Below are 115343 nucleotides of genomic sequence, written 5' to 3'. Positions count from 1 at the left end.
CTTGAGCCCGGCCGGGGTGTCGCAGGCGATCACCCGGCCCTGGTCGAGCACGGCGACCCGGTCCAGGACGGTCTCGGCCTCGATGACGTTGTGGGTGACCAGCAGCACGGTCGCGCCGTGCTCGGCGCGGCGCCGGTCGACGGCCGCCCAGACCGCGCGCCGGGCCACCGGGTCCATGCCGGTGGTCGGCTCGTCCAGCACCAGCAGCGGGCGCTCGCCGACGAGCGCGGCGGCGAGGCAGGCGAGCCGCCGCTGGCCGCCGGACAGCTTCTTCAGGGGGCGTCCGGCGAGCGGGGCGAGCCCCAGCTCGTCCAGCACGGCGTCGCGTTCGGCGCGCGCGGCGCGCGCCTCCAGGCCGCGCAGCCGGCCGGTGGTCTCGGCGGCGAGGGCGACCGTCAGCTCGTCGAGCGCGGAGGACTCCTGGCCGAGGTAGGCGAGGATGCGGGCGGCCCGCTCGGGGTGGCGCACGATGTCGTGGCCGAGGATCTCGACGCTGCCGGAGTCGGGGCGCAGCAGCCCGGTGAGCTGGCGGACCAGGGTGGACTTGCCCGCGCCGTTCGGGCCGAGCAGCCCGAATATCTCGCCCTGGCGCACGTCCAGCGTCACCTGGTCGGTGGCCCGTACCTCGGGCGCGCCGGGCACCCCGCGGCGCCCTTTGACGGGCGGATAGGTCTTGGTGAGAGCGCGCACGCGTACGACGTCGTCGTACCGGAGTGGCTGTCCCGCGCGCATGGTCACAAGGGACGAGACTACGCGGTGCGGACCCTTTACTCGCCTTTGGGTCACCTCATCTCGGCCTGCGCCGGTCAGGGCCCGTTCACTCCCCCGCGGAGGCGCTCTCCGCCGCGGCCGGGACGTCGAACTCCCGCCAGAACCCTGCCCGGATGGCGTAACGGTCGTGTTCGTCGATCTGGTCGTCCTTGTGGGCGAGCAGGCCGAAGCGGGCCGCGTAGCGCAGCAGCTCGCCGTCGATGCGGTGCGGGATGCGGGGGTACATCGCGGACAGCCGCTGCAGGTGGCCCTGGTCGCCGAGCCGGGACATCCAGCGGCGGGCGAACACCTGGCCGACCTCGTAGGGGTCGCCGCCGACCGTGGTGATGTCCTCCTCGCGGTCGGCCCAGCGCTGCTCGGCGGTGGTGAGCTGGGCGAGCGTCGGCATGGAGGCGGCCTCCGGCGGCTCGGCGGCGGTGCCCGGCCGGTCCACCCAGCCCTTGTCGGAGGACCAGCGCAGGGTGGCGTTCGCCGGGGCGGCCGCGGGCGGCGGGGCGCCGGGGGCGCGCAGCGCGGCCAGGTCCTTGGGGGTGGGGACGCCCTTGTGGACGGCCGCCCGGTCCTGGTTGCCGTTCTCGGAGGCGGCGGGCGGCCGGCGGGTGTCCTCCTCGGCGGCGCGCTCGGCGCCGGAGGGCGCGGACTCGGGCAGCGGGGCGGAGAGGATCGCGGCGATCTCGGGACGGGGTGCCGGCGGCGGGGCGCAGACGCCGGTCAGTTCCTTGGCGCGGACCGCCTTGATGATCCAGGCGCGGTCGAGCACGCGCCGTTCGTCGGCCTCGGCGACCAGGTCCTCGGACTGGTTGTAGTCGCCGTCGGCGGCCTGGACGGCCCACAGGTGGACGGCGACACCGTGCTCCTTGGCGGCCATCATGCCGGGCAGCAGGTCACCGTCGCCGGTGACGAGGACGATGTCGGAGCAGGCGCGGTTGCGGGCCAGCTCGGTCAGCTCGGCGTGCATGGCCGCGTCCACGCCCTTCTGCGCCCAGCGTCCGTCGCTTCTGGTCAGGGCGCCCAGGCGGACGGTGACACGGGGCATCACGCGCAGTCTGCGGTGCTCCGGCTGGGGGACCCGGTCGGGGGCGCCGTCGAACCAGTAGATGCGCAGCAGCGGGCGGCCGGTCTCGGACTCGGCGCGTTCACGGAGCGCCTGGATGAGCGCGGTGTGGTCGACGATGATCCGGGACCGCGAGGGCTCACCGGCGAGGAGGCTCGCGGCGGCTCCCAGCAGATACCCGGCGTCCACCAGGACGATGCAACGGTCCACGCGACTCACCCTCTTTCCGGGAGGTATTGCTTCGGCGTTCCTTCGAGTCTGCCCGACCGCGCGGGGGTTAACGGCCGGAACTCGATCTTCGGCGTGGCGTTTCCGGGACCGGCGTCGCCACCTCCCCTGTCACACACGGTAATTATCCGACATGCGCTTGATGTCAGCGTATGTGAATCTAATTTCGGCCCTGGCCCCTAGACCCCCTTCAGGAGGCAGATCCCCATGGCCAAGAACAAGAACCGCAAGCAGACCGGCCCGAAGAACCGCTCGTCCCAGGCCGAGCAGGCCCAGCGCGCGGGCGAGCAGACCGAGGCGCAGGAGACCACCGCGCAGATCGCGGGCGGCCAGCAGGACTACGCGCAGCGGCAGAACAAGCGCTTCGGCCACAACTGAGTGCTGCTAAAGGGCATTTGATCCCCCGAGCACACAGCATGAGCATGCAGGAAGGGGCGCACCGCCGCGGGGTGCGCCCCTTCTGCCTGTACTTTTCCGCCGCCGGGTCCGCTCAGCCGGTCAGGCAGGACGGGCCGAGCAGGACCTTCAGGTCGCCGTAGAGCGCGGGGTCGGGCTTGACCCGGTGCCGGTCCAGGCGCAGCACGGTGGTCTTGTGCGGGCCCTGGAGCTTGATGCGGACCTCGCTGTCGCCCTTGTGGTGGGTGAGGATCTCGCCGAGCCGGCTGATCATGGGCGGGGTGACCCGGACCGCCGGGATGGTGAGCACGACGGGGGCGTTGGTGCCCGCGTTGGACAGGTCGGGCACCTGGAGCTCCATGGCGACGAGCCGGGGCACGTCCTCGCGCTTGTCGAGCCGGCCCTTGACGAACACCACGGCGTCCTCGACCAGTTGGGTCGAGACGAGCTGGTAGGTGGCCGGGAAGAACATGCACTCGATGGAGCCGGCGAGGTCCTCGACGGTGGCGATGGCCCAGGCGTTGCCCTGCTTGGTCATCTTGCGCTGAAGGCCGGAGATGATGCCGCCGATGGTCACCACGGCGCCGTCGGAGTGCTCGCCGCCGGTGAGCTGGGAGATGCCCGCGTCGGCCTTGTCGGAGAGCACGTGCTCCAGGCCGAAGAGCGGGTGGTCGGAGACGTAGAGACCGAGCATCTCCCGTTCCTGGGCGAGGAGGTAGGTCTTGTCCCACTCCTCGTCGGTGAACTGGACGTCGAGTCCGAAGCCGGGTTCGTCGCCGGCGTCCTCGCCCATGCCGCCGAAGAGGTCGAACTGTCCCTCGGCCTCCTTGCGCTTGACCGCGACCACGTTGTCGATCATCGGCTCGTACTGCGCGGTCAGGCCCTTGCGGGTGTGGTTCATCGAGTCGAAGGCGCCGGCCTTGATCAGCGACTCGGTGGTGCGCTTGTTGCAGGCGACCGCCTCGACCTTGTCGAGGTAGTCCGGGAAGGAGAGGTACTTCCCCTTGGTCTTGCGGCCCCGGATGATCGCCTCGACCACGTTGGTGCCGACGTTGCGCACCGCGGAGAGGCCGAAGAGGATCACGTCGTCGCCCTGGGCGGCGAAGTTGGACTCGGACTCGTTGACGTTCGGCGGGAGCACCTTGATGCCCATGCGGCGGCACTCGTTGAGGTAGACCGCCGACTTGTCCTTGTCGTCCTTGACCGAGGTCAGCAGACCGGCCATGTACTCGGCCGGGTAGTTGGCCTTCAGATAGGCGGTCCAGTAGGACACCAGGCCGTACGCGGCGGAGTGCGCCTTGTTGAAGGCGTATCCGGCGAACGGGACCAGCACGTCCCACAGGGCCTGGATCGCCTCGTCGGTGTAGCCCTTGTCGCGGGCGCCCTTCTGGAAGAGGACGAAGTTCTTCGCCAGTTCCTCGGGCTTCTTCTTGCCCATCACGCGGCGGAGGATGTCGGCCTCGCCGAGCGAGTAGCCCGCGATGATCTGGGCGGCCTTCTGGACCTGCTCCTGGTAGACGATCAGGCCGTGGGTGACCGCGAGGACCTCTTCGAGAGGCTCCTCCAGCTCCTTGTGGATCGGCGTGATCTCCTGCAGGCCGTTCTTGCGCAGGGCGTAGTTCGTGTGCGAGTCCATGCCCATCGGGCCCGGACGGTAGAGCGCCGAGACGGCGGAGATGTCTTCGAAGTTGTCCGGCTTCATCAGGCGCAGCAGGGAGCGCATGGGTCCGCCGTCGAACTGGAAGACGCCGAGGGTGTCGCCGCGCTGGAGCAGTTCGAAGGTCTTCGGGTCGTCGAGCGGGAGGCTCAGGAGATCGATGTCGATCCCCTTGTTGGACTTCACCATCTTGACGGCGTCGTCCATGATCGTCAGGTTGCGCAGGCCGAGGAAGTCCATCTTCAGCAGGCCGAGCGACTCACAGCTCGGGTAGTCCCACTGGGTGATGGTCACGCCGTCGGTGTGCCTGACCCAGACGGGCACGTGCTCGGTGATGGTCTCGCTGGACATGATCACGCCGGCAGCGTGCACGCCCATCTGCCGGACCAGGCCCTCGACGCCCTTGGCGGTGTCGATGACCTTCTTCACGTCCGGCTCGTTCTCGTACATCCCGCGGATCTCGCCGGCCTCGCCGTAGCGCGGGTGCGAGGGGTCGGTGATGCCGTTGAGGTCGATGCCCTTGCCGAGGACGTCGGCGGGCATCGCCTTGGTGAGGCGGTCGCCCATCGCGTACGGGTAGCCCAGCACGCGCGCGGAGTCCTTGATCGCGTTCTTGGCCTTGATCTTGCCGTAGGTGCCGATCATGGCGACCTTGTCGGCGCCGTACTTCTCGGTCACGTACCGGATCACCTCGACGCGCCTGCGCTCGTCGAAGTCGATGTCGACATCGGGCATGGAGACGCGCTCGGGGTTGAGGAACCGCTCGAAGATCAGGCCGTGCGTGAGCGGGTCGAGGTCGGTGATGCCCATGGCGTAGGCGACGATCGAGCCGGCCGCGGAGCCTCGGCCGGGGCCGACCGCGATGCCCTGGTTCTTGGCCCACATGATGAAGTCGGCGACGACGAGGAAGTAGCCGGGGAAGCCCATCGAGATGATGACGTCCATCTCGTACTCGGCCTGCTTCTGCCGGTCCTCGGGGACGCCGCCGGGGAAGCGGCGGTCCATGCCCCGGCGGACCTCCTCCTTGAACCAGGTGACCTCGGTGTACCCGTCGGGGATGTCGAACTTGGGCATGAGGTTCTTGGCCTCGAACATGCCCGTGGTGTCGACCATCTCGGCCACGAGGAGGGTGTTGGCGCAGCCCTCCTGCCAGGCGTCCGAGGAGTCGATGGCGTACATCTCGTCCGTGGACTTCAGGTAGTAGCCGGTGCCGTCGAACCGGAAGCGGTCCGGGTCGGAGAGGTTCTTTCCGGTCTGGATGCAGAGCAGGGCGTCGTGCGCGGTCGCCTCGTGCGCGTAGGTGTAGTGCGAGTCGTTGGTGACCAGCGGGGGGATGCCGAGCTTCTTGCCGATCTCCAGCAGACCGTCGCGGACCCGGTGCTCGATGTCGATGCCGTGGTCCATCAGCTCCAGGAAGTACCGGTCCTTGCCGAAGATGTCCTGGTAGTCGGCGGCGGCCTTGAGGGCCTCGTCGAAGTGGCCGAGGCGCAGCCGGGTCTGCACCTCGCCGGAGGGGCAGCCGGTGGAGGCGACGATGCCCTCGGACCACTGGGAGATGGTCTCCTTGTCCATCCGGGGCCACTTCTGCAGCCAGCCCTCGGCGTAGGCGTCGGAGGAGAGGCGGAAGATGTTGTGCAGGCCGGTCTTGTTCACCGCCCACATCGTCTTGTGGGTGTAACCGCCGGAGCCGGAGACGTCGTCCCGCTTCTGGTGCGGCTGGCCCCACTGGATCTTGCGCTTGTTGCGCCGGGACTCGGGGGCTACATACGCCTCGATCCCGATGATCGGGGTGACTCCGGCCTTCTTCGCGGTGTGGAAGAAGTCGTACGCCCCGTGGAGGTTGCCGTGGTCGGACATGGCGATGTGCGTCATGCCCATCTCATTGCAGGCGTTGAACATGTCCTTGAGCCGCGCGGCACCGTCCAGCAGCGAGTACTGGGTGTGGACGTGCAGGTGCGTGAAGGGCGGCTTCGACACGGTTTCGGCCTCCAGGTGAGCAAGGGGGGACAGCGAAGAAGTCTATGCCCCGGCACTGACACCCTCGGGTCCCGTCCGCGTACCTTCATGGGGGAACCGGGCACTCCGGCGCGGCGTCGCCCGTTGTGGACGGCGGGAGCGCCGCCGTACCGCTCCGCCCTGTTCCCCTTCTCACGTCAGCACGATCCCGCACCAGGAGGCACCCCGCGATGTCGGTTCCCCAGCTCAGCGACGAGCAGCGCGGCGAGGAGATCCTCGCCGTCTTCGACACCGCCTTCGGTCAACTGCTGGCCGCCGACCCCGCCGCGTTCCGGGTGAAGTTCCGGAAGATGGCGGCGAGCGCGTTCGCCTTCTACCGGGGCACGGCCTCCCTCTTCTACCACGACGTGGACGCCGAGAAGCGGGGCGGCCCGTACCTGGACGAGCGCACCTCGCGGGTGTGGGTGCACGGCGATCTGCACGCCGAGAACTTCGGCACCTACATGGACGCGGGCGGCCGCCTGGTCTTCAACGTCAACGACTTCGACGAGGCGTACGTCGGCCCCTTCACCTGGGACCTCAAGCGCCTCGCCGCCTCCATCGCGCTGATCGGGTACGCCAAGGCGCTCAGCGACGAGCAGATCACCGAGCTGGTGACGGTCTACGCGATCGCCTACCGCGAGCGCATCCGCGCCCTGGCCACCGGTGCCAAGAGCGACGAGGTGCCGCCCTTCACGCTGGACACCGCGCAGGGCCCGCTGCTGGACGCGCTGCGGGACGCCCGCTCGCTGACCCGGTTCGGGCTGCTGGACTCGATGACGGAGATCCGCGACTTCGAGCGCCGCTTCGCGCCCGGCGGCGGCTCCGTCGAGCTGGACGCGGCGACCCGGTACAAGGTGCTGGCCGCCTTCGACGGCTATCTGGAGACGCTGCCGGAGACCTCGCTGGCCCGCCCGGAGTCGTACCGGGTGAAGGACGTGGTGGGCCGGCGGGGCATCGGCATCGGCTCGGCCGGGCTGCCCTCCTACAACATCCTGCTGGAGGGCGCGACCGACGCCCTGGAGAACGATGTGGTGATCTACATCAAGCAGGCCCAGACCCCGGCCGTCTCCCGGCACATCACGGATCCGGCGATCAGCGGCTACTTCCAGCACGAGGGCCACCGCACGGTGATCTCCCAGCGCGCCCTGCAGGCGCACGCCGACCCGTGGCTGGGCTGGACCGAGCTGGACGGCGCGGGTCAGCTCGTCGCCGAGATCTCGCCGTACGCGGTCGACCTGGACTGGGGCGACATCGACGACCCGGAGGAGATCGCGGCCGTCGTCGCCGACCTCGGCCGGGCCACGGCCACCATGCACGCGGCGGCGGACGACACCTCCGGCGAGTCCCTGGTGCCGTTCTCCACCGAGCGGGCCATCGACGCCGCGCTCGCGGCCGACGAGGAGGGCTTCGCACCCCTCCTGGTGGACTTCGCGCACGCCTACGGCGCCCGTGCGCGCGCCGACCACCAGATCTTCCTCGACCTGTTCCGCAACGGCCGGATCCCGGGGCTGTAACCGCCACGGGAGTCGCTCACGGGCGGCCGGGCCCCTTTACGGGTGCCTCACAGCCGTCCGTGACACACTCTCCTCTCGCTATGGACATATCCGGGACCCAGCTCAGAGCCGTGCGCGCGGCGCTGTTCACGGCCTTCACCGTGACGCTCAGCACCGCGTCGCACGTGCTGCTGTCCCGGTCCCCGCTGCCGGTGACGACCGTGCTGGCGGTCGCCGCCGGGGTGTTCGTCACCGCGTACGCGCTGGCGGGCCGCGAGCGCGGCTTCGGCCCGGTGGCGGCACTGCTGATCCCCCTGGAGCTGGCCGCCGACACGGTGTTCACCACCGGCCAGCACGCCTGTTACGGCCGGGCCGGCGGCCCGGTCACCGGCCCGCTGCACGCGGTGGGCCTGGACCTGCTGTGCCGGGGTGGCGCACTGGGCGGTCCGCTGGCCCGCTCCTTTGGCGGCCCGGACCACGCGGGCGCGCTGCTCGCGCACACCGACCCGGCCGCCGCCTGGCTGCTGCTCGCCGCCCACATCGGGGTGGGCCTGCTGGCCGCCGCGTGGCTGCGCCGGGGCGAACAGGCGCTGGCCGAGCTGGTGCGGGCCGTGGCCGCGACCACGTTCCGGCCGCTGCTGCTGGCGGTGGCCGCCGGTACCGCCCGGCCCGCCCCGGCCCGCCGGATGCCGCGCCCGGCGCCGCGTCCGGCCGCCGTGCGGGCCCTGCTCCTCGCGCACTCCCTGGGACGGCGCGGACCGCCGTGCTCCGTCGCCCTCGCCCGCCTTTGAGCGGGGCCTGAGCGGCACAGCGCACGACCCAGTTCCCCACACGTATCTCGCGCACACACGTACCCCATGTACGGCATGGGCGCGTCCCCTATGGAGATCACCAACATGAGCAAGCGGAACAACCAGGCGGCGAAGACGGCGGCGCGTGAGCGGCTGCGCGAGGAGCGCGAGCGCCAGGCCAAGCGGGACAAGGTGAAGCGGCAGGCGATCGTCGGCCTGTCGGTGGTGGCGGTGCTCGCCGCCGCGGGCGGCATAGGTTACGCGGTCGTCCAGAACAACAAGCCGAGCGGCTGGGAGGCGGCCGCGAAGGCCACCCTGGTCAAGCCCGCGCACACGACGGGCAAGGACGGCACGACCGTCGTCATCGGCAAGGACAGCGCGAAGAAGACCCTCGCCCTGTACGAGGACCCGCGCTGCCCGGTCTGCGCCCAGTTCGAGCAGGCGTCCGGCGCCACGGTGGACAAGGACGTCGCGGACGGCAAGTACAAGATCCAGTACGTCGGCGCGACCTTCATCGACAACAACATCCCGGGCGAGGGCTCCAAGAACGCGCTCAGCGCGCTCGGCGCGGCCCTGAACGTCGACCCGGAGGCGTTCCTCGAGTACAAGTCGGCGCTGTATTCGGCGAAGTACCACCCGGACGAGCAGGACGACAAGTTCAAGAGCGACGACTACCTGATCGAGGTGGCGGACACCGTGCCCGCGCTCAAGGGCAACGCGGCCTTCCAGAAGGCCGTGAAGGACGGCACCTACGACAAGTGGGCGCTGGTGATGAGCGACAAGTTCAACACGGACGGCAAGAAGTACGACTTCCAGGGCACGCCGACGCTGCTCATGGACGGCAAGAAGGTCACCGGCTCCGACGGCCAGAACGCGCCGATGACGCAGGCCGAGTACGTCACCGCGATCGCCAAGGCCCTCAAGGGCTGATCGCCGGCCCAGGGCCGGGGAGCGCAGAGCACGTGAAGGGCGGGCGAACTTTCGGGATTCGCCCGCCCTTGGCGTGTACCGATCAGTAACCTGATCGGCCGTGACCAGTCCACTCAGATCCGTCGAGGCCGCTTCGGCCCGCAACTCACCTGCGCCCAGCCGCCGTACGGTCGTCAAGGCCGCGGCGGCCGGCGCCGTCCTGGCCGGGCCGCTCGCCTCCGCGCTCCCGGCCCGCGCCGCCACCGCCGCCCCCGTCTTCCGGCACGGTGTCGCCTCCGGCGACCCGCTGCCCGACGGTGTCCTGCTCTGGACCCGGGTGACCCCGGTGCCCGAGGCCGTCCCCGGCTCCGGCGTCGGCCCGGACACCGAGGTCGGCTGGGCCGTCGCCCGCGACAAGGCGTTCACCTCGGTCGTCGCCACCGGCTCCACCACCGCGACGGCGGCCACCGACCACACGGTGAAGGCCGACATCCGCGGCCTTCAGCCGGGCACCGACTACTGGTTCCGCTTCACCTGCGGCGGCACCGAGTCCCCCGTGGCCCGCACCCGCACCGCGCCCGCCGCCGATGCCGCCGTCACCGGTCTGCGCTTCGGCGTGGTCTCCTGCGCCAACTGGGAGGCCGGCTACTTCAGCCCTTACCGCCACCTCGCGGCCCGCGGCGACCTGGACGCCTGGCTGCACCTGGGCGACTACGTCTACGAGTACGGCAACGGCGAGTACGGCACCCGGGGCACCGTCGTACGCCCGCACTCCCCCGCGCACGAGATCCTCACCCTGGCCGACTACCGCCTCCGGCACGCCACCTACAAGACCGACCCCGACCTCCAGGCGCTGCACCTGGCCGCTCCGGTCGTCGCCATCTGGGACGACCACGAGTTCGCGGACAACGCCTGGTCGGGGGGCGCGGGGAACCACACCGAGGGCGCCGAGGGCGCGTGGGCTGCCCGTCAGGCGGCCGCGAAGCAGGCGTACTTCGAGTGGATGCCGGTCCGCCCGGCCGTCGCGGGCACCACCTACCGCAGGCTGCGCTTCGGCAAGCTGGCCGATCTGTCCCTGCTGGATCTGCGCTCGTTCCGCTCCCAGCAGGCGGCCACCGCCTCCGGCTCGGTCGACGACCCGGACCGCACGCTCACCGGACGGGCCCAACTGGACTGGCTCAAGGCCGGGTTGAAGGCGTCGGACACCAAGTGGCGGCTGGTCGGCAACTCGGTGATGATCTCGCCGTTCGCGGTGGGCGCGCTCTCCGCCGATCTGCTCCGGCCGCTGGCGAAGCTGCTCGGGCTGCCGCAGGAGGGCATCGCCCTCAACACCGACCAGTGGGACGGCTACACCGACGACCGGCGCGAACTCCTGGCCCACCTGCAGGCCAACGCCATCGGCAACACCGTCTTCCTCACCGGCGACATCCACATGGCGTGGGCCAACGACGTGCCCCACGACGCGGGGACCTACCCGCTGTCGGCGTCGGCGGCGACCGAGTTCGTGGTCACCTCGCTCACCTCGGACAACCTCGACGACATCGTGAAGGTCCCCGAGGGCACCGTCTCGGCCGTGGCCGCGCCCGTCATCCAGGCCGCCAACCGGCACGTCCGCTGGGTCGACACCGACCGCCACGGCTACGGCGTTCTCGACATCACCGCCGAGCGCGCGCAGATGGACTACTACGTGGTCTCCGACCGCACCGACCCGAACGCCACGTCCGCGTGGGCGCGTTCGTACCGCACCCGCAGCGGCACCCAGAAGGTGGAGCGGAGCTACACCCCGGTGTAGGGGCTACCCCAGGCTGTCGAGGAAGCCGAGCGCCACCCGCCAGGTGGCCTCGGCGGCCTCGGCGTCGTAGTCGGGCAGGTCCCGGTCCATGTAGAGGTGGCCGGCGCCGGGGTAGCGGTAGACCTCCACGTCCGCGCCGGTGCGGCCCATCTGGAGGTACCAGGCGCTCAGCCAGTCGTCCGTCTCGAACGGGTCCGGCTCGGCCACGTGCAACTGCACCGGCAACTCGTCGGCATATGCGTTCGGCGCGATGTCCGAGGTGCCCTGCAGGAGCAGCAGCCCGCGCGCCTTGTCGTCGCCGAGGGCCAGGGTCTGGGCGACGGAGGCGCCGAGCGAGAACCCGGAGTAGACCAGCCCGCGTTCGGAGTAGGGCGCGACGGCCAGCACCGCCCGCTTGAGGATCTCCTCCTTGCCGACGGAGTCCTGGTACTCCATGCCTTCCTCGACCGTGTCGAAGGTGCGGCCCTCGAAGAGGTCCGGCGTCCATACCTCGTGACCGGCCGCGCGCAGCCGGTCCGCCGCGTCGCGCACCGCGGGGGTGAGCCCGTGGACCGAGTGAAAGAGCATGATGTTCATGCCCCCATGGTGCCAGTAGCGCCAGGTCAGGGCCTTCCCCGGCGCGGCCCGTCTACCCAGGTGGCGACCGAACACACAGGTTCATGACGCCGCTGGGCGGTTACGTTCCCCCTCATGGAGAACGTCATCCGGCCCCTGGCCGTGCTCGGCGGTGCCGTCGGGCTCACCGTGCTGCTCGGCTGGGCCACCGACCTGCTGCTGCGCAAGGCCGACGAACGGCACGGCGAGACCCCGCTGTGGGGTCTGCTGCGCCGTTGCCGCATCCCCTACCAGCTCGTCCTGCTCTCGGCCCTGCTCAGAGGCTCCTACGCCCAGATGACCGTGCTGCGCGAACACCGGGTGGGCATCGGGCAGACCCTGACCCTGGTGCTGATCGGGTCGACGGCCTGGCTGGTCATCGGCATCGCGGGCGCCGTCGTGGAGACCTCCTACAGCCGCTACGCGCGCGCCCACCGGGACTCCGCGCGGGTACGCCGGGTGCGCACCCAGGTGACGCTGATCATGCGGGTGGTGTCCGCGACGGTCGGGGTGGTCGCCGTCGCGGCGATGCTGCTGACCTTCCCGGAGATGCGCGCGGCCGGTGCCTCGCTGCTGGCCTCCGCCGGCATCCTCGGCATCGTGGCGGGCGTGGCCGCCCAGTCGACGCTGGCCAATCTGTTCGCCGGGCTCCAGATCGCCTTCGGCGACATGGTGCGCATCGGCGACACCGTGGTGGTGGACGGCGAGTGGGGCACCGTCGAGGAGATCACCCTGACCTTCCTGACGGTGCGGACCTGGGACGAGCGCCGGATCACCATGCCGGTCTCGTACTTCACCTCGCGCCCGTTCGAGAACTGGTCGCGGGGCACCCCGCAGATGACCGGCACCGTCTACTGGTACCTCGACCACAGTGCGCCGGTGGAGGCGATGCGGGAGAAGCTCCGCGACATCCTGCGCCACTGCGCGGCCTGGGACGGCCGCGCCTACGGCCTGGTGGTGACCGACACGACCCCGAACACCATCGAGGTGCGCGCCCTGGTGACCGCGAAGGACGCGGACGACATCTGGACGGTCCGGGTCACGGTCCGCGAGCAGATGATCGCCTGGCTGTCCGCCGAGCACCCGTACGCGCTCCCCCGGGTCAACACCTCCGACGCCGCGCCCGCCCCGTACCAGATCCCCTCCCCCGACCGGGCCACCCTGCGCAAGGCGTACGACTTCCCCCGCACGGGCCGGGGTTAGGAGAGCCGGGGGCGGCTCAGCGCAGGCTGCGCACGTCGAGGTGGCGCAGCACCCGGTCCACGATCTCCGGGTCCGCCCCCGGCTCGCTGCGGGCCGCGAGCACCTCGTGGCGGGCGGCGCTCATCATCTCCGCCTGGATCTGCCGCACCCGCTTCAGGCGCCTGGCCCGCTTCTGGTGCGCCTCCCGGCGCTCCTCCTCGCCCATGTCGGGGCTGATGCGGATGCCGATGTCGTAGGCGCGCCGCAGCATCTGCTCGGACAGCTCCTCCGGCAGGTCCTCGACCTGCTCGATCTCCCGAAGCTTGCGCCGCGCTGCCTTGGTCGCGCGGACGGCGAGGTCCTTCTCGAAGTCCTTCTCCCGCTCGGAGTCGGCCCGCACCCCGAGCCTGCGCACCAGCCGGGGCAGCGTGAGCCCCTGGAGCACGAGGGTGGCGATGATCACCCCGAAGGCGATGAAGACGATGATGTCCCGGTCCGGGAAGGGCCCGCCGTCCTCGGTGGTGAGCGGGATGGCGAGGGCCAGCGCCACGGAGGCCACCCCGCGCATCCCGGACCACCACATCACGACGGTCTCCCGCCAGCCGACCGGGATCTCCTCGTCGATGTCCCGCCGGGCGTGCAGCCGCTTGGTCAGCCAGGTCGCGGGCAGCAGCCAGAGCAGCCGGACCAGGATCACCACGGCCGCGACCGCCGCCGCCCAGCCGACCAGCTCGCTCCAGCGGCCGGAGGCGGTGCGGACGGCGTTGTGCAGTTCGAGGCCGATCAGCCCGAACGCGACGCCGGTGACGAGGGTGTCGATGATGTCCCAGAAGGTGTGCCCGGCCAGCCGGGTCATCACGTCGTCGGCGTCGGTGGCGTACTCGGCGAGGAACAGGGCGGTGGTGAGCACCGCGAGCACGCCGGAGCCGTGCAGTTCCTCGGCGAGCACGTAGGAGGCGTACGGCACCAGCAGCGTGAGGCCGATCTGGAGGGTGGCGTCGCCCAGCAGGGACATCAGCTTGTTGGCGCCCCAGCCGAGGGCCAGCCCGATGACGAGGGCGACGACCGCGGAGAGCACCAGGTCGAGCCCGGCCTCCCAGGGGGAGAACTCACCGCTGATCGCGGCGGCGATGGCCACGTGGTAGAGCACGATCGCGGTGACGTCGTTGAACAGCCCCTCGCCCTCCAGGATGGACACCAGGCGGCGCGGCAGCCCGAGTTGACCGGCGACGGCGGTCGCGGCGACCGGGTCGGGCGGGGCGATCAGCGCGCCCAGCGCCACGGCGGCGGCGACCGGGAGGCCCGGCACCATGGCGTGGGCGACCGCGGCCACGCAGATCGTGGTCACGAAGACGAGGGCGACGGCCAGCAGGAAGATCGGCCGGACGTTCGCCGCGAACTGCCGCCAGGAGGTGCGCCGCACGGCCGCGTAGAGCAGCGGCGGCAGCAGGGCGGGCAGGATCAGGTCGGGCGGGATGTCGACGTTCGGCACGAAGGGCAGTACGGCGAGCACCCCGCCGAACAGTGTCATCAGCACCGGCGCGGGCAGTCCGAAGTACTCGCCCACCGGCACGCTCACCAGCGCGGCGAGCAGGATCACGAACAACAGGGCCAACTGATCCACGTAGCGCGCTCCGGAGGTAAACGATCACCGCAAGCCCCCAGCCTGCCACGCCGACCGCTGCGGGCCGGTCAACGGCCCGCCCTCGTACGGCAGTCCTACGCGGGCCCGAGCGGGCGGCGCATCGCCCGGTGCGCGATCCCGGCGTCCTGGAACTCGGGGCCGTACGCCGTGTAGCCGAGGCGCTCGTAGAAACCGAGGGCCTGGGTCTGGGCGTGCAGGTCCACGGCGGTGAGGCCGAGGCTCCGGGCCGCGTCCTCGATGGCCCGCACCAGGGCCGCGCCGACGCCGAGGCCGCGCGCCCGGCGGGTCACCGCGAGCCGGCCCAGCGAACCCACCGAGGCGTCGCCGCCCGTCTTGGCGGCGGCCGCCTCGCCGTGCAGCAGCCGGCCGGTGCCGAGCGGCACTCCGTCCTCGTCCACGGCCAGCACGTGCACGGCCGAGGCGTCGTACGCGTCGTACTCGATGTCCTGCGGGACGCCCTGCTCGCCCACGAAGACGTCCTTGCGGACCGCGAAGCACGCCTCGTGGTCGGCAAGGTCCTCGGCCGCCCGGACGGTGAACGGCACGCTCACGCGTACGTCTCCTCGCGGACCAGGTCGAGGGCGCGGCTGAGGTCCTCGGGGTAGTCGCTCTCGAACTCGACCCACTGGCCGTCCGCCGGGTGCTCGAAGCCGAGCCGGACGGCGTGCAGCCACTGGCGCTCCAGCTTGAGGCGCTTGGAGAGGGTCGGGTCGGCGCCGTAGGTCAGGTCGCCGACGCAGGGGTGGCGGTGGGCGGCCATGTGGACGCGGATCTGGTGGGTGCGGCCCGTCTCCAGCTTCACGTCCAGCAGGGAGGCGGCGCGGAAGGCCTCGATGAGGTCGTAGTGGGTGACCGACGGCTTGCCCTCGGCGGTGACGGCCCACTTGTAGTCGTGCTGCGGGTGGCGGCCGATGGGGGCGTCGATCGTGCCGCTCGTCGGGTCCGGGTGGCCCTGGACGAGGGTGTGGTAGCGCTTGTCGACCGTGCGCTCCTTGAACTGGCGCTTGAGCGAGGTGTACGCCCGCTCGGACTTGGCGACCACCATCAGACCGGAGGTGCCGACGTCCAGCCGGTGCACGATGCCCTGGCGCTCGGCGGCGCCGGAGGTGGAGATCCGGTACCCGGCGGCGGCGAGACCGCCGATGACGGTCGTGCCGGTCCAGCCGGGCGAGGGGTGCGCGGCCACGCCGACGGGCTTGACGATGACGACCACGTCGTCGTCGTCGTACACGATCTCCATGCCCTCGACCGGCTCGGCGATCACCTGCACCGGGGCGGGAGCCTGCGGCATCTCCACCTCGAGCCAGGCGCCTCCGTGGACGCGCTCGGACTTGCCGACCACGGCTCCGTCGACCTGGACCTTGCCGGCCGCGGCCAGCTCGGCCGCCTTCGTGCGGGAGAAGCCGAACATCCGGGAGATGGCGGCGTCGACACGCTCGCCCTCCAGGCCGTCGGGCACGGGCAGGGTTCGGATCTCGGGAATCGTGCTCACCCGTCGAGTATGCAGGACAGGCGGGAGGGCGCCGAACGAGCCTGTGGAAAACCGGTGCGCGGGGCCCGTCAGTCCTTGTGGACGGTGCCGTCCGGGTCCAGGCCGCGGAAGGACAGCAGCACGATCAGGATGCCGCCGCACACGATCGCGGAGTCCGCCAGGTTGAACACGGCGAAGCCGCGGGGGGCGATGAAGTCGACGACCTCGCCCTGGAAGACGCCGGGGGCGCGGAAGATCCGGTCGGTGAGGTTGCCGAGGGCCCCGCCGAGCAGCAGGCCCAGCGCGACGGCCCAGGGGAAGCTGTAGAGCTTGCGGGCCAGCCGGACGATCACCAGGATCACGGCGACCGCGATCACCGTGAAGATGATCGTGAAGGCCGCACCGAAGCCGAAGGCGGCGCCGGGGTTGCGGATGGCGTGCAGCTCCAGGAGGTCCCCGACCAACTGGACCGGGGCGTGGTGCTCCAGCTTCGCCACCACCAGCAGCTTGCTGCCGAGGTCGAGGGCGTAGGCGAACGCGGCCACCGCGAAGAGCACGGCGATCCGGCGGCCGCGGCCGGTCCGCGGCGCGGGGGCCTCCGTCCGCTCTCCACTGCCCTCCGGAGTGTCCGGCGTACCGATGATGCGCTCCGCCTCTGCCACGTGAGTCCCTCAACCTAGGTGCCTGACTGAGGAGAGAGTACGGCACGCCCCCCACGGCGGCGGAGAGCGGACCCGGAGGTCAGGAGCGGCGTTCCTGCTTCTGCTTGCACTCCACGCACAGGGTGGCCCTGGGGAACGCCTGCATGCGGGCCTTGCCGATGGGGTTGCCGCAGTTCTCGCACAGGCCGTAGGTGCCCGCGTCCATGCGTTCGAGGGCGCGTTCGGTCTGGGTGAGCATCTCGCGCGCGTTGGCCGCGAGGGCCAGCTCGTGCTCGCGGGTGATGTTCTTGCTGCCGGTGTCGGCCTCGTCGTCGCCCGCGCCGTCCGCCGAGTCGCGCATCATGCCGACCAGGGACGCCTCGGAGGAGCTGATCTCCGTGCTCAGCCGGTCCGCCTCGCCGGCCAGCTCCGCGCGCGCCTCGGCGACCTCCTGCGGGGTCCAGGGGTCCTCGCCGGGACGTACGGCCAGCTCACCGGGTTCCGCGGCGGCCAGGCGCGCCTTGGACGGGGCGCTCTGTTCCGCCGTGGCCGTGCCGGAAGTCTTCTCAGCGACCACCCTCGTGGCTCCCGTCTTCCCGGCCGTGCTCTTCTTCGCGGCCGTCTTCTTGGCAGGCGCCTTCTTGGCGGCCGCCTTCTTGGTGGCCGTCTTCTTGGCAGCCGTCTTCTTGGCAGCCTTCCCGGCCGTCGTGCCCTGGGGGGTCGCCGCCTCGGCGGCGGTGGCCTTGGCGGCCGTCTTCCTGGGAGTCACCGTCTCGCCGCCCGTCTTCTCACCGGCCGTCCGACCAGCGGACGCCTTCCTGGCAGTGGTCTTCTTCTTGGCGGGCGCACCCTCGTCACCTGCGGCCTTCTTCGCCGCGGCACCCTTCGGGGCGGCCGGCTTCTTCCCGGTGGCAGCCGTTTTCGCCCGCCCGCTCCCCCTTCCCGCCGAACCGCCGGACGTCTTCTTCGCCACCATGGCCGGGGCCCCTTCACATATGTGATTTCGCAGGCGAATCGTGCTGGGACGATAAATCGACTTGAGTCCCGCGGCAACGGGGCACGCCGCCCGATTCGCCCGCCCCGCACCCCCCGCGCAGCAGACCTGCATCCGTTGTGCCCAGCTCCCCGGCACGTAACCCGTCATGCCGCGACCGCCGCCGTTCGGGTCACGCCCCGCCCGGAAAAGCGGTCGGCCGCTGTCCGCGCGGCGCCGTACACTGGGCGGAGCGAGAAGCGTGGATGGGGACGAGTAGCGTCGTATCGCAGCCCAGAGCGAGCCGGGGTCGGTGGAAGCCCGGTGGCGAGCGCGATGTGAAGATCACCCCGGAGCCGCCGGAAGAAAGTCCCCGCCCGTCCGGCGGGGGCGAGTAGACCCGGCCGCGACCCCAATGAGGGGGCTCACCGCCGTGCGGCACACGGAGGGGGCCAAGGAGGGTGGTACCGCGGGAGCGCGCCGCACACGGCGTGGAAGATCGAAGCTCTCGTCCCTCCGACGGAAGGCAGCAAGTTCCGTTGGAGGATGCTCGCAGATGACAGCGCCGACGTACCGCCAGGTGCCCGCCCAGGTCGACCTGCCCGCGCTTGAGCACGCGGTGCTCGACTTCTGGCGCGACCAGAAGATCTTCGCCAAGACCCTGGAGCAGTCCGAGGGCCGCCCCGAGTGGGTGTTCTACGAGGGCCCGCCGACCGCCAACGGCATGCCGGGCGCCCACCACATCGAGGCCCGCGTCTTCAAGGACGTCTTCCCCCGCTTCCGCACCATGCGCGGCTACCACGTCGGCCGCAAGGCCGGCTGGGACTGCCACGGCCTGCCGGTCGAGCTGGCCGTGGAGAAGGAGCTGGGCTTCTCCGGCAAGAAGGACATCGAGGCGTACGGCATCGCCGAGTTCAACGCCAAGTGCCGCGAGTCGGTGACCCGGCACACGGACGCCTTCGCCGAGCTGACGACCCGCATGGGGTACTGGACGGACCTCGAGGACCCGTACCGCACGATGGACCCCGAGTACATCGACTCGGTGTGGTGGTCGCTGAAGCAGATCTTCGACAAGGGCCTGCTGGTCCAGGACCACCGTGTCGCCCCCTGGTGCCCCCGCTGCGGCACGGGCCTGTCCGACCACGAGCTGGCCCAGGGCTACGAGACGGTCGTCGACCCCTCGGTCTACGTCCGCTTCCCCCTCACCTCCGGCCCGCTCGCCGGCGAGGCGTCCCTGCTGGTGTGGACGACGACCCCGTGGACCCTGGTGTCCAACACGGCCGTCGCGGCCCACCCCGACGTCACCTACGTCGTCGCCACCGACGGCCAGGAGAAGGTCGTCGTCGCCGAGCCGCTGGTCGGGAAGTCCCTCGGCGAGGGCTGGGAGCCCACCGGCCAGTCCTTCACCGGCGCCGAGATGGAGCGCTGGACCTACCAGCGCCCCTTCGAGCTGGTCGAGTTCCCCGAGCCCGCGCACTACGTGGTCAACGCCGAGTACGTCACCACCGAGGACGGCACCGGTCTGGTCCACCAGTCCCCCGCCTTCGGCGCTGACGACCTCCTGGTCTGCCGCGCCTACGGCCTGCCCGTGGTCAACCCGGTCCGCCCCGACGGCACCTTCGAGGAGGACCTGCCGCTGGTCGGCGGCGTCTTCTTCAAGAAGGCCGACGAGCAGCTCACCGAGGACCTGCGCGAGCGCGGCCTGCTCTTCCGCCACCTGCCCTACGAGCACAGCTACCCGCACTGCTGGCGCTGCCACACCGCGCTGCTCTACTACGCCCAGCCGTCCTGGTACATCCGCACCACCGCCGTCAAGGACCGGATGCTCGCGGAGAACGAGAGCACCAACTGGTTCCCGGAGACGGTCAAGCACGGCCGCTTCGGCGACTGGCTGAGCAACAACATCGACTGGGCGCTGTCCCGCAACCGCTACTGGGGCACCCCGCTCCCGGTCTGGCGTTGCGACGAGGACCACCTGACCGTGGTCGGCTCCCGTACCGAGCTGGGCGAGCTGACCGGCACCGACCAGTCCGGCCTGGACCCGCACCGCCCGTACATCGACGCGGTGACCTTCCCCTGCCCCCAGTGCGGCGACACGGCCACGCGCGTGCCCGAGGTCATCGACGCCTGGTACGACTCGGGCTCGATGCCGTTCGCGCAGTGGGGCTACCCGCACAAGAACAAGGAGCTGTTCGAGAGCCGGTACCCGGCCCAGTTCATCTCCGAGGCGATCGACCAGACCCGCGGCTGGTTCTACACGCTGATGGCCATCGGCACCCTGGTGTTCGACGAGTCTTCCTACGAGAACGTCGTGTGCCTCGGCCACATCCTCGCCGAGGACGGCCGCAAGATGTCCAAGCACCTGGGCAACACCCTGGAGCCCATCCCGCTCATGGACCAGCACGGCGCGGACGCGGTGCGCTGGTTCATGGCGGCCGGCGGTTCGCCCTGGGCGGCCCGCCGCGTCGGCCACGGCACCATCCAGGAGGTCGTCCGCAAGACGCTCCTGACGTACTGGAACACGGTCGCCTTCCAGGCGCTGTACGCCCGCACCGCCGGCTGGGCGCCCAGCGCGGCGGACCCGGCCCCGGCCGACCGCCCGCTGCTGGACCGCTGGCTGCTGTCCGAACTCCACGCCCTCACCGACCAGGTGACCCAGGCACTGGAGGCGTACGACACCCAGCGCGCCGGCAAGCTGCTCTCCGCGTTCGTGGACGACCTGTCGAACTGGTACGTGCGCCGCTCGCGCCGCCGGTTCTGGCAGGGCGACAAGGCCGCGCTGCGCACCCTGCACGAGGTCGTCGAGACGGTCACCCAGCTCATGGCGCCGATCACCCCGTTCATCGCCGAGCGGGTCTGGCAGGACCTGATCGTGCCGGTGACGCCGGACGCCCCGGAGTCCGTCCACCTCTCCGACTGGCCCGAGGCCGACTTGTCGGCGATCGACCCGGAGCTGTCGAAGCGGATGGTCCTGGTCCGGCGTCTGGTGGAGCTGGGCCGCGCCACGCGTGCCGAGTCGGGCGTCAAGACGCGTCAGCCGCTCTCCCGCGCCCTGGTCGGCGCCGCCGGCTTCGACACCCTCGGCCCCGAGCTGCGCGCGCAGATCACCGAGGAGCTGAACGTGGAGTCCCTGGCCTCGCTGTCCGAGGTCGGCGGCTCCCTGGTGGACACCACCGCCAAGGCCAACTTCCGTGCGCTGGGCAAGCGGTTCGGCAAGCGGGTGCAGGACGTGGCCAAGGCCGTCGCCGCCGCCGACGCCGCCGCGCTGTCGCTGGCGCTGCGCGAGGGCACGGCCTCGGTCGAGGTCGACGGGGAGACGGTGACGCTCGCCCCGGACGAGGTGATCATCACGGAGACCCCGCGCGAGGGCTGGTCGGTGGCGTCCGACTCCGGTGCCACGGTCGCGCTGGACCTGGAGATCACCGAGGAGCTGCGGCAGGCGGGGCTCGCCCGTGACGCGATCCGGCTGATCCAGGAGGCGCGTAAGAACAGCGGCCTGGACGTCGCGGACCGTATCGCCCTGCGCTGGACCGCGACGGACCCGGCGGTCGGGGCGGCGCTCTCCGAGCACTCGGCTCTCATCGCGGACGAGGTTCTGTCCACGGACTTCGCCCAGGGCGAGGCGGACGAGACGTACGGCGAGGCGTTCACGGACGAGGGGCTGTCCCTGACGTTCCGTCTGCGCAAGGTGTAGCGCTCCGCCGGACCGACGGCGGCTGCCCCTGTGTGGGGGTGGCCGCCGTCGTGTTTTCCGGCCGCGGGTGCGTCGTGGCCGGCCGCGCGGTTCCCCGCGCCCCTGAGGTCGGCACACGTCCCGTCGGCCGTGTCGGCAACCCTGCTCAACACGCGTAAAACAGGGCGGGCCCCGGACCGAAGTCCGGGGCCCGCCCTGAACGCTGCCGACGTCTATGGCGTACTAGTGGCCGGTGGCCGTCAGTTGTCGTCCTCGTCGATCAGGAACCCGCGCATCGGCGAGGGAGCCTGACCCATCGGGGACGGGCCCTGCGGCCGGACCGGAGCCATCGGCTGGGTCATGGCCGGCGTCATCTGCTGCTGGCCGCCGTAGGACGGACCGGCGGGCGCCTGCGGGCCACCCATGCCCTGGTTGCCGCCGCCGTAGGACGGGGCGCTCGCGCCGGCCGGAGCCATCGAGGGCGACGGCGACGGCGGCAGGGACGGGGCGGCCGGAGTGCGCGGCGGAGCGAGCGAGTCGTCGGCCTGGGTCTCGAGCTGACGAAGCTGCGACTCCAGGTACGACTTCAGACGCGTCCGGTACTCGCGCTCGAAGCCGCGCAGGTCCTCGACCTTGCGCTCCAGCGTGGCGCGCGCGGACTCCAGGGAGCCCATGGCGACGCGGTGCTTCTCCTGCGCGTCCCGCTCCAGGGCGTCGGCCTTGGCGCGGGCGTCGCGCTCCAGACCCTCGGCGCGGCTGCGGGCCTCACCGACGATCTTGTTGGCCTCGGAACGGGCCTCGGCGATCGCCTGGTCGGCGGTCTGCTGGGCCAGCGAGAGGACACGCGCGGCGCTGTCGCCGCCGGGGCCACCCTGACCGGGCAGGCCGGGGCCGCCCATCGGACCGCCCATGGGGCCGCCCATCTGCTGCGGCATGGGCGGCTGACCGCCCATCGGACCCTGGCCCATCGGACCGGGACCCTGACCCATGGGACCGGGGCCCTGGCCCATCGGACCCTGGCCCATCTGGCCCTGACCCATCTGGCCCTGACCCATCTGGCCCTGACCCTGGCCCATCGGACCGGGACCCATCTGGCCCTGGCCCATCGGGCCGGGACCCTGCGGGCCGCCCTGTCCGCCGGGACCGGCGGGGAGCTGCGGGGCACCGCTCGGCAGCTGGGGCGGGCCACCCATGGGGCCACCCATCTGCTGCTGCGGCGGGCCCGATATCCCGGCGGGAACCGGGGCGCCGGGACCGCGCATGCCCTGCTGCTGCTGGTCCTGCTGCTGCTCCGGGGGCTTGCGCATGTTCTGCTGGTTCTGCGCGGCGGCACGCGTGGCGGCGGCCAGCTTGGCGCGCAGGTCCTCGTTCTCGCGGAGCAGACGGGTCAGTTCGGCTTCGACCTCGTCGAGGAAGGCATCGACCTCGTCCTCGTCATAGCCTTCTCGGAGGCGGACGGTCGTGAACTGCTTGTTCCGCACGTCCTCGGGGGTCAACGGCATCTCTTCACCTCAACGTAGTCATCGGCAGTCGGCAAGACCGTATCGTCCACCCTCATCGCACGAAGCTCCCCGCCACGGTGATGAGGATGTAGACGATGATCATCAGGACGAAGAAGGACAGGTCGAGTGCCACGCCCCCGAGCCGCAGCGGCGGGATGAACCGCCGCAGAAGCTTCAACGGTGGATCGGTGACAGTGTAGGTGGCCTCCAGTACGACCACCATCGCCTTGCCGGGTTGCCACGAGCGGGCGAACTGGAAGACATAGTCCATGACCAGCCGGAAGATCAGGACGACGAGAAACACCATCAGCGCGATGTAGATCACCTGCGCGAACACGCTCATGGCTGTGCTTCCCTCTCCCCTGTTCCGTGCATCTTCCGGTGGTGCGTCTTCAGCTCTGGTTGAAGAACCCGCCCTCTGCGATGCGGGCCTTGTCCTCCGCCGTGACATCGACGTTAGCAGGAGACAACAGGAAGACCTTCTGCGTCACCCGTTCGATACTGCCGTGAAGTCCAAACACCAAACCTGCCGCAAAGTCGACAAGTCGCTTCGCATCCGTGTCGTCCATCTCGGTCAGATTCATGATCACCGGGGTGCCCTCGCGGAAGTGTTCCCCGATGGTACGGGCCTCGTTGTAGGTCCGCGGGTGCAGGGTGGTGATGCGGTACGGCTCTCGTTCCGACACGACCTTGGGCATGATCACCGGCGCGTTCTTCTCCAGGGACTGACGTTCTTGTGTGATGGACGCCACGGGCGCGATACGCGCCGGGCGCCCCGATTCCGCGGTCAGCGCCGGGGAATGGGACACCGGTTCGCGCTGCGCCGGAGGCTGCACCACTCGCACCGATTCATCCCTTTGGGACACATGTGCACTGTGCGACTGGTGAGTCGGCTCGTGCCGTCGGTGGTCCCGCTCGGGCTCCGGGTCCAGTTCGGGCTCGAAGTCGTCGTCGGGGTCGAAACCCCGGCCGTCGTACCCATCGTCCTCCACGAGGCCGAGGTAGACCGCCATCTTGCGCATCGCGCCGGCCATGCTCTGAGTCCTCCGCTCTGTGGTGGATCGGGTGACGACTGCCAAGTTCCCGCGATCCACTCGGTCGTTGCGCCCGCTTTCGGCGGGCATTGACCATATTTTCTGCTGTGGTCCGACTTCTTGGCGACGTTACCCGAGCCTGGGGCGGACTCCGAGTACCGCGCTGCCGACGCGCACATGTGTCGCCCCGGCCGCCACGGCCTCCTCGAGGTCCGCGCTCATCCCTGCGGACACCATGGTCGCAGCAGGATGGGTCCGGCGCAGGTCGGTCGACAAATCCACGAGCCGTTCGAACGCCGCGCGTTCGCGTCCCGCGTACTCCCCGGTGAGAGGTGCCACGGTCATCAGGCCGTCCAGCCGCAGTCCGGGCGCGTCGGCGATCAGGCCGGCCAACTCCGCGATCCCGGCCGGTGCGATCCCGCCGCGCTCACCGCGGCCGCCCGCCCCCGCGTCCAGTGCGACCTGGATGAGGCAGCCGACCTCGCGCCCGGCCCGCACCGCCTCCTTCGACAGCGCGGTGACGAGCCGGTCCCGGTCGACCGACTGCACGACATCGGCATAACCGACCACGGAGCGGACCTTGTTGGTCTGCAACTGACCCACGAAGTGCCATTCCAGCGGCAGATCCGCGCACTGGGCGGCCTTCGGCGCCGCGTCCTGGTCCCGGTTCTCGGCGACCTGACGCACCCCCAGCTCGGAGAGGATCCGTACGTCGTCGGCCGGGTAGGTCTTGGTGACCACGATCAGGGTCACCTCTTCCCGTGCCCGCCCCGCGGCCGCGCACGCGGCGGCGATGCGTTCCTCAACCTTCGCCAGATTTCCGGCGAGTTCGGTCCTACGGTCCGTCATGCCCCATCAGTCCAGCCACACATAGCCGGCGAGCCGCCCCGTGGCGCGGTCGCGGCGGTACGAGAAGTGATCGTCCGACTCCCTTGTGCACACCGGCGATTGCTCCCGGTCGCGCACCCCGAGCCGGTCGAGCTGCGCGTGCACTCCGGCGCTCACGTCGACGGCGGGAGTGCCCCAGCTCGTCTCGGCGTGCGCCGCCGGTTCGGCCGCGGCCACCTCGGCGCGCATCGTTTCCGGCACCTCGTAACACCGGCCGCACACGGCGGGTCCGGTGCGGGCGACGATCCGGCCGGGCTCGGCGCCGAGCCCGGTCATGGCGCGCACGGCGGCCGGGACGATGCCGGCGAGCATGCCGGGCCGTCCCGCGTGCGCCGCCGCGACGACGCCCGCCACGGGGTCGGCCAGCAGGACCGGCACGCAGTCGGCGGTGAGGACGGCGAGGGCGAGTCCGCGCCGGGCGGTGACGATCGCGTCGACCTCCGGCACGGGGCGCTCGCCCCAGGGCTCGTCCACGACCGCCACGTCGGCGCCGTGCACCTGGTTCATCCAGACCGTCCGCGCCGGGTCCACGCCCAGCGCCTTGGCCGCGAGTTCGCGGTTGGTCCGCACGGCGCCGGGGTCGTCACCGACCGCGCCGCCGAGATTGAGCTCCGCATACGGAGCGGCGCTCACCCCGCCCCACCTGTCGGTGAAGGCGAAGTGCGCGCCGCTCACGTGTTCGCGCCGACCTATCACTTCAGGAAGTCCGGCACGTCCAGCTCCTCGGCCGCGCTGTCCGCGTAGGTACGGGACTGCGGTACCGGCGGGGCCACCGGGATCTCGACCACCGGCTCGGGGGTCGGCTCCGGCTCCTCCTTCGGGGTCACGCTGCCCAGCGAGCCGAAGGTCGGGCGGCTCTCCGGCTGCTGCTGACGCGGCGGAGCGGGCTCCTCCCGGCGCGCGGCCTGGGAGTTGGAGGAGGACGAGGTGGAGCCGAGGACGTTGTCCCGGCGGGCCGGGGGCTGGCCGCCGTCGAAGCCGGCCGCGATCACGGTGACCCGCACCTCGTCGCCGAGGGCGTCGTCGATGACCGCGCCGAAGATGATGTTGGCCTCGGGGTGGGCGGCCTCGCTGACGAGCTGGGCTGCCTCGTTGATCTCGAACAGACCGAGGTCGGAACCGCCGGAGATGGAGAGCAGGACGCCCCGGGCGCCGTCGATGGACGCCTCCAGCAGCGGCGAGGAGATCGCCATCTCGGCGGCGGCCACCGCGCGGTCGTCGCCGCGGGCCGAGCCGATGCCCATGAGGGCCGAACCGGCCTCGGACATGACCGACTTGACGTCGGCGAAGTCGAGGTTGATCAGACCGGGGGTGGTGATGAGGTCCGTGATGCCCTGGACACCGGAGAGCAGGACCTGGTCGGCGGACTTGAACGCGTCCAGGACCGAGACCTGGCGGTCCGAGATGGACAGCAGCCGGTCGTTGGGGATCACGATGAGGGTGTCGACCTCTTCGCGCAGCTCGGCGATGCCGTCCTCGGCCTGGTTGGCGCGGCGCCGTCCCTCGAAGGTGAAGGGGCGCGTGACCACGCCGATGGTGAGGGCGCCCAGCGAGCGGGCGATGTTGGCCACGACGGGCGCGCCGCCGGTGCCGGTGCCGCCGCCCTCGCCGGCGGTCACGAAGACCATGTCGGCCCCCTTGAGGACCTCCTCGATCTCCTCGCGGTGGTCCTCGGCGGCCTTGCGGCCGACGGCCGGGTTGGCGCCGGCGCCGAGTCCGCGGGTGAGTTCACGGCCGACGTCCAGCTTGACGTCGGCGTCGCTCATCAACAGGGCTTGCGCATCGGTGTTGATGGCGATGAACTCGACGCCCTTGAGGCCGACCTCGATCATCCGGTTGATGGCATTGACACCACCGCCGCCGACACCGATGACCTTGATGACTGCGAGGTAGTTCTGCGGTGCTGCCACGTCGAAGGCCTCTCGCCTCGAATTACGTTGTCGCGCCGGGCGGTTGCCCGACCGGGACGACGGATGCCGAATTTGGGACGGTCCGAACGCCGACCCGAACCCTAACCCTGAAGTTTAGGGTTACCAGTGTGTCTGTTCCCTGGAGTCTTCTGAACAGGACACTAAGTCGACAAGCGGCGCCCGTTCAACGAACACGCCGAACCTCCCGTTTTTCTTTTCACCCTATGTGATCAGCCGTAGCAGTGCCCAACCAGGGTGCTGGCCTGCGCTGATGTGCGTCAACTCCCCGCTGACGCGGGGGCGGTGGGCACGCTCACATCGAAGTGACGGGCGTCAGGAGCTGCTTTCATGAGAGCTGTGAGGGCCCGTGCCTTGGCGCGCCCGTTCTCCCCGCTCCCCCACTCCACGGTGCGCCCGTGACCCAACTCCAGTGTGATGGCGTCGAACGAGCCGACCCGGACGGTCCCGGTGTCCCTGGCGACGGGGGCCGGGAGGCTGCCGGCGACCCGGACGGCCTCGCGCACCAGGCGTCCGGTGCCGAAGCGGCGCAGGCTGGCGGCACCCGATCCCTTGCGGGACGCGGCGAGTTCGAGCATCGGTACACCCCTGGGCGCCTTCCCCACGGTGGCGAACCGTACGCCCCCGTCGTCGATCTCGGTGAACTTCCCGCCCTCGCGGGTCAGCAGCACCGGGGTGCGCTCGACGACCTTCAGGGTGATGCCGTGCGGCCAGGACCGGGAGACCTCGACCGTGTCGATGCGCCGCAACTTCCCCCGCAGCCGCGCCTCGACGGCGTCCGTGCCGACCGAGGCCAGCGGGACGCCGGTCGGCACGTCGGCGGCGTCGCGGACCTCGGCGGGGGTGAGCACCCGGGTGCCGGACACCGAGACGTACCGCACGCGCAGCCACTCGGAGCCGTAGAGCACCCAGACGGAACCGGCGCCCGACAGGACCAGCAACACGGCCGACATGATGATCATACGAAGCCGGGGACGCCTCAACCGGCGGACGAGCGGCGGGCCGGCCGACTCCTGCTGACGTTCACCGCGCTCGGCGGTGGTCGAACCGGCCACGCTCGCTGTCCCTTCGTCGTACGTGCCTAGCGGCTGGAGGCGATGGCCTCGTACACCATGCCGACGAGCAGGTCGTCGGCGTCCCGGCGGCCGAACTCACCGGCGGCGCGGGACATCTCGTAGAGGCGGTGCGGGTCGGCCAGGACCGGGAGCACGTTCTGCTGCACCCACTCCGGCGTCAGTTCCGCGTCGTCCACGAGGAGTCCGCCGCCCGCCTTGACCACCGGCTGGGCGTTCAGCCGCTGTTCGCCGTTGCCGATGGGCAGCGGGACGTAGGCGGCCGGGAGCCCGACGGCGGTGAGTTCGGCGACGGTCATCGCGCCCGCGCGGCAGAGCATCATGTCGGCCGCGGCGTACGCGAGGTCCATCCGGTCCAGGTAACTTACCGGGATGTACGGGGGCATCCCCGGCATCTGCTGCACCTGCGGCAGTTCGTTCTTCGGACCGACCGCGTGCAGGATCTGGATCCCGGCCTGCTGGAGCCAGGGCGCGACCCGCTGGACGACCTCGTTGAGGTGCCGGGCGCCCTGCGAGCCGCCCGAGACGAGCAGCGTGGGCAGGTTGGGGTCAAGGCCGAAGCGGGCCCGTGCCTCGGGGCGCACGGCGGCGCGGTCCAGGGTGGCGATGGAGCGGCGCAGCGGGATGCCGATGTAGCGGGCGTCGCGCAGCTTGCTGTCGGGCGTGGAGACGGCGACCCGTGCCGCGTAGCGGGAGCCGATCTTGTTGGCCAGGCCGGGGCGGGCGTTGGCCTCGTGGATCACGATCGGCACGCCCAGGCGCTTGGCGGCCAGGTAGCCGGGCAGCGCGACGTAGCCGCCGAAGCCGACTACCGCGTCGGCCTTGGTGCGCTCCAGGATCTGCTCGGCGGCCTTGATCGTGCCGCGCAGCCGCCCCGGAACCGTGATCAGCTCGGGCGTGGGCTTGCGCGGCAGCGGCACCGCCGGGATCAGCGCCAGCTCGTAGCCGCGCTCGGGAACGAGCCGGGTCTCAAGTCCGCGCTCCGTGCCCAGGGCCGTGATCCCCACGGTGGGGTCCTGCCTGCGCAGGGCGTCCGCGAGGGCGAGCGCGGGCTCGATGTGGCCCGCGGTACCCCCGCCGGCGAGTACGACATGCACCGAAATTCACCGCTCTCCGGACGAACGCGCCGCCGAGGCACGCCGTCGCATCGTGTTCCATCTCCGTGGCACCCGCTCGGCACGGGAGCCTCCCGCCCGTTTTCTGGCAAAGCGGGGTTGCCGCATCGCGAGTGCCGCCCGCGCACCGGGCTCGTCACGCGCGAAGGCGATCAGCAGCCCGATGGCGAACATGGTCGGCAGCAGGGCGGACCCTCCGTAGGAGAACAGCGGGAGCGGGACGCCGGCGATCGGCAGCAGGCCGAGCACCGCACCGATGTTGATCACCGCCTGGGCGATGATCCACGTCGTCACGCCTCCCGCGGCGTACCTCACGAAGGGGTCCTCCGTGCGTCCGGCCACGCGGATACCCGCATAGCCTAGAGCCGCGAACAGGGCGAGTACCGACAGCGTGCCCGCCAGACCCAGTTCCTCACCTGTGATGGCGAAGATGAAGTCGGTGTGGGCTTCGGGGAGTTGTCCCCATTTCTCCACACTGGCGCCGAGCCCCGAACCGAAGATGCCCCCCGAGGCCAGGGCGTAGATGCCGTGTACGGCCTGCCAGCAGTCGGCGGCGCCCGCCTTGGGCTCGGTGGCGCCGATGCAGGCGAGCCGGGCCATCCGGTTGGGGCTGGTCTTGATGAGGATCACACCGATCAGCGCCGCCACCGACAGCACCCCGGCGAAGAGCCTGGTCGGGGCCCCCGCGAGCCAGAGCAGGCCGAAGAGGATCGCGGTGAGGATGATCGCGGTGCCCATGTCACCGCCGAGCATGATCAGCCCGAGCAGCAGGAAGGCGACCGGGACCAGCGGGACCAGCATGTGCTTCCACTGGGTCAGCAGCTTCTTGTCCTGCTTGCGGGCGATCAGGTCGGCGCCCCACAGCACCAGGGCGAGCTTGCCGAACTCGCTGGGCTGGACCTGGAAGGAGCCGCCGAGCGAGATCCAGTTCCGGTTGCCGTTGACCGACATCCCTATCCCCGGCACCTGCACCAGCGCCATGCTGAAGACGGCGGCGGCCAGGATCGGGTAGGCCAGCGCCCGGTGCAGCTTGACCGGCATGCGGGAGGCGGCGAACAGCAGCGCGCCGCCGATCAGCGCGGCCAGGAACTGCTTGCGGAAGAAGAACGAGCCGGGCAGCGAGAGCTGCAGCGCGGTGATCTGGGAGGCCGAGTAGACCATCACCAGGCCCAGGACGGTGATCAGCATGCTGCCGCCCAGGATCAGGTAGTAGGCGGTCAGCGGCCGGTCCCACGCCTTGCGGGCGCGGTCACGCAGGCGCCGCAGGGGGTTCTCGCCCGCGATCCTCGGGGGTGCGGGACGGGCCGTCCGCTGCACGGGCGGCCGTCCGGTACGGCTACTGGGCATCAACGCCTCCGCTGAACGTCGACCGTCCCACGCGTCCCTCCCAAGATCCGCCCGGCACGGGCGGCCGGGGTCAGGCGCCGAGTTCGCGGACGGCGGCCGCGAACGCGTCGCCGCGCTGGTTGTAGTTGGTGAACATGTCCATGGAGGCGCAGGCCGGGGCCAGCAGGACCGTGTCGCCGGGCCGGGCCAGCCGCTTCGCCTCCGTCACCGCCTGGAGCATCGCCCCAGTGTCGGTCCGGTCGAGGTCCACCACGGGTACTTCCGGGGCGTGTCGCGCCAGGGCCTCGCGGATCAGGGCGCGGTCGGCGCCGATCAGCACGACACCCCGCAGCCGCTTGGCCGAGGCGGCCACCAGCTCGTCGAACTCGGCGCCCTTGGCGAGGCCGCCGGCGATCCACACGATCGGCTCGTACGCGGCCAACGAGGCTTGCGCGGCATGGGTGTTGGTGGCCTTGGAGTCGTCCACGTACGCCACGCCGTCGAGGTCGGCGACATGGGCGATGCGGTGGGCGTCGGGCCGGAAGGCGCGCAGTCCGTCGCGCACGGCCTGCGGGGACACCCCGAAGGAGCGCGCGAGGGCCGCCGCGGCAAGGGCGTTGGCGATGTTGTGCGGGGCGGGCGGGTCGACGTCGGCGACCTCGGCCAGCTCCTGCGCGTTCTTCTGCCGGTTCTCCACGAACGCGCGGTCGACCAAGATGCCGTCCACGACGCCGAGTTGGGAGACGGAGGGCGTGCCGAGGGTGAACCCGACGGCCCGGCAGCCCTCCTCCACGTCGGCCTCGCGCACCAGGTCCTCGGTGCGCGGGTCGGCCACGTTGTAGACGCAGGCGACCTGGTTGCCCTCGTAGATCCGGCCCTTGTCGGCGGCGTAGGCGTCCATGGAGCCGTGCCAGTCGAGGTGGTCCGGGGCGAGGTTGAGGACCGCGCCGGAGTAGGCGCGCAGGGAGGGCGCCCAGTGGAGCTGGTAGCTGGACAGCTCGACGGCGAGCACGTCGTACTTCTCGTCGCCGAGGACCGCGTCCAGCAGGGAGACGCCGATGTTGCCGACCGCGGCCGTGCGCAGGCCCGCCGCCTTCAGGATCGAGGCGAGCATCTGCACGGTCGTGGTCTTGCCGTTGGTGCCGGTGACGGCGAGCCAGGGGGCCGCGTCGGGCCCCCTGAGGCGCCAGGCCAGCTCGACGTCGCCCCAGACGGGCACGCCCGCCTTCCCGGCCGCCAGGAACAGCGGCTTGTCCGGCTGCCAGCCGGGCGCGGTGACGATCAGCTCGGTGCCCTCGGGAAGGGTGGCGCCGTCGCCGAGGCGGACGGTGATGCCGAGCGCCTCCAGTTCCGCGGCCTGTTCGCGGGCGCGGGCGTCGTCGCCGTCGTTGACGGCCGTGACGATCGCCCCGCGCGCGTGCAGCGCCTTCGCGGCCGGCAGGCCGGAGACGCCGAGTCCGGCGACGGTGACGTGCTTGCCCTGGAATTCGCTGGGCCCCGAAGGCACCGAGGTGGTCACTTGTCCGCTGCCCATCCCGCGTAGAAGAGGCCGAGTCCGACGATGACGCAGATGCCCTGGATGATCCAGAAGCGGACCACGACAAGGACCTCGGACCAGCCCTTGAGTTCGAAGTGGTGCTGGAGCGGTGCCATCCGGAAGACGCGCTTGCCGGTGAGCCGGAAGGAGCCGACCTGGATGACGACCGACATGGTGATGAGGACGAACAGGCCGCCCATGATGGCCACCAGCAGCTCCGTGCGGGAGAGGATGGCCAGGCCGGTGAGGACACCGCCGAGGGCGAGCGAGCCGGTGTCGCCCATGAAGATCTTCGCCGGGGAGGTGTTCCACCACAGGAAGCCCAGGCATGCACCCATCAGGGCGGAGGCGACCACCGCGAGGTCCAGCGGGTCGCGCACCTCGTAACAGGCGGCCGGGTTGGTCAGGGTCATGGCGTTGGCGCAGGACTCCTGGAACTGCCAGACGCCGATGAACGTGTACGCGCCGAAGACGAGGACGGAGGCGCCGGTGGCGAGGCCGTCCAGACCGTCGGTGAGGTTCACGCCGTTGGACATGGCGAGGATCATGAACAGCGCCCAGACCACGAACAGCACCGGGCCGATGGTCCAGCCGAAGTCCGTGATGAACGACAGCTTGGTGGAAGCCGGAGTGTTGCCCCGGTTGTCGGGGAACTGCAGGGCGAGCACCGCGAACCCGATGCCGACTATCAGCTGGCCGGCCATCTTCGCCTTGGCGCGCAGACCGAGCGAGCGCCGCTTGACGATCTTGATGTAGTCGTCGAGGAAGCCGACCAGGCCCATGCCGAACATCAGGCCGAGCACCAGCAGGCCGGAGTACGTCGGCGGCTTGCCGGTGATCACCTTGCTGAGGAAGTACGCGGCGATCGTGGCCAGGATGAAGGCGATACCGCCCATCGTCGGCGTACCGCGCTTGCTGGCGTGCTCGCGCGGGCCGTCGTCGCGGATGTACTGGCCGTAACCCTTGCGGGCGAGGAGCTTGATCAGCAGCGGGGTGCCGATCAGCGTCAGGAAGAGACCGATGACGCCCGAGAACAGGACCTGGTTCATCATCGGGCTGCGACCTCACCCTCGGTACCGGCCTCGGCGAGCGTCTGGGCGACACTCTCGAGCCCCACCGACCGGGACGCCTTCACCAGCACGACGTCCCCCGGACGCAACTGCTTGCGCAAAAGGTCGATCGCCGCCTGTGCGTCGGACACGTGCACCGACTCCTCACCCCACGAACCCTCGTTGTATGCGCCCAGTTGCAGCCAGGAGGCTTCGATGCCACCGACCGCGACGAGCTTGCTGACGTTGAGTCGGACGGCGAGCCGTCCGACCGCGTCGTGCTCGGCGAGAGCCTCGTCCCCCAGCTCGGCCATCTTGCCGAGCACCGCCCACGTGCGGCGCCCCTTGCCCATGGCCACGAGCGCCTTGAGGGCGGCCCGCATGGACTCGGGGTTGGCGTTGTAGGCGTCGTTGACGATGGTCACGCCGTCCGGGCGCTCGGTGACCTCCATGCGCCAGCGGGAGAGGGTGCCCGCGCCGGAGAGCGCGGAGGCGATCTCACTTGCGGACATGCCCAGCTCATGGGCGACGGCGGCCGCGGCGAGCGCGTTCGACACGTGGTGCTCACCGTACAGGCGCATGGTCACATCGCTTGCACCGGAGGGTGTGTGAAGCCTGAAGGAGGGCTGTCCGCTGTCCGTGAGTCGTACGTTCTCGGCGCGTACGTCCGCTTCGGCCGACTCTCCGAAAAGGACCACCTTCGCCTTGGTACGGGAGGCCATCGCGCGCACCAGCGGGTCGTCGGCGTTGAGGATCGCGGCGCCGCCGTCCGCGGCCGCGGGAAGGCTCTCCACCAACTCGCCCTTGGCCTGGGCGATCTGCTCGCGGCCGCCGAACTCGCCGATGTGGGCGCTGCCCACGTTGAGCACCAACCCGACCTTGGGCGGGGTGAGTCCGGCCAGGTAGCGGATGTGCCCGATGCCGCGGGCGCCCATCTCCAGCACGAGGAACTTGGTCTCCTCGGTGGCGGACAGGGCGGTCAGCGGCAGCCCGATCTCGTTGTTGAGCGAGCCGGGCGTGAACACGGTCGGCGCCTTGCCGCCGAGCACCTGGGCGATGAGGTCCTTGGTGCTGGTCTTGCCCGCCGAGCCGGTCAGGGCGACGAGGGTCGCGCCGAGCCGTTCGACGACGTGCCGGGCGAGGGCGCCGAGCGCCTCCTGGACGTCGTCCACGACGATCGCGGGCACGCCGACGGGACGCGACGCCAGCACGGCGACCGCGCCCGCCTCGACGACCTGGGCCGCGAAGTCGTGGCCGTCCACCCGCTCGCCGACGAAGGCGACGAACAGGGTGCCGGGCACCACCTCGCGGGAGTCCCGGACGACCGGGCCGGTGACCTGGACGGACGTATCCGGTATGTCGTGTGTCTGCCCGCCGACGACTGCTGCGATCTCGGCGAGGGAGAGGGCGATCACAAGTTCATCCCTGGGTGTTCTGGATAGCTTCGCGGAGCACCTGGCGGTCGTCGAAGGGACGGATCACGCCGGCGATGTCCTGGCCCTGCTCATGGCCCTTGCCCGCGACCAGCACCGTGTCACCGGCGGCCGCGCGGCCCACGGCGGCGGCGATGGCGGCGGCCCGCTCCTCGAAGAGCAGCACCTCGCCCCGCTCGTGCGCGGGCACGGAGGCGGCGCCTTCGAGCATGGTCGCCAGGATCGCCAGGGGGTCCTCGGAGCGGGGGTTGTCGGAGGTCAGTACGGCCGTGTCGGCGTACCGGGCCGCGGCGGCGCCCATCGGGGCGCGCTTGGTGCGGTCGCGGTCGCCGCCGCAGCCGAGCACGAGGTGCAGCCGGCCCTTGGTGACCTTGCGCAGCGCCTTGAGCACCGACTCGACCGCGTCGGTCTTGTGGGCGTAGTCGACGACGGCGAGGTAGGGCTGTCCGGCGTCGACGCGCTCCAGGCGGCCGGGGACGCCGGGGACCGCGGCGATGCCGTCGGCGGCGGTCTGCGGGTCGATCCCGGCGGCGGCGAGGGCGGCCAGCGCGGCGAGGGTGTTGGCCACGTTGAACGGGCCGGGCAGCGGCGAACGGGCGTGCACGCGCTCGCCGTTCGGGCCGAGCGCGGTGAACGTCGAGTCCATGGGGCCGATCTGCACGTCCTCGGCGCGCCAGTCGGCGTCCGGGTGGCCCTCGGCGGAGAAGGTGACGACCGGGACGGTGGCCTCGGTGACGAGCCTGCGGCCGTACTCGTCGTCGGCGTTGACCACGCCGAGCCTGCTGCGCGCGGGGGTGAACAGGCCCGCCTTGGCCTGGAAGTAGTCCTCCATGCCGGAGTGGAACTCCATGTGCTCCGGGCTGAGGTTGTTGAAGACCGCGATGTCGAAGACGCAGCCGTCGACCCGGCCGAGGACCAGGGCGTGGCTGGAGACCTCCATGGCGACGGCGTCGGTGCCTCGCTCGCGCATGACGGCGAACAGCGCCTGGAGGTCGGTGGCCTCGGGGGTGGTGCGCTCGGACTTGATGCGCGTCTCGCCGATGCGGGTCTCGACCGTGCCGACCAGGCCGGTGGAGCGGCCGGCGGCCTTCAGACCGCCCTCGACCAGGTAGGCGGTGGTGGTCTTGCCAGAGGTGCCGGTGATGCCGATCTGGAGCATGTCCCGGCCGGGGCGGCCGTAGATGGTGGCGGCCAGTTCGCCCATCCGCGCGCGCGGGTCCTCGACGGCCAGCACCGGCAGTCCGGTCGCGGCGGCGCGCTCGGCGCCCGCGGGATCGGTCAGCACGGCGACGGCGCCGAGCCCGGCGGCCTGGGTGGCGAAGTCGGCACCGTGCAGCCGGGCGCCGGGCAGGGCGGCGTACACGTCGCCGGGGCGGACGGCCCGCGAGTCATGGGTGATCCCGGTGACCCCGACAGGCTCGGTGGACTCGGCGGGCGCGGCGGTACCCAGTTGACCGGCCAGTTCCGCGAGGGAGATGGCGGAGACCTGAACCGGTCGCGGCGGTCCCGGATTTGTCACGGAAACGCCCTTCTGAGTGGTTTGGGACTGATCGGCGTGTGGCACGGCGGTGAGCGTACCGGGAGTACCCGCTCCGGAGCTAAAACGGGGCTCGCGGGCGGTGCGGGGAGTCCCTCGGTTCCCGTCGTCGGGGGTGATCGTTGTCACGGGCTCGTTCCTGGTGGTCGTTGCCTGGTGCCGGTCGGCGGCGGGTCAGGGCTTGTAGGAGACGGGCAGGGCGGCGGCCTTCGCGCCGGTCGGGGGCACCTGCATGGTCTTCAGCGCGAACTCCATCACCTGCTTGTAGACCGGACCGCAGATCTGGCCGCCGAAGTAGCTGCCGGAGGTGGCGTTCTGGATGGCGCAGTAGACGGTGACGCGGGGCTTGTCCGCGGGGGCGAATCCGGCGAAGGACGAGGTGTAGCCGTGGTACCTCCCGGTGGCCGGATCGACACGGTTGGCGGTGCCGGTCTTGCCCGCCACCCGGTACCCGGGGATGCGGGCCTTGATGCCGGTGCCCTGCTCGTCGTCGACGACCGACTCCAGCATCTGGGCGACGGTCTTCGCGGTCTTCGCGCTGACGACACGGGTCTTCTCGGGCCCCGGCGCGGGGGCGAAGCGGCCGTCGGCGCCCTTGGTGCCGCGCACCAGGGTGGGCGCGACGCGGACTCCGCCGTTGGCGATCGTGGAGTAGACCGAGGCCGCCTGCATCGCGTTGATGGAGAAGCCCTGGCCGAAAGGGATCGTGTACTGCTGCGAGGTGGACCACTTGGCGGAGGGCGCGAGGATGCCCGGAGTCTCGCCGGGGAAGCCGAGCCCGGTGTAGCGGCCGATGCCGAACTGGCGCAGGTAGGAGTAGAGCGAGTCGTTGGCCGCCCGCTGGGTCTTGCCGAGCTGGCCGGTGGCGAGGATGGTGCCGATGTTGCTGGACTTGGCGAGCACGCCGTTGAGGGTGAGGTACCAGGTGGCGTGGTCGACGTCGTCCTGGAAGAGCCGGTCGCCCCGGTGCAGCCGGTTGGGTACGACGACGTGGGTGAGCGGGGTGGCCGCGTTCTCCTCCAGCACGGCCGCCATCGACATCACCTTGGCGGTGGAGCCGGGTTCGTAGGCGTCCTGGAGGGCGGCGTTGCCCATGGCGGCGGAGTCGGCCTTGGACAGGTCGTTGGGGTCGAAGCCGGGCGAGTTGGCCATGGCGAGGATCTGGCCGGTGGCGGTGTCCTGGACGATGACGTAGCCCCGGTCCGCCTTGGACTTCCTCACCTGGTCGGAGATCGCGTTCTGCGCGGCCCACTGGATGTCGCGGTCGATGGTCAGCTCGACGTCGCTGCCGGGCACGGCCGGGGTCTCGGTGGAACCCACGGTGGGCACCTCGCGCCCGCCGGACTGGGCGTAGCGGATCTTGCCGTCCTTGCCGGAGAGCTGCTTGTCGAGCTGCTGCTCGATGCCGCCGCCGCCCTTGCCCTCGCTGTTGACCCAGCCCAGTATCCCGGCGGCGAGGTCCTTGTTGGGGTACACCCGCTGGCTGCTGGGGTCGGCGAAGACCCCGGCGAGCACGTTGGCGGTGCCCTTCTTGGCGAGGGCGGCCTTGAGGTCCTTGATCTGCTTCCAGACCTGCGGGGTCTGCCGGGAGGCCAGCCGGGCGTAGCGCGACTGCTTGTTGGCCGGGCGGAGCTTCTGGACGAGCGCTTCCTGGTCCTGGCCGAGGATCGGGGCGAGCAGCGCGGCGGCCTGCTCGGGCCCGTCGGAGATCTTCAGTTGCCCGCTGCCGAACATCATGGGGTCGGCGGTGATGTCGTAGGCGTCCTCGCTGACGGCGAGGGCGACGCCGTTGCGGTCGGTGATGCCGCCCCGCTCGGCGGTCAGGGTGTGCGCCACGAAGCGGTTCTGCTGGGCCTTGGCGGAGTAGGTGCCGGCGTCCACGGCCTGGACCTGGAGGAGCCGCACGGTGAAGGCGGTCAGCACCAGGGCGAGGGCGAGGCCGACCAGGCGGAGCCGGGGCCGGGGGCTGCCGAGCCGCAGGGCGGGCTTGGCCGGAGGGCGTCGGCCGCCGGAGGGGCGGCGGGCGGGGCGGGCACCGGGACCGGGCCGGCGGGGGGCCGCGCCTCGGGGACGGGGCGGCCTCGCGGGTCCGGGCACACGGCGGCGCGGCGCTTCCCTGTCGGACACTTCCGTCACCTGCCGGGGGTCGGGGTGGGGGCGGACCTGGGGGTGCCGCCCGGCGCGGGGGTCGTGGTGGCGGGGCTCGCCGGGCCGGCGGAGGGTGACGCGGTGGGCGCGGGCAGGGCCGGGGCCGTGCCCGGGGCGGAGGTCAGCGCCTCGGGAGCGCGGGGCCCGGTGAGGGCGGCTGAGCGGGGGGCGGCACTGGGGACGCCCTTCACGGTGCCGTCGGGGCCGAGGAAGGCGGGGTCGCCGCCGGGGACCATGCCGAGTTCGCGGGCCCGGCGCTGGAGGGCGTCGGGGGCGGAGTAGGCGTCGATGTCCCGCTGGAGGGCCTGTTCCTCGTCGGTGAGGCTCTTGGTCCGGCGCTGTATGTCGTCCAGCTCGAACGACCCTTCGCTGAGCGCGGAGTTGAGCACCAGAAGACCGAGGAGTCCGCCGCCGAGGAGCAGGACGACGAGGAGTACGAAGGGGGTGCGGGCCGCGCGGGCGCGGCCCGCGGGGATGAGCCGGGCGAGCCGGGCCGCCCTCCCCCGAGGTGCGGGCTTGCTGCTCACTGTCCCTCCCGGCGGGTCGGGGAACCCGGCCGGCCCCGTTCGCTCACTCGGCGTCCTCCCTGATCCGCTCGACGCCGCGGAACCTGGCCGGGGCGGCCCGGCGGTTCTCGGCGATCTCCTCCTCGGTGGGGAGCTCGGCACCGCGGGTGAGGAGCCTCAGGCGGGGCTGGTAGCGCTCGGGCACGACGGGCAGTCCGGGCGGGGCGGTGTTGGCGGCTCCGGCCGCGAACACCTGCTTGACCAGCCGGTCCTCCAGCGACTGGTACGACAGCACCGCGATGCGGCCGCCGACCGCGAGGGCCTTCACGGCGGCCGGTACGGCCCGTTCCAGTACGGACAGTTCGCCGTTGACCTCGATGCGCAGGGCCTGGAAGGTCCGCTTGGCCGGGTTGCCGCCGGTGCGCTTGGCCGCCTGCGGCAGCGCGTCCCGGATCAGCTCGACCAGGCGGGCGCTGTTGGTGAACGGCTCCTTCTCGCGCTCGCGGACGACGGCGGAGACGATCCGCTTGGCCTGCTTCTCCTCGCCGTACGCGCGCAGGATGCGGACCAGTTCGCCGGGCGGGTAGGTGTTGAGGACCTCGGCCGCGCTGATGCCGGTCGTCTGGTCCATACGCATGTCGAGCGGGGCGTCCTGGGCGTAGGCGAAGCCGCGGTCGGCCTCGTCCAACTGCATGGAGGAGACGCCCAGGTCGAACAGGACACCCTGGACGCCCGGGATGCCCAGGCGGTCCAGCACCTCGGGGAGTTCGTCGTAGACGGCGTGCACGAGGGTGGCGCGGTCGCCGAAGGGGGCGAGGCGCTCACCGGACAGGCGCAGCGCCTCCTTGTCCCGGTCGAGGCCGATCAGCCGGGCCTCGGGGAAGCGTGTCAGCAGTGCCTCGCTGTGGCCGCCGAGGCCGAGGGTGCAGTCGACGACCACCGCTCCCGGCCGCTCCAGGGCGGGCGCCAGCAGGTCCAGGCAGCGCTGGAGCATCACCGGGACGTGTCGACTCTCGGTCAAGGGGGCCTCTCATTCCGGCGGGCGGTACGCACCGCCGGGTCCCCGCCCGCTCCGTGAAGGGGAGGCCCGCCGGCGCCGGAAGCGTCAGCCGGCCGGGAGCGGGAGGAGGCCGAGCCGCACGTACGCGCCGCGCACGCGGGGAGACGGTCCGGGCGGATGCCGGGATCTCCGGGGGTTTCACCAGCGGGAAGAGCCGCGCCTCCCGCTTCGCGTCACTTTAGTCCACCCTGTGTCGCGGTCAATCAACCGGCCTGCGCGTCGCGTACGGCTTGTGGACCGGGCCCTCGATTCGCCGGGATTCACTCGTCCGGCGGCGGTTGGCGCTCCGTGTGGGTTAGCTCACAACAAGCCACGATGTCGTTCTTTGTGGCCGTCCACAGCAGGCCGGGACCAGTGGTGACCAGTAACGTCGGGACCATGACGACTTCCGCAGCAGTTCCCACCGGATCCGAAGGCGCCATAGCGGGCGCCGGCAGCGTGACGGACCGCCTGGTCGACGCCAATGAGACGTACGCGAACGCGTTCACCGACCCCGGCATGGACGCGCGTCCGGTGCTCCAGGTGGCCGTGGTGGCCTGCATGGACGCCCGCCTCGACCTGCACGCCGCGCTCGGCCTGGAGCTGGGCGACTGTCACACCATCCGCAACGCGGGCGGCGTCGTCACCGACGACGTGATCCGCTCGCTGACCATCAGTCAGCGGGCGCTGGGCACCCGCAGCGTGGTCCTGATCCATCACACCGGGTGCGGCCTGGAGTCGCTCACCGAGGAGTTCCGGCACGAGCTGGAGATGGAGGTGGGCCAGCGCCCGGCGTGGGCGGTGGAGGCGTTCCGGGACGTGGACCAGGACGTGCGGCAGTCGATGCAGCGGGTGCGGACCTCGCCGTTCCTGCTGCACACCGATGATGTGCGCGGCTTCGTCTTCGACGTGCGTACCGGTCTGCTGCGCGAGATCGACCCGGCCGGGAGCGGCGCCGCCGAGTCGGCCTGACGCCTCGGCGGGTCCTTGTCCCGCCCCCGTGCACGGGGGCGAAAGGACCGCAAGCCCGGCATCACGGGGGCAGTTGTCCACAGGCGGTGACACGAATCCGTAACGGCGGCAAGAATGCGGGGTGTGACGACGCGCGGCCTGGTCCGCGCGGCGTCGCGGTTCCGGGGTGGGCCGGTCGCGCTCGCGTGCACAGGCCCTGGGTGATGACGGGCCTAGGAGGGCCGGGTGACGACCTATGACGATCGGGCGAGCCAGGGGGGCGTCCCCGCTCGGGCGGAGTCGGGCGCGGGGCGGGAGCTGACCGCCACCGCGGAGCGTGTCCGCGCTTCGGTGGAGGACGTGATCGAGGGCAAGCCCGAGGTCGTACGGCTCGCGCTGACCGTGCTCCTGGCCGAGGGGCATCTGCTGATCGAGGACGTCCCCGGCGTGGGCAAGACCATGCTGGCCAAGGCGCTGGCGCGGTCCATCGACTGCTCGGTGCGGCGCATCCAGTTCACCCCCGACCTGCTGCCCTCGGACATCACCGGGGTCTCCATCTGGGACCAGCGGGGCGGCGACTTCGAGTTCAAGCCGGGTGCGATCTTCGCGCAGATCGTGATCGGCGACGAGATCAACCGCGCCTCCCCCAAGACCCAGTCGGCCCTGCTGGAGTCCATGGAGGAGCGGCAGGTCACCATCGACGGCCACAGCTACGAACTGCCGAGCCCTTTCATGGTGGTGGCGACGCAGAACCCGGTCGAGATGGAGGGCACGTATCCGCTGCCCGAGGCCCAGCGCGACCGCTTCATGGCCAGGGTCTCCGTGGGCTACCCCAGTGTCGAGGCCGAGCTGCGGATGCTGGACGTGCACGGCGGGGCCTCCCCGCTGGAGGACCTGGAGCCGGTGGCGCACGCGCACGAGATCGTGAAGCTGATCGAGACGGTGCGCGGGGTGCACGTCTCGGAGGCGGTGCGGCGGTACGCGGTGGAGCTGGTCGCCGCCACCCGTGTCCACCCCGACCTCAGACTCGGCGCCTCCCCGCGCGCGACGCTGCATCTGCTGCGCGCGGCGAAGGCGTCCGCGGCCCTGGAGGGCAGGGAGTACGCGCTGCCGGACGATGTGCAGGCGCTCGCCTCCGCGGTCCTCGCGCACCGTCTGCTGCCCACCTCCGAGGCCCAGTTGAACGGCCGGACGGCCGAGGACACGGTGCGGGAGATCATCCAGCACACCCCCGTGCCCACCACCGGACGCCAGAGCGGTTACGACGGCCTGGGTGTCCCGGCGGCGTATCCCCCGCGGCATCCCCGGGGTCTGTGATGTCCGCCGGGGGGCGGGGCGGGGTGCGCGCGACGCTGTCGGGGCTGACCACCCGCGGGCGCTCCTTCCTGGCCGCCGGGATCGCGGCCGCGATCTGCGCCTACGTGCTGGGCCAGGACGATCTGCTGCGGGTGGGCCTGCTGCTGGCGGTGCTGCCGCTGATCTGCGCGATCGTCCTGCACCGCACCCGGCACCGGGTGACGGCGGACCGGGGCCTCGCGCCCACGCGGGTGCCCGCGACCGGGGAGGCCCGGGTGCGGCTGCGGGTGGACAACGTCTCCCGACTGCCCACCGGCCTGCTGATGCTCCAGGACCGCGTGCCGTACGTGCTCGGACCCCGGCCCCGTTTCGTGCTGGACCGGGTCGAGCCGGGCGGTCACCGCGAGGTGTCCTACCGGGTGCGCTCGGACCTGCGCGGCAGGTACCGGCTCGGTCCGCTCCAGGTGCGGCTGAGCGACCCGTTCGGGATGTGTGAGCTGACCCGGTCCTTCTCGGCGTACGACACGCTGACGGTGCTGCCGCGTGTGGAGCCGCTGCCGTCGGTCCGCTTCGGCGGCGAGGCGCTCGGGCACGGCGACGGACGGCAGCGTTCGCTGGCGCTGGCCGGCGAGGACGACGTGATCCCGCGCGGCTACCGCCACGGCGACGACCTGCGCCGCGTGCACTGGCGCTCCACCGCGAGGCACGGCGAGCTGATGGTCCGCCGCGAGGAGCAGCCCCGGCGCTCGCGCTGCACGGTGCTGCTGGACACCCGCGCGGTGGCCTACGAGGGCGCGGGCCCCGGCTCGGCCTTCGAGTGGGCGGTGTCGGGGGCCGCCTCGGTGGTGGCGCATCTGCTGGAGCGGGGCTTCTCGGTGCGGCTGCTGACGGATTTCGGTGTCACGGTGACCGGCGAGGGCGGTTCGGGGCACGAGCGGGCGGCGGCGGCCGCGCTGATGATGGACACCCTCGCGGTGATCGACCACTCCGACGGCGCCGATCTGGCGGGCGCCTACGACGTGCTGCGCGACGGGCACGACGGGCTGCTGGTCGCCTTCCTCGGTGATCTCGACGGCGGCCAGGCGGCCTCGGTGGCGCGGATGCGCCGTCGGGGCGGTGCGGTCGCCTTCGTGCTCGACCCGGACGGCTGGACGGGCGATCCGGCGGAGGTGCCGGAGCCGGACGGCCCGCTCTCCCAGCGGCTGCGGGTGCTGCGCGAGGGCGGCTGGACGGCGCTGGAGGTGCCGCGCGGGGCCTCGCTGGAGGAGCTGTGGCGGCAGGCGGACCGGGAGCGGCCGGGTCCGGCCGCGCTGAGCGGGAAGGCACGGGGATGAGCGGGCGGGCACGACTGGCGCTGAGCGCGGCGGCGGCGACGCTGATGGCGTCCTGCGCCATGCTGCCGCTGGTCGACGGGCCCACCTGGCTGGTGCTGTCGGCGCTGCTGGTGGCCGTGCAGGCGGGGGTGGGCATCGCGGCCCGGCGGATTCCGCTGCCCCGGTCGCTGACGCTGCCGGCGCAACTGCTGGTGACGCTGGTGCTGCTGACGCTGGTCTTCGCGCGCGGTGCGGCGCTGGGCGGGCTGGTGCCGGGTCCGCGGGCGTTCCTGCGGTTCGGGGAGCTGCTGGGCCAGGGCTCGGACGACGTCAGCCACTACGCGATCCCGGCGCCGCTCACGGACGGCATCAGGCTGCTGCTGGTCGGCGGGGTGCTGCTGGTGCACCTGCTGGTGGACGCCCTCGCGGTGACCTTCCGGCGGGCGGCACCGGCGGGGCTGCCGCTGCTGGCGCTGTACTCGGTGGCGGCCGGGCTGTCGGACGGGGCCGCGGACTGGCTGTGGTTCCTGGTGGCGGCGGCCGGTTATCTGATGCTGCTGCTCGCGGAGGGCCGGGAGCGGCTCGCGCAGTGGGGCCGGGTGTTCGGCGGGACCCCGCGCGCGGGTGCCCCGGCCGACGCGGTGACGGCCCCGGCGCGCACCGGCCGCCGGATCGGCGTGGTGGCGCTGGGCGTCGCCCTGGTGGTGCCGCTGGCCCTGCCGACGCTGCACGGCGGCCTGCTGGGCGAGGCGGGCTCCGGCGTGGGCGCGGGCAACGGCCGCGGCGGCACGATCTCGGCCGTGAACCCGCTGGTGTCGCTGCGGGACAGTCTGAACGTGGACGACGACCGCCAGGTGCTGTCGCTGCGGCCGAGCGCCGGTGAGGTGCCGGACATGTACGTGCGCATAGTGTCCCTGGACGACTTCGACGGCACCGACTGGAAGCCGTCCCAGCGGCACATCGCTGCGGTGCCGGGGATCTTTCCGGAACCGGTGGGCCTGAGCCAGGACGTGAAGCGCTCCACGCTGCGCACGGTGATCACCGCCGCCGACTGGTACGCGCAGGACTGGCTGCCGATGCCCTATCCGCCGAGCGGGGTCAGGATCGACGGCAACTGGCGGTACGAGCCGGTCGGCATGACGCTGGTGGGCGACCACGGCCAGACCACGCGCGGCAAGACGTACCAGGTGACCAGCCTGGATCTGCGGCCGACCGCGAAGCAGCTCGCCGGGGCACCGAAGCCGCCGGCCGCGCTGGAGCGGGAGTACACGCGGGTGCCGGCCCGGCTGCCGGACGTGGTGGCGCGGACCGCCGAGGAGGTCACCTCCGGCGCGCGGAACCACTACGAGGAGGCGGTGCGGCTCCAGGACTGGTTCTCGGTGGACGGCGGCTTCCGGTACGACACCGAGGTCCAGGTGGGCCGGGGCTCGAACGCGATCGCCAACTTCCTCCGGCGCAAGGAGGGGTTCTGCGTCCACTTCTCCTTCGCCATGGCGGCGATGGCCCGCACCCTGGGGATTCCGGCCAGGGTGGCGGTGGGCTTCGCGCCGGGCACCCCGCAGGGCGACGGTTCGGTGTCGGTGAGCCTGAAGGACGCGCACGCCTGGCCGGAGCTGTACTTCCAGGGCGTGGGCTGGACCCGTTTCGAGCCGACGCCGACGCGGGGCACGACCCCGGCGTACACCCCGCCCGACGCGCCGAGCAGTGCGCGGCCGGACCGGGAACTGCCCTCGCGCGGGGCGTCCAGGGAGCCTTCGGCGGCGGCGACGCGGGGGGAGGACTGTGCGACACCGCCCCGGTCGGGCGCGTGCACCGGTCCGTCGGCCGCCGTCGCGGCGCCGGGCGGGGGCGGGGGTCCATCGGGCGGGCTGTGGGCCGCGCTGATCGCGCTCGGGGCGCTGGCGCTGGTGGTGCTCCCGCTGTCGCCGATGCTGTGGCGGACGCGGGTGCGCGCCCGCCGGCTGGACGGGCACTCGCCGGACCCGGCGGAGCGGACGCAGGCGGCGTGGCGGGAGCTGACCGACAGCGCCTGGGACTTCGGCGTGGCACCGGACGACTCGCTGACCCCGCGCGGGTCGGCGGCCCGGATCGTGCGGTTGGGCCGGCTGGACGGGGAGGCCGAGGCGGCGGTGCACCGGGTGGCGGCCGCGCTGGAGCAGGCCCTGTACGCGCGCGAGCCGCGACCGGCCCCGGATCTCGCCCGGGACGTGCGCCGGGTGATCGCCGCTCTGGCGGTCCCGGTCACCCGCGCCACCCGGCTGCGCGCGCTGTTCGCGCCGCGCTCGGCGCGGCGGCTGCTGTGGGCGGCCGACGCCCGCCGGGCGGCGCTCCGGGCGCGGGCGGCGTCACTGCGGCCGGTACGCCGGGACGCTCCGGGTCAGCAGGGCTGAACGGGTCCCTCCGGGGAGCGGACATGGCTGAGGGGTGACCACCGGTGGACGGTGGTCACCCCTCGTACGTGAAGCCTGTGGGTGTCTTCGGGAGTCGGTCGGCCGGGGTGCTCAGTGGCCCTGTTCGTCCCGGCGGCGCTGCCAGCGGTCCTCGATGCGTTCCATGACGGTACGTTTCCGCCGGACCGGCCGGCGCCTGGTGTGGCCCTTGGGGTGCTCACCCGGCTTGGGTGCCTTGCGCCAGCCGGTGACGGCGAGCACGGCACAGCCGAGCATCACGAGGAAACCGACGACGCTGATCCAAATGAGCTGGGCGACCATACCCGCCATGAGGAGCGCGATACCGACGAGGAAGCCCGCGACCGCCTGATAGACCCGGCGCCGGGTGTACGTCCGCAGCCCGTTTCCCTCAAGCGCCGACGCGAACTTGGGATCTTCGGCGTACAGCGCTCGCTCCATCTGCTCGAGCATGCGCTGCTCGTGCTCCGAGAGCGGCACGGAGTCCTCCTCATCGTGCAGTCGCCGGGGCGACTCTGGGGGGTCCTTTCAGGATAGGCAGGGAATCGCCCCCGTGAAACCCGCCCCTCTGCGCCATCTGGCCAACCGGTCCGTCAGGGCGTCCCGGCTCGCTGAGGCTGTCATTCCCCGGCGGCCGACCCGTCATGCCGGTCGGTGTACCTCGATCATACGGCGCAAACCCCTCGATCGGGGGGCTTGTGGCGTACTCCATCTGCCGTCGCGCCCCTGATCAGCGGCGTGTCCCACAGGGCCGGTTCAGTCTCCGGCGCCTTCCACGGGCCCTTCGGTCACGCGGGTCTCACCGAGCACATGGACCTGGGTGGCCACGGAGTGGAAGGCCGGCAGCTCCGCCACGGCCGCCTCCAGGCGCAGCAGCGCGTCGAGCGCGCCGGGCTCGGTGTCGACCAGGACGCCGGGCACCAGGTCGGCGAAGACGCGTACGCCGTGGACGGCGCCGACGCGCAGGCCCGCGTTCTCGACCAGCGCGGTGAGCTGTTCGGGGGTGAAGCGGTGCGGGACCGGGTCGCCCTCGCCCCAGCGGCCGTCCGGGTCGGCCAGGGCCTGCCGGGCCTCGGTGAAGTGGCCGGCGAGGGCGCGGGCCAGCACGGCGCCGCCGAGGCCCGCCGCGAGCAGGCTGAGCACGCCCTCGGGGCGCAGGGCGGCGACGGCGTTGCCGATGCCCTCGGCGGGGTCGTCCACGTACTCCAGCACGCCGTGGCACAGCACCGCGTCGTAGCCGCCGCGCTCGACCACGTCGAAGAGGCCGAGCGCGTCGCCCTGGACGCCCCGGACCCGGTCGGCGACGCCCGCCTCGGCGGCCCGGCGCTCGAGGGCGAAGAGCGCGTTGGGGCTGGGGTCGACGACGGTGACGCGGTGGCCGAGCCGGGCGACGGGTACGGCGAAGTTGCCGCTGCCGCCGCCGGTGTCGAGCACGTCCAGCGAGTCCCGCCCCGTGGCCTTGACGCGGCGGTCGAGGGCGTCCTGCAGGACGTCCCACACCACGGCGGTACGGAGAGAGGCGCGGGGGCGCGTCGGGTCCGGCACGGCTGTTGACTCCTCGGCACGGCACCGCCCGTTGCCCGGCGGCGCGATGGGGGGCCTCCCCGGCCGGTCACGGGAGGTGCGCGGCAGGTGGAGACACAAGGCGCCTCCACCCTATGGCCTCGCCCGCCGCGCCCGGTCACCCCCGCCGGGTGCGGCGGCGCCGTCTCGCCCAGCGGACGGGAAGGCCCGCGTCCGCGCGGGTCAGGCGGTGTCCGGGCGGGAGCGGGGCAGCACCGGCCGCAGGGCGAGCGTCCGCTCCACCAGGCGCAGGAACATGCCCACGTCGCGTATCAGGTCGTCGGCGTCCCGGACGCCCGCCGCGCCCTGGATGCCCGCCTCGGCGCGGGCGCGGCGGGCGGCGCCGGAGGCGAACAGGGCGCTCCACTCGGTCAGCTCCGGCGCCAGCTCGGGCAGCACCTCCCAGGCGGGCCGAATACGGGTCCGGCGGCGCGCGGTGGCCTCGGGGCGCCCCCGGACGGCGAGGACGGCGGCGGCCGCGCGGAGGGCGGCGAGGTGGGCCAGGGCGTACCGCTCGTTCGGGGTCTCCATGGCGGCGGCCTCGTCCAGCGTGGTGTGGGCCTGGCCGAGCAGGGCGACGGCGGCGGGCGGTGCCGTGGACCGGCGGAGCACGGGGTGGACGTCGCTCGCGGCGGTGGCCGCTGACGAGCTGGTCATGACGAACCTCCTGTCGTCCGGTGACGGCATGGATGCCGTATGCCCACATCGTGCGGTATGCCACTGACAATCCGTTCCGACCTGCTGTTTCACCCCAACTGGGGCCGGAATCAGGGGCATCGGGGAACACCTGTGGGGCATCCGGGCTTTGTCACGCACACCGGTTCGGGCATACTTTTGAACTGACCAGTCAGTTCAAAAGCGGTTCGCTCAGGGGAGAGGCGGGGCTTGTGCACGGCGTGGACGTCACGGCCGAGGGATTCGGGCTCAAAGGGCCACGGGGGTGGGCCTTCCAGGACATCGGCTTCGAGGCCGGACCGGGCTCGCTGATCGCGGTCGAGGGACCGTCCGGCTCCGGCCGCACGTGTCTGCTGCTCGCGCTCACCGGGCGGATGAGGCCGACCAGGGGCGCAGCGGCCGTCGGCGGCCTCGCGCTCCCCCGGCGGATGGGGGCCGTGCGCCGGTTCAGCGCGGTGGCCAACGTCGCCGGGGTGACCGACCTGGAGCCCGCGCTGACCGTGGGCGAGCACCTGCGTGAACGCGCCCTGCTGCAGCGCCGGTTCGCGGACTCGCTGCGGGAGGCGCTGCATCCGCGCCCGCAGCGCGCCCACGAGGCCCGGCTGCGCGCCGACGCCGCCCTGGCCGCCGCCGGACTCGACCTGGACGCGCTGCCGAAGGGCTCGCGTACGGCGGTACGGGATCTGGAGCGGCTGGAGGCGTTGCGGCTGTCCGTGGCGCTGGCGCTGATCGGCAGGCCCCGGCTGCTGGCGGTGGACGACGTGGAGCTGAAGCTCTCGGCGGCCGAGAGCGCCGAGGTGTGGGACCTGTTGCGTTCGCTGGCCCGCACCGGGACGACGGTCCTGGCCGTGTGCCGCACCGCCCCCGGCGACTGCGTCACCGTCTCCACCGCGCCCGCGCAGGGCCGGCCCACCGAAGACCCCGACAGCGCGCCCGCCGAAGAAGCGCCCGCCCAGGACGCCCCCGCCGAAGAAGCCCCCGCCCGAGAGGAGGCCCCCGATGCGCTCACCGAGGCTGGCCGCGCTTGAGCTGCGCCGGTTCGGCCGGGGCCGGCTGCCCCGCGCCGCGCTGGTCGCGCTGCTGGTGCTGCCCCTGCTCTACGGCGCCCTGTACCTGTGGTCGTTCTGGGACCCGTACGGCCGCCTGGACCGGGTCCCGGTGGCCCTCGTCAATGAGGACCAGGGCGCCACGGCGGGCGGGAAGAGGATCCACGCCGGTGCCGACATCGTCAAGGGTCTGCGCGAGCGGCGGACCTTCGAATGGCACGAGGTCGACGCGGCCGAGGCCCGGCGGGGTATGGAGGACGGCACCTACTACCTCTCCCTGACCCTCCCGGCCGACTTCAGCCGCCGTGTGGCCTCCAGCTCCGGCGACTCCCCGGAGACCGGCGCGCTCCAGGTGCGCACCAACGACGCGAACAACTACATCGTCGGCCAGATATCCCGGACCGTGTTCGCCGAGGTCCGCTCGGCCGCGTCCACCAAGACCTCCCGGACCTTCCTGGACCGGATCTTCGTCGACTTCTCCACCCTGCACGACAGGACCGAGACCGCGGCCCAGGGTGCCGACAAGCTCGAGAACGGCCTGGGCAAGGCGGAGAAGGGCGCCCGGAAGCTCGCGGACGGGCTTAAGGAGGCCGACAGCGGCAGCGGGAAGCTCGCCACGGGCCTGACCAGGCTCGACAACGGCGCGGGCGACCTGGAGGAGGGCTCCCGCCAGGTCGCGGCCGGCACCCAGACCCTGGCGGACAAGGTCGACGGCGCGTACGCCGAGGCGGGCCCGTTCCTGAAGCAGAACGGCCGGACCATCGGGGACACCGCCCGGCTGGTCTCCGACTCGGCCCGCACGGTCGGGGACAACCTCGACACCCTGGTCCGGCTCGCCCCCGGCGCCGCGAAGACTGCCCACGCCTCCGCGGCCGTACTGGACCGGGTGCACACGGCCCGCTGCGAGAACGCGCCCGTACCCGACCCGGCCTGCCCCGACCTGGCGAAGGCACAGCGGGCCGCCGACGACGTGGCGGTCGTGGCCGACGACCTGAACAAGGTCATCGCCGCCCAGGGCGGTGATCTGACGGTCATGCGGAAGAACCTCACCACGCTGCGCCGGCAGGCCGACGCCCTCGCCGAGCGCGCCCCGCACCTGCACCAGGACGTCGCCGACGCGGTCGCCCGCATCGACAAGCTGAACGCGGGCGCGAACGCCGTCGCCTCCGGGGCGAAGAAGCTGCACACCGGGCTCGGCACCGCCCGGTCCGGCGCCCGGAGCCTCCACCAGGGCATCGGTACCGCCGAGTCCGGGGCAAGGACCCTGGACAGCGGCCTGTACAAGCTGGCCGACGGCTCCGAACGCCTCGCCGACGGCCTGCACGAGGGCGCCGGGAAGATCCCCGACTACGACGAACGGGCCCGCGACCGGCGGACGGGCGTGATGGCCGACCCGGTCCGGCTCTCCTCCGCCGACCTGCACCGGGCGCCCAACTACGGCACCGGCTTCGCCCCGTACTTCATCCCGCTGTCGCTGTGGGTGGGCGCGATGGTCGCCTACATGCTGATCCAGCCGCTCAACCGGCGTGCCCTCGCGGCCGGCGCCCCGTCCTGGCGGATCGCGCTGGCGGGCTGGCTGCCGGTGCTCGCGGTGGGAGTGCTCCAGACGACGGCGCTGATGTCCGTGCTGCACTTCGGCATCGGGCTGGAGATGGCCAGGGCTGCCGGGACGACCGCGTTCCTGTTCCTGGTCACGGCCTGCTTCACGTCCATCGTGCAGTGGCTCAACGCCCGCTTCGGCGCGGCGGGCCGCATCCTCGTCCTGGCGCTGCTGATGCTCCAGCTCACCTCGGCGGGCGGTACGTACCCGGTGCAGACCAGTCCGGGCTTCTTCAACACCATCCACCCGTACCTGCCGATGAGTTACGTGGTGGCGGCCCTGCGCAGGCTCATCACCGGCGGCGGGCTCGGCCCGGTGTGGCAGGCGTGCGTGGTGCTGACGGCGTTCACGGCGGGTGCCCTCGCGCTCACCGCGCTCACCGCCCGGCGCCGCCAGGTGTGGACGCTCCAGCGGCTGCACCCCGAGCTGAGCCTGTGAGCACCGGGGCGGCGGAGGCGGCCCGGCGGCCCGGCGCACCTGTGAGAATCGGGTGCATGGAAAGCACCAGCCCCACGCCCGGCGGCAGCACGCGCCGCGAGGCCACCCGGCAGAAGCTCTACGAGGCGGCCGTCACCCTCATCGCCGAGCAGGGGTTCTCCGCGACCACGGTGGACGAGATCGCCGAGCGTGCCGGGGTGGCCAAGGGCACCGTCTACTACAACTTCGCCAGCAAGTCGGTGCTCTTCGAGGAGCTGCTGCGGCACGGGGTCGGACTGCTCACCGCCTCGCTGCGGGAGGCGGCCGAGCGGACCGCCCGCGAGGGCGGCGGCGGGGTGGACGCCCTGGACGCGATGGTCCGCGCGGGCCTGGTCTTCATCGACCGCTACCCGGCCTTCACCCAGCTCTACGTGGCCGAGCTGTGGCGCACCAACCGTGCCTGGCAGTCGACCCTGCTGGTGGTCCGCCAGGAGGCCGTGGCCGTGGTGGAGGGGGTGCTGCGCGAGGGCGTGGCGGCCGGGGAGTTCAGCGACGAGATCGACGTACCGCTGACCGCCGCCGCGCTGGTCGGCATGGTGCTGGTGGCCGCGCTGGACTGGAAGGCGTTCCAGGCGGAGCGTTCGCTGGACGACGTCCACTCCGCGCTGTCCCGGCTGCTCCAGGGGCGGGTCAGCGGCGGCTGAGGGCAGCGCGCGAAGGGCGCCGGACCGCGTCCAGCCGGTCCGGCGCCCTCGTGCTCCCCCGTGCTCCCCCGTACGGTTCCCACCGCGGTCCCCCGTGGCCGTCCGGCCACGGGCCCCGTGTCTCGCTTCCGCCGACTGGTCGGCGGAAGGAGCGGCCGGCGGGCGGGACCGTTCCGCCGCCCCGTGTCGGCGGTGCCGGGCCGCGCCCCCTGGCCGTGTCTCCACTCTCCCGTCCGGGCGGCCCCCGGCCCATCCGCGCGGCTACTCATCTGCGCGGATAGGTACGGATACTCAGGCCACCCGCTCCCGGGCCCAGGCTCGGTCACTGTCGGTGGCGGTCGGTAAAGTCGCGGTCATGGCACGGATTGCGGTGATCGGCGCCGGGATGGGCGCGCTGGCGGCGGCCGCCCGGCTGGCCGTCGCGGGCCACCGGGTGACGGTGTACGAGCGGACGGACACGTACGGCGGGGCGGTGCGCCGCTTCGAGCGGGACGGGTTCGCCTTCGACACCGGTCCCGGTCTGCTGCCGCTGCCCGCGGTCTGGCGGGACCTGTTCGTGAAGACCGGCAAGGAGCCGCTGGAGGACCTGGTCGAGCTGGTCCAGGTCGACCCCTCCGCCCGGCACGTCTTCGCGGACGGCACCGAGGTCGCCGTACCCAACGCCTCGCGCGCGGGCGTCGTCTCGGCGCTGGACGAGGCGCTGGGCGCCGGGGTCGGGCACCGCTGGGGCGACTTCCTGGTGCGGGCCCGCGAGACCTGGGACCGCACCCGGCGTCCCCTGCTGGAGGAGCCGCTGTGGCCCGACTGGCAGGTGCTGGCGGAGCGTGAGCCCTATCCGGCCGTCCCGCACAAGCGGCTGCTGCGCACCCGCCGGGCCACCACCCTGGCCGAGGTCGCCCGCTGGGAGCTGCGCGACGGCCGGCTGGAGGCCCTGCTGACCAGCCACGCCCTCGCCCACGGCCTGGACCCGCGCACCACCCCGGCGAGCGCGGCCGTCCTGCCCTACCTGGAGCACGCCTTCGGCACCTGGTACGTGCGCGGCGGCATCCGGGAGCTGGCCCGCGCGGTGTACGAGCGCTGTGTGCTGCGCCGGGTGGAGTTCGTCTTCGGCGCCGAGGTCACCGGGATCGTGGTGAAGGACGGCCGCGCGGCGGGCGTGGAGCTGGCCGACGGCACGGTGGCGGACGCCGACCATGTGGTCGCCGACGTGGACCCGGCGCTGCTGGGCGCGCTGACGGATCATCGGCTGGAGGACGCGGGAGATGTGCGCCCCGGCGTGCGGGGCGCCGCCCGGCTCACCGTGCTGCTCGCCCTGGAGGGCGCCCGGGAGGCGGGTGCCCCGCACCGCACGATCGTCCACGCCCCGGACGCGGAGGCAGAGTTGGACTTCCTGGCGAGTCCGGGCGGCGATCGCCTGCCGGTACCCACGGTGACCGTGCTGCGTCCGGACGACCCGGCGTCGCGGCCGGACGACGGACACGAGGCGGCGGTGGTCTGGGCCACGCTCCCCGCCGGCCTGGACCAGGACGACCCCGAGGCGGTCCGGCGCGGCACGGAACTGCTGCTCGACGCGGCCGGTGCGGCTCTCCCCGCACTGCGTGAGCGCCTGCTCTGGCACGAAGTGCGCACCCCCGCCCACAACTCCGCCGAGACGGGCGCCCGTCACGGCGCGGTCCCGGCCCCCTCACTGGCGGCGGGCGAGGGCGGCTTCCTGCACCCGGCCAACTCCACCCGGCTGCCCGGCCTGTACCGGGTCGGCGGCTGGTCCCACCCCGGCGGCGGGCTGCCGCACGCGGGGATGTCCGGGGCGATGGTGGCCGGACTCGTCGTGGAGGGGCCTCGGTTCCGCGGCTCGACGTGAGCGGCGGCGGCCCTCAGTAGCGGTACTGCTCGTCGTAGCCGGGGTTCTGCTGCTGCGCCTGGCCCTGGTAGGGGTACTGCTGCTCCGGCGGGAGTTCGCCGTTGTAGGTCTCGTCGGTGCGCTGCTGCGGCACCCACACCCCGCCCGCCGGGGTCTCGCCCTGACCGCCGGTGCCGTAGGCGTCCTGGCCGTAGGTCTGCTGGCCGTAACCCTGCTGCGTGTAGCCGGTGTTGTCGTAGCCGCCCTCGTAGCCCTGGGCGGTGGCGTACGGGTCGGCGTAGGCGGGGTACGCCTGCTGGGCGCCGGTGTCGTAGCCCGCCTGGGCGTAGTTCTGCTGCTCGTAGCCCGAGTAGTCGTAGGCGTACGCCTGGTCGGTCTGCTGGGGCTGGGGCTGCGCGGGGGTGCCGTCGCCGTAGACGCCGTAGGTGCCGGTGTCGTCGGGCATCGGCTGGGGCTCGTAGACGGACGTGGTCTCGGCCGCGGTGGGGTCGGCGGGGCGGACCGGGGTGAAAACGTCGTCGCGGTCGTAGGCGTCGTCGTGGTCGTAGCCGTCGGTGGCGTAGGCCGCGGTCGCGGGGCCGGGGTGGTCCTGGCCGAGGTCGGGGCCCTCGTCCGGGCCGGGGGCGCCGAGGACCGGGTCCTGGCGCTCGGCGCGGCCGCGGCGGCGCCTGGTGACGGGGCCGGCTTCCTCGTCGTCGGGTCGCTTGACGGCCCAGCCCGCGGCGAAGCCCTTGCGGAAGGACAGCGTGACGTAGGTCTGGCCGACGGCGAAGGCGATGGCGCCCAGGCCGATGACGACGACCGACGGCATCAGCACGCCGACCACCACACCGAGGAACCCGGTGAAGGCGAGCAGCCGCCAGCGCAGCCGTGCCTTGTACTGCAGCAGCACCTCGCCCAGCAACCACAGCGCGACGATGCCGAACGCGATGTAGAGGACCGTCCAGCCCATGTACGCCCCTCTCCCAGTGACCGTTACGCAGTGTGTCGTATCGCGGTGCGGCCGGTCTAGGCCCGCGGGGGGTGGTGCAGGCCCAGGTTCTCGTAGATTTCCAGCGTCGCCGTGGAGTTGTTGAGCGTGATGAAGTGCAGTCCGGGCACTCCCTCGGCGAGCAGCCGAGCGCAGAACTCCGTCGCGAAGTCGATTCCCAGGGAGCGTACCGCCGCCGGATCGTCCTTCGCCGAGAGGATGCGGTCTTTCAGCTCGGGCGGGAAAAGGGCGTTGCTCAGCTTCGGCAGTCTCTCCAGCATCTTCACGCTGGTGACCGGCAGGATCTCCGGAATGACAGGGGTTTCGCAACCCGCGGCCGCGACCCGGTCGCGCAGGCGCAGGTACGACTCGGGCTGGAAGAACATCTGCGTGATGGCGTAGTCGGCGCCCGCACGGCACTTGTCGACGAAGTGGGAGACGTCGGCGTCCCAGTCGGCGGAGCGCGGATGCATCTCCGGGAAGGCGGCGACGCCCACGCAGAAGTCTCCCGACTCCTTGATGAGGCGCACCAGTTCGGCCGCGTAGGTCAGCCCCTCGGGGTGCGCGACCCAGTCGCCCATCGGGTCGCCGGGCGGGTCGCCGCGCACGGCGAGCATGTTGCGGATGCCGGCGTCCGCGTACTGGCCGATGATGTTGCGCAGTTCGGCCACCGAGTGGTCGACGGCGGTGAGGTGGGCGACCGGGGTGAGCGTCGTGTCGACGACGATCTGCTGGGTCTCCTTGACCGTGGTGGCACGGGTGGAGCCGCCCGCGCCGTAGGTGACGGAGACGAAGTCGGGGGCGACCGCCTCGACCCTGCGCAGCGCGTTCCACAGGTTGCGCTCGCCCTGCGGGGTTTTCGGCGCGTAGAACTCGAAGGAGTACGCCGTCTTGCCGGTGGCGAGGATGTCCCGGACGGTCCGGGCGCGATCAGTCCTGGTGGATGCGGTTCCGAGGGCCATACCCGCAGGTTAGCCACGGGTGGGCGGCTGCCCAACCGGGCACCGGCGATTTGGCCGAATTGCCGGGCGTCTGTCCACCCCTTGGGACAGCGGGGCGCCGGATCCCGTCGCTTCAGACCTCGCGGAGCCGCTTGGCGAACTCGGCCGCGGCGGCGCCCGGATCGTCGGCCCCGGTGAGCGCGCGGACCACGACCGCCCGGCGGGCGCCCGCTTCGAGCACCTGGTCGAGGTTGGCCAGGTCGATGCCGCCGATGGCGAACCAGGGGCGCTCGGTCCCCAGGCCCGCGGTGTACCGGACCAGGTCGAGGCCGGGGGCGTGACGGCCGGGCTTGGTGGGGGTGGGCCAGCAGGGGCCGGTGCAGAAGTAGTCCACGCCGTCCTGGACGGCGGCCGCGGCGGCCTCCGCCTCGGAGTGGGTGGAGCGGCCGGTCAGGACCCCGTCGCCGAGGATCGCGCGGGCGGCGGGCACCGGCAGGTCGCCCTGGCCGAGGTGGAGCACGTCGGCTCCGGCGGCGTGGGCGACGTCGGCCCGGTCGTTGACCGCGAGCAGCTTGCCGTGGCGGGCGCAGGCGTCGGCGAAGACCTCCAGGTGGGCCAGCTCCTCGGCGGCCTCCATGCCCTTGTCGCGCAACTGGACGATGTCCACACCGCCGGCCAGGACCGCGTCCAGGAACTCGGCGAGGTCGCCCTGCTCCCTGCGGGCGTCCGTGCAGAGGTAGAGCCGGGCGTCGGCGAGGCGGGCGCGGGCGGTGTCGGGCATGCGGTGGGTCCCCCGGTGATCGGTGTGCGGGCGTGCGGTGCGTGCGGACGGCGCCCGGCCGGGGCCGGTGCGCCGTCCCTCGGCGCGGTGGGTCAGACGGCCAGCGCCTGGGCCCGGCGCTTCACCTCCGTGCCGCGGTTCTCACTGAGGGCCTGCGCGGGCGTGCCGGGCAGGGAGGCGTCGGGGGTGAAGAGCCATTCGATCATCTCTTCGTCCGTGAACCCGTTGTCCCGCAGGAGCGTCAGGGTTCCGGTGAGGCCCTTGACGACCTTGTCCTCGTCGATGAAGGCGGCGGGGACGTGCAGTGCGCGGTTCTCGCCGCGGCGTACGGCGATGATCTGGCCCTCCTTGACCAACTGCCGTACACGCGTCACCTCGACATCGAGCATTTCGGCGATGTCGGGGAGGGTGAGCCAGGCGGGGACAAGAGCGTCGATCTTGGTGTCAATCTCGGTCACGACATCTAGCCTGCCATCCCCCACCGACAGCCGGTAGTCGGGCCACGTGGCGCGGGGTGCCCGCGCTACTCCGCGACGGCCTGCTTCAGCGGGAGCGCGGGGTCGGTCAGGGCGTCGGCGTCCATGCGCCGGCCCGCCTCGATCAGCCGCTTTCCCTGGGCGAGATCGCGTGGGCGGCCCACCGCCAGCAGGGCGACCAGGCGGTCCTCGCGCAGCCAGCACACGGTCCACGCGGGATCGGCCGGGTCGCCGCGCCACACCGTGCGGTCGGCCGCCACGTGGTGGCCCGCGTACTGCACGAACCGCCCGAACTGCTCGGACCAGAAGTACGGCACCGGGTCGTAGGGCGCCGCGCCCTCGCCCAGGATGTCCGCGGCGACCGTGCGGGGGCCCTGGAGGGCGTTGTCCCAGTGGTGGACGAGCAGCCGCTCGGCGTAGCGGGCCGAGGGGAAGGAGGTGCAGTCCCCGACCGCGTACACGTCCTTCGCCGAGGTGCGCAGCCGGTCGTCGGCCAGGACGTCGCCGTGGGCGCCGAGGGCGATGCCGGAGCCGGCCAGCCAGCCGGTGGCGGGGTGGGCGCCGATGCCGACCACGACGGCGCCGGAAGGCAGCCGCGAGCCGTCGTCCAGCACCACCGCGCCGGGCTCGACGGCCGCCACGCGCACGCCGGTGCGCAGGGAGACTCCGGCGTCGGCGTACCAGGCGGTCATGGGGGCGGCGACCTCGGCGGGCAGGGCGCCGGCCAGCGGGCGGTCGGCGGCCTCGACGACGGTCACCGCGCAGCCCGCCTCGCGGGCGGCGGTGGCGAACTCGGCGCCGATCCAGCCCGCGCCGACGACCACGACGTCGTGCTGCCGGGCGAGCACCGGGCGCAGCCGCTCGGCGTCGTCCAGGGTGCGCAGCAGGTGCACACCGGGCGTCTCGTCGGTGCCGGGCAGCCGCACCGGTTCGGCACCGGTGGCCAGGACCAGCACGTCGTACGGGACGGGTCCCGCGGCGGTGTCCAGTTCGTGGTCGGCGGGACGCACGCCGAGCGCCTCGCAGCCGAGCCGGAGGTCGATGTCGAGCGAGTCGAAGTCCACGTCGAAGGCGGAGCCCTCGGCGGTGCCGAGGAGGACCGCCTTGGACAGCGGTGGCCGGTCGTAGGGCTGGTGCGGCTCCGCGCCGATCAGGGTGACGGGCCCGGTGAAGCCCTGTTCGCGCAAGGCGACCGCGGTCTGCACCCCGGCCATGCCCGCGCCGACGACGACCACGCGCCGTTCCTGTGCCGTGCCCTCCGGGGGCGTCTGCTCGCTCACTCGATCACCTTAAGTCCCGTGACGGCCCGTCAGTCAGTGCCCGCCGGTCGGTTCGTGAGGCCGGCGACCTCTTCGACCACGCTGGTCCCGGCGCCCGGCCCGGACTCCCACTCCCACTCCTCCTCCAGCCGCAGCCGCCCGTCCGGCAGCCCCACGACCGTGGACACGCAGTGCCCACAGGCGGTGGTGCCGTCGTGCCGGAGCTGCACGTACCGGAAGTCCAGCCGGTCCCCGGAGCGGGTGCCGACCAGGTGGCCGCGGACGATGTCGCCGCCCGCGTACTCGGCCCAGACCTGCCCGTCCCGCTCGTGGTAGGCGAACCGGGTGCCGGTGCCCACCTGGCCCGGCGCCTGGTCCGCCACGGGGGCCAGGGTGATTCCGTCGAGCGAGCGGGGCATGGGCGGGCTCCCTGTGGGTGAGCTGGGCGGGCGGCTAGGCTGGCCACCGTAACTGCACTCGCGGGAGCCCGGACGTACCGGGCTGAGAGGGAGGCTTGCGGCCTCCGACCGTACGAACCTGATCCGGGTCATGCCGGCGAAGGGAGGGGCGAGACGCCCATGCCGTCACGTACGTCCGAACCGTCCGGTGCCCCGGACGTCCTCGTCGTGGGAGGCGGGATCATCGGCCTGGTCACCGCCTGGCGCGCGGCCGGGCGGGGGCTGACCGCCGCCGTCGTGGACCCCGAACCCGGTGGCGGGGCCGCGCGGGTCGCGGCCGGGATGCTGGCCGCGGTCACCGAGCTGCACCACGGCGAGGAGGGGCTGCTCGCCCTCAACCTGGCCTCCGCGCGCCGCTATCCGGAGTTCGCCGCCGAGCTGGCCGAGGCCACCGGCCACGACCTGGGCTACCGCCGCTCGGGCACCCTCGCCGTCGCCTTCGACACCGACGACCGTGCCCAGTTGCGCGAGGTGCACGGACTCCAGCTCCGCTGCGGGCTGGACTCCGAGTGGCTGTCCGGGCGGGAGTGCCGACGGCTGGAGCCGATGCTGGCGCCCGGTGTGCGCGGCGGGCTGCGGGCCGACGGCGACCACCAGATCGACCCCCGGCGGCTGGCGGCCGCGCTGCTCGACGCCTGCGAAAGGGCCGGGGTGGCCTTCCACCGGTCCTGGGCCGCCCGGCTCGACACGGCCGGCGACCGGGCCACCGGGATCACGACGGCGGACGGCACCACGCTCGCCGCCGGGCAGGTGGTGCTGGCGGGCGGCAGCCTCAGCGGACGGCTGGAGGGCGTGCCCGAGGCGCTCGTACCGCCGGTGCGCCCGGTGAAGGGGCAGGTGCTGCGGCTGACGGTGCCGCCCCGGTACCGGCCGTTCCTCAGCCGTACCGTGCGGGCCGTGGTGCGCGGCGGGCCGGTGTACCTGGTGCCGCGCGAGAACGGCGAGCTGGTGATCGGCGCGACCAGCGAGGAGCTGGGCTTCGACACCACGGTGACGGCGGGCGGGGTGTACGAGCTGCTGCGCGACGCCCATGAGCTGGTGCCGGGCATCACCGAGCTGCCGCTCACCGAGACCCTGGCCGGACTGCGCCCCGGCTCCCCCGACAACGCCCCGCTGCTCGGCCCCTCCGGCCTCGACGGCCTGCTGATGGCCACCGGGCACCACCGCAACGGCGTGCTGCTCACGCCCGTCACCGGGGACGTCATGGCGGACGTGCTGTGCGGTGCGGGGGTGCCCGAGGTGGCACGCCCGTTCTCGCCACGCCGCTTCGCTGCCGCCCCCACCCCGAACCTGGAGCACTCCGCATGAACATCTCCGTCAACGGCGAGCGCCGCGAGGTGGCGCCGGGCACCGCCCTGGACGCCGTCGTACGCGTCCTGACCCCGGCACCCTCCGGGGTGGCCGCCGCCGTCAACGAGACCGTGGTCCCGCGCACCCGGTGGGCCGAGACCGGCCTCGCCGAGGGCGACCGGGTCGAGGTCCTCACCGCCGTGCAGGGAGGCTGACCATGAGCGTCGATCCCCTGGTCCTCGGCGACCTGACCCTTGAGTCCCGGCTGATCATGGGTACCGGCGGGGCGCCCAGCCTGGACGTGCTGGAGCGCTCGCTGATCGCGTCCGGCACGGAGCTGACCACGGTGGCGATGCGCCGGGTGGACCCCGGTGCGCACGGCTCGGTGCTGTCGGTGCTGGAGAAGCTCGGCATCCGCGTCCTGCCCAACACCGCGGGCTGCTTCACCGCCGGGGAGGCGGTGCTGACCGCCCGGCTGGCCCGCGAGGCGCTCGGCACCGACCTGGTGAAGCTGGAGGTCGTGGCCGACGAGCGGACGCTGCTGCCGGACCCGGTGGAGACGCTGGACGCGGCCGAGACGCTGGTCGACGACGGCTTCACCGTGCTGCCGTACACCAACGACGACCCGGTGCTCGCCCGCAGGCTCCAGGACGTGGGGTGCGCGGCCGTGATGCCGCTGGGCTCCCCGATCGGCTCGGGACTCGGCATCCGCAACCCGCACAACTTCGAGCTGATCATGGAGCAGTCGTACGTCCCGGTCATCCTGGACGCCGGTGCCGGGACGGCGTCCGACGTGGCGCTGGCGATGGAGCTGGGGTGCGCCGGTGTGATGCTCGCCTCGGCCGTCACACGTGCGCAGGACCCCGAGACGATGGCCACGGCCATGCGGCACGCCGTGCGCGCCGGGCACCTGGCGCGGCTGGCCGGACGCATCCCGCGCCGCCATTTCGCGCGGGCGTCCTCACCCGCCGAGGGGCGCGCGGACCTCGATCCCGAGCGCCCCGCGTTCACCTCTCGGGACGGTCACAGCTCTGCTGCAGCCGCTCACCCGGACGGCGCAGCGGGCGCCGCCCCCGCTCACCCCTCGTAGACTCGCCCGCGTGGATACGACCCTTTCGGACCCCCTCCTCGGCCAGGTGCTCGACGGCCGCTATCGCGTCGAGGCGCGGATCGCCGTCGGCGGGATGGCGACCGTCTACCGGGCTCTGGACATCCGGCTGGACCGGGTCCTGGCGCTCAAGGTGATGCATCCGGCCCTGGCCGCCGACGGCGGTTTCGTGGACCGGTTCATCCGCGAGGCCAAGTCGGTCGCCCGGCTCTCCCACCCCAACGTGGTGCAGGTCTTCGACCAGGGCACCGACGGGGGGTACGTCTATCTGGCGATGGAGTACGTCGCCGGGTGCACCCTGCGGGACGTGCTGCGCGAGCGGGGCGCGCTGCGTCCGAGGGCCGCCCTGGACATCCTGGAGCCGGTGCTCGCCGCGCTGGGCGCGGCCCACCGGGCGGGGTTCGTGCACCGGGACATGAAGCCGGAGAACGTGCTGATCGGGGACGACGGCCGGGTGAAGGTCGCCGACTTCGGTCTGGTGCGCTCGGTGGACACGGTCACCAGCACCACGGGCTCGGTCCTCGGCACGGTGTCCTATCTGGCCCCGGAGCAGATCGAGCAGGGCACCGCCGACCCGCGCGTGGACGTCTACGCCTGCGGTGTCGTGCTCTACGAGATCCTGACCGGCGCCAAGCCGCACTCCGGCGACTCCCCCGCCCAGGTCATCTACAAGCACCTGCACGACGACGTGCCCCCGCCCTCGGCTCTGGTGCCGGGGCTGGCCTACGAGCTGGACGAGCTGGTCGCCGCCGCGACCGCCCGCACCCCGGCACTGCGACCCGCGGACGCGGCCGCGCTGCTCGGCGAGGTGCTGCGGGTCCGGGGCTCGCTCACCGAGGAGCAGTTGGACGCGGAGCCGCCGCAGGCGCTGTCGACCGCCCACGACAACGGCGACGACCGTACGAGCGTGCTCCCGCGCGCGCTGACGATGGTCCGGCCGCTGCCGGTCGACGGCGACGGGGAGGACGGCCGCGACGTCACGAGCGTGCTGCACACCACCCGGCTGGAGTCCCCTGCGCCGCCGTCCCGGCGCGGTGGGGTCCGGCCCCGGCGCGGACCGCTGACGCTGCTGCTGGCGGTGCTGGTGTTCCTCGGCGTCGGCGGCGGGGTCTGGTACATCAACTCGGGCCAGTTCACCAAGGTGCCCCCGGTGCTGTCGCGCACCCAGGACCAGGCCGAGCAGCGGCTGAAGTCGGCCGGTCTCGACGTGGGCAAGGTGAAGCGCGCCTACAGCGACACCGTGGACCGGGGCACGGTCATCAGCTCCGACCCGTCGGCCGGCTCCCGCGTGCGGGGCAACGCCTCGGTGGGGCTGACGATCTCCCTCGGCCCGCGCACGGTCGCGGTGCCCAGGGTGGCGGGCGAGCCGCTGGAGCGGGCGCGGGCGCGGCTGAAGTCGGCGGGTCTGGAGCCGGGCATGGTCACGCGCGAGTTCAGCGACGAGGTCGGCCGGGGCTCGGTGATCGGTACGACGCCGGAGGCGGGCAGCGATCTGCACGCCGGTTCGGCGGTCGCGCTGGTCGTCAGCAAGGGCGCCCCCGTCGACATCCCCGACGTCAGCGGCGAGGACGTGGAGACCGCGCGCCAGGACCTGACCGAGGCCGGTCTCAAGGTGAAGATCTCCGGCGAGCGCGTGAACTCCGACTACGACAAGGGCCAGGTCGCCTTCCAGTCGCCGGACGCGGGCGGCCGGGGCGCCGAGGGCGACACGGTCACGCTGACGCTGTCCAAGGGCCCGGAGATGGTGAAGGTCCCGGACGTGACCGGGTCGAGCGTGGACGAGGCGCACCAGAAGCTGGAGGCGGCCGGGTTCACGGTCCACGAGGACCGCGGGCTGCTGGGGCTGTTCGGCGACAAGGTGAAGAAGCAGTCGGTCAAGGGCGGCGACTCGGCGCCCAAGGGGGCCGAGATCACGATCACCATCCGGTGACCGGTCTCACCGCCGCTCCCGGTCAGGGGGCGGCGGGCGGCGTGACACCCTGAACGGGTGACACTCCAGCCGTCCTCCGCCGCGCCCCCGACCGTCCCCGGTTCCCTCCGCAACCCCGTCGGCGCGCATGTGCCGGTGGCCGGCGGACTGCACACGACGGGACTGCCGTACGCCCGTGAGCTGAAGGCGGAGACCGTGCAGGTCTTCGTGGCCAACCCGCGCGGCTGGGCCACGCCGGCCGGGAACCCGGCCCAGGACGAGGCGTTCCGGGCGGCGTGCGCGGCGGAGTCGGTCCCGGCCTATGTGCACGCGCCCTATCTCATCAACTTCGGCTCGCACACCGAGGCGACGGTGGAGCGGTCGGTGGAGTCGCTGCGGCACTCCCTGCGGCGCGGGCGGGAGATCGGCGCGCTCGGCGTGGTCGTGCACACCGGCAGCGCGACCGGCGGGCGCCCGCGCGAGGTGGCGCTGCGGCAGGTACGCGAGCACCTGCTGCCGCTGCTGGACGAGCTGACCTGCGACGACGACCCGTTCCTGCTGCTGGAGTCGACGGCCGGGCAGGGTTCCTCACTGTGCTCGCGGACCTGGGACTTCGGCCCGTACTTCGAGGCGCTGGACTCCCACCCGAAGCTCGGCGTCTGCCTGGACACCTGCCACATCTACGCGGCCGGGCACGATCTGACCGGCCCGGACGGCATGCGGCAGACCCTCGACCTGCTGGTGGACACCGTGGGCGAGGGACGGCTGAAGCTGATCCACGCCAACGACTCCAAGGACGTGGTGGGCGCGCACAAGGACCGCCACGAGAACATCGGCTCCGGCCACATCGGCGAGGACCCGTTCCGTGCCCTGATGGCCCACCCGGCCACGGCGGGCGTCCCGCTGGTCATCGAGACCCCCGGCGGCAAGGAGGGCCACGCGGCGGACGTGGCCCGGCTCAAGCGGCTCAGGGACGGCTAGGCCGCGGCAGCGGCGTGGGGACGGCCGGGGCTACAGCTCCGGGCCGTCGCCCGGCTCCTCCTGGTAGGAGTAGCGCTGTTCCTTCCAGGGGTCGCCGACGTTGTGGTAGCCGCGCTGCTCCCAGAAGCCCCTGCGGTCGGCGGTCATGTACTCCACGCCCCGGACCCACTTGGGGCCCTTCCAGGCGTACAGGTGGGGCACGATCAGGCGGGCCGGGAAGCCGTGTTCGGCGGTGAGGAGTTCGCCGTCCTTGTGGATGGCGAAGATCGTGCCGTCACCGGCGAAGTCGGCCAGCCGCAGATTGGCGCTGAAGCCGTACTCGGCCCACACCATCACATGCGTGACGCCGGGCGCGGGCGGCGCCAGGTCGAGGATCGCGCGGGCGGGCACGCCGCCCCACTCCGCGCCGAGCATGCTGAACTTCGTCACGCAGTGCAGATCGGCCACGACGGTGGCGTACGGCAGGGCGGTGAACTCCTCGTGGGTCCAGGACCGCTTGTCGCCGTCGGCGGTGGCGCCGAAGACCCGGAAGTCCCAGCGCTCGGGGCGGAACTTGGGCACGGGTCCGTAGTGCGTGACCGGCCAGCCGCGCTGGAGCCGCTGCCCCGGCGGTAGCTCTGCCCCTGCCCCCGTTCCAGACGCGCGCTCCACCGGATGACCCATGCCTCCATCCTGACAGACCCGGCGGGGTGCATCCGACCAGCACGCGACAATTCCGGCATTGACCACTAAGCATGCACTTACTGGACTGCCTGGGGTGCCGATGGGATCATGCGGCAGCATCAGCCAGGAATGCCCGGAAGGAGTCCATCCCGATGTCAGGCGACCCCGAGGTCATCGAGCTGCTCAACGAACAGCTCACCGCCGAGCTCACCGCGATCAACCAGTACTTCCTGCACGCCAAGCTCCAGGACCACAAGGGGTGGACGAAGCTCGCCAAGTACACGAGGGCGGAGTCCTTCGACGAGATGCGGCACGCGGAGGCCCTGACCGACCGCATCCTGATGCTGGACGGCCTGCCCAACTACCAGCGGCTCTTCCATGTCTCGGTCGGCCAGACGGTGACCGAGATGTTCCGGGCGGACCGGCAGATCGAGGTCGAGGCCATCGACCGGCTGCGCCGGGGCGTGGAGATCATGCGCGCCAAGGGTGACATCACCTCGGCGAACGTCTTCGAGGCGATCCTCGCCGACGAGGAGCACCACATCGACTACCTGGAGACCCAGCTCGACCTGATCGAGAAGCTGGGCGAGTCGCTCTACCTCTCGACGGTGATCGAGCAGGTCCAGCCCGACGTCGCGGGCTGAGGCGGACCGTCAGGCCGCGTCACCGAGCCGGCGTACGGGCGCCTCGGCGGCGGAGGTGACCAGCACCGGCGGCCGCTGCGCGATCTGGTCGCGGCGCGGGCAGGCGCCCCGGCCCAGCAGGGCCTGGATGCGGCGGACACAACCGCCGCAGTCGGTGCCGGCCTTGCAGGCGGAGGCGATCTGGCGCGGGGTGCAGGCGCCGTCCTGGGCGTGCTGCTTGACCTGCTGCTCGGTGATGCCGAAGCAACTGCAGACGAACACCCGGTCCACCTCCCGACGAGATCGCCGTGTCGCCGCCATCGCCGGATTTCGGTGAGGCAAACCTAACCTAACCCGGCGGTCGGCCGATGGGAAAGCGGAAGGGCGCGGATCTCGTGTGATCCGCGCCCTACTTCACGCTCCGGGCCGTTTCGCCCTCACTGGTCCCGGTACATCTCGGCGACCAGGAACGCCAGGTCCAGCGACTGGCTGCGGTTGAGCCGGGGGTCGCAGGCCGTCTCGTAGCGCTGGTGCAGGTCGTCGACGAAGATCTCGTCGCCGCCGCCCACGCACTCGGTGACGTCGTCGCCGGTCAGCTCCACGTGGATGCCGCCGGGGTGGGTGCCCAGGCCCTTGTGGACCTCGAAGAAGCCCTTGACCTCGTCCAGCACGTCGTCGAAGCGCCGGGTCTTGTGCCCGGACGCCGCCTCGAAGGTGTTGCCGTGCATCGGGTCGGTCACCCAGGCCACCGTCGCGCCGGACGCCGTGACCTTCTCCACCAGCTCGGGCAGCCGGTCGCGGATCTTGTCGGCGCCCATGCGGACGATGAAGGTCAGCCGGCCCGGCTCCCGGTCGGGGTCGAGGCGGTCGATGTAGCGCAGCGCGTCCTCGGCCGTGGTGGTCGGGCCGAGCTTGATGCCGATCGGGTTGCGGATCTTGGACGCGAACTCGATGTGCGCGCCGTCCATCTGCCGGGTGCGCTCACCGATCCACACCATGTGCCCGGAGACGTCGTACAGCTTGCCGGTGCGGGAGTCGACGCGGGTCAGCGCGGACTCGTAGTCCAGCAGCAGCGCCTCGTGCGAGGAGTAGAACTCGACGGTCTTGAACTCCTCCGGCTCGGCGCCGCAGGCCCGCATGAAGTTCAGCGCCTGGTCGATCTCGCGGGCGAGCTGCTCGTAGCGCTGGCCGGAGGGCGAGGACTTCACGAAGTCCTGGTTCCAGGCGTGCACCTGGCGCAGGTCGGCGTAGCCACCGGTGGTGAAGGCGCGCACCAGGTTCAGCGTGGAGGCGGAGGCGTTGTACATCCGCTTCAGCCGCTCGGGGTCCGGGTAGCGGCTCTTCTCGGTGAAGTCGAAGCCGTTGACGGAGTCGCCCCGGTACACCGGCAGGGTCACGCCGTCACGGGTCTCGGTGGGCTTGGAGCGCGGCTTGGAGTACTGGCCCGCGATCCGGCCGACCTTGACCACCGGGACGGACGCGGCGTACGTCAGCACGGCGCCCATCTGCAGGATCGTCTTGACCTTGGCCCGGATGTGCTCGGCACTCACGCCGTCGAAGGACTCGGCGCAGTCGCCGCCCTGGAGCAGGAACGCCTCTCCCTTGGCAACGGCTGCCATACGGGCGCGCAACTGGTCGCACTCGCCCGCGAAGACGAGCGGCGGATAGGTCGAAAGCTCCGCGATCACTTCGCGCAGAGCCTCGGTATCCGGGTATTCGGGCTGCTGCGCCGCGGGCAGGTCTCGCCAGGTCGCCTCGGCGGCCACGGCTCGGGAATCAGCGTTCACGGTCACCCTCTAAACATTACGGGGTCGCAACGGGTGCTCCCGATCCGGCTCGAAGGATGAGACGGCGTGACTGCCACGTGGACGCTTTTCGCCGCGCGGGGCCCGGACGATGGGTTAGAGTCGTTGCCATGTTCGCGCAGACGACTCAGAACTGGTGGTGGACCGCTCCTCCGGCGGCCCGCTGACTGCGCGTATCCCAAGACCTACGCGAAGGCCGCCCGAGGGCGGCCTTCGGTGTTTTCCGGGGTCGTTTCCTCGACCGGCGTCCGCCGTCCCGCTTCCGGGACCGACGCAAGAGGACGTTCATGAACCCGACCGACACCACCGACCTGGCCCGTCTCGCCGACGGTAGCCGCCCCTTCGCCCTGCTGCATCGCCGCACCCCCGGCCGGGACGCCTCCTCGGTGGAGGTGCTGCTCGGTCCGGTCAGCGCCCACGAGGAGCTGGCCGGCCTGCCCGACGAGGGCCTGGCGCTGATCCCGTTCCGCCAGATCCGCGAGCGCGGCTTCGACGTACGCGACGACGGCACCCCGCTGCTGGTGCTGCACCCCGAGGAGTCCTACGAGGTCCCGCTCGCACGGGCGCTGGACACTCTGCCGGCGCACCCGGTGCGGGTCGAGGACGGCGGCTTCGACGTGCCCGACGAGGAGTACGGGGAGATCGTCGGCCGGGTGCTGCGCGAGGAGATCGGGCGGGGCGAGGGCGCCAACTTCGTGATCCGGCGGACCTACCAGGGCGAGATCCCCGGCTTCTCGCGGGCCGACGCGCTGGCGCTGTTCCGGCGGCTGCTGGCGGGCGAGCGGGGCGCGTACTGGACCTTCGTCGTGCACACCGGGGACCGGACGCTGGTCGGGGCGAGCCCGGAGGTGCACGTGCGGATGTCCGGCGGGACGGTGGTGATGAACCCGATCAGCGGGACCTACCGGTATCCGGCCGGGGGCCCGACCCCGGAGCACCTGCTGGACTTCCTCGCCGACGCCAAGGAGACCGAGGAGCTCTCCATGGTCGTCGACGAGGAACTGAAGATGATGTGCACCGTCGGCGACCGGGGCGGCGTGGTCGTCGGCCCCCGGCTGAAGGAGATGGCGCACCTCGCGCACACCGAGTACGAGCTGCGCGGGAAGACCTCCCTCGACGTGCGGGACGTGCTGCGCGAGACCATGTTCGCGGCGACCGTCACCGGCTCCCCGGTTCAGAACGCCTGCCGGGTGATCGAGCGCTACGAGCCCACCGGGCGCGGCTACTACGCGGGCGCGCTCGCCCTGCTCGGCCGGGACGCCGGGGGCGCCCGGACCCTGGACTCCCCCATCCTGATCCGCACCGCCGACATCGCCGCCGACGGACACCTGAAGGTGCCGGTCGGCGCGACGCTGGTACGCGGCTCGGACCCGGCCGGTGAGGTGGCGGAGACCCACGCGAAGGCGGCGGGCGTGCTGGCCGCGCTCGGGGTGCGGCCCGCCCGGCCCCGCGAGGAGCGGGAGCGGCCCCGGCTGGCGGACGACCCGAGGGTGCGGGCCGCGCTGGACGGGCGCCGGTCGGCGCTGGCGCCGTTCTGGCTGCGGATGCGGGAGCCGGCCGCCCCGCTGGGCGCGCACGCGCTGGTCGTCGACGGCGAGGACACCTTCACCGCGATGCTGGCGCACGTGCTGCGCTCGGGCGGCCTGGAGGTGACCGTACGGCGCTTCGACGAGCCGGGGCTCATGGAGGCGGTACGAACGCACCAGGGCCCGGTGGTGCTGGGTCCCGGCCCCGGTGACCCCTCCGACGCGGCCGACCCGAAGATGCGGGTCCTGCGGGAGCTCGCGGCCACCGTGCTGCGCGAGCACCGGCACGGGGTGCTCGGGGTGTGCCTCGGGCACGAGCTGATCGCGGCGGAACTGGGGCTGGACATCGTCCGCAAGCGGGTGCCGTACCAAGGGGCGCAGACCGTGATCGACCTGTTCGGGCGGGCGGAGACGGTCGGTTTCTACAACAGCTTCGTGGCCCGCTGCGACGACGAGGCCGCGCGGGAGCTGGCCGCGCACGGCGTGGAGGTGAGCCGCACGGAGGACGGCGAGGTGCACGCGCTGCGCTCCGGCCGGTTCGCCTCGGTGCAGTTCCACCCCGAGTCGGTGCTGACCGTCAACGGTGCCGATGTGGTGCGGGAGTTGGTATCCGGCCTGCTGACGGCGCGCACCGGCTCGTAGGAGGTCAGCCGAAGAACACCCCGGCCTCCGCGTACAGCTCCGGGTCGACCGTCTTCAGCTCGGCGGTCGCCTCGGAGATCGGGATGCGCTCGATGCGGGTGCCGTGCAGGGCGACCATCTTGCCGAAGTCGCCGTCGTGGACGCAGTCGATGGCGTGCAGTCCGAAGCGGGTGGCGAGCCAGCGGTCGAAGGCGCTCGGGGTGCCGCCGCGCTGGACGTGCCCGAGCACGGTGGTGCGGGCCTCCTTGCCGGTGCGCTGCTCGATCTGCTTGGCCAGCCACTCCCCCACCCCGGACAGCCGCACGTGCCCGAAGGAGTCGTGCGACTCGTCCTTGAGCACCATCTCGCCCTCGCTGGGCATCGCGCCCTCGGCGACGACGACGATCGGGGCGTACGCCGCCTCGAAGCGCGAGGTGATCCAGGCGCACACCTGGTCGAGGTCGAAGCGGTGCTCGGGGATGAGGATGACGTTGGCGCCCCCGGCGAGCCCGGAGTGCAGCGCGATCCAGCCCGCGTGCCGGCCCATCACCTCGCAGACCAGCACCCGCATGTGGGACTCGGCGGTGGTGTGCAGCCGGTCGATGGCCTCGGTGGCGATGTTGACGGCCGTGTCGAAGCCGAAGGTGTAGTCGGTGCCGGACAGGTCGTTGTCGATGGTCTTGGGCACGCCCACGCAGGGCACCCCGTGCTCCTCGTAGAGCGTGGCGGCGACGCCGAGGGTGTCCTCGCCGCCGATGGCGATGAGCGCGTCGACGCCCTGTTCGGCGAGGTTCTCCCGGACCCGGCGCACCCCGTCCTCGGCCTTGAGGGGGTTGGTGCGCGAGGAGCCGAGGATGGTGCCGCCGCGCGGGAGGATGCCGCGCACGGCGGGGACGTCCAGCGGGACGGTGCGGCCCTCGAGGGGGCCGCGCCAGCCGTCCCGGAAGCCGGTGAAGTCGTAGCCGTACTCCTGCACGCCCTTGCGGACGACGGCCCGGATGACGGCGTTGAGGCCCGGACAGTCGCCGCCACCGGTCAGTACTCCCACGCGCATGGTCCGTCCCTTCGCCGCGGTTCCCGACCCAGCCACCGTAATGGTGATACTGGTCACACAACGAGGTGGGAGGGGCGAATCCGGTGAATCACCGGGCCGGGGGTTTGAACCCGGAGTACGGGTCAGTCGTCGTCCAGGCCCCGCTCGATCGCGTACCGCACCAGTTCCACCCGGTTGTGGAGCTGGAGCTTGCCGAGGGTGTTCTGGACGTGGTTCTGGACGGTGCGGTGCGAGATGACCAGGCGTTCGGCGATCTGCTTGTAGCTCAGCCCCTTGGCGACCAGCCGCAGCACCTCGGTCTCCCGGTCGGTGAGCCGGGGCGCGCCCGGTGCTCCGGCGTCCGAGGCGGGCGCGGGCTCGGCGGCCAGCCGCCGGTACTCGCCGAGGACGAGTCCGGCGAGGCCCGGTGTGAACACCGGGTCGCCGACGGCGGTACGGCGCACCGCGTCCAGCAGTTCGCCGGTGGACGCCGACTTCAGCAGATAGCCGGTGGCACCCGACTTCACGGCCTCCAGCACGTCTGCGTGCTCGCCGCTGGCGGAGAGCACCAGGACACGCAGGCCCGGGTCGTGCGCGATGAGTTCCTTGCACACCTGCACACCGGGCTTGGCCGGCAGGTTGAGGTCGAGCACCAGCACGTCGGGGTCGGCGGCCTTGGCGCGGCGCACCGCCTGCTCGCCGTCGCCCGCGGTGGCGACGACCCGCAGCCCGGACTCGGCCAGGTCGCGGGCGACCGCGTCGCGCCACATGGGGTGGTCGTCGACCACCATCACCTTGATCGGCTCCTGCTCGGTCATCGCCGTTCCGCCTTCCCCCGCGCCTCCCGGGCGCTCTTCGGTACCTTCAACTCGACCTCGGTGCCCTGTCCGGGCACGGAGATCACCTCCGCGCTGCCGCCGAGGTCACGCAGCCGTCCCCGGATCGACTGGGCCACCCCGAGCCTGCCCTCGCCCTCGGCGCGGGCGAGCCTGCCCTCCGGGATGCCGGGACCGTCGTCGCGGACGGTGACGACGATCTCGTCGGGCTCGTCCTCGACCAGGATCCAGGCGCGGGCTCCGTCGCCCGCGTGCCGGCGCACGTTGTCCAGCGCGGCCCCCACGGCGGCCGCCAACTCCCGCGCCACGTCCGGCGCGAGCGGTACGGGGGCGCCGGGCTCCGCCAGGCTCACGCGGGACCCGGCGTACGGGGCGAGCAGGGAGCGCAGGTCGAGCGGGCCGTCGTCGTCCGGCGCCGGGCCGGCCGAGGAGCGGGCGGCGGGGAGCACGCCGCCGGCGACCAGGGTGCGCAGGGCGACCTCCTGCTCACCGGCGAGCCGTCCCAGCTCGGCCGCCTCGCCGCCGATGACCACGCCGCGCCGCTGCACCATGGCCAGCACCTGGAGCACGCCGTCGTGGATGTCCCGCGCCAGGCGCTCCCGTTCACGGGTGGCGGCCTCGATCTCCAGGGCACGGGCGAGGGTGCGCTCGGAGGCGCGGGCGACCTCGACGACGTAGCCGATGGCGATGGCGGCGACCCAGACCAGGATCACGTTGTGCACGGTGTCCCGTGCCGGGGCGCCCCGCTCGACCAGGTTGGCCGCGGCGACCGCGGTGGAGGCGCCGGCCGCCCAGCGCCAGCCGCCCTTGAGGGCGAAGGCCAGCACCGCGCCCGCCGTCCAGATCGACGGCAGGGTCGGACCGCCGTCGGCGATCCGGTGCGGGTCGTCGGCGAGCGGGGTGAGCAGGATGCCGAGCACGGCCACGGCCAGGTCGGCCGCGAGGAAGCTCCGGGTGCAGCGGGCCGCACTGGTCACCCGGGTCACGGTGGCCAGCGTCCAGACCACCATGAGGGCGTAGTAGGCGAGGGCCAGCCACGGGCGGACGAAGTGGCCGTAGGCGGTGGCGCCCAGGCCGATGGCGTACAGCATCGTCAGGACGCGGTAGCCGGTGAGCGCGCGCCACAGCGGCAGCTCGACCGACATCCGCAGAACTTGCCCGCCCCTGGCCATGGCCGCCCCCGCCTCCCCCGGGCCGGGCGCGTCAGCCCCCGGCCTGCTCCGCCTTCTCCGCTTCCTTCCCGGCCTTCTCCGCTTCCTTCGCCGCCTTCGCCGCCTCCGTCATCTGCCGCTTGGCGGCGGTGGCGTAGATGTCGACGTACTCCTGGCCGGAGAGCTTCATGATCTCGTACATGACCTCGTCGGTCACCGCCCTCAGCACGAACCGGTCGTGGTCCATGCCGTGGTAGCGGCTGAAGTCCAGCGGCTTGCCGATCCGGATGCCGGGCCGCATCAGCTTCGGCATCACCTTGCCGGGCGGCTGGATCTTCTCGGTGTCGATCATCGCCACCGGGATGACCGGCGCCCCGGTGGCCAGCGCCACGCGGGCCAGACCGCCGGGCTTGCCCCGGTAGAGGCGGCCGTCGGGCGAGCGGGTGCCCTCGGGGTAGATGCCGAACAGCTCACCGCGCTCCAGCACCTCGATGCCGCTCTTGATCGCGGCCTCGCCCGCGCCGCGCGCGCCGGAGCGGTCGACCGGAAGCTGTCCCACACCCTTGAAGAAGGCGGCCGTCAGCCGTCCCTTGACTCCGGGGGTGGTGAAGTACTCCGCCTTGGCGATGAAGGTGACCTTGCGGTCGAGCATCGTGGGCAGGAAGAACGAGTCCGAGAAGGACAGGTGATTGCTCGCCAGGATGGCGGGCCCCTCGGCCGGGATGTTCTCCAGTCCCTCGACCCAGGGTCTGAAGGCGACCTTCAGCGGCCCCCCGATGGCAACCTTCATCGTGCCGTACAACACCCGCGTGCCTCCCGTTTCCGTCGAACAGACCTTAACCCGGACCGCCGCCAATGGCGCCGACGACCCTGGTCGGTGGCGATGCGGTCGCGTACGGTGAAGCACATCCGCCATTTCTTCACCTCACATACCGGAACAGGAGCCCCAAAGGTGCCGGTCCTTCCCGGAGCCGAGCCGTACCGCCACGACGGCGGGGAGGTGGGTGTCCTCCTCTGTCACGGCTTCACCGGCTCGCCCCAGTCGCTGCGCCCGTGGGCGGAACACCTCGCCGCGCACGGCCTGTCGGTGTCGCTCCCCCTGCTGCCCGGTCACGGCACCCGCTGGGAGGACCTGCGGGCCACCGGCTGGCAGGACTGGTACGCGCGAGTCGACCGCGAGCTGTGGCAGCTCTCCGAGCGCTGCGAGCGGGTGTTCGTCGCGGGTCTGTCGATGGGCGGCGCGCTGGCGCTGCGGCTGGCGGCCAGGCACGGCGAGCGGGTCGCCGGGGTGGTCGTCGTCAACCCGGCGAACCGGGTGCACGGCCTCGCCGCGCACGCCCTTCCGGTGGTCCGGCATCTGGTGCCCTCCACCAAGGGCATCGCCAGCGACATCGCCAAGGGCGCCACGACCGAGCTGGGCTACGACCGGGTCCCGCTGCACGCGGCGCACTCCCTGCGGCAGTTCCTGCGCGTGGTGGACGGTGAGCTTCCGCAGGTCACGCAGCCGTTGCTGCTGCTGCGCAGTGCCGTGGACCACGTGGTCCCGGCGGCCGACTCGGCGCGGGTGCTGAGCCGAGTGTCCTCCACGGACGTAACCGAGAGCGTGCTGGAACAGAGTTACCACGTAGCGACGTTGGACCATGACGCGGACCGGATCGTCGAGGAGAGCCTCGCCTTCATCGACCGGCTCGCGCCCCGTGTCGGCAAGGAAGGGACGGCCCCCGTTGGCTGAGCACGACTCCGACCGCGAGGGCCGCGACCCGGACGAGCCGGGTACGCCCTTCGACGAGGACGCCGCCTGGCGGGCCATCGTCGCGGGGTACGGCGACGAGCCGCCGGACCCGCCCGGCTCCCGGCCCTTCCGGTCCATCGTGGACCTCGCCCTGCCGGAGAAGGACGTCGAGCCGGACGAGGAGGACGAGGACGAGGACGAGGCCGCCGAGGCCGCCGAGGACAGCGCGGAGAAGGCGGCGCCCGTACGGCCGCTGGGCAGCTCGGTCGTCTTCGCGCCCGGTGTCGGCCCGCGCGACCACTCGCCGGCCGAGCCCGACGACGAGGACGCCGGGGACGACGACGGCGAGGGTCACTTCGTACCGCCCGAGCCCCCGCCGCTGCCCGTCGCCGACACCACCGCCAAGTTCGCCTGGCTCGGGGTGGTCGGCGGCCCGATCCTGCTGCTGCTCGCCGTGCTGCTGGGCTGGGAGATGACCTGGTGGCTGGCGACGCTCGCCATCGGCGGCTTCCTCGGCGGCTTCGTCACCCTGGTGACGCGGATGCGCACGGACGACGACGGCGACGACGACCCCGGCCGGGGGGCCGTCGTCTGAGCGTGGCTACTCGCCCGCCGGGATTCTGAGGGCGGCCAGGACCGGAAGGTGGTCCGTGGCCGCCCTCAGGTCGCTCCCGGTGACGCCGGGCAGGTCGGTGGGCACCCCGCAGGCGAGCACCTCGATGCCCTCGGTGGCGAGGACCGCGTCGATACGGCGGGCGGGGCCCGTGGCCGGGAAGGTGTCCGTACCGCCCCAGGGCGCCACGGCCGCGCCGTCCTGGAGGGCGTCGGCGAGCAGGGTGAAGGCGGGGCCCGCCGGACCCTCGTTCAGGTCGCCGCCGACCACCGCGTGCTCCACGCCCAGCGCGCCGAGGCGGTCGAGGAGCAGGCCGCTCTGGGCTTGGCGCTCGGCCTGCTCGAGGCCGAGATGACAGCTCACGAGGCCCAGCCGGGCCCTGCCGAAGCGGACGACCGCGGTGGCGAGGCCCCGTCGGTGCCGGCCCGGTGTCAGCGGAAGCAGGACGTCCTCGGTGTGCTCGACCGTGGCCCGCAGGGAGCAGAGGACGGCCGGCCCCGCGGCCGGGGCTCCGCCGGTGAGATAGACCAGGTTCGTGGCCTTGGCCAGGCGGGCCAGCTTCTTGCGCCAGCGGAAGAAGCGGGGGGCTTCCTGGAGGAGGAGTACGTCGGGGGCGCAGGCGTCGATGATCCTTGCCAGGGCTTCCGGGTCGTCCCTCAGCGAGCGGACGTTGTAGCTGAGGGCTCGGATGACCGCGGAACCGTCTGACTCCGTCTGGGAGTTGGGGAACGGGGTTGGCATGTGATCAACCTACTCGGGGCGCGGGGATCGTTCCCCGCGCCCCTGAGTCGGTGCACTCACCCGGTCTACATCACCGGGTCGGGCTCCCGGGCCAGGTCCGCCGCGCCGACCAGGCCGGCCTTGTTGCCGAGCTGGGCCGCGATGACGTCGGCCACCGGGCGCCAGTTGCCGCCGACCAGCCAGCGCTTGTAGGACTTGCGGATCGGGTCGAGGACCAGCTCGCCCTCGTCCGAGAGGCCGCCGCCCACGATGAACGCGGACGGGTCGAACAGCGAGGCCAGGTCCGCGAGGCCGGCGCCCGCCCAGCGGGCCAGCTCACGGTAGGAGTCCACGGCCACCGGGTCGCCCTGGCGGGCGGCCACCGAGATGTGCTTGCCCTCGATGCCGTCGGGGGTGCCGTCGCCGAGGCCGAGCAGGATGTCGGCGTTCTCCGGGGTGGCGTTGGCGCGCTGCTTGGCGTAGCGGACCAGGGCGCGGCCGGAGGCGTACTGCTCCCAGCAGCCCTGCGAGCCGCAGCCGCACAGCAGGCCGTCCGGGACCATCCGGATGTGGCCGAACTCGGCGGCCACGCCGAAGTGACCCCGGCGCAGCTTGTTGCCGATGATGATGCCGCCGCCCAGGCCCGTGCCGAGCGTGATGCAGATGACGTTGCGGTGGCCCTTGCCCGCGCCGAACTTGTACTCGCCCCAGGCGGCCGCGTTGGCGTCGTTCTCGACGACGACCGGGAGACCCACGCGGGCCTCGACCTTCTCCTTGAGCGGCTCCTGGCGCCAGTCGATGTTGGGCGCGAAGTACACGGTCGAGCGCTGCCGGTTCACATAGCCGGCCGCACCGATGCCCACGCCGACGATGTCGTGTCCGGCACGCGCGCCCTCCACGGCCGAGGCGATGGCGTCCACGATGGCCTCGGGCGTGCTGGGGGTCGGCACCTTGAAGGTCGAGAGGATGTTGCCTTCCTCGTCGACCACGCCGGCCGCGATCTTGGTGCCGCCGATGTCGACGCCGATGGTGAGTCCCATGAATCCCTCAGTTCCGGTCGAGCCCCGCTAGGGCCAACGGTACCCGAGGCCCCACCGGGACAGACCGTCAGTCCAGGTCGATGCGCTCGCCCGGCCCGGTGCCCTCACCAGGGTCGCGGCGGCCGGCGGGACCGGTGCCGTCAGGGGGCGGGGTGGGTCCGCCGGTGGTCCAGCGCTGCTCCTGGGCCTGGACCGCCGAGCGGTAGGCGGCGAGCAGCTCGCTCCCGGCGGCGGCGAGGTGGTCGAAGACCTGCGGATTGCGTTCGACGACCGGCTCGACGGCCGCCTTGGCCTGCTGGACCATCTGGCGCACGGCCTGCTGGGCGGCGGGTCCGGCGACGGCGCCGAGCAGCGGGGACTGCAGGCCGGAGAGCTTGTCGGCCATGGTGTCCATGAGCCGGCGCAGCTCCTCGGCGGCGGTGCCGGGGGGCGGGGTGCCGGTGCCGCGGCGCCGCGCCTTCTCGGCGGCGAGGTCCTCGGCGGTCGCGGTGGCCCAGGCGTCGGCGTCGGACGCGCGCGGCTCCTTGGCGGTCGCGGGCTCCTCGGGGGTCCGGGATTCGGGTGCGGGGCGCTCTTCGCTCATGGCGGGCTCCTGACTACGGTTCGCGTCTTCGACGTTACCCGAACGGGGGTGTCCGTTCACCGTCCCGTGGCGGGCCACAGGGCGGGGTCGGGCGCGAACCGGACGCACAGCTCGCCGTCGGCCAGCGCGGCTCCGGCGACGGTGCAGCGGCGCAGGGCGGAGGGAAGCGGGACGATCCGGTGGAAGGGTCCGGCGGTGACGACGAGTTCGTCGCCGCGCCGGATCAGGTCGAGGTCGTCCCGCGCGGCGCCGGGCAGCGGGAGGCTCCAGACGAGGGTGCCGTCCTCGGCGAGGCGGTCGGTGACCGGCCACTCCACGGGGGCGGGCGCGGGGTTGACGCCGGGCGGGGCGAGTGCGGTGAGGTCGTCGGTGCCGCGCGGGTCGTGGCCGAGGTGGGGGACGGTGTGTACGTCGTACGCCTCGGCCCAGTCGGCCAGGGTCTTGCGCTGCTGGGCGGCCGGGCCCGCGAGCCAGGTGCCGTCGGCGGACTCGGGCAGGACGCGGTTGGCGATCACGGCCTCGGCGCGCAGTCCGCGCAGGGCGAGGCCGAGTGCGGCGGTGCGGACGGCGTCGTCCCCGGCCGGGCCGGGTTCGGCGACCAGCCGGACGGTGGTGCCCTTGTCGGCGACGACGGCTTCGACGGCGGCGAGTTCGAGGTCCCAGCGGGCGGCCGTCTCGTACAGCCAGTCGGCGGGCATGGGGACCCCGGCGAGGCGGCCGAGGACGGGGCGCAGGGCGCGGGCGGCCTGCCGCTCGGGGGGCAGCAGCCGGCGCAGGTAGCGGCGGAGTTCCTCGGGCAGGGCGAGCAGGGCGAGGGCCTGCGGCAGCGGGGGGAGGTCGACGACGAGCAGGTCGTAGCGCTCGGAGAGGGCGGCGTCGCGCAGGGCGCGCAGGAGGGACAGCTCCTCGGCGCCGGGCAGCGGGGTGACCTCCTCGGCGTCCAGCCGGGAGGCGCCGAGCAGGTCGAGGACGGTGGCGGCGCGGTCCTGGAAGGCGGTGAGGTCCTCGCGGAAACGCCCGCCGGCGTCGGGACGCCAGACGGTGAGGTTCTCGGCGGCCTCGGTGGGCGTGGGTCCCGTCACCGTGCCGAGGGCAGCGCCGAGCGTGTCGGCGCGGTCGGCGCCCAGCACGAGCACGCGGGCGCCCGTGCGGGCGGCGGCCAGCGCGGTGGCGGCGGCGACGCTGGTGCGGCCGCTGCCGCCCGGCCCGGTGATCAGGAGGGTACGCATGAGGCTGAACGGTAACGGAGCCGAAGCCTCTTTCGCGCCGCGCGTCAAGGCAGTTGAGGCCGCCGAAGGGGGCGGGCGGAGGTCAGGAACCCGTCTCGACGCGCTTCTTCAGGCCCGCCAGCGCGCGGTCGATGATGACCTTCTCCGCCTTGCGCTTGATCATGCCGAGCATGGGGATCTTGACGTCGACCGTGAGCCGGTAGGTGACCTCGGTGGCGTCGGTGCCCGCGGGCTTGAGCAGGTAGCTGCCGTCCAGGGAGCGGAGCATCTGGGACTTCACCAGGGTCCAGGAGACCTCGTGCTCGCCGGTCCAGGTGTAGGCGAGGGTCTGGTCGTCCTTGATGGCGCCCGCGTCCATGACGAGGCGGACCTCCTCGGCGCGGCCGCGGCCGTCGGTCTCGAGGACCTCGGCCTCCTTCACCTCGCCGGTCCAGTCCGGGTAGCGGGAGAAGTCGGCGATCACCGCCATGACATCGGCCGGGGCCGCCTCGATCGTGATGCTCGAACTGGTGTGTTCCGCCATCGCCGTGGCTCCTCCAGATGCGGCCGAAGAACGTTCTCTCACGCGCGGGGTGCGCACGTGTGTGCAGCGTGAAGGCTACCGCGCCGCCCCCGGGCGGCCGTCACCCCGGTGCCGCGCGCGGGCCGCTTCACCACTCCAGCGCCCACGGCCTGCCCGTCCCGGCGAAGTGCCCCACGTTCACGCACTCGGTCGCGCCGACGCGCATCCGGCGGGCGAGCGGCTGGTGGACGTGGCCGAAGAGGGAGTAGCGGGGCTTGGTGCGCCGGATGGCGTCCAGCAGGGCGCGGCTGCCGCGCTCGAAGCGGCGGGCGACGGTGTCGTAGACCAGTTCGGGCACCTCGGGCGGGATGTGGGTGCACAGCACGTCCACCTCGCCGACGGCCTCGATCTTCGCCGCGTACTCCTCGTCGTCGATCTCGTAGGGGGTGCGCATCGGGGTGCGCAGGCCGCCGCCGACGAAGCCGAAGACGCGGCCGCCGATCTCCACCCGCTCGCCGTCCAGCACGGTGGTGCCGGGCCGGGCGTACTCGCGCCACAGCGGGGGCATGTCGACATTGCCGTAGGTGGCGTAGGTCGGGGTGGGGAAGGCGGCGAACATCTCGGCGTACTGGCGGCGCACCGCCTGCTCGATGGCGGCGTCGCGGTCGGTGCCGATCCCGGCCCACAGCTTCCGGCCGAGGGCGCGCGCCTCCTCGAAGCGGCGGGCGGTGCGCAGCTCGACGAGCCGGTCGGCGTTCTCCGCGCCGAACAGGTCGGGGAAGATCCCGCGGGAGTGGTCGGCGTAGTCGAGGAAGAGGACGAGATCGCCGAGGCAGATCAGCGCGTCGGCGCCCTCCCCGGCCCGCGCGAGGTCACGGGCGTTCCCGTGCACGTCGCTGATCACGTGGACGCGGGTGCCTCGGGTGCCGCGGGTCCGGGGGCCCCGGGTGGGTGTGGAAGCCATGGCGATCAAGGGTAGAGGTGTGCGGTGTACGTGAACAGTGGCGCTTCTGGCCTGCGGTTACTCGCCCGTTGGTCAAGAGGTGGACTACTGTGCGCCAAAGCAGGTTATCCCGTGTGACGCAGCGAACATCTGGCACGGACCCCCTGTCCCAGAGGTCATACCGACGGGTAACGTCCGGGCAGTCCGGTCGTGCTTCGGAGAACACCCCCGGCAGGCGGGACCCCCCGAGCACCCGCCCGAGCCATGGACCGCACCGTCGCATCACACAGTGTCGTGGCGCCGGCGCCCTACGAGGAGCAGCAGTTTTGCGCGAGTTCAGCCTTCCGGCTTTGTACGAGGTCCCCGCCGACGGCAACCTGACGGACATCGTCCGCAGAAACGCCGCCCAGCACCCGGACGTCGCCGTCATCGCACGCAAGGTGGGCGGAGCCTGGCAGGACGTGACGGCACGGCAGTTCCTCGCCGAGGTGCTCACCGCCGCCAAGGGCCTCATCGCCGCCGGTGTGCAGCCGGGCGACCGGGTCGGCCTGATGTCCCGCACCCGCTACGAGTGGACGCTGCTGGACTTCGCCATCTGGAGCGCGGGCGCGGTCACCGTGCCGGTGTACGAGACGAGTTCGCCGGAGCAGGTCCGCTGGATCCTCTCCGACTCGGGCGCGACCGCCGCCTTCGTCGAGCTGGACGGCCACGCGGCCGCCGTGGACTCGGTGCGCGAGTCGCTGCCGGCGCTCAAGCACGTGTGGCAGATCGAGGCCGGGGGCCTCGAGGAGCTGACGCGGCTCGGCCAGGACGTGTCGGACGCGACCGTGGCGGAGCGCGGCTCCCTCGCCAAGGCGGACGACCCGGCGACCATCGTCTACACCAGCGGCACCACCGGCCGCCCCAAGGGCTGTGTGCTGACCCACCGCAGCTTCTTCGCGGAGTGCGGCAACATCGTGGAGCGGCTGCGCCCGCTGTTCCGCACCGGTGAGTGCTCGGTGCTGCTGTTCCTGCCGCTGGCGCACGTCTTCGGGCGGCTGGTGCAGGTCGCGCCCATGATGGCGCCGATCAAGCTGGGCTGCGTCCCGGACATCAAGAACCTCACCGACGAGCTGTCCGCCTTCCGGCCGACGCTGATCCTGGGCGTACCGCGCGTCTTCGAGAAGGTCTACAACACCGCGCGCGCCAAGGCCCAGGCCGACGGCAAGGGCGCGATCTTCGACAAGGCCGCGGACGTCGCCATCGCCTACAGCAAGGCGCTGGACACCCCGGCGGGCCCGTCGCTGAAGCTGAAGCTCAAGCACAGGGTCTTCGACAAGCTGGTCTACGGCAAGCTGCGCGCGGTGCTCGGCGGCCGGGGCGAGTACGCGATCTCGGGCGGCGCTCCGCTGGGCGAGCGGCTCGGCCACTTCTTCCGGGGCATCGGCTTCACGGTGCTGGAGGGCTACGGCCTGACCGAGTCCTGCGCGGCGACGGCGTTCAACCCGTGGGACCGGCAGAAGATCGGCACGGTCGGCCAGCCGCTGCCCGGCTCGGTCGTGCGGATAGCGGACGACGGCGAGGTGCTGCTGCACGGCGAGCACCTGTTCAAGGAGTACTGGAACAACCCGGACGCGACCGCCGAGGCGCTGGCCGACGGCTGGTTCCACACCGGGGACATCGGCACCCTGGACGAGGACGGCTACCTCCGGATCACCGGCCGCAAGAAGGAGATCATCGTCACGGCGGGCGGCAAGAACGTCGCCCCCGCGGTGATCGAGGACCGCATCCGGGCGCACGCGCTGGTCGCGGAGTGCATGGTGGTGGGCGACGGGCGGCCGTTCGTGGGCGCGCTGGTCACCATCGACGAGGAGTTCCTGGGCCGCTGGGCCGCCGAGCACGGCAAGCCCGCGGACGCGACGACGGCCTCGCTGCTCGCCGACCCGGACCTGAACGCGGCGGTCCAGACGGCCGTGGACGACGGCAACGCGGCGGTGTCGAAGGCGGAGTCGGTGCGCAAGTTCCGTATCCTGCCGACCCAGTTCACCGAGGAGTCGGGCCACCTCACGCCGTCGCTGAAGCTCAAGCGGAACGTGGTCGCCAAGGACTTCGCGGGCGAGATCGAGGCCATCTACGCGAAGCAGCCGGCCTCCTGACCCACCATCGAAGAGAGCGGCGCCGGGGATTCCCCGGCGCCGTTTCGTCAGAGCAGCACCTTCAGCCGTTCGGCGAGCAGGTCCCAGCGCCACTTCTCCTCGACCCAGCCACGGCCGCGCTCGCCCATCCGGCGGCGCAGTCCCTCGTCGGCCAGCAGGGCGGTGATCCGCTCGGCGGCCTCGGCGGGTTCGCCGCCCCGGACCACCCAGCCGGTCTCGCCGTCGAGGACGGCGTCCGGGGCGCCGCCGGAGTCACCGGCGACGACGGGCAGTCCGGTCGCGGACGCCTCCAGGTAGACGATGCCGAGCCCCTCCACGTCCAGACCGCCGCGCCGGGTGCGGCACGGCATGGCGAAGACGTCCCCGGCTCCGTAGTGCGCGGGCAGTTCGGCCCAGGGCACGGCGCCGGTGAAGCGTACGGAGTCCGCGACGCCGGTCTCGGCGGCCAGCCGGCGCAGGTCGCGCTCGTAGGGGCCGCCGCCGACGACGAGCAGCACCGCGTCCGGCTCGGCGGCCAGGATGTGCGGCATGGCCCTGATCAGGGTGTCCTGGCCCTTCCTCGGCACCAGCCGGGAGACGCACACCACGACCGGCCGCTCGGTGAGCCCGAGCCGGGCGCGCACCTCGTCCCCGCCGGAGCCGGGGTGGAAGGTCTTCTCGTCGACACCGGGCGGCAGTTGGACCATCCGCCCGGCCGCCTCCGGGGTGAGCGCGGACGCGATCCGGGACCGGGTGTACTCGCCGAGGTAGGTGAGCGTGTCGGTGGACTCGCCGATCCGGCGCAGCAACTGACGGGCGGCGGGCAACTGGGCCCAGCCCGCCTCGTGACCGTGGGTCGTGGCGACCAGCCGCTCGGCGCCGGCCTGGCGCAGCGCGGGCGCCATCAGGCCGAGCGGCGCCGCCGCCCCGAACCAGACGGAGGTGCAGCCGTGCTCGCGCAGCAGTCCCGCCGCCCGCCGGGTCGCCCCCGGAGTGGGCAGCAGCATCGTCGTACGGTCGCGTACGAGGGTGAAGGGCTGCTCGGCGTCGAAGGCGGCGGTCGCCTCGGCGCCCTCGCGGCCGCGCTTCCAGGTGGAGGCGTAGACCACGAGCCGGTCCGGGTCCAGGCGCAGCGCCATGTTGTGCAGGAACGCCTGGATGCCGCCGGGCCGGGGCGGAAAGTCGTTGGTCACGATCAGGGTCTTGTGCATCGCCGCCGACCCTACCGGGTGGGCCGCCGGGGCCCGGGTCCGGCGGAGTCTGTGGCAGGGGCACGGCCGTAAAGGACATCATGAGTCTTCCGACGCGCACGACACACGACCGAACGGCAGGGGATCACGTGGACACGAAGGGCGCCGGGCGGTTCCCGGCGTGGCTCGCGGCGGTGTGGGCGGTGACCCGCGCGGCACTGCTGCTGTCCGTGTTCAAGGTGTTCACCGTCACGGGCCCGGACGTCACCTCGGACGTGTCGGTGATCTACCGCGGCTGGTACGAGGTCCTGCGTCAAGGAACGTTTCCGCTGGACGACGTCACCTGGCAGTACCCGCCCGCGGCCGCGCTGGCGGTCCTCTCCCCCGGCCTGCTGCCGTTCCTGGACTACACGGACGCGTTCTTCGTCCTGGCCTGCGTCACCGACCTCGCGGTGCTCTGCCTGCTGCTGCGCTACGGCGGGCAGCCGGAGCGGTCGCGGCGCGGGGCCTGGCTGTGGACGGCGGCCGTCCCGCTGCTCGGGCCCACGGTGTACGCGCGCTACGACGTGATGGTGACCGCCGTGGCCGTGGCCGCGCTGCTGGTGGCCGCCCGGCATCCGCGCGCGTTCGGGGTGCTGACCGCGATCGGGGCGATGGTGAAGGTGTGGCCCGCGCTGCTGCTGGCGGGCTCCTTCCGGCGCCGTCCGTGGGCGTCGGCGGCGGTCACCGCCTCCGGGCTGGCCGCGCTGTTCGCGGTGTCGATGCCCGGCGCGTTCGCCTTCCTGACCTTCCAGCGGGACCGGGGCACCGAGGTGGAGTCGCTGGGGGCCCTGGTCTTCCATGTGGCCCGGCACTTCGGCTGGGAGGGCCAGGTGCTGCTGAACTACGGCTCGATCGAGTTCCTCGGCCCCTACGTCGGGGTGGTGAGCACGGCCGCGCTGGTGCTGACCGGGGCCGCGTTCGGCTGGCTGGTGCTGTGGCGGCTGCGGGTGGCCCGGACCGACGCGCTGACGCTCGCGGAGGCCGCGTTCACGGCGGTGCTGCTGTTCACGGTGACCAGCCGGGTGATAAGCCCGCAGTACCTGGTGTGGCTGATCGGGCTGGCGGCGGTGTGCCTGACCCACCGGGCGACCCGGATGACGGCCCCCGCGCTGATGGTCGCGGCGGCCTCCCTGGTGACGGTGCTGGAGTTCCCGCTCGGCTTCGTCCACGTGGTGACGAGCGACTGGTACGGCGTGACGCTGATGTTCGTGCGCAACGGCCTGCTGGTCGCCGCCTCCCTCGTCGCGGCCCGCCGCCTGTGGCGCTCCACCGTGTCCCCGGAGCGGGACGCGCCCGCCCCTGCCTCGGCGGAGCACGCGGACGGGAAGACCGTCTCGCCCTGAGGGCGCTCAGCCCAGTTGGTCCCGCGTGTAGGCCCGCCACCGGGCGGTGAACGCCTCCGGGGTGGTGTCCAGCACCTTCGCCAGCGCGCTCCCGACCGCGCCCGCCCGGGTGCGGTGGGCACCCACGGCCCGGTAGAAGGCGCGCAGCCGGTCCTCGCCCCACCGGTCGGCGATCATCCGGCAGGCCAGCCAGCCGGACTCGTAGGACCGGGCGAGCCCGGCCGGGTCGCCGGTGAAGCCGAAGTCCTTGTCGGCCGGGAGCGCGGCCGGGGTGCGCCCGTCCGCGACGGCGCGGGTGAGTTCGGGGGCGACCTCGGCGGGGGTGCGGGTGGTGCCGAGGTAGCCGGTCCAGTCGGCGTACCCCTCGGACAGCCAGAGCGGGGTGGCGGCGGTGGTCGCGGACCGGGTGGCGACATGGGCGGTCTCATGGGTGAGCACGACCTGTTTGCCCAGGTCACCGAGGATGGCGTACGCCTCCGGGTTGACCACCACCCGGTCCGCCGGGGCCTGGCCGGCGCCCGGTGTCTCGGCGGTGGTGACGGCGGCGATGCCCCGGTACTGGGCGGCGGGCGAGCCGAGCAGGGCGGCCATGCCGTCCAGCGAGCGGGGCACGAGGACGACGACCCGCCGCGCCCAGCGGGCGCCCCAGGCGCGGGAGACGGCCGGTACGGCGCGGTCGGCGAGCCGGGCGTAGCCGCGCAGCTCGGCGGCGCTCTGCCCGGTGCCCAGCACCAGGCTGTGGGCGCCGGTGACGGCGGTGACCGGGCCCTGGTCCCAGAGCTGCTCCCCGGCGCCGTGCGCGGCCCGCTCGGCGGTGACGTACCAGCCGCCGTCTGCGGTGCGGCTCAGGGTGAGGGTGCGGCGGGCGGTGACGGGTGCGGTGTCCTGCCCGGCGACCCGGTAGCGCAGTTCGGCGTCGGCGCTGGTGCCGTCCCGGCGCAGGGCGGTGACCCGGTAGGTCCAGGAGGCCAGCGGAAGCGCCCGGAGCCGGGCGTAGGGGGTGCGGGTGCCCGTGGTGCCGTACGCGGCTTCGTCGTGGCCGAGCAGGGCGGCCGCCCGCCGGTCGAGCACCCGCTGCACCTCGGCCCGCTCGGCCTGGTCCGGGGGCGGGTGGCCGCATCCGGCGAACGCCGACAGGAGCAGCAGGCACAGTCCCGCCGCCGCTGTCCGCCACGCGCTGTTCCGGCCGGCCACGCTCCGATCGTACGGGGTACGGGCACGGCTCAGGGCCGGGTCACCGCGGAGACCGGGAGCATCCCGACGGAGTCGTAGCGCACCGGGGCGCCGGGGTGGGGTGCGTGGATGACCTGGCCGTTGCCGACGTACATCGCGACATGGCTGGCGTCGGAGCGGTAGATCACCAGGTCGCCGGGGCGGGCCTGGGAGAGCGGGACGCGGTGTCCGGCTTCGCGCTGGGCCTGCGAGGTGCGCGGCAACTGGACGCCCGCCCTGGCGTACGACCACTGCATCAGCCCCGAGCAGTCGAAGCCGGAGGGTCCGTTGGCGCCCCACACATAGGGTCTGCCGAGCGCGGAGCGGGCGGCGGCGAGGGCGGCGGCGGCGCGGGAGCCGAGCGCCCCCGGGCCGGTGAGGTCGGGGCGGCCGGAGCGGGAGCCCCGGGTGTACTCGGCGCGGTCGGAGCCGGGCAGCGCGTCGAACAGCCGCCGGGCGCGGGCGAGTTTCTCCCGCACGCTCCGCTTGTGCGCGGCCACCGCCTCGCGGCTGCGCTCCAGGTCGCCGAGCGTGGCCACCGCCTCGGCGCGCTCCTGCGCGAGGTCGCGCAGCGCGCCCCGCAGTTCACGCAACTGCCCGGCCTGCCGGGCGCCGATCCGGTCGACGACGGACGCCTTGTCGAGGTAGTCGTCGGGGTCGGCGGAGAAGAGCAGGGCGACCGCCGGGTCGAGGCCGCCGGAGCGGTATTCGGCACCGGCGAGCGAACCGAGCTGGTCCCGCAGGGAGTTGACCCGCTGCTGGGTGCGGGCGATGTGGTCCTGGGCGTCGTGGACCTCGTGGCGCAGCTTGTCCGCGCGCTCGTCGGCCCGGTCGTAGTCCTCGGTGGCGCGCTCCGCCTGGGCGTAGAGCCGGTCCAGTTCGGCGCGGGCGCCGTCGCGGGGCGCCGCGTGCGCGGCGGGTACGGCGCCGAGGGCGGCGGCCGCGGCCGACAGCACGCACAGGGCGGCCGCGCCCCGGTCGCATCCGGGTGTTGCGGCACGGCGATGGGACGCCACGGCGGTCCTTACGCTGGACGACGGTTACCGTCCCCCGGCGCGCGGAGGGCCGGAGCCCTCGGTGCCGGGGAAACGCGCCAGACAGTAGCCGCAGGGACACCCACCGGCCAACGACCGCCGTGGGCACACACGGTGACGCCCCGACGCCGACGCAGGTCAGCGGCGGGGCGCCAGGGGTCGCGCGTTGCCGTGATTCGCCCGTTCGGGCGGGTGTGGCGGGTCGGCCGGGGGTGTCGTCAGACCCGGACGCCGAACATGAACGGACCGCCGATGGTGCTCATGGACTCGTAGCGGACGACCGTGCCGGTGCGCGGGGCGTGCAGGACCTGGCCGTTGCCCGCGTAGAGACCGACGTGGTGGATGTCGTTGAAGAAGAAGACGAGGTCGCCGACCTGGAGGTCGCTCGTGGAGTAGATCCGGGTGCCGATGTTGGCCTGGGACTCGGAGGTGCGCGGGATGGAGACACCGGCCTGGGCGTAGGCCCAGGAGGTCAGACCCGAGCAGTCGAAGGTGGCCGTGCCGGTGGCGCCGTAGGAGTACGGCTTGCCGATCTGGCTCTGCGCGGCGGAGAACGCGGCTCCGGCGCGGCCCGATGCGGGGACGGCGTTGCCGAGCTGGACGCGCTCGCTCGAGGAGCGGTCGGCGCGCTGCTGTTCGGCGGCCAGGGCCTGCTTCTCCTTGGCGGTCAGGGTGTTGAGCAGGCGCTGCGCGTCGCCCAGCTTGCCCTGGACCTCCTTCTTCTTCTTGCCCAGCTCGGTGCGGGTGGAGGCGAGGTCCTTGAGCTTCTCGGTGGCCTCGGCGCGGTCCTGGGCGAGTTCGCGCTGCTTGTCCTGGATCTTCTTCAGCGCCTCGACCTGCTGACCGCTCAACTGGTCGAGCGTGGACGCCTTGTCGAGGTAGTCGTCCGGGTCGGCGGAGAGGAAGAGCTGCACCGAGGGGTCGATGCCGCCGCTGCGGTACTGGGCGGTGGCCATCGAACCGAGGCCGTCGCGCAGGTTGTTCAGGTCCTGCTGGCCGCGGGCGACGTTGTCCTGGATGGTGGAGATCTCCTTCTGGAGCTTCTCCTGCTTCTCCTTGGCGCCGTTGTACTTCTCGGTGGCCTGCTCGGCCTGCTCGTAGAGCTTGTCGACCTGCGCCTTGACCTCGGTCTTTCCGGGCTTCTCGCTCGGGGCTGCGTTGGCCGCGTTCGCGCTCAGCGCGACGGCGGCGGCGGCCGCGGTGGTCAGCACGGTGACACGCGTGCGGCTCGGCTGCTTGGGTCGACGATGGGACGCCACTGAGGACGAACTCCTTCTTGTGAGTGATCACCCGCTCGGAGGTTCGAACCGACCCTAGTGACCCAGTTGTGATCAGTTCAAATCCTCACAGCAAAAAATCCAGTCTCCCGCTGCATTCTTTGCACTCAACTCACACCAAGTGACGTCCGATTGACCGTACGTCGTCCACAGACGCCACCAATACGGGCATCCGACACGTCCGTTGGGCGTTCAGGACAGGCGCTTGAGAAGTACCGCAGAGGCCACGGGACGGGCACCGGCGCGCGCGACGCCGTCCGCGACCTCGCGGTCGGTGGAGGCCACGATGACCGGACGGCCGGGCGGTTCGGCGCGCACGAGCTGGCGGATCAGCTCGTCGGCGGTCACCCCCGGCTTGGAGAACAGCACCCGCACGCCGCGCGGCGGCGCGAGCAGTACCGGCGCGGCCAGCTCGGCGCCGTCGAAGACACAGGTGACCTCGGCACCGGTCTGCGCGGCGAGCGCGGAGAGCTGGCCGAGCAGTCTGAGCCGCTGCTTCTCCAGCGGCATCTGCGGATAGCCGGTCTTGGTGACGTTGTAGCCGTCGACCACCAGATGCGCCTGCGGCAGCGCCAGCAACTGGTCCAGGATCGCCGGGTCGTGCTCGGACAGGGCGCGGGCGGCGATGTCCTTGGGGCTCATCCGGCCCGGCTCGACCGCGTCCACGGTCTCGGCCGGACGCACCGACACCGGCGGCAGCGCCAGTTCCCGGCGCAGCCCCTGGGCCGCCTCCAGCACGGTGTCGAGCAGCAGCCGCACCCGCATGTCCTCCACGCTGCGGCCCTCGCGGACCGCGCGGCGGGTCGCCTCGAGGGCGGCCTCCGACTCACCGAGCCGGCCCTTGAGCCGGCGGGACTCGCTCTCGGCGGCCGAGAGGGCCGCCTGCCCCTCGGCCCGCACGGACTCGGTCTCGGCGCGCTCCTTGCGCAGCGCGGCCTCACCGCGCTTGACGTCGCTCAGGGCCGAGCGCAGCTTGCGGTGCAGCGAGTCGGTCTCCTTCTTCGCCGCGTCCAGCTCGGCGCGCAGCCGGGCGGTCTCGGCGCGGGTGTGCTCGCGGGCCTCGGCCAGCGCCTCGCGGAGCTTCTCCAGCTCGGCCCGGCTCTCCTCGTCGGCGCGCTCGGCGTCCGCGCGCTGGGCCTCCTCGCCGGCCGCGGCGACCAGCTTGGCCCAGCCGGGCGGGCGCAGCACATAGGCGGCGGCCGCAACGTCCAGGGGGTCGGCGGCCGGGGGCGGGGAGCCGGCTTCCAGCGCCCCGCACAGCTCCGGCTGGGTCTCCTTGTAGCGCTCGCCGATCCGCTGCCGGAAGAGTTGTTCCGTCTCCAGCGCGGCGGCCATCGCGTTCCCGGCGAACTTGGCCCGCCGGTTCGGGGCGAACCGGGCGTACTGCCGCAACTGCGCCGGCAGTTCGGACATGGTCAGGGCACCGAAGGCGTCCGAGACGATTCCCACGACCCGGCGGCGCACGCCGTCGGGCAGCGGACGGTCAAGCACCTCGGCGGTGCCGTCCTCCGGCCCCCCGCCCGCGGTCTCCACCATCCGTCACACCCCAATGCCTGACATGCCTCAACCCGCCTGCTTCCGTCCCGCGCGGACCGCTCCGCCCTAGGAGGCGGCGCCCGGCCTGTCCACGAGTTCCACCTGGTCCACCGCGTTGCACCAGCGGCAGCGGACCGACTCGATGGTCTCACTGACCACCTCGCGTTCCTCGACGGTCGGTTCCCCGGCCAGGTCGAGGTGGACGTACTCCACGGCCTTGGAGGAGCGGGTCACGTCGAACCGGGTGAGGTTGCCGCAGAGGGTGCAGCGCCAGCGTGTCGTGGCGGTCGGCGGAGGAACCGTCATCGCGCAGCTCGCTTCCTTCTCGTCGCTTCTCTGGTCGTCACCCCGGCCGTGCCCTCGGGCCGTCCCGGGTGGTCGCGCGCCGGGTCCCGGCGCGTGTGGCCGTAACCCTACGGCCTGCCGGGTGTTCACCGCCCGCCTGCCCGAAGCGGCGAGGCGGTCTGTACCAGTGCGTCCGGTTACGTCATGCTCTGTATTCATGATCAGAGAGTGGAGCACGACCGCCGCCCGGACCGTCAGAGCGGTCCGGGGTGCCCCGGCGCCGCTGACGTACGGCCTCATCGCCCTGTGCTGCCTGATCTTCCTGCTGGGCCCGGCCTCCGGGTTCACCCGCGCGTACGGCACCGGGGAGGCGCTGCTCGCGGCGCAGCGGGCGTACTTCCGGCACTGGGGGGTGATCCCGGCCGGACTCTTCGCGGAGCCGGTGCGCGAGGCGCTCACCCCGGTGACCGCGCTCTTCGTGCACGGCAGTTGGGTGCATCTGCTCGGCAACATGCTCTTCCTCTTCGTCTTCGGCGTGCTCACCGAGGAACGGATGGGCCGCGTCGAGTTCACCCTGTTCTACGTCGGCTGCGGCTACCTCGCCCTGCTCGGGTACGCGCTCGCCAACGCGGACTCCGAGCAGTCCCTCGTCGGTGCCTCGGGGGCGATCTCGGCGGTCCTCGGAGCGTTCCTCCACCTCTTCCCGCGGGCCCGTGTCACCAGTCTCCTCCCGTTCCTCTTCTTCCTCCCGTTGCGCTTCCCGGCCTGGGTGGTGCTGCCCTTCTGGGCCGGACTCCAGTGGTACGCGGCGGGCCGCGCCCCCGAGGGCCCCGGCGTCGCCTACCTCGCCCATGTGATCGGCTTCTGCATGGGCTTCGGCTACGCCTGGCTGCGGTACGGGAGGAAGCAGCGCGCGAAGGACGGGCCGGGCGAGGCTAGAGTTGGGCCCGCCCCGGCTCCGGCGTCCAAGGGAGAGAACCAGCCGTGATCACCGCGATCGTCCTGATCAAGACCAGCGTGGACCGGATTCCGGAGATCGCCGAGCAGATCGCCGCGCTGGAGAGCGTCAGCGAGGTCTTCTCCGTCACCGGCACCTACGACCTGATCGCCATGGTGCGCGTGGCCCGCCACGAGGACCTCGCCGAGGTCATCCCCGGCCGCATCAGCAAGATCCCCGGCGTGGAGGGCACGGACACCCACGTCGCCTTCCGCACCTACTCCCAGCACGACCTCGAAGCGGCCTTCGCCATCGGTCTGGACAGCTAGCTCCGGACGAGCCGGCGGGCCTCAGCTCTCCGGGACGCAGCGGCCGTTCTCCGTGCGGTAGGTCCACCTCGCACCCTGGGTGACCAGTTCGCGTACCGCCGTCACGAAGCGGGTCACGTCCTCCTCGGGGGTACCCGCCCCGAAGCTGACGCGGATGGCGTTCAGCGTCCCGGTGCCGCAGCCGGTCCGCGCGGCGGGGGCGGTGCCCAGAAGTGCGTGGACCAGGGGGTGCGCGCAGAAGAGGCCGTCGCGGACGCCGATGCCGTACTCGGCGGAGAGGGCGGCGGCCAGGTGGGAGCTGTCCCAGCCGTCGACGACGAAGGAGAGCACGCCCACGCGCGGGGCCTCCTCGCCGAAGAGGGTCAGGACCCGCACCTCGGGCACCTCGGCGAGACCTGCGCGGAGCAGGCCGAGCAGGTGCCGCTCGCGGGCGGCGAGGGCCTCGGGGCCGGCCTCGGTGAGCGCCCGGCAGGCCGAGGCGACGGCGTAGGCGCCGATGACGTTGGGCGACCCCGCCTCGTGCCGGGCGGCGCCCTCGTGCCACTCCACCTCCAGCCCGCCGTCCGCGCGCCGGGCCACCGTGCGGCTGGCGCCGCCGCCCGCGAGGTACGGCTCGGCCGCGGAGAGCCAGTCGGCCCGCCCGGCCAGCACCCCGGAGCCGAAGGGCGCGTACAGCTTGTGCCCGGAGAACGCGATCCAGTCGACGTCCAGCTCCCGCACGCTCACCACCTGGTGCGGCACCAGTTGGGCGGCGTCCAGGACGATCCGCGCACCGTGGGCACGCGCGGCCGCCGCCAGCTCGCGCACCGGCCACAGCTCGCCGGTGACGTTGGAGGCGCCGGTGACGCAGACCAGCGCGGGGCGGGCGGTGTCGCGGGCGGCGAGGGCCCGCTGAAGCGTGCGCACGGCCGCGCCGGGACTGCGCGGGGCGTCGAGGAAGGTTACGTCGGCCTCGCGCCAGGGCAGCAGCGCGGCATGGTGCTCGGTCTCGAAGACGAACACCTCGCACCCGGCGGGCAGCGCGCGGGCCAGCAGGTTCAGCGAGTCCGTGGTGGACCGGGTGAAGATCACCTGGTCGTCGTCCCGGCAGTCGAGGAACTCCGCGACCGTGCGGCGGGCGTTCTCGAAGAGCTCGGTGGAGAGCTGCGAGAGGTGCCCGGCACCCCGGTGCACGCTGCCGTAGTACGGGGCGTAGGCGGCGATGTCGTCCCAGACCCGCTGGAGGGCCGGGGCGCTGGCGGCGTAGTCGAGCGCGGCGTAGCCCACCTCGCCCCCGGTGACGAGCGGCACGGTGACGTCCCGGCCGAGCACGGGCAGCGGGGCGGGCAGGGCCTGGGTGGCGGTGGGGGCAGGGGCGCAGGCGGTGCTGACGGACATGGCTGAACTCCCGTGAGGCAGGCCGGAGTCACCGCGCGGGCAAGGGCATGCGGGCGCGGCGCCGGAGGACGCGGAGAAGAGAGGAAAGGGGTGTGCGGAGGCGGGGCTCGGCGGCCCTAGCGCATTCGCTTGCTCACGGAAGAAAGCTCCCTCGTACGACCAGGACCCCTGGCTCTTCGAGGGGTCCGCGCTTGCCGTGGACCTCGTGGACCACGGCCTGGTCCTCACCCGGAGCACCCCGCCACGGACGGAGGGTTGCCGGACAGCCGGCCGGGGCCGCATGGCTGTCGCTCATGACCTGAGAGGGAAGCTAGCCGGGCTGATCGTCCGGCGCAACCGGCGTCCGGATGCCGGAACGCCGAAGCGGCGGGGAGCCACCGCTCCCCGCCGCTTCGGAAGAACCGGACCGCTACCGGTTGCTCGAAGCCACCCACCGCTCCAGCGTGCGCGCGGCCGCCCCGGAGTCGATGGACTCGGCGGCCCTGGCCATGCCCGCCCGCAACTGCTCGGCCAGCGGCTCACCCGTCGGGTCCAGCGCCACCAGCGCGGCCGCCGAGTTCAGCAGCACCGCGTCCCGCACCGGCCCCGTCTCACCCTCCAGCACCCGCCGGGCCACCATCGCGTTGTACGCCGGGTCTCCCCCGCGCAGCGCCTCCACCGGCACCAGCTCGATGCCGACGTCACGCGGGTCGAAGACCTCCTCGGTGACCTTGCCGTCGCGCACGATCCACACCCGCGAGGGCGAGGTCGTGGTCAGCTCGTCCAGACCGTCCTCGCCCCGGAAGACCAGCGAGGAGTTGCCGCGCTCGGCGAAGACGCCCGCCACGATCGGCGCCATGGCGAGGTTCGCCACGCCCACCGCCTGGGACCGCACCCGCGCCGGGTTGGTCAGCGGACCGATGACGTTGAAGACCGTACGGATGCCCAACTGGCCTCGGGCGGCGCCGACATGACGCAGTGCCGGGTGGAACTTGACCGCGAAGCAGAAGGTGATCCCCGCCTCCTCCGCGACCTCGGCGACCCGCTTCGGCGTCAGCTCCAGATTGACGCCGAGCCGCTCCAGCACGTCCGAGGAGCCGGAGGCGGAGGACGCGGCCCGGTTGCCGTGCTTGATGACCTTCGCCCCGGTGCCGGCGACCACGATGGAGGACATCGTGGAGATGTTCACCGTCTTCGCGCCGTCGCCGCCGGTGCCGACGATGTCCACGGTCCGGCCGGGCACCTCGATCACGTTGGCGTGGTCGTACATCGCCCGGACGATCCCGGTGATCTCCTCGACCGTCTCGCCCTTGGCCCTCAGGGCCACCAGGAAGCCCGCGATCTGGGCGTCCGTCGCCTCGCCGCGCATGATCCGGTCCATCGCCCAGGCGGTGGCGTCGGCGCTCTGGTCCCGGCCCTCCAGCAGGGCGTTCAGTACCTCGGGCCAGGAACGGCCCGCCGCGGTGTCGCCTCCAGCGGGGGTCACAGCTCTCATCAGCCGCTCCTGGGTGTGTGAGGAAGTAAGGTCCTGCGGGCACGCGGGGTGCCCGGTCCCACCTTATCCAGCCTGAACAGGGCGAAGGGCCCCGCCGGTGTTCCGGACGGGGCCCTTCGGCCGTGGCGTGGCGACGCGGGGATCAGTGGTGGCCGTGGCCGCTCGTGATCTCCTTGTACTCGTCGACGGTCGGCTTCTCGATCTGGTTGTCCTTGCCGTAGTAGGCGTTGGACAGCTTGACCCGCAGCCGCTCCGTGGGCTTCACCTTCCGCTCGACCCCGTTCTCGTCGACCGTGGCGCCGATCTGAGCGGGCTCGTACTGGTGGTGCGCCGTGAGGGTGTGGAGCTGCTCCTGGCTGAGCGGCTCGTGGACCTCGATGAACTCACCGTGCGGCAGGCGCTTGATGATGCCGGTCTCGCGGCCGTGCAGCACCTTCTCCTTGTCCCGGCGCTGGAGGCCGAGGCAGATCCGCTTGGTGACGATGAACGCGATCACCGGTCCGGCGAAGAAGAAGATCCGGACGAACCAGGTGACCTGGTTGATCGACAGGTGGAAGTGGGTGGCCCACAGGTCGTTGCCACCGCCGACCAGACCGATCATGTACACCGTGACCCAGGCGACGCCGAACGCGGTACGCGTCGGGGCGTTGCGCGGGCGGTCCAGGATGTGGTGCTCGCTCTTGTCGCCGGTGACCCAGGACTCGATGAACGGGTAGACGGCGATGGCCATCAGCACCACGCCGAACAGCACCAGCGGGATGAACACGCCCAGGACCAGCGTGTGGCCCCAGAAGTTGATCTCCCAGCCCGGCATGTAGCGGACCAGACCCTCGGCGAAGCCCATGTACCAGTCGGGCTGGGCGCCGGTGGAGACCTGGTCGGGCCGGTACGGACCCATGGCCCAGATCGGGTTGATCTGCGCGATGGCCGCGATGGCCGCGATGACACCGAAGACCAGGAAGAAGAAGCCTCCGGCCTTGGCCATGTACACCGGCAGCAGCGGCATGCCGACGACGTTGGTCTCCTTCTTCCCCGGACCCGCGAACTGCGTGTGCTTGTGGTAGAAGACCAGGATCAGGTGCGCCACCATCAGACCGAGCATGATGCCCGGCAGCAGCAGGATGTGGATCGAGTAGAACCGGGCCACGAAGTCGTGGCCGGGGAACTCGCCGCCGAAGAGGAAGAACGAGATGTACGTGCCGACGATCGGCATGGACAGGATCGCGCCCTCGGTGAAGCGCACACCGGTGCCGGAGAGCAGGTCGTCCGGGAGCGAGTAGCCGGTGAAACCGGTGAACATGCCGAGGACGAACAGCAGGAAGCCGAACAGCCAGTTGACCTCACGCGGCTTGCGGAACGCACCCGTGAAGAACACGCGCATCATGTGCACGAACATGCCCGCGAGGAAGATCAGCGCGGCCCAGTGGTGGATCTGCCGGATCAGCAGACCACCTCGCACATCGAAGGAGATGTGCAGGGTCGAGTTGAACGCCTCCGACATGAGCTGTCCCTGGAGCGGGACGTAACTGCCGTGGTACTCCACCTCGTTCATCGACGGGTGGAAGAACAGCGTCAGGTACACACCGGTCAGGATGATGATGAGGAAGCTGTACATGCAGACTTCGCCCAGCATGAACGACCAGTGGTCGGGGAAGACCTTGCGCATGTTGGCCTTGGCCAGGGAGTAGATCCCCAGCCGGCCGTCGGCCCAGTCGGCGACGCGCTCGCCGGCCGGGGCCTTCCCGCGAGAGCGGGACGGTTCGTTCGCTGCAGTACTCATCCGCGCTCCCAGAATGCAGGACCGACGGGCTCCGCGAAGTCGCCGAGCGCCTCGAGGTAGCCCTCGTCGTTCACACCGATGCGGAGCTGCGGCAGGGCGTGACCGGCGGGGCCGAAGATCACTCGGGCACCGTCGGAGAGGTCGAAGGTGGACTGGTGGCACGGGCACAGCACGTGGTGCGTCTGCTGCTCGTACAGGGAGATCGGGCAACCCACGTGGGTGCAGATCTTCGAGAACGCGACGATGCCCTCGTGGGACCAGGCCAGTTCCTGCTTGTCCTTGATGTCGTTCGGCTGGAGCCGGACGATCATCAGGGCCGCCTTGGCGATCTGGTCCTGGAAGTCCTCGTCCGTCTCCTCCAGGCCCTCGGGCTTGGCGAAGGTCAGCGAGCCGACGGCCACGTCCTCGGGACGCAGCGGCTCGTTGGTGTTGACGTTGACGAGGAGCTTGCCCTTCGCCCACAGCGTGTGGCGGAGCGAGTTGTGCGGCAGCGGACCGAGGTCGCGCAGCAGCATGACGCCGGAGAGCGGCACCAGCGCGAGCGCGCCGAACATGGTGTTGCGGATCAGCTTGCGACGGCCGATGCCCGACTCGACGGCTCCCTGGCGGAAGTCGTCGAAGACCTGGGCGCGGACCGTCGGCTCCGCCGCGATCGGGTGGCGCTCGGCCACCATCTCGACGTCGGACATCAGGGTGCGCGCCCAGTGGACGGCGCCCGCGCCGATGCAGAACAGCGCCGTACCGAGGGTCAGGCCCAGCGCGAAGTTGAGCGCGCTGAGGTGACCGATCGGGAAGACGAAGATCGACTTGTCGTGCGGGATCGTCACGTACGACACGATGAAGCCGAGGGTGGCCAGCATCGAGATCGTGAACAGCAGGGCGACCGCGCGCTCGGACCGCTTGGCGGCCCGCTCGTCGATGTCCTGGGCACGGTGCTCGTGCGGCGGCAGACCCGGATCGGCGAACGGGGTCTCCTCGTCCGCGACGCTCACGGAGCCGTGCGGGTGGTCCTGCGCGGCGGGCAGGTTCTCTTCTGGAATGTCTTGGCTACTCATGACTTCTTGGCCTTTGCGGTCCGAGCGGCGACCCAGATGGCGACCGCGATCAGCGCGCCCAGGCCGAAGATCCAGGCGAACAGACCCTCACTGACCGGGCCGAGTCCGCCCAGCTCAAGGCCGCCGGGGTTCTCGGTCTCGCTGCTGTTGACCGCGTTCAGGTACGCGATGATGTCCTTCTTGTTCTTCTCCGACATCGTGGTGTCGGGGAAGGACGGCATGTTCTGCGGGCCGGTCTGCATGGCCTCGTAGATGTGCTTGGGCGCGACGCCCTCGAGGGTCGGGGCGTACTTGCCCTTGGTGAGGGCACCACCCTTGCCGGTGAAGTTGTGGCACTGCGCGCAGTTGGTGCGGAACAGCTCGCCACCCTTGGCGATGTCCGCGCCGTCCTTGGAGTACTGCTCCTTCGTCGGCACACTCGGGCCGGCGCCCAGCGACGCGACGTACGCGGCGAGCTGGTCGATCTGGGCCTGGGTGTAGATGGGCTTCTTGCTCGGGATCTGCGCCATCTGCGAGGAGGACGCGGGCATACGGCCGGTGCCGACCTGGAAGTCGACCGAGGCGGCGCCGACGCCGACCAGGCTGGGGCCGTCGGAGGAGCCCTGGCCACCGGTGCCGTGGCAGCTTGCGCAGCCGACCTCGTAGAGCTTCTTGCCCTCCTTGATGGTCAGGGACTGGGAGGTTTCATCGGCCTGTGCCTTGCCCGCGGGCGCGAACACGGCATACAGCCCCCCAGTGGCCGCCAGCGCGAGGAGTAGGACGACGACCGCCGCCAGCGGATGGCGTCGTCGTGCGGAGAGCTTTTTCACGGATTACCCCGGTGTCAGGATCTTCTGCGTCGGTGCTGCTGGATGTGCGGGACGAATCCCCGCTACTTGATCAGGTAGATCGTGGCGAAGAGGCCGATCCAGACCACATCGACGAAGTGCCAGTAGTAGGACACGACGATGGCGGCGGTCGCCTGCTCGTGAGTGAACCTCTTCGCCGCGTAGGTGCGGCCGAGGACCAGCAGGAAGGCGATGAGTCCGCCCGTCACGTGCAGGCCGTGGAAGCCGGTGGTCAGGTAGAACACGGAACCGTAGACGTCGGAGGACAGCGAGATGCCGTCCTTCTTCACCAGTTCCGTGTACTCGAAGATCTGTCCGCCGATGAAGATCGCACCCATGATGAAGGTGACGATGAACCATCCGCGGAGCTTCTTCACGTCCCCGCGCTCGGCAGCGAAAACGCCGAGCTGGCAGGTCAGGGAGGAGAGCACCAGGATCGTGGTGTTCGTCGCGGAGAAGGGCACGTTGAGGGCGTGCGCCATCTCCTTCCAGTGATCCAGTCCGGTCACCGATCGAGCGGTGAAGTACATCGCGAAGAGGGCCGCGAAGAACATCAGCTCGGAACTCAGCCAAATGATGGTTCCGACGCTGGTGAGGTTCGGCCGGTTGACCGAGGGGTGCGCGTGCCCGGTATCTACTGTCGTTGCTGTCGCCACGACCGACATTATGTCGGTCGCTTATCTCGCCCTCACTCCGGGGGTGCCGTTCGGAGTGTCTTCGCCTGTCGTACCGGTGTTGACGTGCTGTCCGGGGGAGTAACATCCGGCCCGGACAGGCCCGTCCGTACGACGCCGACGTCTCGGAGGAAGCATGCAGCCGACCGCCACCGTGCTGGTGTACAGCGACGACTCCAACACCCGCGAACAGGTACGGCTCGCCACCGGCCGACGGCCCGCTCCGGACGTGCCGCTGGTGGAGTTCGTGGAGTGCGCCACGCCCGAGGCCGTGGTGCGCGAGGTGGACCGGGGCGGCATCGACGTCTGCGTGCTGGACGGCGAGGCGGTGCCCATGGGCGGCATGGGGGTGTGCCGCCAGCTCAAGGACGAAGTCTTCGACTGCCCGCCGGTGTTGCTGCTGATGGGCCGTCCTCAGGACGCCTGGCTGGCGACCTGGAGCCGGGCCGACGCGGCGGTGACGCTGCCGGTCGACCCGATGGAGTTCGCGGAGGCCCTGGCCTCCCTGCTGCGCCGCAAGCGCCTCCAGAGCGCCTAGGACGGCCCGCTGCGGGGGTGCGGGGACCCGTCCGGCTCCCGCACCCCGGCGCATCACGCGGCGGCGGGCCGCAGGCGTACGGAGTCCCTGGGCGCCGAGCTGTCCTGAGGGGTGCCGGACAGGGCGCTTCCGGCGCTCCACTTCTGCCAGTCCAGGTTCCAGTCGCCGAAGCCGTTGCCGAAGTCCTCCATCGCGTGGCCGCCGGAGTTCACGACCTTGACGACGTCCCCGGCGCGGACGTGGTCGTAGAACCACTCCGCGTTCCCGGTGCTCATGCCGGTGCAGCCGTGGCTGACGTTGGCGTAGCCCTGTGAGCCGACCGACCAGGGCGCGGCGTGCACGTACTCACCCGACCAGGTGACACGGGTGGCGTAGTAGACCGGCAGGTCGTAGGAGTCGGCGCTGCCCTCGGCGATGCCGACGGTGGTACCGCGCATCCGTACGAAGTACTCCTTCTCCAGGACCACCTTGACGCCGTTGCGGGTCTCGAAGCCGGGCTTGCCGGTGGTGACCGGGATGGTGTTGATCGCCTCACCGTTCTTGTAGAACGTGAGCTGGTGCGTGGCGGCGTCCGTGATGGCCTCCACGCGGTCACCGGTGGTGATCTTCAGATCCTTGCTCTTCCCGCCCCAGAGCGTGTCGGTGATCTTGATCCCGTCCAGGTTGCTGTGCACCTGGATCGTGGCGTGGGCCGGCCAGTACTCCTTGGGGCGGTAATGGAGTTCCTTGTCACTGACCCAGTACCAGGCGCCCTGCGCGGCCGGGACGGATTCGACGCGCAGTCCGCTCTCCACCACGGCCCGCTGGGCCTTGTCCTTGACCGGCTGGTCGAGGGTGGCGGTGATGGGCTGCCCGACGCCGTACTCCCCCGCCTGGGGCCCGAAGGCGACGCCCAGGCTCTTCTTGCCGGTCGTCTTGGTGGTGTCGAAGGTGAGGACCTTGCGCCCGGGGGAGCCGTCCTCGCCCTCGGTGCTCACGCGGACCGTGTAATGGGCGTTGGAGGCCAGCGGGGAGGTGCTGTGCCAGCGTCCGCCGTCGGCGGCGAGTTCGCCCGCCACATAGCGACCTGTGGAGTCCATGGCGGTGACGTCGGTGATCCGGCCCTCGCCGCTCTTGAGAGTGACTTCCAGGGGCTTGTCCGGGTCGGCCCGCTTCGCCGTGTCGGTGGGCGCGTTGAAGACGATCTGGTCGGCTGCGTCGTACGGATCGGCCGACAGGGCGTTGCCGTCCGAGCCGCAGCCGGTGACGCCCGCGCCGAGGGCGGCCACCAGCAAGGCGCAGCAGACGACAGTGCGGGTCCGCGCAGTGTGGTTCATATGATCACGCTATGAGACGAAGAGATCACTGGCACGGCGCGTAACCCGTATGAGGGACGGACACTGCGGCAAAGGGAGGAGCCCGGACCCTCCTGATGGAGTGTCCGGGCTCCCGCCGTTTCCCGCGCTGTGTTACTGGGTGCGGTTCTCACCGCGGTAGTACTCGAACACCCAGCCGAACAGGCCGACCATGATGAGGGGTGCCGAGAAGTACAGCAGCCACCAGCCGACCGCGATGCCCAGGAAGGCCAGGGCGCCGCCGACGGCCAGGGACAGCGGCTGCCAGCTGTGCGGGCTGAAGAAGCCCAGCTCGCCCGCGCCGTCCGCGACATCGGCCTGCTTGTCGTCCTGCGCGCCCGCGTCGACCCGCCGGGCGGTGAAGCCCAGGTAGAAGCCGATCATGATGCACAGGCCGAAGGCCAGGAAGAGCGCCGTGGTGCCGGCCGGCTCCTTCGACCACACGCCGTACACGACGGCCATGATCAGGACGAAGATGCTCAGCCAGAAGAACATCCGACCCTGGATCTTCACTTGCCGGCCTCCTTGCTGCCCTGGATGGAGGCGCCGTGACCGGCGTGCTCAAGCTGCTCGAGGGCTGCGATCTCGGGGTGGTGCAGGTCGAACGCCGGCGATTCGCTGCGAATCCGCGGCAGGGTGAGGAAGTTGTGCCGCGGCGGCGGGCAGGAGGTCGCCCACTCCAGCGAGCGGCCGTAGCCCCACGGGTCGTCGACCTCGACCGGCTTGCCGTACTTGGCCGTCTTCCAGACGTTGTAGAGGAACGGCAGGATCGACAGGCCGAGCAGGAACGAGGCGATCGTCGAGACCGTGTTCAGCGCGGTGAAGCCGTCGGCCGCCAGGTAGTCGGCGTACCGGCGCGGCATGCCCTCGGCGCCCAGCCAGTGCTGGACCAGGAAGGTGCCGTGGAAGCCGATGAACAGCGTCCAGAAGGTGATCTTGCCCAGACGCTCGTCCAGCATCTTGCCGGTGAACTTCGGCCACCAGAAGTGGAAGCCGGCGAACATCGCGAAGACGACCGTACCGAACACCACGTAGTGGAAGTGCGCCACCACGAAGTACGAGTCCGAGACGTGGAAGTCCATCGGCGGCGAGGCCAGGATGACACCGGTCAGACCACCGAAGACGAAGGTGATCAGGAAGCCGGTCGTCCAGAGCATCGGTGTCTCGAAGGACAGCGAGCCCTTCCACATCGTGCCGATCCAGTTGAAGAACTTCACACCGGTCGGGACCGCGATGAGGAACGTCATGAAGGAGAAGAACGGCAGCAGTACACCGCCGGTGACGTACATGTGGTGCGCCCACACGGTCACGGACAGACCGGCGATGCCGATGGTGGCCGCGATCAGACCCATGTAACCGAACATCGGCTTGCGCGAGAACACCGGGATGATCTCGGAGATGATGCCGAAGAACGGTAGCGCGATGATGTACACCTCTGGATGGCCGAAGAACCAGAAGAGGTGTTGCCATAGCAAGGCCCCGCCATTGGCGGCGTCGAAGATATGGGCCCCGAACTTGCGGTCCGCCTCCAGGGCGAACAGCGCGGCGGCCAGCACCGGGAAGGCCAGCAGGACCAGCACACCGGTCAGCAGCACGTTCCACACGAAGATCGGCATGCGGAACATCGTCATGCCGGGCGCGCGCATGCAGATGATCGTGGTGATGAAGTTGACCGAGCCGAGGATCGTGCCGAAGCCGGAGAAGGCCAGACCCATGATCCACATGTCGGCGCCGGCACCCGGCGAGCGGACCGCGTCCGACAGCGGGGAGTAGGCGAACCAGCCGAAGTCGGCAGCGCCCTGCGGGGTGAGGAAGCCACCCACGGCGATGGTCGAGCCGAACAGGTAGAGCCAGTAGGCGAACATGTTCAGCCGGGGGAACGCCACGTCGGGCGCGCCGATCTGGAGCGGCATGATCCAGTTGGCGAAGCCCGCGAAGAGCGGGGTGGCGAACATCAGCAGCATCACGGTGCCGTGCATCGTGAACGCCTGGTTGAACTGCTCGTTGGAGATGATCTGCATGCCCGGACGCGCCAGCTCGGCACGCATGAGCAGCGCCATCACGCCACCGATGAGGAAGAACGCGAACGACGTGACGAGGTAGAGCGTGCCGATCGTCTTGTGGTCAGTGGTCGTCAGCCACTTGATCACGACGTTGCCGGGCTGCTTGCGCCTGATCAACAACTCGTTGTCGTTCGAGTCTTCGGCCGCGCCGGCACCCTGGGGTTCATTGAGGATGCTCACAGGTTGTTCGTCTCCCGGTTCTTCTCGTGGCTCGTCTGCGCGATGCCGGCGGGAATGTAACCGGTCTGCCCCTTCTTGGCGAGGTCCTTGAGGTGCTGCTCGTAACGCTCGGGGGAGACGACCTTCACGTTGAACAGCATCCGGGAGTGGTCGACGCCGCAGAGCTCAGCGCACTTGCCCTTGAAGGTGCCCTCCTGGTTGGGAGTCACCTGGAAGGCGTTGGTGTGGCCCGGGACGACGTCCTGCTTCATCAGGAAGGGCACGACCCAGAAGTCGTGGATGACGTCGCGCGAGGTCAGCACGAAGCGGACCGTCTTGCCCTTGGGCAGCCACAGCGTCGGACCCGGGTTGCCGGTCTGCGGGTTCCGCGTGCCAGGCGTGCCGACGTCGTAGACGCCGCCGGCCTTGGCCGGGAACTGCTTGAGGAACCGGTCCGGGATGGAGGCCAGGTTCGGATCGGTCTTGGCGTCGCCGGTGGAACCGGGCACGCTCTCGATGTAGTTGAAGCCCCAGCTCCACTGGAAGCCGACCACGTTGACCGTGACGTCCGGCTTCTTCTCCAGGCTGAGGAGCTTCGACTCGTCCCGCGCGGTGAAGTAGAAGAGCACCGAGACGATGATGATCGGAACCACCGTGTACAGCGCCTCGATGGGCATGTTGTACCGCGTCTGCGGCGGAACCTCGACCTTGGTGCGGCTGCGCCGGTGGAACATGGCGCTCCACAGGATCAGGCCCCACACCAGCACGCCGGTAGCGAGCGCGGCGGCCCACGATCCCTGCCACAGGGAGAGGATGCGGGGAGCCTCTTCCGTGGTCGGGGTGGGCATACCGAGGCGGGGGAAGTCCTTGTATGTGCAACCGGTCGCGGTCGCGAGGACCAGGCCCGCGGTCAGTGCCTGCAGCAGCTTCCGCCGCATCGGGCGCCGCGGCTTGGGGGTACCGCCCACGCCTTTCGGGCGAAGGGGGAGGTCGGAGCCGTTGGGACTCACGTAGCGCCTTCCCGAGAGTCTCGCCCGCGCGGTCGGCTGCGGCCTTCTCGCTGGTCGGTCGCCGCCCTGCGTCGGGCAGGGGTTTGGATGTTTATGCGGACCAAACCCTAGCCGACGGTCTCCGGCGGTTCGCGGGGAGGGGGGCATACGCGTCGTCGGGTCGTTCTGGGGGGTGTTGGCGCGGAGCCAATCGCCGTTCTTGTTCCGGTTTGGAGGTTTGTGCGGCGCCGTCGTGGCGGATCGCGCGGTTCCCGGCGCCCCTGGGGCGGGACCGGCGCGCCGGAGTTCTACCGTTGCCGTGTGTCCTACTTCGATGTCGCCTCCGGTGCTCCGCTCCATCCCGTCGCCCGACAGGCGTTGTTGGCCTCCCTGGACGAGGGGTGGGCCGATCCTGGGCGGCTCCACCGGGAGGGGCGGCGGGCCCGGATGCTGCTGGACGCGGCTCGGGAGGCCGCGGCCGAGGCGGTGGGGTGCCGGGCCGACGAGGTGGTGTTCACCTCGTCCGGGACGCGGGCCGTCCACGACGGGATCGCGGGGGCGCTGGCCGGGCGGCGGCGCGTGGGACGTCACCTGATCGTGTCAGCGGTCGAACATTCCTCGGTCCTCCATTCGGCGGAAGCGTTCGAGGACGAGGGCGGTTCCGTGACCCGAGTGGGCGTCAGCCGCGCCGGAGCGGTGGACCCGTCGGGGTACGCGGACGCGCTGCGGGCGGACACCGCGCTGGCGTGTCTGCAGTCGGCCAACCACGAGGTCGGTACCGTGCAGCCGGTGGCCGAGGTGGCCGCGGCGTGCCGGGCGGCCGGGGTGCCGCTGCTGGTGGACGCGGCCCAGTCGCTCGGGTGGGGACCGGTGCCTGAGGGCTGGTCGCTGCTGACGGCGAGCGCGCACAAGTGGGGCGGCCCGTCGGGCGTGGGCCTGCTGGTGGTGCGCAAGGGGACGCGGTTCGCGGCCCGGGGCGCGGGCGAGGAACGGGGGTCGGGACGCCCCGCCGGGTTCGGGAACATCCCGGCGATCGTGGCGTCCGTGGCCGCGCTGCGCGCGGTGCGGGCCGAGGCGGACGCTGAGGCGGTACGGCTGCGGGCGCTGACCGAGCGGATCAGGGTGCGGGTGCCGCGGTCGGTGCCGGACGTGGAGGTGGTGGGCGATCCGGAGCGGCGACTGCCGGGGATCGTCACCTTCTCCTGTCTCTACGTCGACGGCGAGGTGCTGCTGCACGAGCTGGACCGGGCGGGCTTCTCCGTCTCCTCCGGCTCCTCCTGCACGAGCGGCACGCTGACGCCGAGCCATGTGCTCAAGGCGATGGGGGTGCTGAGCGAGGGCAACGTCCGCGTGTCGCTGCCGTCGGGCGTGGCGGAGGAGGAGGTCGAGCGGTTCCTGGAGGTACTGCCCGGCGCGGTGACGGGGGTGCGGGCGCAGCTCGGGGCGCCGACACCGCAGGTCGAGACACGGGCGGAGGAGTTGGTGGTCGACTCCCTCGGCAAGCGGTGCCCGATCCCGGTGATCGAGCTGGCCAAGGTCATCGGCCAGGTCCCGGTGGGCGGCACGGTGCGGGTGCTCTCCGACGACGAGGCGGCCCGGCTGGACATCCCGGCGTGGTGCGAGATGCGGGGCCAGGAGTACGTGGGCGAGGAGCCGGCGGAGCGGGGAGCGGCGTACATCGTCCGCAGGGTGAGCCAGTAGGAAGCGCGGGGGTGACCGGCTCAGGGGCACGGGGAACCGCGCGGCCACCCCCACGGGTCCGCGGCGAACCGCGGGCCCGTCGAGGCGAGGACTCAGGTGAAGACTCAGGCGAGGTACTCCCGGACCTCGGCGGCCGCGTCCTCCCCGTACGCCTTGGTGAAGCGGTCCATGAAGTGGGCGCGGCGGAGCTGGTACTCCTGGGTGCCGACCGTCTCGATGACGAGGGTCGCCAGCATGCAGCCGACCTGGGCGGCACGCTCCAGGGAGACCCCCCAGGCGAGCCCGGAGAGGAACCCGGCGCGGAAGGCGTCACCGACACCCGTCGGGTCGGCCTTGCGCTCCTCGTCCGGAACGCCGACCTCGATCGGGTCCTCGCCCACGCGCTCGATGCGCACGCCGCGCGAGCCGAGGGTGGTGACGCGGTGGCCGACCTTGGCGAGGATCTGCTCGTCGCTCCAGCCGGTCTTGGACTCGATGAGGCCCTTCTCGTACTCGTTGGAGAACAGGTACGTGGCGCCGTCCAGCAGTATCCGGATCTCCTCGCCCTCCATACGGGCGATCTGCTGGGAGAAGTCGGCGGCGAAGGGGATGGAGCGGGAGCGGCACTCCTCGGTGTGACGGAGCATGCCCTCCGGGTCGTCGGCGCCGATCAGGACGAGGTCCAGGCCGCCGACGCGGTCCGCGACCGTCTTCAGCTCGATCAGCCGGGCCTCGCTCATGGCGCCGGTGTAGAAGGAGCCGATCTGGTTGTGGTCGGCGTCCGTGGTGCACACGAAGCGGGCCGTGTGCAGGGTCTCGGAGATGCGGACCGACTCGGTGTCCACGCCGTGGCGGTCGAGCCACGCGCGGTACTCGTCGAAGTCGAAGCCCGCGGCGCCGACGAGGATCGGGTGGGTGCCGAGCTGGCCCATGCCGAAGGCGATGTTGGCGCCCACGCCGCCCCGGCGTACGTCGAGGTTGTCGACGAGGAAGGACAGCGAGACCGTGTGCAGTTGGTCCGCGACGAACTGGTCGGCGAAGCGGCCGGGGAAGGTCATGAGGTGGTCGGTGGCGATGGAGCCGGTGACTGCGATGCGCACGGCAGGCGTTCTCCTGGCGGGAGGGGGAGCTGACAGTTCACGCTACCCGGAATCGGGCACCCGCTGAAGCGGGGAAAACTACCCGATAGTAGATCTTTCTTCACCGGGCCCGCCGTGCCTACCGTGCGCTCATGACGAACTTCAGGGCCGACGACCTCGATGAAGATCTCACCTCGCTGCGTGGCGACTGCGCCCGGATGGCCCCGCACTGGACGCCGCCCGAGCACGCGGCCACCCGTCCGGTGCCGCCCTCCCTGATCCACGGCGTGCGTGTCCCGGCCCGCTCGGCGCGGCTGCTGGACGCGATGTCGGACTACGGCGACTGAGCCCGCCTCCGGCGCTTCGGCAGGGTCCCTCGCCGGGCCGGGGCGCGCGGGCCTGGAACCGCGCGCTCCCCTCGCGCGTCCCATCGCCGTCCCCCGCGCGGGAGACGCGGGGCACGATCAGCGAGGAGCGATGCGGTGACCACGGAGCGACCCGAGAGTTCGGACCGGCCGGAGAAGGAGCCCGCGGGGAGTTCCGGGGTTCCGGAGACCAAGGGGGGCGCCGGGGAGGCGGACACGCCGGATGCCACCGGGACCTCGGCCGACGAGGCACGTGCCGACTCCGACGCCCGCCCCGCTGTGGACGCGGGCACGGACATAGACACGGGCACGGACGCGGACGCGGACAGCGACAAGGACGCGGAAGCGGACACGGACGCGGACGCGGCCAGGGGCACGGACGCCGACGCGGCCAGGGGCACGGACGCGGACGACTCGGCAGGCTCCACCTCCCCCGCTCCCCCGGACGGCGCGATCGCCGAGCCTGACCCCGCCCCGGACGCCGAGGGCGGGCGGCGTCCCCGTAGCGCAGCGATCGTCGCCTCCGTCGCCGCCGCCGTGCTGCTGGTCGGGGGCGGTGGCGCCTGGCTGGCCGCCGGGGCCGGTGCCGGGGCCGGTTCCGGGGAGAAGCAGGCCGGGGTCGGGAGCGAAGGTGCTCCCCCGCCGCTGGTGCTGGACGGAGGGCCGGGCACCGGGGCTGCCGGGATCGCGGTCGGCGAGCCCGACCCGAGCGGCGGCGTTCGTTACGTCGTCGACGGCGACCTGCCGGACGGCCCTCGCTCGGCGCCCGTCCACATGGCGGAGGGCAAGGCCGGCAAGGACGCCGTCGCCCGGCTCGCCAGGGCCCTGGGGATCGGCGGAGCGCCCGTGGCCGACGGGGACAACTGGCAGGCCGGGGAGCGGGAGGGCGGGCCGGTGCTCCGGGTGAACGGGGCCGACTGGTCGTTCACCCGGTTCGCGCCTGGCACCGACAACTGCCGCAAGGTGACCGTCTGTTCGCAGGACCCGGTCACCCCGGCGCACGAGCCGGTCGGTGTGGCCGAGGCGGAGCGGGTGGCGCGCCCGGTGCTGAAGGCGCTCGGCCAGGACGACGCGAAGATCGACGCGGGCCAGGTGATGGGCGCCCAGCGGGTGGTGAACGCCGACCCGGTGGTGGGCGGTCTGCCCACCTACGGCTGGACGACCGGCCTGACCGTGGACGAGAAGGGTGACATCGTCGGGGGCCACGGAATGCTGGGCGGGACCGCGAAGGGTGACACCTATCCGGTGCTGAGCGCGGCCGACACGGTGAAGCTGATGAACAAGGCGCCTGCGCAGGGCCATCGGATGGGCGTCGGCGGGTGTGCGAGCCCGGTGCCGCTGAAGGACCGTCTGGAGCAGCCGTGCGGCGCCTCCACCGGGTCCCCCGCCGCGCCCGAGGCGGACCGGGTGACCGTCGAGAAGGCGGTGTTCGGGCTGGCCGCGCACTCGGTGGACGGCCGGCAGGCCCTGGTGCCGTCGTGGCTGTTCGAGGTCCGCGGCTCGGCGTCGCGCGGTGGCTTCACGGTGGCCCACCCGGCAGTCGACCCGGAGTACCTCGCCTCCCCCTCGGCCGGTCCCGCCGACCCCTCGGCCGCCCGGGCCCCGAAGCAGCGCGGGGTGACGGTGGAGGGCTATCGCGCCGAGGGCCGGAAGCTGACCGTGCGCTTCATCGGCGGGGTGTGCTCCGAGTACCGCGCGTCGGCGCGGGAGAGCGCGGGCCGGGTGACGGTCACGGTGACCGAGAAGTCCCGGCCGGGCAACTGCATCGCGCTGGGCAAGGAGTACACCAGGACCGTCTCCCTGGACGCCCCCCTCGCGGACCGCGCGGTGGTCGGCACCGACGGCGGACGCGTCCCGGAGTCGGAGCGGAGCCTGACGCCGTAGTCCCCGGCACACGACGACGGCGGCGGCCCCTCACCAGGAGGGGCCGCCGCCGTCGTCTCGCGACCGTGGGCCGCTTAGCTGAAGGAGTCGCCGCAGGCGCAGGAGCCGGTCGCGTTCGGGTTGTCGATCGTGAAGCCCTGCTTCTCGATCGTGTCCACGAAGTCGATCGTGGCGCCGCCCAGGTACGGGGCGCTCATGCGGTCGGTGGTGACCTTGACGCCGTCGAAGTCCTTCACGACGTCGCCGTCGAGCGAGCGCTCGTCGAAGAAGAGCTGGTAGCGCAGACCGGAGCAGCCGCCGGGCTGGACGGCGACGCGCAGGGCCAGGTCGTCCCGGCCTTCCTGGTCGAGCAGCGCCTTGACCTTGGACGCGGCGGCGTCGGTCAGGATGATGCCGTCGGTGACGGTGGTGGTCTCGTCCGATACGGACATCTACATCTCTCCCAAGTTGTACGGAGACTGCTTTCCGACCAGTGCAACCGGCGCGCCGGCTGTTTCATTCCGGGCCGGCGGACCGGTGTGGCCGCGTTCTCACTTCTCTTCTCATGCTCGCACACGGGCGGTGGAGCGGGCAGCGGGCCGGGTCGGGAGGGGCCGGGATTCACGTCACATGGACGTTATGGCCATCGTCAAAGTGACGTGAAGCGGTTATGATAGATAACGTCAGTTAGACGAAAAGTAGAAAGGGTAGGTGCCGTGACCACCGCCCAGACCCCGCAGCTCGACGTACAGCCGTCTCCGCTCGCCCTGCTGCTGCTCGGCCGCGGGGCCGACCCGAGGAGCGAGCGGGGCGTCGAATGCCCCGGCGATCTGCCCGCGCCTTCGGACCCCGACCTCGTGGAACGCGCCCGCGCGGCCAAGGAGAAGCTCGGGAACAAGGTCTTCGTCCTCGGCCACCACTACCAGCGTGACGAGGTCATCCAGTTCGCGGACGTCACGGGTGACTCCTTCAAGCTGGCCCGTGACGCGGCCGCGCGCCCGGAGGCCGAGTACATCGTGTTCTGCGGTGTGCACTTCATGGCCGAGTCGGCGGACATCCTCACCACCGACGACCAGAAGGTCGTCCTGCCGGACCTCGCGGCCGGCTGCTCGATGGCCGACATGGCCACGGCCGAGCAGGTCGCGGAGTGCTGGGACGTGCTGACCGAGGCGGGCGTCGCCGAGCAGGTCGTGCCGGTGTCGTACATGAACTCCTCCGCCGACATCAAGGCGTTCACCGGCAAGCACGGCGGCACCATCTGCACCTCCTCCAACGCCGAGCGGGCGCTCGAGTGGGCCTTCCAGCAGGGCGAGAAGGTGCTGTTCCTGCCCGACCAGCACCTGGGCCGCAACACCGCCGTCCGCGACATGGGCATGTCCCTGGAGGACTGCGTCCTGTACAACCCGCACAAGCCGAACGGCGGACTGACCGCCGAGCAGTTGCGGGACGCGAAGATGATCCTGTGGCGCGGCCACTGCTCGGTGCACGGCCGGTTCAGCCTGGAGTCGGTCGAGGACGTGCGCGAGCGGGTCCCCGGCGTGAACGTGCTGGTGCACCCCGAGTGCCGCCACGAGGTCGTGGCCGCGGCGGACTACGTCGGCTCGACGGAGTACATCATCAAGACGCTGGAGGCGGCCCCGGCCGGGTCCAAGTGGGCCATCGGCACCGAGCTGAACCTCGTACGGCGCCTGGCGGACCGGTTCGCGCCCGAGGGCAAGGAGGTCGTGTTCCTCGACAAGACGGTCTGCTTCTGCTCCACCATGAACCGCATCGACCTGCCCCACCTGGTCTGGACCCTGGAGTCCCTGGCCGAAGGCACCCTGGTCAACCGCATCGAGGTGGACGACGAGACGGAGGCGTTCGCCAAGCTGGCCCTGGAGCGGATGCTGGCGCTGCCGTAGCGGGACCCCGCGTACGACCAAGGCCCGTCGAACACCTGAGAGGTGTTCGACGGGCCTCCGTCGTTCTGTGCGCCGTCAGACGCCCGCGGGCTGCGGCTCGTCGGAGCTGGGCTGCTCGGCCTCCGGCTCCCGCTTCGCCGCCTTCTTCGCCGCACGGCGCTCCTTGCGGAGTTCGACCATCGCGTAGAGCGTCGGGACGAGGAGGAGGGTGAGCAGGGTGGAGGAGATCAGGCCGCCGATCACCACGACCGCGAGGGGCTGGGCGATGAAGCCGCCCTCGCCGGTGACGCCGAGCGCCATCGGGAGCAGGGCGAAGATCGTCGCCAGGGCCGTCATCAGGATCGGGCGGAGGCGGTGACGGCCGCCTTCCACCACGGCCTCGACGACGCCGTACCCCTGGGACCGGTACTGGTTGACCAGGTCGATCAGCACGATCGCGTTGGTCACCACGATGCCGATCAGCATCAGCATGCCGATCATCGCCGGGACACCCATCGGGGTGCCGGTGACGATGAGCAGGCCGATCGCACCGGTCGCCGCGAACGGGATGGAGACCAGCAGGATCAGCGGCTGGACCAGCGAGCGGAAGGTCGCCACCAGCAGCATGAACACGATGGCGATGGCCGCCAGCATGGCCAGGCCCAGGTTCTTGAAGGCGTCGTCCTGGTCGGAGGAGACACCGCCGATCTCGGCCGTGGCGCCCGCGGGGAGCTTCAGGGCCTTGATCTTCGTCTGGAGCTGGGCGCTGACCGCGCCGGTGTTGTCACCGGTCGGCTTGGCCGTGACGGTCGCCGCGCGCTGACCGTCGATCCGGGTCATCGACACCGGCCCGTCGACCAGCTTCACGGTGGCGATGTCACCGAGCTTCACCGCACCGAGCCGCAGGCCCTTGAGCTGGGCCAGGGTGGCCGCCGGGTGGGCGGACCGGACGACGACGTCGCGCTCGGTGTCGTCGAGGACGGCCTTGCCCGCCGGGACGCCCCGCACGGACTGCGCCACCGCCGCGCCGAGCTTCTGCTCGTCGAAGCCGGCCGCGGCCGCCTTGGCGTTCGCCCGCACGGAGATGCGCGGCACGCTCTGCGCGAGGTCGCTGGTCACGTCGGTGACGTGGTCGAGCCCGGCCACGGTGGAGCGCACCTTCTCCGCCGCCGCGCGCAGCGCGGCCGGGTCGGCGGCCTTGACCACGACGCTGAGGTCCTGGTTGCCGAAGGCCGCGCCCGCCGAGACGGTGGTCGTGCCCGCGCCGTCGAGCTTCTTCAGCCCGTCCTCCAGCTTCCGCTGCACGTCGGCGGCGGAGGCGGAGTCCTTCAGCATGACCTGGTACGACGCCTGGTTGGTGTCGGTGCCGCCGCCGAAGGCGGCCATGAAGCCGGAGGAGCCGACGGTGACCTGGTAGTCCTTGACGCCGTCGATCCCGCCGAGCAGCTTCTCCACCCGCTTGGCCTGCGCGTCGGTCGCGGCGAGGCTGGTGCCGGGCTTCAGCTTCTGCTTGACGGTGAGGACCTGCTGCTCGCCCTGGTCGAAGAAGTTGGTCTTCAGCAGCCCGGCCATGCCGAACGTGCCGAACAGCACGACCACCGCGATCAGCAGGCTGACCAGCCGGCGCCGGGTGGCGAAGCGCAGTACGGGGACGTAGAGGCGCTGGAGGCGGCTGTTCGCCTCCTTCTCCTCGGCCCGGCGGCGCGCCTCCTCGGCGTCCTCGGGGGTGCCCTTGGGGGCGCGCAGGAACCAGAACGACAGCACCGGGACCACGGTCAGCGACACCAGCAGCGAGGCCAGCAGGGCGGCCGTCACGGTGATGCTGAACGAGCCGAACAGGGCGCCCACCATGCCGCCGACCAGGCCGATCGGCAGGAAGACGGCGACCGTGGTCAGGGTGGAGGAGGTGACCGCTCCGGCGACCTCGCGGACGGCGCCGAGGATGGCCTCCTTGCGCTCCTCGCCGTAGCCGAGGTGCCGCTTGATGTTCTCCAGCACCACGATCGAGTCGTCCACGACCCGGCCGATGGCGATGGTCAGCGCGCCCAGGGTGAGCATGTTCAGCGAAAGACCGCGGGTCCACAGCACCAGCAGCGCCAGCACGACGGAGAGCGGGATGGAGACCGCGGTGACCAGCGTGGAGCGGATCGACGCCAGGAAGACCAGGATGATCAGCACGGCGAAGAGCAGACCGAGCGCGCCCTCGGTGGTCAGGCCGTCGATGGCCTTGGACACCTCGGGGCCCTGGTCGCTGACGACCGTGAGCTTGGCGTCCTTGCCGAGGTCGGCACGGAGCTTCGGGAGCTGGTCCGCGACCGCGTCGGAGATGGCGACGGCGCTGCCGTCGTGGTCCATGGTCACGTTGACGGCGAGGCTCGGCTTGCCGTCGGTGCGGGTCAGCGAGTCGGCCGGGGCGGGCCGCTCCGCGACGGTGGCGACGTCGGCGAGGCGTACGGGCTTGCCGCCGCCCTGGCCCACGACGCGGAGGTCCTTGATCTGGTCCAGCGAGGAGAACCCGCCGCCGACCTGGACGGTGCGGTTGGCGCCGTCCTCGTCGAAGGAGCCCGCCGGGACGGACGCGCCGCCCGCCTGGAGCGCCGGGATGAGCGCGGCCGGGCTGAGACCCGCCTTGGCGAGCTTGGCGTCGTCCGGGGTGACGGCGACCTGGAGGTCGCGCACGCCCATGACCTGGACCCGGCCGACACCGTCGATGTCCTTCAGCGCCGGGACGACCGAACGGTCCAGCTTGTCGGCCAGCGCCTGCTGGTCGGCCCCGGAGGACGCGGCGAGGACGACGGTGGGCATGTCGTCGGTGGAGCCGGAGACGACCTGCGGGTCGACGGTGTCCGGGAGCTGGGCGCGGGCCCGGTTGACGGCCTGCTGGACGTCGGTCACGAGCCGCTTGGTGTCGTTGCCGTAGTCGAAGGACGCCATGATCACGGCGTTGCCCTCGCTGGCGGTGGAGGTGACCGAGGTGATGCCGTCGACGCCCTGGAGGCCGTCCTCGATGGGCTCGACGACCTGCTTCTCCACCACGTCGGGCGAGGCGCCCTGGTAGGGGGCGATCACCGAGACCATGGGCAGGTCGATGGTGGGCAGCAGTTGCTGCTTGATCTGGGGTATCGCTATGAGTCCGAAGACCAGGGCGATGAGCGACATCAGGCCGACGAGGGCCCGTTGCGCGAGGCTGAATCGGGACAGCCAGGACATGGGAAGGTGGTCTCTCTTCTGTGAGCGGCAGAAGCTGCGGCGGGACGCACGTGCGCGCCCACCTCACACCCTGGTCCATCGTCGGGGCCCGACCCGTAGCCCCCAGGTCCATTTCCGGCGCGGGCCGGTACTCCTCGCGCAGTAGAGCGGGTGGAGGTCAGTCCGACCTCGGGCGGACCAGCCCGGACTCGTAGGCGATGACGACGAGCTGGGCCCGGTCGCGGGCGCCCAGCTTGGCCATGGCCCGGTTGACGTGCGTCTTCACCGTCAGCGGGCTGACCTCCAGCCGCTCGGCGATCTCGTCGTTGGAGTGGCCGCCGGCCACCAGGACCAGCACCTCGCGCTCGCGTCCGGTGAGGGCGTCGAGCCGGGCGAGGCGGGCCGGGTCGGGGACGGGGGCGTCGGACTGGGCGAGGAAGCGGCCGATCAGGCCCTTGGTGGCGGCCGGGGACAGCAGCGCCTCTCCGCTCGCGGCCAGCCGGATGGCGGTCAGCAGCTCGTCGGGCTCGCTGCCCTTGCCGAGGAACCCGGAGGCGCCCGCGCGCAGCGCCCTGACCACGTAGTCGTCGACCTCGAACGTGGTCAGGATGACCACCCGGACGTGTGCCAGCTCCGGGTCGGCGCCGATCATGCGGGTGGCGGCCAGCCCGTCGGTGCCGGGCATCCGGATGTCCATGAGGACGACGTCGGCGCCGCACTCCTTGGCCAGCCGGACCGCCTCGGCGCCGTCGGACGCCTCCCCCACCACGCTCATGCCGGGTTCGGAGTCGACCAGCACCCGGAACGCGCTGCGCAGCAGCGCCTGGTCGTCGGCGAGCAGGACGCGGATCGTCATGCGGGCTTCCTCTCGGCTCCGGGGCGGGTCTGGACGGGCAGGATGGCATGGACGCGGAAGCCGCCGCCGTAGCGGGGGCCGGTGGTGAGGGTGCCGCCGAGCGCGGTGACCCGCTCGCGCATGCCGAGCAGCCCGTGCCCGCCGCCCGTGGTGGGCGCCCCGGTGGCGCCCGCGCCGTCGTCCAGCACGCTGACCTCGATGTTCGGGCCGACCCGTACGACGCTGACCTCGGCCTTGGCGCCCGCTCCGGCGTGCTTCTGGGCGTTGGTGAGGGCTTCCTGCACGATCCGGTAGGCGGCCAGGTCGACGGCGGCCGGGAGTTCGGTGTCCTGGTCGGCGCGGGCGACCTGGACGGGGAGCCCCGCGTTGCGGAAGGTCCCGGCGAGTTCGTCGAGGCGGCCGAGGCCGGAGGCGGGTTCGGTGGGGGCGGCCGGGTCGTCGGACTGGCGGAGCAGTCCGACGGTGGCGCGCAGATCCTCCAGTGCGGAGCGGCTGGCCTCGCGGACGTGGGCGAGGGCTTCCTTGGCCTGGTCGGGGCGCCGGTCCATCACATGGGCGACGACGCCGGCCTGCACGTTGACCAGGGCGATGTGGTGGGCGACCACGTCGTGCAGCTCGCGGGCGATGCGCAGCCGCTCCTCGGCGACCCTGCGCCGGGCCTCCTCCTCGCGGGTGCGCTCGGCGCGTTCGGCGCGCTCCCGGATGGCCTGCACGAAGGCGCGGTGGCTGCGGACGGCGTCGCCCGCGGTGGCCCCGATGCCGGTCCAGGCGACGAGGGCGATGTTCTCCTGCGCGTACCAGGGCAGCGGTCCGGCGAGCATCGCCGCGGCCGTCAGCACGGTCATGGTGAGCAGGCCGACCCGCCAGGTGGTGGCGCGGTCGGTGGTGGAGGCGACGGTGTACAGGGCGATGACGGTGGTCATCGCCACGGGCGCGCGTGGGTCGCCGGTGACGCACTCGACCAGCGCGAGCGTCCCGGTCGACGCCAGCACGGCCAGGGCGGAGCGGCGGCGCAGGACGAGCGCGGCGGCGGCCAGGACCATCAGCAGCAGGCTCAGCGGGGCCGGGCCGCGTGCACCCCAGGCCACTCCGTGGTCGCCGTCCGGTGCCGCGAAGGAACTGCTGATCATGCACAGCAGCACGGCCGCCGCGACGACCGCGTCGAGTGTGAGGGGGTGCGCCTTGAACTGGTACCGGGCGCGTCGCAGAGTGCTCACCCGGTGAACAGTACGGGGCGCCGGGAACGTGCGGGTGCGCGGTGGGACGCCAGGTGTCGGGCGGTGTTCGCCGGGGATACCCGTGGTGGACGCCCGCCGTTGGCCGGGCGGGCCGAGCCTTCTGCTCGCCGGATGTGTCCCGTCGTCGAAAGGCAGTGACCGTGCGCCCCCTCCCCTCGCGTCTGCTCCCTCCCGCAACCGCCGTCGCCCTGCTGGCGGTGCTCGGCCCGGTGGCCACGGTGCACGCGGCGTCCACCGGAACCCCGACGATCAAGCTGTCGGCCGCGTACCTGTCCGGCGCGGTCGGCGCGAGCGGCGACCCGGTGGTCACCGTGACCGTCGCGCAGAGCGGCGCGGACGCCTCGGGGCTGACGGTGACGGCGTCCAAGAGCACCCGGAGCACGGTGGCGGGCACCGGGGACGTCCGGGTCACGGGCAGCGGGGCCAGCCGTACGGTCGCGGTGACCGCCCGCGCCCAGGGCTACGCCGACCTCACCCTGAAGGTGACCGGCGCCGACGGGAAGTCGGCCACGACGACCCTGCACTACGCGGCCTCCCCCGCCGTCCAGCACGCGGCCGACGCCCGCTACCTCACCGGCGCCGCGGACGCCTCCGCCGCCGTGGACGCCGGGGGC

General features: G+C 72.0%; 102 protein-coding genes, 1 pseudogene and 2 riboswitches (2 of these 105 running past the window's edge). Of the genes and pseudogenes, 35 read left to right on the top strand and 68 right to left on the bottom strand.

Annotated features, from left to right (window positions below; all coding sequences use genetic code 11):
• Positions 1–732, bottom strand: the 5' portion of a protein-coding gene (locus HEK131_RS07545) for an ABC transporter ATP-binding protein (RefSeq protein WP_217462696.1). It extends 276 nt beyond the left edge of the window; only the first 732 of its 1008 coding nucleotides appear in the window; the start codon lies at positions 730–732; its stop codon lies off the left edge, out of view.
• A gap of 85 nt (positions 733–817) precedes the next feature.
• Positions 818–2035: an NYN domain-containing protein gene (locus tag HEK131_RS07540; RefSeq protein WP_217462697.1), complete on the bottom strand. Its 1218-nt coding sequence runs from the start codon at positions 2033–2035 to the stop codon at positions 818–820.
• Between the two features lie 225 nt (positions 2036–2260).
• Here HEK131_RS07540 and HEK131_RS07535 point away from each other — a divergent pair, with 225 nt between their 5' ends.
• Complete coding sequence (locus HEK131_RS07535; RefSeq protein WP_217462698.1) at positions 2261–2431, top strand: hypothetical protein; 171 nt, start codon at positions 2261–2263, stop codon at positions 2429–2431.
• A 112-nt stretch (positions 2432–2543) separates the two neighbouring features.
• Here HEK131_RS07535 and dnaE read toward each other — a convergent pair whose 3' ends face one another.
• On the bottom strand, positions 2544–6083 hold the full coding sequence (dnaE, locus tag HEK131_RS07530) for a DNA polymerase III subunit alpha (protein ID WP_217462699.1): 3540 nt from the start codon (positions 6081–6083) through the stop codon (positions 2544–2546).
• 209 nt (positions 6084–6292) lie between these two features.
• On the opposite strand from dnaE, the gene HEK131_RS07525 reads away from it, so the two are divergent.
• The 4 genes from HEK131_RS07525 to HEK131_RS07510 all read left to right on the top strand — a co-directional run bounded on the left by HEK131_RS07525 (position 6293) and on the right by HEK131_RS07510 (position 11089).
• Positions 6293–7618, top strand: coding sequence for a DUF2252 domain-containing protein (locus HEK131_RS07525; protein WP_217462700.1), 1326 nt, complete (start codon positions 6293–6295; stop codon positions 7616–7618).
• Positions 7619–7698: 80 nt separating this feature from the next.
• The gene (locus HEK131_RS07520; protein ID WP_244334162.1) at positions 7699–8388 is read left to right on the top strand and encodes a hypothetical protein; all 690 of its coding nucleotides are present in this window, start codon (positions 7699–7701) and stop codon (positions 8386–8388) included.
• Positions 8389–8493: 105 nt separating this feature from the next.
• Positions 8494–9318 (top strand): thioredoxin domain-containing protein, encoded by an 825-nt coding sequence (locus HEK131_RS07515; RefSeq protein WP_244451961.1) that lies wholly within the window; start codon positions 8494–8496, stop codon positions 9316–9318.
• Between the two features lie 100 nt (positions 9319–9418).
• On the top strand, positions 9419–11089 hold the full coding sequence (locus tag HEK131_RS07510; RefSeq protein WP_244334161.1) for an alkaline phosphatase D family protein: 1671 nt from the start codon (positions 9419–9421) through the stop codon (positions 11087–11089).
• A gap of 3 nt (positions 11090–11092) precedes the next feature.
• Here HEK131_RS07510 and HEK131_RS07505 read toward each other — a convergent pair whose 3' ends face one another.
• Positions 11093–11665, bottom strand: coding sequence for a dienelactone hydrolase family protein (locus HEK131_RS07505; protein ID WP_244334160.1), 573 nt, complete (start codon positions 11663–11665; stop codon positions 11093–11095).
• A gap of 114 nt (positions 11666–11779) precedes the next feature.
• Between HEK131_RS07505 and HEK131_RS07500 the strand changes: the two genes are divergently transcribed.
• Positions 11780–12886, top strand: a complete 1107-nt coding sequence (locus HEK131_RS07500; RefSeq protein WP_217462705.1) for a mechanosensitive ion channel family protein — start codon at positions 11780–11782, stop codon at positions 12884–12886.
• Positions 12887–12902: 16 nt separating this feature from the next.
• Here the strand turns inward: HEK131_RS07500 and HEK131_RS07495 are convergent, their stop codons facing one another.
• The 5 genes from HEK131_RS07495 to HEK131_RS07475 form a co-directional block, all read right to left on the bottom strand.
• Positions 12903–14489, bottom strand: a complete 1587-nt coding sequence (locus HEK131_RS07495) for a Na+/H+ antiporter (RefSeq protein WP_161147179.1) — start codon at positions 14487–14489, stop codon at positions 12903–12905.
• A 95-nt stretch (positions 14490–14584) separates the two neighbouring features.
• Entirely contained in the window at positions 14585–15061 is a 477-nt protein-coding gene (locus HEK131_RS07490; protein WP_244334159.1) for a GNAT family N-acetyltransferase, read from the bottom strand.
• The gene (locus HEK131_RS07485) at positions 15058–16002 is read right to left on the bottom strand and encodes an RluA family pseudouridine synthase (protein ID WP_217462708.1); all 945 of its coding nucleotides are present in this window, start codon (positions 16000–16002) and stop codon (positions 15058–15060) included. The genes HEK131_RS07490 and HEK131_RS07485 overlap by 4 nt, the downstream gene beginning before the upstream one ends.
• Positions 16003–16070: 68 nt before the next feature.
• Positions 16071–16643 (bottom strand): signal peptidase II, encoded by a 573-nt coding sequence (gene lspA / locus HEK131_RS07480; protein ID WP_217462709.1) that lies wholly within the window; start codon positions 16641–16643, stop codon positions 16071–16073.
• 79 nt (positions 16644–16722) lie between these two features.
• Positions 16723–17766, bottom strand: a complete 1044-nt coding sequence (locus tag HEK131_RS07475; protein ID WP_244334158.1) for a TraR/DksA family transcriptional regulator — start codon at positions 17764–17766, stop codon at positions 16723–16725.
• Between the two features lie 385 nt (positions 17767–18151).
• Between HEK131_RS07475 and ileS the strand changes: the two genes are divergently transcribed.
• Complete coding sequence (ileS, locus tag HEK131_RS07470) at positions 18152–21289, top strand: isoleucine--tRNA ligase (RefSeq protein WP_244334157.1); 3138 nt, start codon at positions 18152–18154, stop codon at positions 21287–21289.
• A gap of 239 nt (positions 21290–21528) precedes the next feature.
• On the opposite strand, the gene HEK131_RS07465 is transcribed toward ileS, so the two are convergent.
• The 16 genes from HEK131_RS07465 to rsmH form a co-directional block, all read right to left on the bottom strand.
• Positions 21529–22770: a DivIVA domain-containing protein gene (locus HEK131_RS07465; protein WP_244334156.1), complete on the bottom strand. Its 1242-nt coding sequence runs from the start codon at positions 22768–22770 to the stop codon at positions 21529–21531.
• 52 nt (positions 22771–22822) lie between these two features.
• Entirely contained in the window at positions 22823–23113 is a 291-nt protein-coding gene (locus tag HEK131_RS07460; protein ID WP_030810117.1) for a YggT family protein, read from the bottom strand.
• Positions 23114–23162: 49 nt separating this feature from the next.
• Positions 23163–23804 (bottom strand): cell division protein SepF, encoded by a 642-nt coding sequence (sepF, locus tag HEK131_RS07455; protein WP_161146522.1) that lies wholly within the window; start codon positions 23802–23804, stop codon positions 23163–23165.
• A gap of 129 nt (positions 23805–23933) precedes the next feature.
• Positions 23934–24653 (bottom strand): YggS family pyridoxal phosphate-dependent enzyme, encoded by a 720-nt coding sequence (locus tag HEK131_RS07450; RefSeq protein WP_244334155.1) that lies wholly within the window; start codon positions 24651–24653, stop codon positions 23934–23936.
• 6 nt (positions 24654–24659) lie between these two features.
• Positions 24660–25388, bottom strand: a complete 729-nt coding sequence (pgeF, locus tag HEK131_RS07445; RefSeq protein ID WP_244334154.1) for a peptidoglycan editing factor PgeF — start codon at positions 25386–25388, stop codon at positions 24660–24662.
• Positions 25385–26602 (bottom strand): cell division protein FtsZ, encoded by a 1218-nt coding sequence (gene ftsZ, locus HEK131_RS07440; RefSeq protein ID WP_217462715.1) that lies wholly within the window; start codon positions 26600–26602, stop codon positions 25385–25387. The genes pgeF and ftsZ overlap by 4 nt, the downstream gene beginning before the upstream one ends.
• Before the next feature lie 278 nt (positions 26603–26880).
• A complete protein-coding gene (locus HEK131_RS07435; RefSeq protein ID WP_244334153.1) occupies positions 26881–27675 on the bottom strand; it encodes a cell division protein FtsQ/DivIB in 795 nt (264 codons plus the stop codon).
• Positions 27676–27701: 26 nt separating this feature from the next.
• Positions 27702–28790 (bottom strand): undecaprenyldiphospho-muramoylpentapeptide beta-N-acetylglucosaminyltransferase, encoded by a 1089-nt coding sequence (gene murG, locus HEK131_RS07430; protein ID WP_217462717.1) that lies wholly within the window; start codon positions 28788–28790, stop codon positions 27702–27704.
• 6 nt (positions 28791–28796) lie between these two features.
• The gene (ftsW, locus tag HEK131_RS07425) at positions 28797–30155 is read right to left on the bottom strand and encodes a putative lipid II flippase FtsW (protein ID WP_244334152.1); all 1359 of its coding nucleotides are present in this window, start codon (positions 30153–30155) and stop codon (positions 28797–28799) included.
• 70 nt (positions 30156–30225) lie between these two features.
• The gene (murD, locus tag HEK131_RS07420) at positions 30226–31668 is read right to left on the bottom strand and encodes a UDP-N-acetylmuramoyl-L-alanine--D-glutamate ligase (RefSeq protein ID WP_244334151.1); all 1443 of its coding nucleotides are present in this window, start codon (positions 31666–31668) and stop codon (positions 30226–30228) included.
• On the bottom strand, positions 31650–32723 hold the full coding sequence (gene mraY, locus HEK131_RS07415; protein WP_030810142.1) for a phospho-N-acetylmuramoyl-pentapeptide-transferase: 1074 nt from the start codon (positions 32721–32723) through the stop codon (positions 31650–31652). The genes murD and mraY overlap by 19 nt, the downstream gene beginning before the upstream one ends.
• Positions 32720–34135 carry a UDP-N-acetylmuramoyl-tripeptide--D-alanyl-D-alanine ligase gene (locus HEK131_RS07410; protein ID WP_217462720.1) on the bottom strand — a complete coding sequence of 472 codons (1416 nt, stop codon included), beginning with the start codon at positions 34133–34135 and terminating at the stop codon, positions 32720–32722. The genes mraY and HEK131_RS07410 overlap by 4 nt, the downstream gene beginning before the upstream one ends.
• A 4-nt stretch (positions 34136–34139) precedes the next feature.
• Positions 34140–35819, bottom strand: a complete 1680-nt coding sequence (locus tag HEK131_RS07405; RefSeq protein ID WP_217462721.1) for a UDP-N-acetylmuramoyl-L-alanyl-D-glutamate--2,6-diaminopimelate ligase — start codon at positions 35817–35819, stop codon at positions 34140–34142.
• 45 nt (positions 35820–35864) lie between these two features.
• Complete coding sequence (locus HEK131_RS07400) at positions 35865–37817, bottom strand: peptidoglycan D,D-transpeptidase FtsI family protein (protein ID WP_279614247.1); 1953 nt, start codon at positions 37815–37817, stop codon at positions 35865–35867.
• A gap of 5 nt (positions 37818–37822) precedes the next feature.
• Positions 37823–38365 (bottom strand): septum formation initiator family protein, encoded by a 543-nt coding sequence (locus HEK131_RS07395; RefSeq protein WP_244334148.1) that lies wholly within the window; start codon positions 38363–38365, stop codon positions 37823–37825.
• A gap of 43 nt (positions 38366–38408) precedes the next feature.
• Positions 38409–39365, bottom strand: coding sequence for a 16S rRNA (cytosine(1402)-N(4))-methyltransferase RsmH (gene rsmH / locus HEK131_RS07390; protein WP_244334147.1), 957 nt, complete (start codon positions 39363–39365; stop codon positions 38409–38411).
• A 417-nt stretch (positions 39366–39782) separates the two neighbouring features.
• Here rsmH and HEK131_RS07385 point away from each other — a divergent pair, with 417 nt between their 5' ends.
• The 4 genes from HEK131_RS07385 to HEK131_RS07370 all read left to right on the top strand — a co-directional run bounded on the left by HEK131_RS07385 (position 39783) and on the right by HEK131_RS07370 (position 45333).
• Positions 39783–40355 carry a beta-class carbonic anhydrase gene (locus HEK131_RS07385; RefSeq protein WP_217465406.1) on the top strand — a complete coding sequence of 191 codons (573 nt, stop codon included), beginning with the start codon at positions 39783–39785 and terminating at the stop codon, positions 40353–40355.
• A 225-nt stretch (positions 40356–40580) separates the two neighbouring features.
• Complete coding sequence (locus HEK131_RS07380; protein ID WP_217465405.1) at positions 40581–41651, top strand: AAA family ATPase; 1071 nt, start codon at positions 40581–40583, stop codon at positions 41649–41651.
• On the top strand, positions 41651–42964 hold the full coding sequence (locus tag HEK131_RS07375) for a DUF58 domain-containing protein (RefSeq protein ID WP_244334146.1): 1314 nt from the start codon (positions 41651–41653) through the stop codon (positions 42962–42964). The genes HEK131_RS07380 and HEK131_RS07375 overlap by 1 nt, the downstream gene beginning before the upstream one ends.
• Positions 42961–45333 (top strand): transglutaminase TgpA family protein, encoded by a 2373-nt coding sequence (locus tag HEK131_RS07370; RefSeq protein ID WP_244334145.1) that lies wholly within the window; start codon positions 42961–42963, stop codon positions 45331–45333. The genes HEK131_RS07375 and HEK131_RS07370 overlap by 4 nt, the downstream gene beginning before the upstream one ends.
• 111 nt (positions 45334–45444) lie before the next feature.
• Here HEK131_RS07370 and HEK131_RS07365 read toward each other — a convergent pair whose 3' ends face one another.
• From HEK131_RS07365 to HEK131_RS07355, 3 genes are all read right to left on the bottom strand, one after another.
• Complete coding sequence (locus HEK131_RS07365) at positions 45445–45831, bottom strand: DUF3040 domain-containing protein (protein ID WP_161147224.1); 387 nt, start codon at positions 45829–45831, stop codon at positions 45445–45447.
• 276 nt (positions 45832–46107) lie between these two features.
• Positions 46108–46896, bottom strand: coding sequence for a methyltransferase (locus HEK131_RS07360; RefSeq protein ID WP_217465402.1), 789 nt, complete (start codon positions 46894–46896; stop codon positions 46108–46110).
• 201 nt (positions 46897–47097) lie between these two features.
• The gene (locus HEK131_RS07355; protein ID WP_244334144.1) at positions 47098–47601 is read right to left on the bottom strand and encodes an SAV_6107 family HEPN domain-containing protein; all 504 of its coding nucleotides are present in this window, start codon (positions 47599–47601) and stop codon (positions 47098–47100) included.
• Positions 47602–47801: 200 nt separating this feature from the next.
• On the opposite strand from HEK131_RS07355, the gene HEK131_RS07350 reads away from it, so the two are divergent.
• The 4 genes from HEK131_RS07350 to HEK131_RS07335 all read left to right on the top strand — a co-directional run bounded on the left by HEK131_RS07350 (position 47802) and on the right by HEK131_RS07335 (position 53217).
• Positions 47802–48617, top strand: a complete 816-nt coding sequence (locus HEK131_RS07350; RefSeq protein WP_244334143.1) for an ATP-binding cassette domain-containing protein — start codon at positions 47802–47804, stop codon at positions 48615–48617.
• Entirely contained in the window at positions 48589–50673 is a 2085-nt protein-coding gene (locus HEK131_RS07345; protein WP_244334142.1) for a YhgE/Pip domain-containing protein, read from the top strand. The genes HEK131_RS07350 and HEK131_RS07345 overlap by 29 nt, the downstream gene beginning before the upstream one ends.
• Before the next feature lie 56 nt (positions 50674–50729).
• On the top strand, positions 50730–51356 hold the full coding sequence (locus HEK131_RS07340; protein ID WP_217465398.1) for a TetR/AcrR family transcriptional regulator: 627 nt from the start codon (positions 50730–50732) through the stop codon (positions 51354–51356).
• 355 nt (positions 51357–51711) lie between these two features.
• On the top strand, positions 51712–53217 hold the full coding sequence (locus tag HEK131_RS07335; protein ID WP_244334141.1) for a phytoene desaturase family protein: 1506 nt from the start codon (positions 51712–51714) through the stop codon (positions 53215–53217).
• A gap of 13 nt (positions 53218–53230) precedes the next feature.
• On the opposite strand, the gene HEK131_RS07330 is transcribed toward HEK131_RS07335, so the two are convergent.
• The 6 genes from HEK131_RS07330 to HEK131_RS07305 form a co-directional block, all read right to left on the bottom strand.
• Positions 53231–54169 (bottom strand): hypothetical protein, encoded by a 939-nt coding sequence (locus HEK131_RS07330; protein WP_217465396.1) that lies wholly within the window; start codon positions 54167–54169, stop codon positions 53231–53233.
• Positions 54170–54225: 56 nt separating this feature from the next.
• Positions 54226–55149 carry a methylenetetrahydrofolate reductase [NAD(P)H] gene (metF, locus tag HEK131_RS07325; RefSeq protein ID WP_217465395.1) on the bottom strand — a complete coding sequence of 308 codons (924 nt, stop codon included), beginning with the start codon at positions 55147–55149 and terminating at the stop codon, positions 54226–54228.
• A gap of 112 nt (positions 55150–55261) precedes the next feature.
• Positions 55262–55909, bottom strand: a complete 648-nt coding sequence (gene thiE / locus HEK131_RS07320) for a thiamine phosphate synthase (RefSeq protein WP_217465394.1) — start codon at positions 55907–55909, stop codon at positions 55262–55264.
• Between the two features lie 92 nt (positions 55910–56001).
• Entirely contained in the window at positions 56002–56367 is a 366-nt protein-coding gene (locus HEK131_RS07315; protein WP_161150065.1) for an Rv2175c family DNA-binding protein, read from the bottom strand.
• Positions 56368–56432: 65 nt separating this feature from the next.
• Positions 56433–57665 carry an NAD(P)/FAD-dependent oxidoreductase gene (locus tag HEK131_RS07310; protein ID WP_432215616.1) on the bottom strand — a complete coding sequence of 411 codons (1233 nt, stop codon included), beginning with the start codon at positions 57663–57665 and terminating at the stop codon, positions 56433–56435.
• Positions 57666–57694: 29 nt separating this feature from the next.
• The gene (locus HEK131_RS07305; RefSeq protein WP_244334140.1) at positions 57695–58063 is read right to left on the bottom strand and encodes a hypothetical protein; all 369 of its coding nucleotides are present in this window, start codon (positions 58061–58063) and stop codon (positions 57695–57697) included.
• A 50-nt stretch (positions 58064–58113) separates the two neighbouring features.
• Positions 58114–58226: riboswitch (TPP riboswitch) on the top strand.
• On the opposite strand from HEK131_RS07305, the gene thiO reads away from it, so the two are divergent.
• The 5 genes and pseudogenes from thiO (at position 58223) to HEK131_RS07280 (ending at position 63390) form a co-directional block, all read left to right on the top strand.
• Positions 58223–59410: a glycine oxidase ThiO gene (gene thiO / locus HEK131_RS07300; protein WP_244334139.1), complete on the top strand. Its 1188-nt coding sequence runs from the start codon at positions 58223–58225 to the stop codon at positions 59408–59410. It overlaps the preceding riboswitch by 4 nt.
• Entirely contained in the window at positions 59407–59607 is a 201-nt protein-coding gene (thiS, locus tag HEK131_RS07295; protein WP_030810212.1) for a sulfur carrier protein ThiS, read from the top strand. The genes thiO and thiS overlap by 4 nt, the downstream gene beginning before the upstream one ends.
• 2 nt (positions 59608–59609) lie before the next feature.
• Positions 59610–60401: pseudogene (locus tag HEK131_RS07290) on the top strand (thiazole synthase); the annotation flags it as partial.
• Between the two features lie 91 nt (positions 60402–60492).
• Positions 60493–62430 (top strand): Stk1 family PASTA domain-containing Ser/Thr kinase, encoded by a 1938-nt coding sequence (gene pknB / locus HEK131_RS07285; protein ID WP_244334138.1) that lies wholly within the window; start codon positions 60493–60495, stop codon positions 62428–62430.
• Between the two features lie 57 nt (positions 62431–62487).
• Positions 62488–63390, top strand: coding sequence for a deoxyribonuclease IV (locus HEK131_RS07280; protein ID WP_217465390.1), 903 nt, complete (start codon positions 62488–62490; stop codon positions 63388–63390).
• A gap of 30 nt (positions 63391–63420) precedes the next feature.
• Here the strand turns inward: HEK131_RS07280 and HEK131_RS07275 are convergent, their stop codons facing one another.
• Positions 63421–64053: a sulfite oxidase-like oxidoreductase gene (locus HEK131_RS07275; RefSeq protein WP_244334137.1), complete on the bottom strand. Its 633-nt coding sequence runs from the start codon at positions 64051–64053 to the stop codon at positions 63421–63423.
• Positions 64054–64205: 152 nt separating this feature from the next.
• Between HEK131_RS07275 and bfr the strand changes: the two genes are divergently transcribed.
• On the top strand, positions 64206–64697 hold the full coding sequence (gene bfr, locus HEK131_RS07270) for a bacterioferritin (protein ID WP_161150058.1): 492 nt from the start codon (positions 64206–64208) through the stop codon (positions 64695–64697).
• A gap of 9 nt (positions 64698–64706) precedes the next feature.
• Here the strand turns inward: bfr and HEK131_RS07265 are convergent, their stop codons facing one another.
• Both HEK131_RS07265 and HEK131_RS07260 read right to left on the bottom strand, forming a co-directional pair.
• Entirely contained in the window at positions 64707–64958 is a 252-nt protein-coding gene (locus HEK131_RS07265; protein ID WP_217465388.1) for a (2Fe-2S)-binding protein, read from the bottom strand.
• A gap of 155 nt (positions 64959–65113) precedes the next feature.
• The gene (locus tag HEK131_RS07260; RefSeq protein ID WP_217465387.1) at positions 65114–66469 is read right to left on the bottom strand and encodes a class II 3-deoxy-7-phosphoheptulonate synthase; all 1356 of its coding nucleotides are present in this window, start codon (positions 66467–66469) and stop codon (positions 65114–65116) included.
• A gap of 50 nt (positions 66470–66519) precedes the next feature.
• Between HEK131_RS07260 and HEK131_RS30260 the strand changes: the two genes are divergently transcribed.
• Both HEK131_RS30260 and HEK131_RS07255 read left to right on the top strand, forming a co-directional pair.
• On the top strand, positions 66520–66648 hold the full coding sequence (locus tag HEK131_RS30260; RefSeq protein WP_432215615.1) for a trp operon leader peptide: 129 nt from the start codon (positions 66520–66522) through the stop codon (positions 66646–66648).
• 120 nt (positions 66649–66768) lie between these two features.
• Entirely contained in the window at positions 66769–68649 is a 1881-nt protein-coding gene (locus HEK131_RS07255; protein WP_244334136.1) for an anthranilate synthase family protein, read from the top strand.
• Between the two features lie 4 nt (positions 68650–68653).
• Here the strand turns inward: HEK131_RS07255 and HEK131_RS07250 are convergent, their stop codons facing one another.
• From HEK131_RS07250 to HEK131_RS07235, 4 genes are all read right to left on the bottom strand, one after another.
• Positions 68654–69682, bottom strand: a complete 1029-nt coding sequence (locus HEK131_RS07250) for a 6-phosphofructokinase (protein WP_217465384.1) — start codon at positions 69680–69682, stop codon at positions 68654–68656.
• A 122-nt stretch (positions 69683–69804) separates the two neighbouring features.
• A complete protein-coding gene (locus tag HEK131_RS07245; RefSeq protein WP_244334135.1) occupies positions 69805–70479 on the bottom strand; it encodes a response regulator in 675 nt (224 codons plus the stop codon).
• Positions 70476–71669 carry a MacS family sensor histidine kinase gene (gene macS / locus HEK131_RS07240; RefSeq protein ID WP_244334134.1) on the bottom strand — a complete coding sequence of 398 codons (1194 nt, stop codon included), beginning with the start codon at positions 71667–71669 and terminating at the stop codon, positions 70476–70478. Before macS ends, HEK131_RS07245 begins: the two co-directional genes overlap by 4 nt.
• A gap of 31 nt (positions 71670–71700) precedes the next feature.
• Positions 71701–72453 carry a lysophospholipid acyltransferase family protein gene (locus HEK131_RS07235; RefSeq protein WP_217465379.1) on the bottom strand — a complete coding sequence of 251 codons (753 nt, stop codon included), beginning with the start codon at positions 72451–72453 and terminating at the stop codon, positions 71701–71703.
• Positions 72454–72600: 147 nt separating this feature from the next.
• Between HEK131_RS07235 and HEK131_RS07230 the strand changes: the two genes are divergently transcribed.
• Both HEK131_RS07230 and HEK131_RS07225 read left to right on the top strand, forming a co-directional pair.
• Positions 72601–73380 carry an alpha/beta hydrolase gene (locus HEK131_RS07230; RefSeq protein WP_244334133.1) on the top strand — a complete coding sequence of 260 codons (780 nt, stop codon included), beginning with the start codon at positions 72601–72603 and terminating at the stop codon, positions 73378–73380.
• Entirely contained in the window at positions 73373–73975 is a 603-nt protein-coding gene (locus HEK131_RS07225; RefSeq protein WP_244334132.1) for a hypothetical protein, read from the top strand. The genes HEK131_RS07230 and HEK131_RS07225 overlap by 8 nt, the downstream gene beginning before the upstream one ends.
• A 6-nt stretch (positions 73976–73981) precedes the next feature.
• Here the strand turns inward: HEK131_RS07225 and HEK131_RS07220 are convergent, their stop codons facing one another.
• The 6 genes from HEK131_RS07220 to HEK131_RS07195 form a co-directional block, all read right to left on the bottom strand.
• Positions 73982–74734 (bottom strand): endonuclease/exonuclease/phosphatase family protein, encoded by a 753-nt coding sequence (locus tag HEK131_RS07220; RefSeq protein WP_244334131.1) that lies wholly within the window; start codon positions 74732–74734, stop codon positions 73982–73984.
• Between the two features lie 65 nt (positions 74735–74799).
• Entirely contained in the window at positions 74800–75753 is a 954-nt protein-coding gene (locus tag HEK131_RS07215) for an ROK family glucokinase (RefSeq protein WP_161146887.1), read from the bottom strand.
• A 67-nt stretch (positions 75754–75820) separates the two neighbouring features.
• Entirely contained in the window at positions 75821–76336 is a 516-nt protein-coding gene (locus HEK131_RS07210; protein WP_244334130.1) for a DUF5304 domain-containing protein, read from the bottom strand.
• Positions 76337–76392: 56 nt separating this feature from the next.
• Positions 76393–77565: an ArsA family ATPase gene (locus tag HEK131_RS07205; RefSeq protein ID WP_244334129.1), complete on the bottom strand. Its 1173-nt coding sequence runs from the start codon at positions 77563–77565 to the stop codon at positions 76393–76395.
• Positions 77566–77647: 82 nt separating this feature from the next.
• Positions 77648–78088, bottom strand: a complete 441-nt coding sequence (locus HEK131_RS07200; protein ID WP_217465373.1) for an SRPBCC family protein — start codon at positions 78086–78088, stop codon at positions 77648–77650.
• A 127-nt stretch (positions 78089–78215) separates the two neighbouring features.
• Positions 78216–79031: a metallophosphoesterase family protein gene (locus tag HEK131_RS07195; RefSeq protein ID WP_244334128.1), complete on the bottom strand. Its 816-nt coding sequence runs from the start codon at positions 79029–79031 to the stop codon at positions 78216–78218.
• Positions 79032–79336: 305 nt separating this feature from the next.
• On the opposite strand from HEK131_RS07195, the gene HEK131_RS07190 reads away from it, so the two are divergent.
• Complete coding sequence (locus HEK131_RS07190; RefSeq protein ID WP_217465371.1) at positions 79337–81145, top strand: AMP-dependent synthetase/ligase; 1809 nt, start codon at positions 79337–79339, stop codon at positions 81143–81145.
• 47 nt (positions 81146–81192) lie between these two features.
• Here the strand turns inward: HEK131_RS07190 and HEK131_RS07185 are convergent, their stop codons facing one another.
• Entirely contained in the window at positions 81193–82335 is a 1143-nt protein-coding gene (locus HEK131_RS07185; RefSeq protein ID WP_244334127.1) for a glycosyltransferase family 4 protein, read from the bottom strand.
• 128 nt (positions 82336–82463) lie between these two features.
• Here HEK131_RS07185 and HEK131_RS07180 point away from each other — a divergent pair, with 128 nt between their 5' ends.
• Entirely contained in the window at positions 82464–83699 is a 1236-nt protein-coding gene (locus HEK131_RS07180) for a glycosyltransferase family 87 protein (RefSeq protein ID WP_244334126.1), read from the top strand.
• A 6-nt stretch (positions 83700–83705) separates the two neighbouring features.
• On the opposite strand, the gene HEK131_RS07175 is transcribed toward HEK131_RS07180, so the two are convergent.
• From HEK131_RS07175 to HEK131_RS07155, 5 genes are all read right to left on the bottom strand, one after another.
• On the bottom strand, positions 83706–84893 hold the full coding sequence (locus HEK131_RS07175) for a hypothetical protein (protein WP_244334125.1): 1188 nt from the start codon (positions 84891–84893) through the stop codon (positions 83706–83708).
• Positions 84894–84922: 29 nt separating this feature from the next.
• On the bottom strand, positions 84923–85927 hold the full coding sequence (locus tag HEK131_RS07170) for an NlpC/P60 family protein (protein ID WP_244334124.1): 1005 nt from the start codon (positions 85925–85927) through the stop codon (positions 84923–84925).
• A 236-nt stretch (positions 85928–86163) separates the two neighbouring features.
• Entirely contained in the window at positions 86164–87204 is a 1041-nt protein-coding gene (locus tag HEK131_RS07165) for a C40 family peptidase (protein WP_217465367.1), read from the bottom strand.
• 210 nt (positions 87205–87414) lie between these two features.
• Positions 87415–88758, bottom strand: a complete 1344-nt coding sequence (locus tag HEK131_RS07160) for an NYN domain-containing protein (protein WP_244334123.1) — start codon at positions 88756–88758, stop codon at positions 87415–87417.
• 66 nt (positions 88759–88824) lie between these two features.
• Positions 88825–89064 carry a hypothetical protein gene (locus HEK131_RS07155; protein ID WP_031179904.1) on the bottom strand — a complete coding sequence of 80 codons (240 nt, stop codon included), beginning with the start codon at positions 89062–89064 and terminating at the stop codon, positions 88825–88827.
• 196 nt (positions 89065–89260) lie between these two features.
• Here HEK131_RS07155 and HEK131_RS07150 point away from each other — a divergent pair, with 196 nt between their 5' ends.
• Together HEK131_RS07150 and HEK131_RS07145 are read left to right on the top strand one after the other, a co-directional pair.
• Positions 89261–90031, top strand: a complete 771-nt coding sequence (locus HEK131_RS07150) for a rhomboid family intramembrane serine protease (RefSeq protein WP_244334122.1) — start codon at positions 89261–89263, stop codon at positions 90029–90031.
• On the top strand, positions 90028–90309 hold the full coding sequence (locus HEK131_RS07145; protein ID WP_135785575.1) for an Lrp/AsnC family transcriptional regulator: 282 nt from the start codon (positions 90028–90030) through the stop codon (positions 90307–90309). Before HEK131_RS07150 ends, HEK131_RS07145 begins: the two co-directional genes overlap by 4 nt.
• Before the next feature lie 21 nt (positions 90310–90330).
• Here the strand turns inward: HEK131_RS07145 and HEK131_RS07140 are convergent, their stop codons facing one another.
• From HEK131_RS07140 to ctaE, 6 genes are all read right to left on the bottom strand, one after another.
• Complete coding sequence (locus HEK131_RS07140; RefSeq protein WP_244334121.1) at positions 90331–91686, bottom strand: aminotransferase class V-fold PLP-dependent enzyme; 1356 nt, start codon at positions 91684–91686, stop codon at positions 90331–90333.
• Positions 91687–91868: 182 nt separating this feature from the next.
• Positions 91869–91985: riboswitch (SAM riboswitch) on the bottom strand.
• Positions 91986–92095: 110 nt separating this feature from the next.
• Positions 92096–93160: an anthranilate phosphoribosyltransferase gene (trpD, locus tag HEK131_RS07135; RefSeq protein ID WP_217465363.1), complete on the bottom strand. Its 1065-nt coding sequence runs from the start codon at positions 93158–93160 to the stop codon at positions 92096–92098.
• 142 nt (positions 93161–93302) lie between these two features.
• A complete protein-coding gene (gene qcrB / locus HEK131_RS07130) occupies positions 93303–94940 on the bottom strand; it encodes a cytochrome bc1 complex cytochrome b subunit (RefSeq protein WP_217465362.1) in 1638 nt (545 codons plus the stop codon).
• Entirely contained in the window at positions 94937–95995 is a 1059-nt protein-coding gene (gene qcrA / locus HEK131_RS07125; RefSeq protein ID WP_217465361.1) for a cytochrome bc1 complex Rieske iron-sulfur subunit, read from the bottom strand. Before qcrA ends, qcrB begins: the two co-directional genes overlap by 4 nt.
• Positions 95992–96804 carry a cytochrome bc1 complex diheme cytochrome c subunit gene (gene qcrC / locus HEK131_RS07120; RefSeq protein WP_217465360.1) on the bottom strand — a complete coding sequence of 271 codons (813 nt, stop codon included), beginning with the start codon at positions 96802–96804 and terminating at the stop codon, positions 95992–95994. Before qcrC ends, qcrA begins: the two co-directional genes overlap by 4 nt.
• Before the next feature lie 62 nt (positions 96805–96866).
• Entirely contained in the window at positions 96867–97487 is a 621-nt protein-coding gene (gene ctaE / locus HEK131_RS07115; RefSeq protein WP_161147036.1) for an aa3-type cytochrome oxidase subunit III, read from the bottom strand.
• Positions 97488–97632: 145 nt separating this feature from the next.
• On the opposite strand from ctaE, the gene HEK131_RS07110 reads away from it, so the two are divergent.
• On the top strand, positions 97633–98034 hold the full coding sequence (locus HEK131_RS07110; protein ID WP_161147037.1) for a hypothetical protein: 402 nt from the start codon (positions 97633–97635) through the stop codon (positions 98032–98034).
• A gap of 53 nt (positions 98035–98087) precedes the next feature.
• Here HEK131_RS07110 and HEK131_RS07105 read toward each other — a convergent pair whose 3' ends face one another.
• From HEK131_RS07105 to ctaC, 4 genes are all read right to left on the bottom strand, one after another.
• Positions 98088–99350, bottom strand: coding sequence for a L,D-transpeptidase (locus tag HEK131_RS07105; RefSeq protein WP_244334120.1), 1263 nt, complete (start codon positions 99348–99350; stop codon positions 98088–98090).
• Positions 99351–99482: 132 nt separating this feature from the next.
• On the bottom strand, positions 99483–99881 hold the full coding sequence (locus tag HEK131_RS07100; protein ID WP_161147039.1) for a cytochrome c oxidase subunit 4: 399 nt from the start codon (positions 99879–99881) through the stop codon (positions 99483–99485).
• Complete coding sequence (ctaD, locus tag HEK131_RS07095; RefSeq protein ID WP_244334119.1) at positions 99878–101611, bottom strand: aa3-type cytochrome oxidase subunit I; 1734 nt, start codon at positions 101609–101611, stop codon at positions 99878–99880. The genes HEK131_RS07100 and ctaD overlap by 4 nt, the downstream gene beginning before the upstream one ends.
• The gene (ctaC, locus tag HEK131_RS07090; RefSeq protein WP_374201491.1) at positions 101608–102600 is read right to left on the bottom strand and encodes an aa3-type cytochrome oxidase subunit II; all 993 of its coding nucleotides are present in this window, start codon (positions 102598–102600) and stop codon (positions 101608–101610) included. Before ctaC ends, ctaD begins: the two co-directional genes overlap by 4 nt.
• A 300-nt stretch (positions 102601–102900) precedes the next feature.
• Between ctaC and HEK131_RS07085 the strand changes: the two genes are divergently transcribed.
• Complete coding sequence (locus tag HEK131_RS07085; protein WP_244334118.1) at positions 102901–104280, top strand: cysteine desulfurase/sulfurtransferase TusA family protein; 1380 nt, start codon at positions 102901–102903, stop codon at positions 104278–104280.
• A gap of 104 nt (positions 104281–104384) precedes the next feature.
• Here HEK131_RS07085 and HEK131_RS07080 read toward each other — a convergent pair whose 3' ends face one another.
• Positions 104385–105359, bottom strand: coding sequence for a carbohydrate kinase family protein (locus HEK131_RS07080; protein WP_217463900.1), 975 nt, complete (start codon positions 105357–105359; stop codon positions 104385–104387).
• Between the two features lie 131 nt (positions 105360–105490).
• Between HEK131_RS07080 and HEK131_RS07075 the strand changes: the two genes are divergently transcribed.
• Positions 105491–105685 carry a hypothetical protein gene (locus HEK131_RS07075; RefSeq protein ID WP_217463899.1) on the top strand — a complete coding sequence of 65 codons (195 nt, stop codon included), beginning with the start codon at positions 105491–105493 and terminating at the stop codon, positions 105683–105685.
• Positions 105686–105820: 135 nt separating this feature from the next.
• Positions 105821–107587 carry a hypothetical protein gene (locus tag HEK131_RS07070; protein ID WP_244334117.1) on the top strand — a complete coding sequence of 589 codons (1767 nt, stop codon included), beginning with the start codon at positions 105821–105823 and terminating at the stop codon, positions 107585–107587.
• A gap of 74 nt (positions 107588–107661) precedes the next feature.
• Here the strand turns inward: HEK131_RS07070 and HEK131_RS07065 are convergent, their stop codons facing one another.
• Positions 107662–108018: a HesB/IscA family protein gene (locus tag HEK131_RS07065; RefSeq protein ID WP_161147168.1), complete on the bottom strand. Its 357-nt coding sequence runs from the start codon at positions 108016–108018 to the stop codon at positions 107662–107664.
• A gap of 264 nt (positions 108019–108282) precedes the next feature.
• Between HEK131_RS07065 and nadA the strand changes: the two genes are divergently transcribed.
• Positions 108283–109467: a quinolinate synthase NadA gene (gene nadA / locus HEK131_RS07060; RefSeq protein ID WP_217463898.1), complete on the top strand. Its 1185-nt coding sequence runs from the start codon at positions 108283–108285 to the stop codon at positions 109465–109467.
• A 75-nt stretch (positions 109468–109542) separates the two neighbouring features.
• Here nadA and HEK131_RS07055 read toward each other — a convergent pair whose 3' ends face one another.
• From HEK131_RS07055 to HEK131_RS07045, 3 genes are all read right to left on the bottom strand, one after another.
• Positions 109543–112656 carry an efflux RND transporter permease subunit gene (locus HEK131_RS07055; protein WP_244334116.1) on the bottom strand — a complete coding sequence of 1038 codons (3114 nt, stop codon included), beginning with the start codon at positions 112654–112656 and terminating at the stop codon, positions 109543–109545.
• A gap of 157 nt (positions 112657–112813) precedes the next feature.
• Positions 112814–113491 carry a response regulator gene (locus HEK131_RS07050; protein ID WP_217463896.1) on the bottom strand — a complete coding sequence of 226 codons (678 nt, stop codon included), beginning with the start codon at positions 113489–113491 and terminating at the stop codon, positions 112814–112816.
• Positions 113488–114708, bottom strand: a complete 1221-nt coding sequence (locus tag HEK131_RS07045; RefSeq protein WP_244334115.1) for a sensor histidine kinase — start codon at positions 114706–114708, stop codon at positions 113488–113490. Before HEK131_RS07045 ends, HEK131_RS07050 begins: the two co-directional genes overlap by 4 nt.
• Positions 114709–114869: 161 nt before the next feature.
• Here HEK131_RS07045 and HEK131_RS07040 point away from each other — a divergent pair, with 161 nt between their 5' ends.
• Positions 114870–115343, top strand: partial view of a DUF3616 domain-containing protein gene (locus HEK131_RS07040; RefSeq protein WP_244334114.1) — the 5' portion only. It continues 903 nt past the right edge of the window; 474 of the gene's 1377 nt are visible here — the first part of the coding sequence; its start codon is at positions 114870–114872; its stop codon lies off the right edge, out of view.

The sequence above is a fragment of the Streptomyces seoulensis genome (assembly GCF_022846655.1).
Classification (GTDB): Bacteria; Actinomycetota; Actinomycetes; order Streptomycetales; family Streptomycetaceae; genus Streptomyces.
Note: the sequence above shows the minus strand (reverse complement) of the source record. Positions and strands in the feature narration are given on the sequence as shown.

What these genes read in the sequence shown, in the direction of transcription:
- HEK131_RS07535 (WP_217462698.1), top strand. Translation starts at nt 2,261, where the DNA reads ATGGCCAAGAACAAGAACCGCAAGCAGACCGGCCCGAAGAACCGCTCG.
- HEK131_RS07525 (WP_217462700.1), top strand. Translation starts at nt 6,293, where the DNA reads ATGTCGGTTCCCCAGCTCAGCGACGAGCAGCGCGGCGAGGAGATCCTC.
- HEK131_RS07520 (WP_244334162.1), top strand. Translation starts at nt 7,699, where the DNA reads ATGGACATATCCGGGACCCAGCTCAGAGCCGTGCGCGCGGCGCTGTTC.
- HEK131_RS07515 (WP_244451961.1), top strand. Translation starts at nt 8,494, where the DNA reads ATGAGCAAGCGGAACAACCAGGCGGCGAAGACGGCGGCGCGTGAGCGG.
- HEK131_RS07505 (WP_244334160.1), bottom strand. Translation starts at nt 11,665, where the DNA reads ATGAACATCATGCTCTTTCACTCGGTCCACGGGCTCACCCCCGCGGTG.
- HEK131_RS07500 (WP_217462705.1), top strand. Translation starts at nt 11,780, where the DNA reads ATGGAGAACGTCATCCGGCCCCTGGCCGTGCTCGGCGGTGCCGTCGGG.
- HEK131_RS07475 (WP_244334158.1), bottom strand. Translation starts at nt 17,766, where the DNA reads ATGACGGGTTACGTGCCGGGGAGCTGGGCACAACGGATGCAGGTCTGC.
- ileS (WP_244334157.1), top strand. Translation starts at nt 18,152, where the DNA reads ATGACAGCGCCGACGTACCGCCAGGTGCCCGCCCAGGTCGACCTGCCC.
- HEK131_RS07465 (WP_244334156.1), bottom strand. Translation starts at nt 22,770, where the DNA reads ATGCCGTTGACCCCCGAGGACGTGCGGAACAAGCAGTTCACGACCGTC.
- HEK131_RS07460 (WP_030810117.1), bottom strand. Translation starts at nt 23,113, where the DNA reads ATGAGCGTGTTCGCGCAGGTGATCTACATCGCGCTGATGGTGTTTCTC.
- sepF (WP_161146522.1), bottom strand. Translation starts at nt 23,804, where the DNA reads ATGGCCGGCGCGATGCGCAAGATGGCGGTCTACCTCGGCCTCGTGGAG.
- HEK131_RS07450 (WP_244334155.1), bottom strand. Translation starts at nt 24,653, where the DNA reads ATGACGGACCGTAGGACCGAACTCGCCGGAAATCTGGCGAAGGTTGAG.
- ftsW (WP_244334152.1), bottom strand. Translation starts at nt 30,155, where the DNA reads ATGCCCAGTAGCCGTACCGGACGGCCGCCCGTGCAGCGGACGGCCCGT.
- murD (WP_244334151.1), bottom strand. Translation starts at nt 31,668, where the DNA reads ATGGGCAGCGGACAAGTGACCACCTCGGTGCCTTCGGGGCCCAGCGAA.
- mraY (WP_030810142.1), bottom strand. Translation starts at nt 32,723, where the DNA reads ATGATGAACCAGGTCCTGTTCTCGGGCGTCATCGGTCTCTTCCTGACG.
- HEK131_RS07385 (WP_217465406.1), top strand. Translation starts at nt 39,783, where the DNA reads ATGACGACTTCCGCAGCAGTTCCCACCGGATCCGAAGGCGCCATAGCG.
- HEK131_RS07375 (WP_244334146.1), top strand. Translation starts at nt 41,651, where the DNA reads ATGTCCGCCGGGGGGCGGGGCGGGGTGCGCGCGACGCTGTCGGGGCTG.
- HEK131_RS07370 (WP_244334145.1), top strand. Translation starts at nt 42,961, where the DNA reads ATGAGCGGGCGGGCACGACTGGCGCTGAGCGCGGCGGCGGCGACGCTG.
- HEK131_RS07355 (WP_244334144.1), bottom strand. Translation starts at nt 47,601, where the DNA reads ATGCCGTCACCGGACGACAGGAGGTTCGTCATGACCAGCTCGTCAGCG.
- HEK131_RS07345 (WP_244334142.1), top strand. Translation starts at nt 48,589, where the DNA reads ATGCGCTCACCGAGGCTGGCCGCGCTTGAGCTGCGCCGGTTCGGCCGG.
- HEK131_RS07340 (WP_217465398.1), top strand. Translation starts at nt 50,730, where the DNA reads ATGGAAAGCACCAGCCCCACGCCCGGCGGCAGCACGCGCCGCGAGGCC.
- HEK131_RS07335 (WP_244334141.1), top strand. Translation starts at nt 51,712, where the DNA reads ATGGCACGGATTGCGGTGATCGGCGCCGGGATGGGCGCGCTGGCGGCG.
- HEK131_RS07330 (WP_217465396.1), bottom strand. Translation starts at nt 54,169, where the DNA reads ATGGGCTGGACGGTCCTCTACATCGCGTTCGGCATCGTCGCGCTGTGG.
- metF (WP_217465395.1), bottom strand. Translation starts at nt 55,149, where the DNA reads ATGGCCCTCGGAACCGCATCCACCAGGACTGATCGCGCCCGGACCGTC.
- thiE (WP_217465394.1), bottom strand. Translation starts at nt 55,909, where the DNA reads ATGCCCGACACCGCCCGCGCCCGCCTCGCCGACGCCCGGCTCTACCTC.
- HEK131_RS07305 (WP_244334140.1), bottom strand. Translation starts at nt 58,063, where the DNA reads ATGCCCCGCTCGCTCGACGGAATCACCCTGGCCCCCGTGGCGGACCAG.
- thiO (WP_244334139.1), top strand. Translation starts at nt 58,223, where the DNA reads ATGCCGTCACGTACGTCCGAACCGTCCGGTGCCCCGGACGTCCTCGTC.
- thiS (WP_030810212.1), top strand. Translation starts at nt 59,407, where the DNA reads ATGAACATCTCCGTCAACGGCGAGCGCCGCGAGGTGGCGCCGGGCACC.
- HEK131_RS07275 (WP_244334137.1), bottom strand. Translation starts at nt 64,053, where the DNA reads ATGGGTCATCCGGTGGAGCGCGCGTCTGGAACGGGGGCAGGGGCAGAG.
- bfr (WP_161150058.1), top strand. Translation starts at nt 64,206, where the DNA reads ATGTCAGGCGACCCCGAGGTCATCGAGCTGCTCAACGAACAGCTCACC.
- HEK131_RS30260 (WP_432215615.1), top strand. Translation starts at nt 66,520, where the DNA reads ATGAGACGGCGTGACTGCCACGTGGACGCTTTTCGCCGCGCGGGGCCC.
- HEK131_RS07255 (WP_244334136.1), top strand. Translation starts at nt 66,769, where the DNA reads ATGAACCCGACCGACACCACCGACCTGGCCCGTCTCGCCGACGGTAGC.
- HEK131_RS07250 (WP_217465384.1), bottom strand. Translation starts at nt 69,682, where the DNA reads ATGCGCGTGGGAGTACTGACCGGTGGCGGCGACTGTCCGGGCCTCAAC.
- HEK131_RS07245 (WP_244334135.1), bottom strand. Translation starts at nt 70,479, where the DNA reads ATGACCGAGCAGGAGCCGATCAAGGTGATGGTGGTCGACGACCACCCC.
- macS (WP_244334134.1), bottom strand. Translation starts at nt 71,669, where the DNA reads ATGGCCAGGGGCGGGCAAGTTCTGCGGATGTCGGTCGAGCTGCCGCTG.
- HEK131_RS07220 (WP_244334131.1), bottom strand. Translation starts at nt 74,734, where the DNA reads ATGCCAACCCCGTTCCCCAACTCCCAGACGGAGTCAGACGGTTCCGCG.
- HEK131_RS07215 (WP_161146887.1), bottom strand. Translation starts at nt 75,753, where the DNA reads ATGGGACTCACCATCGGCGTCGACATCGGCGGCACCAAGATCGCGGCC.
- HEK131_RS07210 (WP_244334130.1), bottom strand. Translation starts at nt 76,336, where the DNA reads ATGAGCGAAGAGCGCCCCGCACCCGAATCCCGGACCCCCGAGGAGCCC.
- HEK131_RS07205 (WP_244334129.1), bottom strand. Translation starts at nt 77,565, where the DNA reads ATGCGTACCCTCCTGATCACCGGGCCGGGCGGCAGCGGCCGCACCAGC.
- HEK131_RS07200 (WP_217465373.1), bottom strand. Translation starts at nt 78,088, where the DNA reads ATGGCGGAACACACCAGTTCGAGCATCACGATCGAGGCGGCCCCGGCC.
- HEK131_RS07195 (WP_244334128.1), bottom strand. Translation starts at nt 79,031, where the DNA reads ATGGCTTCCACACCCACCCGGGGCCCCCGGACCCGCGGCACCCGAGGC.
- HEK131_RS07185 (WP_244334127.1), bottom strand. Translation starts at nt 82,335, where the DNA reads ATGCACAAGACCCTGATCGTGACCAACGACTTTCCGCCCCGGCCCGGC.
- HEK131_RS07160 (WP_244334123.1), bottom strand. Translation starts at nt 88,758, where the DNA reads ATGGTGGAGACCGCGGGCGGGGGGCCGGAGGACGGCACCGCCGAGGTG.
- HEK131_RS07155 (WP_031179904.1), bottom strand. Translation starts at nt 89,064, where the DNA reads ATGACGGTTCCTCCGCCGACCGCCACGACACGCTGGCGCTGCACCCTC.
- HEK131_RS07150 (WP_244334122.1), top strand. Translation starts at nt 89,261, where the DNA reads ATGATCAGAGAGTGGAGCACGACCGCCGCCCGGACCGTCAGAGCGGTC.
- HEK131_RS07140 (WP_244334121.1), bottom strand. Translation starts at nt 91,686, where the DNA reads ATGTCCGTCAGCACCGCCTGCGCCCCTGCCCCCACCGCCACCCAGGCC.
- trpD (WP_217465363.1), bottom strand. Translation starts at nt 93,160, where the DNA reads ATGAGAGCTGTGACCCCCGCTGGAGGCGACACCGCGGCGGGCCGTTCC.
- qcrB (WP_217465362.1), bottom strand. Translation starts at nt 94,940, where the DNA reads ATGAGTACTGCAGCGAACGAACCGTCCCGCTCTCGCGGGAAGGCCCCG.
- qcrA (WP_217465361.1), bottom strand. Translation starts at nt 95,995, where the DNA reads ATGAGTAGCCAAGACATTCCAGAAGAGAACCTGCCCGCCGCGCAGGAC.
- ctaE (WP_161147036.1), bottom strand. Translation starts at nt 97,487, where the DNA reads ATGTCGGTCGTGGCGACAGCAACGACAGTAGATACCGGGCACGCGCAC.
- HEK131_RS07110 (WP_161147037.1), top strand. Translation starts at nt 97,633, where the DNA reads ATGCAGCCGACCGCCACCGTGCTGGTGTACAGCGACGACTCCAACACC.
- HEK131_RS07105 (WP_244334120.1), bottom strand. Translation starts at nt 99,350, where the DNA reads ATGAACCACACTGCGCGGACCCGCACTGTCGTCTGCTGCGCCTTGCTG.
- HEK131_RS07075 (WP_217463899.1), top strand. Translation starts at nt 105,491, where the DNA reads ATGACGAACTTCAGGGCCGACGACCTCGATGAAGATCTCACCTCGCTG.
- HEK131_RS07065 (WP_161147168.1), bottom strand. Translation starts at nt 108,018, where the DNA reads ATGTCCGTATCGGACGAGACCACCACCGTCACCGACGGCATCATCCTG.
- HEK131_RS07055 (WP_244334116.1), bottom strand. Translation starts at nt 112,656, where the DNA reads ATGTCCTGGCTGTCCCGATTCAGCCTCGCGCAACGGGCCCTCGTCGGC.
- HEK131_RS07050 (WP_217463896.1), bottom strand. Translation starts at nt 113,491, where the DNA reads ATGACGATCCGCGTCCTGCTCGCCGACGACCAGGCGCTGCTGCGCAGC.